Origin of the sequence: Sphingobium sp. HDIP04 (assembly GCF_000445085.1) — a bacterium.
Taxonomy (GTDB): domain Bacteria; phylum Pseudomonadota; class Alphaproteobacteria; order Sphingomonadales; family Sphingomonadaceae; genus Sphingobium; species Sphingobium indicum.
The window spans coordinates 1-102,127 of the sequence record NZ_ATDO01000141.1 but is presented as its reverse complement, the minus strand read 5'-3'; the positions used below and the strand labels follow the sequence as shown (position 1 = coordinate 102,127).

Genomic DNA, 102,127 nt, shown 5'->3' with positions numbered 1-102,127 from the left:
AGGCGGCGGATGGGCAGGTTCTGCGCGGCGAACCAGGCGCCGAGGCGCTCGGCCTGGGCGTGGCCGCTTTCCACCAGCGCGAGGTCGGTGCGGGCGCCGATGCGGCGGGCGTCGGCGTTGCTTTCGAAGGTGTTGCCGTGGCGGATGATGAAGATGCGGCGCATGGGCTGTTTCTCGACTTCGCTCGAAACGGGCGGAGGATCAGGGCGTGGGGTCGCCGTGGGCGGCGATGAGGGCTTCGACGCGGGCTATGTCGGCCTCAGTGTCGATGCCGGAACTGTCGAAGACGGGCGGCGGGACTGGGACGGTGGTGACGGGGATGCCGAGTTCGAGCAGGCGGAGCTGTTCCAGGCCTTCGAGGGTTTCGAGGGCCGTGGGGGGCGTCGCTTCGAAGCGGGTCAGGGCGTCGAGCGTGTAGCCGTAGAGGCCGACATGGCGCCAGACCGGGGAGAGCGGCTGGCTCTGGCGCAGGGCGTCCTCGTCGCGGATGGCGGGGATGATGGTCTTCGAGAACCAGAGGGCGCGGCCGTCGGGGGCGCGGGCGCAGGTGGTGCCGCTGAAGGGCGAGCGCGTCTTGTGGTCGCGCAGGGCGTCGAGCGCGGGCCAGTCGAGCGCGATGACGGGGGTGGCGACCTGCGCCCCCGCCTCCAGCGCGGCGATGACGGCGCGCAGGGCGCCCTGGGGCTGGAAGGGGCTGTCGCCCTGGAGGTTGACGATGAAGCGGGGTTCGGTCCCGCGCTGGCGCGCGGCCGCGAGGGCGCGGCCGGAGCCGGTCGCGATGGCGCTTTCCGTCATGGCCGCGTCGCAGCCCGCGGCGCGGGCATGGGCGGCGATTTCCTCGTCATCGGTGGCGACGAGCAGTTGGATGTCGGAGAGGCCGGCCGTGGCGGCGCGGGCCATGGCGATGGTCCGGTGCAGCAGCGTGCGGCCGGCGATCAGGCGCAGCGGCTTGCGCGGCAGGCGGGAGGAGCCGGCGCGGGCGGGGATGACGATGAGGGTGGATGGGTTCATTTCAGGAGGAATGCCGTCGAGGGGCCGCGTGCAGGGGCATGTGTGGAAAGGCCGTCAGGGGGCGGGACTGGACCGGGTGATTTGAGTGGAGAGCGGACCTTCCCCATTTCGTCGCCCCGGATCCTTCGACAAGCTCAGGACAGGCTTGATCCGGGGTTCCGCTTTCTTTCTGAGTGCGCGCTTCGTCCAAGGCAGCGGGACCCCGGGTCAAGCCCGGGGCGACGAATAAGGGGAAGGTCCGCTCTCCACCCGAATCGATCAGGCCGGCTAACCCCGCATTTGCCCGCTTTGCCCAGGCTCCTGCCTTCGCAGGAGCGCGGTCGTCCCTGGGGCGAATGGCGCTCAGGCTACGCCCGCATGGAGCAGGTCGTGCATGTGGATGGCGCCGACCAGCCGGTCCTTTTCGCAGACGAAGAGGAGCGTGATATTATGGTCGTGCATCAGGCGGAGCGCTTCGGAAGCCAGTTCCTCGGGGCTGACCGACACGGGCTGGACGGTCATGTAGCGGCCGACCGGCTCGTTCATGTGGCGGGTGCCGGTGACGGTGCGGCGCAGGTCGCCGTCGGTGAAGGCGCCGATCAGTTCGCCCTTTCCGTTCACCACCGCCGTGCCGCCGAGCCGGGCGCGGGTCATTTCGATGGTGGCGTCGAGCAGGGAGGCGTCCTCCTCCACCCGCGGCACGTCGCCGCCCGAGGCCATGAGTTCGCGCACCTTGACAAGTTGCGCGCCGAGCCGGCCATTGGGGTGGAATTTATGGAAGTCGTCCGCCGAAAAGCCGCGCATTTCCATGAGCGCGATGGCGAGCGCGTCCCCGAACGCCATCTGGATCGTGGTGGAGGTGGTGGGCGCCAGCGAATTGGGGCACGCTTCCTTCACGTCGGGCATCAGGATGCAGATGTCGGACGATGCGGCGACCGTGCTGTGCGGGCGCGCCGTCATGCCCAGCAGGGGGATGGCGAAGCGCTTGCAATATTGGATAATGGGGCCGAGTTCGTTGGACTCGCCCGAATGGGACAGCATCAGCACGACATCGTCCGGCGTGATCATGCCCAGGTCGCCATGGCCCGCGTCGGCGGGATGCAGGAAGATGGCGGGCGTGCCGGTGGAGGTGAGCGTCGCCGTCATCTTGCGCGCGATGATGCCGCTCTTGCCCATGCCGGTGACGATCAGGCGGCCGCGCACATTCATGATGACGCCGACCAGCCGCAGGAAATTGGCGGAAAATTCCCGGTCGTTGAACTGGTTTTCAAGGGCGTTCAGCCCCTCGGCCGCGATGGATAATGTCCGGCGCGCGGTTTCCGCGATGCGCCCGCCTGAGCCGAATGGCACGATCTTCGTTACTGTCGACACGCGTAAGCCCTTTTTTCCACCATCGCCGCCGGCTTTTTCCGACTGACGACAGCGGCGACGATCCACCGCCCCAGGTGTTCCGCCCTTACTTCGTTCCGCGACCCGACCGATCGAAGCGACCGGCACCCGGCTGTCGGGGATAAGCGTCTTCCCCTAATATTGGCAATCGATTTCGCAAGCGCGAATGATGATTTCCGCGCCATTAACGCCACAATGGATGAAAATGCGATGAAGCGCATAATTTTATCGGCGGATGGCGGAACCTTTTGCAGGAGGAGTGGTTGTGGCGTGCTTTTGCTGCATCGCGCCATGAGCAAGGGTGGGGGGTAATGCGGGAATGGCGGGAGATGGCCAATGGCGGACATCAGTTTCCGTCACCCCGGGCGTGACCCGGGGTCCCGCTTTCTTGTCTGAGTGCCGCGCCTCGTCCAAGGCAGCGGGACCCCGGGTCAAGCCCGGGGTGACGAATAGGGAGAGGGGTGACGAATAGGGGAAGGTCCGCTCTCCACCCAAACGCTCGGTTCGGCGACGCTTGAATTCGTCCCTGCCTAATCGTGATAGGCGCGATACCAGTCGACGAAGCGGGGGACGCCCACTTCGATGCCCGTGGTCGGGGCGAAGCCGATGTCCTGCGCGATGGCGCTGATGTCGGCGAAGGTGGCCGGCACGTCGCCCGGCTGCATCGGCTGGAAGTCGATCTCCGCCTTGCGGCCGCAGGCTTCCTCCAGAACGGAGATGAGGTGCATCAATTCCTCCGGCCGGTTGTTGCCGATATTGTAGAGCCGGTGGGGCGAGCGGCTGCCGCCCGCCTTGGCCGCGCCGTCATCTTCCGGCGCATGGTCGAGGCAGCCGATCACGCCGCTGACGATGTCGTCGATATAGGTGAAGTCGCGCTGCATCCGGCCGTGGTTGAAGACGGGGATGGGCTGGCCCGACAGGATTTTCGAGGTGAAGATCCACATCGCCATGTCCGGGCGGCCCCAGGGGCCATAGACGGTGAAGAAGCGCAGGCCGGTCATCGGGATGCGGAAGAGATGGGCGTAGGTTTCGCTCATCAGTTCGTCGGCGCGTTTCGTGGCCGCGTAGAGCGAGACGGGGTGGTCGGCGCGGTCCTCGACCCGGAAGGGCAGCGTGTCGTTGCCGCCATAGACCGAGGAGGAGGAGGCGTAGACCAGGTGCCGCACCCGCCTTTCCCGCGCCACTTCCAGCATGTTGACGTGGCCGGCGAGGTTGGAGCGGACATAGGCGTGCGGGTTGATCAGCGAATAGCGCACGCCCGCCTGCGCGCCCAGATGGATGATGGCGTCGACCGGATGGTCGTGCAGCGCCGCCTGGAGCGCGTCCATGTCGGCGAAGTCCAGTTCGGCGAAGGTGAACAGGCCGCCATGGCGCTGATGCAGGGCGGCGATCCGGTCGCGTTTCAGCGAGACGGGATAATAGTCGTTCATATTGTCGATGCCGAAGACGGCCCGGCCTTCGGACAGAAGACGGTCCGCGACGGCCATGCCGATGAAGCCGGCCGCGCCGGTCACGAGGATTGTCATGGGCTGCGGTTTCCTGTCCTTGCCTTGGCGCCGGAGTCTTTCACAGACAATCCGGGGGGCGATGTAAAGGGCTTTCCCCGGAAGCTCCGTAATAGTGCCTAAAAATTGCCGGGCTTGGGGTGGATGGCGGTGGGCATTCAGCTTTGCCGTGCTCCTGCGAAGGCGGGAGTACGGTCCCGCCCTTTGTTCATCATCGCTCCCTGGGAACTGGGCCCCTGCCTTCGCAGGAGCACGCTGCGTTTACCTTCGCGGGTTAGCCTTTCCCTAATCATTGGCGGATATGGCCGGGAGCATGGACATGGCTTCCCATCCCGCAATGGCGAACGCGCGCGCCCATGCGCCGGCGCGCTGGGCCGCGCTGGCGGACGCGGCGGCCGAGGCCAATGCCTTCTACATGCCCGAAATGCTGTGCGCGGCGCTGGATCATCTGGCGGATGGCGCAACGGTCCGCGTGCTGGAGGCGCAGCGGGACGGGGAACTGATCGGGCTGATGCCCGTGGTCGTCGCGGCGCGGCACGGGCGGCTGCCGCTGCGTTGCGTCGCCAACTGGATGCACGATCATTGCTTCTTCGGCGCGCCGCTGATCCGGCGGGGCGAGGAGGTGGCGGCGTGGCGGGAATTGCTGGGGCAGTTGGACGAGGCGGACTGGGCGCCGGGCTTTCTGCATCTGCGGGGGCTGGACGCGGCGGGGGCGAATGCGGCGGCGCTGGAGGCGCTGTGCGTCGAGCAGCGGCGCGGGCGGCGGGAGGTGCATCGGTACGACCGGGCGATGCTGCGGTCGGAACTGGATGCGGACGCCTATTGGGAAACCCATGTGCGGGCCAAGAAGCGCAAGGAATTGCGGCGCCTGCAGAAGCGGCTGGCCGAACTGGGCACGGTCGAGAGCCGGCTGCTGGTCGACGGGGCGGACCTCCCGGCATGGTGCGGGGAATTTCTGGCGCTGGAGGCCGCGGGCTGGAAGGGGGCCGAAGGATCGGCGCTGGCCTGCAGGGATGAGGATGCGGCTTTCTTCCGGGCGGCCTGCGCGGCGGCTTTCGAGAACAGGCGGCTGCATTTCCTGCGCATGGACCTGGATGGGCGGGCGATCGCGATGCTGGTCAATTTCCGGCATGGCGAAGGGGCCTTTTCCTTCAAGATCGCCTTTGACGAGGCGCTGGGGCGCTTTTCGCCGGGGGTGCTGATCGAGATCGCCAATTTGCAGGCGGTGCTGGGCGATCCCGCCATTGGCTGGATGGATAGCTGCGCGGCGGCGGACCATCCGATGATCGACAGCCTGTGGGGCGAGCGGCGCACGATCACCCAATATCGCATCGCCCTGCGGGGCGCCGGGCGAAGCGTCGCCTTTGCGCTGGCCAATGGCGTCGAGGCGCTGGGGCGGAGGTTGAAGGGGCAAATATGAACGCGGTGAGCGCCATCGAGGCGGCGGTGTTTCCGGAAGAGGCGCGGGCGGCCTTCGCGGCGGCTTATCCGGACCGGGCGGCGAAGTTGAGCCATGGGCTGGCGGGGCATGCGCTGCTGACGCTGGAGGCTCTGGCCGGGCTGGCGGAGCGGATGCCGGCCGACTCCGTGGAGTATAATCTGGGGAAGCTGCCCTTGGGCGTGCGGGCGGAGGATACGCCGTCCAACGGGCTGACGCTGGGCGAGACGATCCGGACCATAGAGACCAACGGCAGTTGGGCGGTGCTGAAGAATGTCGAGCGGGATGCGGCCTATGGCGCGCTGCTCGACCGGGCGCTGGCGGAACTGGCGCCGCTGGTGGAGCGGGAGACGGGGCCGATGCTGCACCGGGAGGCGTTCATCTTCCTGTCCTCGCCCGGCAGCGTGACGCCGTTCCATATGGACCCGGAGCATAATATCCTGCTCCAGATCCGTGGCGAGAAGACGATGACGGTCTTTCCGGCGGGCGACGAGGAACTGGTGCCTGCGGTGCAGAGCGAGGCCTTCCATGCGGGCGGGCATCGCAATCTGGACTGGCGGGACGGGTTTCGCGAGCGAGGCATGGCGGTGACGCTGTTGCCGGGCGATGCGATCCATGTGCCGGTCAAGGCGCCGCATTTCGTGGAGAATGGCCCTGTCGTTTCGGTCAGCCTGTCGGTGACGTGGCGGTCGGAGCGGAGCGTGGCGGAGGGCGAGTTGCACAGCCTGAACGCGCTGCTGCGGCGGCGCGGGCTGCCGGTCGGGCGGATCGGTGCGAGGCCGGAGGCGCAGGGCGCGCGGCGGATCGCCTACCGCATCATGCGGAAGCTGGGCGTCTGAGCAGCTTGCGCAAGGCGGCTTCGGCTTCGAGGCGGGGGCTGAAGCGGTCGACCTGCCACCATTCAAGGGCTTCCTCGCGGGTGGCGAGGCTCTGCTTGTAGCGGTCCTTGCCCGCGAGCAGCGAGTAGAGCGCGAGGCCGCGTTCCGCATAATGGGCGACGGCGGCGGCATGGCAGAGCAGGCCGGGCTTGTCCTTGGCGGTGCGGGGCGCGGCGAAGGCGGACTGGTAGTTCATCGCTATGCCGTCGTGGAGGAAGTTGAGGAGCAGGCCGACGGTTCCGCCGCTGTCGGTCAGGCGCAGCAGTTCGACCTTTTCGTCGCGGCTTGCGAGGGTGGCGGCGAAGCGGCGGAAGGCGGGGTCGTCCCAGGCATTGTCGGCGTGGCGGCCGGTATTGAGGGACTGCATTTCCTCCAGCCATGGGACGATGTCGGCTGGGTCGGCTTTGGCGATGGCCGGGAGCGTGCCGTCATGGTCCTTGAGGGCGCGGCGAATTTGGCTGCGGCTGTTGGCGCTGAGCAGCGACAGATAGTCGGCGGCGCGGACGGCGGCGAGGTCGACCTGATAGACCGGGGAGCGGTCGAGGCGGGTCTTGCGGCGGGCGGGGATTGTCAGGAGCGGCGAGTCGGGGGCGATGCCGTCGAGGCGCAGGGTGCGCCAGTCGTTGCGGTCTTGCAGGGCCTGGAGGGCGGCCTGCGCGGCCTCCCCTTCCCTGCCCTTGGCGGCCAGCAGGCCGTTATATTCGATGAAGGGGCGGTCGGCGCCGGGGTCGCCGGACTGGTTGAGCGACAGGGTGGCGCTGCGGCCCAGCAGGCGGGGTTGCAGGGCATGGCCGAAGAGGGCTAGCGCGACGTCCCGGCCCTGCGCGTCGATGACGGCGAGGAGTTCGGGGCGGACGGCGTAGCTTTCCAGCCAGGCGCCGGTCCAGGTCCAGCCGAGGAAGAAGCTGGCGGCGGCGCGGGACTCCAGCGCCTGCCAGCGGGGGGCGAGGCTCGCCAGGTCGGGCAGGCGGGTGAAGTGGGCGGTGAGGGCCATTGCGGGCCCCCTTTTGGCAGAGCGGCGGTGGGGGTCAAGCGTGGTAGGAGGAGTATGGCGTTCCTGCGAAGGCGGGAGCAGGTTGCTACAGTTCGCGGCGGAGGGCGGGGTCTATGCTGCCGTCGGGGCGGACGCCGGCGCGTTTCAGGTCGCGGCCCATTCTTCCGGTCAGGAAGCGGAACCACATCACGAAATCGGCCCGCAGCGACCAGAAGGGATAGCGGAAGGTCGCGGGGCGGTTATGTTCGATCAGGCTGTGGCCGATCCAGGCGAAGCCATAGCCTGCCAGCGGCATGGCCGGGATCATCCACCATTTCCCCGCCACCGGCAGCGCGGCGATCAGCAGCACGACCAGGCTGGTGCCGGCATAGTGCATCGCCCGCGTCCCCGCATGGGCATGTTCCTGGAGATAATAGGGCCAAAAGTCGCGGAACGCCGCCGTCTTGTCGTCCATCGCATCCCCTCCTGCCCCAGTCCCTCCTGCCAGTGTCCGCGAGCCTATCGGGAAACGGGATGGAAGTTAAGGTGGATGCGTCAGGCCGTGTGCCGATCGGGGGCGAACAGGAAATAATCATAAGCGGCCCGCGCCGCTTCGGCCATGATGCGGTCGCGCAGTTCATGGCCCATATGGTCCTTCATCACGAAGACCGAGATGACGAACATGCGGCCATCGGGCAGCGTGACGATGCCCGCGTCGTTGCCGAGGCCGTTCAGCGTCCCGGTCTTGTGCGCGATGCGCGTGCCCGGCGGCAGCATGGCGCGCAGCCGGGCCTTGCCCGTCTTGCAGCGTTCCATGATCGAGAGCATCAGCGCCGTCGTCTGGGGCCGCAGCACCCTGCCCAGGCGGATCGCGGCGAGCAGGTCGTCCATCGCGCGCGGCGTGGCGGTGTCGCGCGGGTCGGCGGCGAAGCCCAGATTGGGCATGTCGCGGGCGTCGCGCTGCGCGGCGGAGAGGCCGGATTCCAGCGCCGCTTCATCGCCATAGCCCGTGCCGACCACCTTGGCGCGGGCGAGCAGGTCGCGGGTGTTGCTGTCGACGCGCAGCCCCTTGATCCCGGCGGCGCGGACCCAGTCGTTCACCGCCTGCGGCCCGCCGGCGCGGGCGACGAGGGCGTCGGTCGCCTCATTGTCGCTGAGCGTCAGGCTCATGTCGATCAGGGCGCGCACCGGCAGCGGGCGGTCGAGGCGCATGAGCGGTTCGTCGAGGCTGAGGCTGCCCGCGTCCAGCAGCGAGAGGATCTTGGCCGCCACCGCCAGCTTGTAGGTGCTGGCCATCGGGAACAGCGTGTCGCCATTATAGGCCAGCGTCTCCCCGGTGCCGAGGTCGCGCACGGCGATGCCGACGGTGCCGTCGGTCAGCGTCGCGAAGCGCGCGAATTCGGCCATCAGGCGGGATTCGGCGCTGTGCTGGACCGGATTGGGCGTCGGGCCGAAGGCGTCGGCAGTGGGCAGCGGGGCCAGGAACAGGCCCAGAAAGGCGATCAGCTTGGTGCGAAGGCGCGGCATCCCGCCTATTTTCCCGATTCGCCGGAGAAGGGCAAGGGGCCGGCCAAGCATTGTTGACAGCGGATCGCCCGGCGGTTCATCACGCCGGGCCATGAGCGACACCATCAGGCTGGACGAGAGCTGGCGCGCCCCGCTGCTCGGCGAATTCGAAAGCCCCTATATGCAGGGGCTGAAGCGCTTTCTTGAGGAGGAGAAGCGTCAGGGCAAGCGCATCTTCCCCAAGGGCAGCGAATATTTCCGGGCGCTGGACCTGACGCCGCTGGACAAGGTGAAGGTGGTGGTGCTGGGGCAGGACCCCTATCATGGCGAGGGGCAGGCGCATGGGCTGTGCTTCAGCGTGAAGCCGGGCGTGCGGACGCCGCCGTCGCTGGTCAATATCTACAAGGAATTGCAGAGCGACCTGGGCCTGCGGCCGCCGCGCCACGGTTTCCTGGAACATTGGGCGCGGCAGGGCGTGCTGCTGCTGAACAGCGTGCTGACGGTGGAGATGGGCAAGGCCGCGTCGCACCAGAAGCGCGGCTGGGAGCAGTTCACCGACGCCATCATCCGGCTGGTCAACCAGAAGAGCGAGCCGATCGTGTTCCTGCTGTGGGGCAGCTATGCGCAGCGCAAGGCGGAGTTTGTGGACCGCACGCGGCATCTGGTGCTGAAGGCGGCGCACCCCTCCCCCCTTTCGGCGCATAACGGCTTTCTGGGGTGCAGGCATTTTTCGCAGGCCAACGCCTTTCTGGAGGAGAAGGGGCGCGGGGCGATCGACTGGGGCTTGCCGGAAACGGTGGCGGCATGAATTTCGACGACCAGTTGCACCGCTATTTCGGGGTGCGGGAACTGGAGGCGCTGACGCCCGATGCGCTGGCCGCGGGAATCGAGCATATGCGGGTGGATTTCGGGCTGGAGACGGACGGGCGGCGGCGGTTCGCGCTGTGGTCGCTGATGTTCCTGCTGGGGGCGGCGCCCGACCTGGACGAGGCGTTCGAGGACCCGGCGGACCGGGACGCGGCGCGGGACTTCATGGAGATGATGGAACGGGCCGGGGGAGACGAGTAGCGTTTCGCCGCTCCGTGTTCCTGCGACGGCAGGAACCCAGCCCCACCGCTTCAACTGGGTTCCTGCCTTCGCAGGAACACGGTATCCTGTCGGGCATGCGAATCTTCACCATCGGTTATGAGGGCGCGACGCAGGACGAGGTGATCGCGGCCCTGCGGGCGGCGGGCGTCACGATGCTGGCCGACGTGCGGGCGGTGCCGCTGTCGCGGCGGCCGGGCTTTTCGAAGAATATCCTCGCCGCCGGGCTGCGGGAGGCGGGGATCAGCTATGTCGGGTTGAAGGCGCTGGGGACGCCCGCCGCCGGGCGCGAAGCGGCGCGCAAGGGGCAGCACCGGCGGCTGGCGGAAATTTACGCGGGGCAGTTGGAACTGCCCGAAGCGATGGTGCAGGCGGCGCAACTGGTGGAGATGGCCGGGGAGCAGGCGGTGGCGCTGTTGTGCTTCGAGCGGGATGCGGGGGCCTGTCACAGGTCGCTGCTGGTCGATGCGATCATGCCGGATGCGGAGCGGGTGGATTTGGTGCCTTGAGGAGCGCGCTTCCCCTCCCCTGAAGGGGAGGGGCTTCTATATATAAATTCAGTTTCTTTGCCGCCGAAGCGATTCCATATTGCATTGCAGCAGGGGGTGGCGTTTCATCGCTTTCATGCTGAAGGCCGCGCTCCACCACCTGACATCCTATCGCTACAGCCGGCCGATCCGCCTTGGGCCGCAGGTGATCCGGTTGCGGCCCGCGCCGCATAGCCGCACGAAAATCCCCAACTATGCGTTGAAGATCGAACCGTCCGGGCATTTCCTGAACTGGCAGCAGGACCCGCACGGCAATTGGCTGGCGCGGGTCGTCTTTCCCGATCCGGTCGACCGTTTCTCGGTCGAGGTCGACCTGCTGGCCGATCTCGACATCATCAATCCCTTCGACTTCTTCGTGGAGCCTTATGCGGAGGACTATCCCTTCGCCTATGACGATCAGTTGAAGACCGACCTTGCCGCCTATTTCGACCTGGAGGATCAGGGGCCGCTGTTCGAGGCCCTGGTGGAAAGCCACAGGGGGTATGAGGGGCGGACGATCGATTTCCTGGTCGAGGTGAACCGACAGCTTCAGAACCAGGTCGGCTATGTGATCCGGATGGAGGCCGGGGTGCAGGCGCCGGAGGAGACGCTGGAGATCGGCACCGGGTCGTGCCGGGATTCGGCCTGGCTGCTGGTGCAGTTGCTGCGGCGGCTGGGCTTTGCGGCGCGCTTCGTGTCCGGATACTCGATCCAGCTTGTGGCCGATGTCGAGCCGCTGGAGGGGCCGAAGGGGGTCAGCCAAGACGTGGTCGACCTGCATGCCTGGGCGGAGGCCTATGTGCCGGGCGCGGGTTGGGTGGCGCTGGACGCGACGTCGGGGATGTTCGCCGGAGAGGGGCATATTCCGCTCTGCGCGGCGCCGCATTATCGGTCCGCCGCGCCGATCAGCGGCATGGCCGAACCGGCGGAGGTGGATTTTCACTTCTCCATGGGGGTGAGCCGCATTGCCGAGGCGGTGCGGATCACCAAGCCCTTCACCGATGCGCGCTGGGATGCGGTGATGGCCCTGGGCGCGCAGGTGGATGCCGATTTGCAGGCGCAGGACGTGCGGCTGACGACCGGGGGCGAGCCGACCTTCGTGGCGGAGAATGGCGGCGATGCGGGCGAGTGGAACGGCGATGCCGTGGGGCCGACCAAGGCGGGTTATGCCGACCGGCTGATCCGGGGCTTGCGGGAGGCTTTCGCGCCGGGCGGGATGCTGCATCATGGGCAGGGCAAATGGTATCCGGGCGAGAGCCTGCCGCGTTGGGCCTATGCGGTCTATTGGCGGCAGGACGGAGTGCCGATCTGGCGGGATGCCGGGCTGATCGCGGATGAGGTCGCGCCGGAGGGCGCGCGGGCGGTGACGGCGGAGGATGCGCAGGCCTTCATCGCGCATATGGCGGGGGCGATGGGCTTTTCCGCCGATCATATCCAGCCGGTTTTCGAAGACCCGGCGGTATGGGCGGTCAAGGAGGCGGACCTGCCGGTCAACACCTCTCCCGACGATCCCAAGATTGCCGATCCGGAGGCGCGGGCGCGGATGGTGCGGGCGTTCGAGCGGGGGCTGGACCAGCCGGTGGGCTATGTGCTGCCGGTGCAGCGGTGGCAGGCTCAGGCCGCGACGCCGCGCTGGCAGAGCGAGATTTGGCAATTGCGGCGCGGGCGGCTGTTCGCGGTGCCGGGGGATTCGGCCCTGGGCTATCGCCTGCCCCTGGGGTCTTTGCCGCATGTGCCGGAGGCGGCCTTTCCCTATATCCATCCCCGCGACCCCAGCGAGCCGCGAGGGTCCTTGCCGGATTTCCGGGCGACGGTGGACGAGGTGCGGGCGCAGCCGGTGCAGCGGGTTCCCGACGCGCCGGGCGGGGCCGTGGCGCAGGAGCGGGTCGAGCAGTTCCATATCGAGGGGGCGGTGCGCACCGCCGTGACGGTGGAGCCGAGGGGGCATTTCCTGTCCGTCTTCCTGCCGCCGGTGGAGGCGCTGGAGGATTATCTGGAACTGGTCGCCGAGGTCGAGGGCGCGGCGGAGGCGATGCGGATTCCGGTGCGGATCGAGGGCTATGCGCCGCCGCCCGATCCGCGCCTGCAGGTGCTGAAGGCCACGCCCGATCCCGGCGTGATCGAGGTGAATATCCAGCCTTCGTCAAGCTGGGACGAGACGGTGGAGATCACCGAGCGGCTCTATGCGCTGGCGCGGACCTGCGACCTCACCGCCGACAAGTTCATGGTCGACGGACGGTCGGTCGGGACCGGGGGCGGCAATCATATCGTGCTGGGCGGGCCGAGCCTGAACGATTCGCCCTTCATCCGGCGACCCGACCTGCTGAAGAGTTTTGTGCTCTATTGGCAGCGGCATCCTTCGCTGTCCTATCTGTTTTCGGGGCTGTGCATCGGGCCGACCAGCCAGGCGCCGCGCATCGACGAGGCGCGGCATGACGGGCTGTATGAACTGGAGATCGCGCTGGCGCAGGTTCCCGCGCCGGGCGAAGGGGATGCGCCGCCGCCCTGGCTGGTGGACCGGCTGTTCCGCAACCTGCTGGTCGACGTGACGGGCAACACCCATCGCACCGAGATCTGCATCGACAAGATGTTCTCCCCCGACGGGCCGACCGGGCGGCTGGGTCTGCTGGAGTTTCGGGGATTCGAAATGCCGCCGGAACCCAGGATGAGCCTTGTCCAGCAATTGCTGCTGCGGGCGCTGACGGCCTGGTTCTGGCGGCAGCCGCAGCAGGGCGGTCTGGTGCGCTGGGGGACGGCGCTGCACGACCGCTTCATGCTGCCGCATTTCGTCTGGGCGGATTTCCTGGAGGTGCTGGGCGACCTGCGCGGGGCGGGTTACGCGTTCGATCCCCACTGGTTCGAGGCGCAGCGGCAGTTCCGTTTTCCGGTGCATGGCGCGGTGGATGCGGGCGGCGTGGGGCTGGAGATTGCCCATGCGCTGGAGCCGTGGAACGTGCTGGGCGAGACCGGGGCCATTGGCGGGACCGTGCGCTATGTCGACAGTTCGACCGAGCGTTTGCAGGTGCGGGCGACAGGGCTGGTCGCCGGGCGGCATGTGATCGCCTGCAACGGGCGGCGCGTGCCGATGACGCCGACCGCCGTGCCGGGCGAGGCGGTGGGCGGCGTGCGGTACAAGGCATGGGCGCCCGCCGCCTGCCTGCACCCTGCCCTGCCGGTCAACGCGCCGCTGACCTTCGACGTGCTGGATAGCTGGAGCGGGCGGTCGCTGGGCGGCTGCGTCTATCATGTCGCGCATCCGGGCGGGCGCAATTACGATACGCTGCCGATCAACGCCTATGAGGCGGAGGCGCGGCGCAAGGCGCGGTTCCAGGACCATGGCCACACGCCGGGGCCGGTCGACATGCCGCCCGCCGAGGCTCCGAGCGAATTTCCGATGACGCTGGACCTGCGTTTCCGGCATCCATGACCGTGGCGAGCGCCCCTGTCATGGAAGCCGCCGGTTGGGCCGACGCCTATCTGGCGCGGGCGCCGGAGGGCGACCTGTTCGCCGGGGCGAGCGCGGAGATGGCCGGGCACTGGCGGGCGATGCTGGACCGGCTGTCGGCGCAGGCGCAGGGCGATCCGGCGGTGCTGGCCGGCAATGTCGAGCGGCAGGCGGTCGATCTGGGCCTCGCCTTCCGGCTGACCGGGGACCAGCAGGAAAGGCCCTGGCCGCTCAGCCCCGTTCCGCTGCTGATCGGGGCGCGGGAATGGACGCATATCGAGCAGGGGCTGGCCCAGCGGGCGCAGTTGCTGGAGCGGGTCATCAGCGACATCTACAGCACGCAATCGCTGGTGCGCGACGGGAAGCTGCCCGCCAGCGTGATCACCGGCAGTCCGCATCATTGGCGCGTGATGACCGGCGCGCCGCCGCCGCACGGGCATTTCGTCCATTTCTACGCCGCCGACCTGGCGCGGGGGCCTGACGGGGAATGGCGCGTGCTGGCCGACCGGGTGCGGACGCCCGTGGGCGTCGGCTATGCGCTGGAGAACCGGCTGGCCCTGTCGCGGGCGACCGGGGACCTGCTGGGCGCGCTCAATGTGCGGCGGCTGGCCCCGTTCCTGAGCGATTTGCGGCGCGGGCTGGCGGCGGATTGCGAGCGGAGCGATCCGCGCATCGGGCTGCTGTCGCCGGGCCGCTTCAACCAGAGCTATGCCGAGCAGGCGCATCTGGCGCGCTATCTGGGCCTGTTGCTGGTCGAGGGCGACGACCTGATCGTGTCGGACGGGCAATTGTTCGTGCGGACGATCCAGGGGCTGAAGCGGGTCGATGGCCTCTGGCGCTGGATGGACAGCCGTTTCCTCGATCCGCTGGCGTTCGACGCGGAATCGCGCATCGGCGTGCCCGACCTGTTCGACGCCTGCGTCAAGGGCGGGCTGATGCTGGCCAACTGGCCGGGCGTGGGCGTGATCGAATCGCGGGCGATGGCGGCCTTCCTGCCGGGGCTGGCGCGGGAGGTGCTGGGCGCGGACCTCATCCTGCCCAATATCGCGACATGGTGGTGCGGGCAGGCGGCCGAGCGGGCGCATGTGGCCGACGCGATGGACGAGTTGGTGGTGGGGTCCGCCTTCGACCGGGACGTGGCGGGATTGACGGGGACGCGGTTCCTGCCCGGATCGGGGCTGGACGCGAAGCAGCGGGCGGCGTTGCTGGAGGCGATGGCGCGGCGGCCGATGGACTATGTCGGGCAGGAAGTGGTGCGGCTGTCGACCACGCCCGCCATTGTGAACGGCAAGCTGACCCCCCTGCCCTTCACCCTGCGGGTCTTCGTGGCGCGGGACGATCTGGGCCAGTGGCGGATCATGCCGGGCGCCTTTGCGCGGCTGGCGGCGCATGGCGACATTCGCGCCGCGCTGATGGGCGAAGGCGACCTGTCGGCGGACATGTGCGTGCTGGACGCCAGGCCGGTGCCGCGGGACGGGCTGATGGCGGCCGCCCCGGCGATCCGGCGGGTGGGCGGCATGCTGCCCGCCAAGGCGGCGGACAATCTCTACTGGCTGGGCCGCTATATCGAGCGCATGGAGATGACGGCGCGGGTGATCCGGGCGATTGTCGGCGGGTCCATCGAGGCCGATCTGGGTCCGGCGGTCGGGTCGCCCACCATGGACCGGCTGATGGGGCAGTTGGCGCTGTGGGGCGCGATTCCGGGGACTGCCGGTGCCGTCGGGCCGCTCTGCGCGCAGGCGCTGGGCGACGGCGCGCAGCCCGGCAGCGTGCGCGCCCTGCTGGCGGCGGTGGCGGGCATCGGCGAAGGGCTGCGCGACCGGCTGGCGGTGGATTATTGGCGGCTGGTGCGGTTGCCCCTGCCCGATTTCGACGGGGGGGTGACGGAGACGCTGCTGGAAGCGTCCTCCCGCATGATCGAGCGGATTTCGGCGCTTTCGGGACTGGCGGCGGAGAATATGGGGCGGACCGAGGGGTGGCGCTTCCACGACATGGGGCGGCGGATGGAACGGGCGATCAACGGTTGCCGCCTCGCCATGCTGTTCGCGGGCGACGGGGCTTCGGCCGACGACCTGACCGTGCTGCTGGACCTCAACGACAGCCAGATCAGCTATCGCAACCGCTATCTGGCCGGGCCGGCACTGGCGCCGGTGCGCGACCTGGTGGCGCTGGAGCCGCATAATCCGCGCTCCATCCTCTACCAGGCGCAAAGGCTGGCGGAGCATGTCGCCGCGCTGCCGACGCTGCATGGCGACGGCATGCCGGAGGAGCCGCAAAGGCTGGCGGCGATGCTGGCGGCGCGGCTGGCGCCGATGACCGGAGACATGCTGGGCATGGCCGATCTGGCGGATGCGGAAAGCCGCTTGCTCGGCCTGTCGGACGCCATCGGGCAGCGTTATTTCCTGCAACGGCGCAAGGAGAGGAGCGAGGGCGGCAGCCTGCTGTCATGATCTACCGCATCCGGCACCAGACCATCGTGCATTATGATGCGCCGGTGCAGTTGGCGCGCCTGAACCTGCGGCTGCGGCCCGCGCCGTGGCCGGGGCAGTGGACGTCGGACTATCATCTGGCGGTCGATCCCGCGCCCGCCTCCATCGAATCGCGGCCGGGGGCGTGGCCGGTCAATGTGGCGCGGCTGGAGATCGACAGCCCGCTTTGCCGGATCAGCATCGACAGCAGCTTTCGCGCCGGGGTGCAGGGCGGGCCGGCGGCGGAAGCGCGGGAAGACGATCCCACCGTGGGCGCGGTGGCGGCGGCGGCGCTGGCGGCGCGGGACATGGGACCGGCGGGACCGGCGCATTATCTCCATGCCTCGCCGCGCGTGCCGCTGGTGGCGGAGATCGGCGCCTGGGCGGCGGACCTGATGGCCTCCGGGCGGCCGGTGGTCGAGGCGGCGCTGGAACTGGCGCGGCGGATCAAGGGCGAATTCGCCTATGTGAGCGGGGCGACCGACGCGGCGACGCCGGTGGCGGAGGCCTTTGCGGCGCGCCATGGGGTGTGCCAGGACTTCGCCCATGTGATGGTGGCGGCCCTGCGCTGGTTCGGGCTGCCCGCCGCCTATGTCAGCGGCTATCTGCGCACCGATCCGCCGCCGGGCATGGCGCGGCTGGTGGGCGCGGACGCGATGCATGCCTGGGCGATGCTGTGGTGCGGCCCGGCGCGGGGCTGGATCGGCTTCGATCCGACCAATGGGGTGATTGCCGGCGAGGGGCATCTGTTCGTCGCCATGGGACGCGATTATGCCGATGTCGCGCCGATGGACGGGCTGTTCGTCGGCGGCGCGGGGCAGAGCGTGCAGGTGATGGTGGATGTCATGCCGGAGGATGAGGCGGGGTGACGCGGGCCTTGCGGCCGCCCCATCCTCCGCCCTGCATCGTCAGCGGCCGGAGCCGTGGACGCGCACCTGTCCGCCGCGATAGCCCTTTTCCCGCATTTCCTTCGCATAGTCGCGGCGGGCGTCCGCCAGTTCCGTGCGATATTCATCCCAGGCGTCGCGCTCATCCTCCGCATCGGTGGCGTGGCGCAGGTCGTGGGCCAGTTCCTTGCGGGCTTCGGCCACATCGGTGCGATAGTTGAACCAATATTTGTTCTGCACGCCCGCGATCGGCGCGGGCAGGGTCATGTCGTCCTCCATGGCGGCGAGCCTTTCCTCATAGCTCATCGCGCCATGGGGCATGGCCGTTGCGGAAAGCGGCGCCATTGCGATCATGGCAAGGGCGCCGGCGATGGTCGAGCGTTTCATGTCTCTTCTCCTCTTCCTCGTCCCGATGCCGGGTTCAACGTGCGAGGAGCGGGATTTTGCGCATGAACGGTTGTGCAGAATGGACGAAACGCATCCCCGCGGCGACCGGCGGAAAGGACGGATCGAACAGAAATCCATTGAAATCAGTATGTTATGGAAAAATCCCGCCCATGGCCCGTGCAGGGGCCATGGGCCGGGGAATTCACATCTTCATGGCGTTGCGGAACATGACGAAGGCGATGATCACCAGATAGACGCCAAAGATCTTCTTGAGCGGGGCGGCGGGCATGGCGTGCGCGACGGCGACGCCCAGCGGCGCGGTGAGCACGGACATGGAGGCGATGGCCAGCGTCGCGGGAATGTTGACATAGCCCAGCGAACCCCAGGGCAGGCCGCCTTCCTTGAGCCCGATCAGCGCGAAGCCGATGGCGCTGGGAATGGCGATGAGCGTGCCGATGCCCGACGCGGTGGCGATGGCGCGGTGGATCGAACGGCCGCACAGCGTCATCACCATGATGGCGATGGTGCCGCCGCCGATGCCCAGCAGCGCGGAGAAGGTGCCGAGGCCCCCGGCGATGCCGACGCGGGCGATGCCGGACGGCATGGTGTCGCTGATCACCTTGCCGCCGACCTTGGGCAGCAGGAAGTTGAGCGACATCAGGAACACGCCGACCGCGAAGATCATGGTCAATATGTGCCCGTCGACCCGGCCGGCCAGCAGCACGCCGACGCCGTCGCCCAGGATGATCCACGGCGCCCAGGTCTTGAGTATCTCGAATTCCACCGCGCCGCGCTTGGCATGGGCGAGCAGCGAGCGGATCGACGTGACGATGATCGTCGCCGCCGACGTGCCGATGGCGACATGGGCGATGGCCTCATGCGTGCCGCCCAGCAGCGGCAGAACCACGAACAGCGCGGGCACCACCACGAAGCCGCCGCCGATCCCGAAAATCCCCGCCGCGAAACCGGCGAACAGGCCCGCCCCCAGCATCGCGACCAGCGGCACCAGCCAGGTCGTCAGGTCACCATGCATCAGCGCTGCTCCCCTGTCGGTGCCGTGCGGGCGGCGTTATGGAGGAATATGCCCCGATGGATCAAGGCGGCGGAAGCTGTGCAATCGACCATTTTGGAAACCCATGCCTCTCTGCGGCGGAATATAACGGGCGGGGACGATCAACTGCCCCGCTTCTTCCCAAGACGAACGAAGTCGGGGAACCCGCAAAGGGGGGTGCAATATTGTGGGAGGCGATGGGGGCGGTTGGGGTGGTTTCCCGCCATTCCCCGATTCGTCACCCCGGGCCTGACCCGGGGTCCCGCTTTCTTTCCGAGTGCACGCCCAGCCCAAGGCAGCGGGACCCCGGATCAAGTCCGGGGTGACGGTAAATGATGTCCGCAACTGGCCATAAGACGCCGGCCCGGCCGTTATCCGATCGCCTGTTCCGCAGGGATATGGGGCAGGTTCAGCGCCTCCGCCACGGCGCGATAGGCGATCTGCCCGTTCCACACGTTCAGCCCGTCCAGCAGATGCGGGTCCGCCCGCAGCGCTTCCTTCCACCCCAGGTCGGCGATCCGCAGCGCGTGGGGCAGGGTCACGTTGTTGAGCGCATAGGTGCTGGTCCGCGCCACGGCGCCGGGCATGTTGGCGACGCAATAATGGACGATGCCCTCCACGATATAGGTCGGGTCGTCATGGGTGGTGGGGTGGCTGGTTTCGAAACAGCCGCCCTGGTCGATCGCCACGTCGACCAGCACCGCGCCCTTCTTCATGGTCTTGAGCATATCCGCCGTCACCAGCTTGGGCGCGGCGGCGCCGGGGATCAGCACCGCGCCGATCACCAGGTCCGCCTCCGCCACGCATTCGGCCAGGTTGGCGCGGTTGGAAAAGCGCGTCTTCGCCCGCGCCTCGAAATGGATGCCCAGCCGCTCCAGCACTTCCGGGCTGCGGTCCAGGATGGTGACGTCCGCGCCCAGGCCCGCCGCCATCTGCGCCGCGTTGAAGCCGACCACGCCGCCGCCGATCACCGCCACCTTCGCCGGCAGGACGCCGGGCACCCCGCCCAGCAGCACGCCGCGCCCGCCATTGGCCTTTTCCAGAGCGGTGGCGCCCGCCTGGATCGCCATGCGCCCGGCGACCTGGCTCATCGGCTTGAGCAGCGGCAGGCCGCCATGGGCGTCCGTCACCGTCTCATAGGCGATGCAGACCGCGCCCGACGCCATCAGATCCCGCGTCTGGTCCGGATCGGGGGCGAGGTGCAGATAGGTGTAGAGGATCTGGCCGGGGCGCAGCAGGGCGCGTTCCTCCGGCTGGGGTTCCTTGACCTTCACGATCATCTCCGCCGCGGCGAAGACGGCGGCGGGGTCTTCGACGATCTCCGCCCCGGCGCGGGCGTAGAGGCCGTCATGCGCGCCGATCCCCTCCCCCGCGCCGCTTTCCACCAGCACGCGATGGCCGTGGGCGGTCAGCTCATGCACGCTCTCCGGCGTCAGGCCGACGCGATATTCGTGATTCTTGATCTCCCTGACGGTGCCTACGATCATGACCATCTTCTCCATCATTGCCGGCGGGGGTGTAATGTCCGTTAGATAGGCATCGTTCCGGCATTTTGCCCGTGTCGGCGAAACGGCGCGCTCAGGGCGCCTGCCGGACCGGCACCGGCGCGTTGCAGAGGTCGACGCCGCCGGCGGGCCGTTCGTAGAAATCGTCCTTCCTGTTGGCCCGCAGGCGAAGATAATCGGCGAAGCTCCGCGATCCCACGTCCATCGCCTGGTAACGCGGCCGCTGCGCCTCCGGCAGGTCGCTGGCGAGGCGGACGGAAAGGATGGGCAGGCGCCTTTCCCCCGCCGCGTAGAAGCCCAGGTCGCCCGATCCGCGCGGCAGGCTGGCGAGCAGGCCGATGCCCTCTATCACCCGGCCGACCACCGCGATGTTGCGGTCGAGCTGGCGCGGGGCCTGGCCGATCACGGCGTAGAGTTCCGCTCCGGTCCCCGCGTCCGGGGACAGGTTCCGCGCCACGCCGACCATGGCGTAGCAATGGGGCAGCCAGGCCGACGTCTCGTCCATCGCCACCGGCCAGCCGTCGATGAAGCCGGTGCGCGGGGCATAGGCGTCCGGATAGGGCAAGGGCACGGGGGCGCCCTTGAGCGTGGCGAGCGGGCGGACATAGTCGGGCACGATGTTCGCGGCGATGCCGGGGGGCAGGGCCTTCTTCTCCGTCGCGTCGCCCCATTGGGCGACATAATTGTCCTGCACGCGGTAGACGCTTTCCCCGTCCCACCAGCCCGCCCGGGCGAGCGCGCGGATATTGGCGACATGGGCAGGCGCGAAATCGGGCGCGAGCTGGATGATGACCCGCTTGCCGCCCTCGACCGTCATGACCAGCAGCGCGTCGGGCGCGATCGGCCGCCAAGCGCCTGCGGGGGCCTGCGCGACGATGGCGGAGGGGGTGGCGGGCGCATCGGCGGCAAGCGCCGGGGAAGAGAGGAAAAGCGCGGCCGTGAAAGCGAGGGAGCGGATTGGCATGGCGCGATCAAGCATGGGATGGAAAGGAAAGTAAAGCATCCCCTTGCCTAGCGCGCCGACGCACGATAGGGAGCCGCCTCCAGTGCAATGCGGAGCGGTGGCCGAGTGGTCGAAGGCGCTCGCCTGGAAAGTGAGTATACGTCAAAAGCGTATCGAGGGTTCGAATCCCTCCCGCTCCGCCATTTACCCATTCGCCAGCGTTCACAGTCAACCGCAAAAAGGCGCGGATTTCTGCGGAAAATAAGGTTTTCTCAGGCCGCTGATGTTCGTTGAAGTTCACCTCCAATCGCGATAAAACGTGGTGGAAAGTGTGGTGGATTTCAGGGGGTGTGGTGGAACGCGCCTCGGCGAGGTGAGGCATGGGGAAATTGACGGCCAATGAGGTGAAGGCTTTTCTGAACAAGCCCGGCACCTATCAGGATGGTGACGGCCTGTTCCTGAAAGTGGACAGGCGCGGCGGTGCGTCTTGGCTCGTTCGCATCCAGCATCAAGGAAAACGGCGCGATTACACCATCGGCACCGCCAAACTGGTGACTTTGGCCAACGCCCGCATCGAGGCCGTGAAGCTGCGTGAGGCAGTCCGAATCAAAGGCCTCGATCCGGTGGCTGACAAGCGCAAGGCCAAGGCCGCGACCGTCACCTTCAAAGAGGCCGCCGATGCCTATCTGGAAGCGCATAAGTATCAATGGGCTAACGAGAAGCATGGGGACCAGTGGCTTAGCACACTGAAAACCTATGCTTTCCCTGCCCTTGGTTCCAAGCCGGTAGGCAGCATCACCGCTGGCGAGATCATTGCGGCCATCTCCGAAGTGTGGACGAAAACCCCGGAAACCGGGCGGCGAGTGAAGCAGCGGATTTGCACCGTGTTGGATTATGCCCATGCTCGTGGCTGGCGAGCCACCGAAGCCCCGCACAAGGCTCTGGCGGCTGGCAAGGGCCTGCCCAAGCAATCAGGCGGCAAACATCATCCCTCCATGCCCTATGCCGATGTCCCTGCCTTCCTCACTCGCCTTCGTGTCACTGGCGGAGTGTGGGGACGCCTTGCACTGGAGTTCGCCGTGCTGACCGCCGCACGCTCGCAGGAAGTGCGGCTGGCGACATGGGATGAATTCGATCTTGATAACGCTTTATGGACGGTGCCCGCCGATCACATGAAGATGCGGCGTGAGCATGTCGTGCCGCTGTCGCCCGAAGCCGTGTCTGTGCTGCGAAGCGCCATGGTTGTCCGGCGCGAAGGAACTGATGTTGTATTCCCCGGCATGAACGGTGGCGTCATGTCCGATATGACCCTGTTAAAGGTGTTGCGGCGGATGGAAGAACCAGTGACCGTTCACGGCTTCCGGTCATCATTCCGCACATGGGTCGCCGAACAGACCAACTTCCCCGGTGAAGTGGCGGAAGCCGCACTGGCCCACCAGAACCCCAACGAGGTTGAACGCGCCTATCAGCGGGGCGGTATGCTCGACAAGCGCCGGAAGCTGATGGAAGCATGGGGTGCGCATTGTGCCACGGATCGTAAACCAGCAGTGGTTTTACAGTTGATGAGGCAAGCTTGAAGGCAGGCATTGTGCTACATCAATGCCAATGAACCTTGGCCCGTCGCGAACTTCGTGCTGACCTTCGTAGGCGTATGGAATGTCATCCCCCGCTCCAAAACGTCGGTCGCGCTCAGCAGTTGAAGCCGCTTGTATGGGATGCCCATATATTCATATTCGCCCGCATCTTCGGCTTCTTGTCGCATGGCTTTCGTAGGTTCGTTGAGACAAAGGAAACCAGCAATCGGACACTTTTCGCGTTCCATGACACCCCGTAAGTCGCGAACGTCGGTGGGCTTTAACTTGCCACCCTTCACCGAAAGAATAATCTGTTCCAATTTCATATTTGTTTGGAAGTATAGGCGACCGTCAATGCCGCGATCCGCAACCTTCTTCTGCATCGGAAATCCACCAACACGTTCAACAAACCATTGTTGAAATTGATAAGGGTTTCTATCAAAGAGATGCCGAGCCTGTTCGACGCTAATTGGAACACCATCTACTTCGAAATGAATTCCTTGGACCAAGCGATGGCGCTCAGCGAGTTGCGTTGTGACCATTTGTATTGGTAAAATAGCAATGTCGCATCCAATCCACCTTCTTTCGTTCTTTACGGCAGAATAGATCGTCGTTCCGCAACCGCAGAATGGATCGAACACTACGTCGCCGGGGTTGCTGGATGCCTGAATGATCCGGTCAAGCAACGGCACGGGTTTTTGCGTGGGGTAGCCGAGGCGTTCATTTGCTTGCGATGAAACTGGTCCGATGTCCGTCACAATGTCTTGAACAGGCACCCCAGGATTCTCATCGGCATATCTCTTTTGTTGTGGAACACTTCCTCGCGGGGGCCAATACACAAGGCCAGCCTTATCAAGCAAATCCAGCTTTTCCTGAGTTGATAGCCCGGCGAAATCATGGTCTGGATATGCACGTTGAAGCGACTTAATTGGAACCGCCCAATGTCTGCCAGAAGCGGTGGGATCAACATTGCGCCATGGCTTTCCAGAATCTCCCGTACGAACGCCCGCCCCTGTCAAAGTGACTAGTCTATAACGACCCTTACCATCACTAAAGCGGTAGAAATCGTCAAGGTATGACTTTTCATATTCTTGAAAAACCCGGTTCCAAGTGTATTTCGATGATTTAGTGTAAAATAATATGACATCGTGGACCGGACCCCACCGCTTTGATCCCCCATGTGATCCAGTACGCTTCCAAATGATTTCATTCCGAAAATTGTCATGCCCGAAAATCGCGTCCATCATAACTTTGATATAATGGCTCGCTGTCGGGTCGCAGTGAAGATAAATCGAACCGGTCCGTTTCAAAATGCTTTTCATGAAGAGCATTCGCTGCACCATATAACCCACATTTCCCAAGTAAGGCGCTGATTTCGCTGTCCTGACCATTATATTTCCTATATAAAACATGGTGTTGAAGGCTGCGAGGGGCGCGTTTCATGGATCACCCAGAGGGTGCGGGCTTGCAACGGGCAGATCGGGTGGATTTCGACCCTCGCGTGCGGCTGGAATTTCGCGGCACGCAGCTCAGTTCCGACGGCGGCCTTCTGGTGATGCGCGAGCTTGATGACGCGCTCGGGTTGTCCGATTTGGCGTCAGCGGCGCTGCGCGATACTCGCTCTGGCAAGAACACGGTCCATCGGCTCGACGGCCTGTTCCGGCAATCAGTCTTTGGGCGGCTGGCCGGATACGAGGATGTCAACGACGCCAACCGTCTCGCCTGCGATCCGGTCATGCGCCAAGTTGTCGGCGGCAGAGCGGTCGATGCACAAGCGGCCTCGGCATCGCAGATGGGACGGTTCGAGACCGAGACGCTGGCTCTGGCCGGGAACCGTGCCGCGCTGGCCGACCTGAACGGGCAATGGATCGACCGGTTCCATGACCGTAACGGGCTGAAGTACATCGTTCTGGACATGGACAGCTCGGTCAGCCCGACCCATGGCGACCAGGAAGGGTCCGCCTGGAATGGCCATTTCGACTGTAGCTGCTATCACCCCAACTTTCTGTTCAACCAGTTCGGGATGCTGGAACGCTGCGCCCTGCGCCATGGCAACGTCCACAGCGCCGATGGCTGGCGTGATGTTCTCGACCCCGTCATTGCGCGCTACGCGGAGCGCGACCTTGGTGGCAGGTTCTTCCGGGCCGATGCTGCCTACGCGATCCCGGCGATCTATGAGCGATTGGAAGAAGCGCGGTTCTTCTACGCCATCCGGCTGCCCGCAAACGCGGTCCTCAAGGACAAGATCGCGCATCGGCTAACGCGCCCTGTCGGGCGGCCGTCACTGACCAAGGTCAAGCGGTTCTTCGAGGAATTCGAGTATCAGGCGGCGTCCTGGGACAAGGAACGCCGGGTGATCGCCAAGATCGAATGGCATCCGGGCGAACTGTTCCCGCGTGTCGGCTTCATCGTCACCAACCTGCCGATGGAGCCGGACTGGGTGGTGCGGTTCTACAACCAGCGCGGCACCGCCGAGCAGCACATCAAAGAGGGCAAATACGCCTTTCGCTGGACGCGGCTGTCGTGCCGGAAGTTCCGCGACAATGAGGTGCGGCTGCAACTGCACGCCCTGGCGTACAACCTGGCCACCTTCTTGCGCTGCATCGAGCTGCCCGAGGCCATGGCCGACTGGTCGTTGACCAGCCTGCAACTGAAGCTGATCAAGATCGGGGCACGTGTGGTCCGTCACGCCCGCACCATCACCTTCCAGCTGGCCGAGGTCGCTGTCACCGGCACGATGGTACGCGCCATCCTCGCCGCTATCCGCCGATTGCGAGCGCCACCGCTATGCGCATGATCGCGATCCACGCTCAAACTGAACGAAAGCGGCTGGACAGATCTGTCCGCTGCGCTGAAAAACGCCGCCCCTGGGCAAGGAAACAGCGGCTTCGCGGTCTGATCCGTCCAGATCCAGCAGTCTGCGCGACCGCAGGTGCCGCTTGCGGCAGAAAATCCTTGTCTAGCGCTCGGATACAGGCGATCTTCACCTCAAACGACACGCCACTTGGGGAATGCAGGTCTCAACACCTTCGAATTTCGCGGCGCCGGTGCGGTGCAGGGACTCCTGTCGGCGCTTACCATCATCGCGGAGCTATACCGGACCGGCAAACGGCGCTTGCCTGATCGCGTGCCGCTGCGCTTTGTGCCCTCCGCATGGCGGCCGTTCGTCCTGCGGGACGGCATCGTCGATCGCGCCGCCTATGAACTATGCGCCTTGTCCCAGCTACGGGAGCGGTTGCGAGCGGGAGACATATGGGATAGAGGCATCTGTCTCTCACGCCTTCAGGATCAAAGGAGACATGACATGACACTTCAAGCCAAGCTCGACGCCTTTAAGACCGATTTTGAAGCGGGCAAGCCGCCATACAATGTTCCGCGGGCCGTCATCGAAACGATGCACCGCGCAACCGCCGAACTGATCGCCAGTGGCGCCGCCACCCGCGCGCTCAAGGCCGGCGACAAGGCGCCATCGTTCACGCTGAACGATCCGGACGGCAATCCCGTCTCGTCAGAGGACCTCCTCGCCAAGGGGCCGCTTGTTGTGAGCTTCTATCGCGGGGTGTGGTGCCCTTATTGCAATATGGAGCTACAGGCGCTCCAGGCGGCGCTCCCCGAGTTCGAGAAGCTTGGCGCCAAACTCATCGCGATCTCGCCCCAGACCGCGGTGAACAGTCGCAAGTCGGTGCGTCAGAATGAACTGGGCTTTCCGATCCTGTCCGACGCCCGAAACGACGTCGCGGCCGCCTTCGGCCTGCGCTTCGAGCTGCCCGCCTATCTGGTCGACCTCTACAAAAGCCTGAAGAACGATTTGCCTGCGTTCAACGGTGATCCGAGCTGGACACTGCCGATGCCCGGCCGTTTCGTCATCGCCCAGGACGGTACGATCCTCTACGCCGAGGTGAACCCGGACTATACCCGCCGCCCCGAGCCCGAGGACATGCTTCCGGCGCTCCGTCGCGCCGCGAGCGTCGCTGCCTGAACATTGACCCCGGCCGCGATTGCGGCCGGGGCCTCTCTTGACGGGGTGCCCGATGTCTCGAACCTTCCTCATCACCGGCGCCAGCAAGGGCATCGGCCTGGCGCTCGCGCGTCGGCTGACATGCGACGGCCATCAGGTCGTCGGCCTTGCACGCAATGCTACGCCAGACTTTCCCGGCGTGCTTCTTTCCGTCGACCTCGCCGACATGCAGGCGACCGATGACGCCCTGAAGGATCTTACCGCTCGCTTTCGCTTCGACGGCGTGATCAACAATGTCGGCCTTGTCCGACCGCAACGGCTCGGCACGGTCGAGCTACCCGCGCTGGAGGAGGTCATGCGGGTCAATCTGCATATAAATTAGATAGGCGAGTAGTTCGCGATTGGTTTTTCTAAGTGCATCAACCCAAAGCGTCCAAAACTGCACAGCATCAGGGTCAATGCCCTGTTGGATCATGAGCGTAGGTATCTCGCGTGCAATTCTTTCCTTTTCGGCGTCGAATTCCCACGTATCGGCGAACGCATGAACCTGTTCTGGCACTGGTTTACCGGTCAGATTGCGATACATTAAGTTATAATTGGTGTCGGACTTGAACGGTGGATCAAGGTAAATCAGATCAACGCTTTCAAGACCAAGTTTGTTCTGCATTATGTCGAGATTGTCGCCGTAGTAGAGCCGGTTTGGCAAGTTGCTTGCGCCGCCGCCCGCGCCGTCCAACAATCCAGCCATATGTCCCCCGATTTTAGTCGTATCTTCGCATAAGGCATGGGCCATACCGACAAGAGACGTCGGACCCGTGGCGCATTCCTTGCGCCCGCTCATAACTTGACCGCCCCACATTCGGCAATGGGCAGGTGTAGCTAGTTTATTGAATCTGATCGAACAGGCGATTCGGACCTCCGCCGACCAAACCCTGTCCGCCAACGAGCCGCCCTCAGGCATCGTATTATGAGCGCGGCTGATTGACAAATGTCACATTCTTGTCTGCGAGCAGAATATAGCCAGATTACTGTTTGCCTCTAACATGATGAACATTATCGCCGCGATCACAGGATGGACAACGTGTCAGTGGCTCAACAAATAACCGCTGCTTTAACCTTGATCGTGCGGCCCTCAATCGGCGGCGAACTAAGGTTCCCTCGACTAAGGTCGGGTGGCCGCCGAAATGCGATATTTCGAAAACAATTCCGCAGGCTGTACGTCCAATGCACGAGCCAAGGCCAGCATTGTCTTGATGGTAATGTTACGTTCGCCGCGTTCGATCCCGCCTATATGATTGCGGTGCAGTTCGGTTAGCCCGGACAAATCTTCTTGGGTCAGGCCACGCGCCTTCCTGAACTGCCGGACAGCCTCACCTAACGGGACAAGATCGGGATCGACTTCCACGCAAATGTGGTTGGCGACCTCCCTTCATCATCACCACATCGTATAAGTGTGAATCCCGCTTTTACGATGCATTTTACCATAATCACACCTATGAGTGTTTTCCTTGCGTCTGCTCCGCAGGCGCCGCCATGAAAGGGGGAGATATGCGATCATTCAACGTGTTCTCAAACGATGACGGCGATTACACGGCCGTCAAGCAAGGCTGGTGCTGGCCAGCATTCTTCTTCGGATCGATATGGGCGTTGTTCAGCGGGCTATGGCTTGCGGCCTTTCTGCTGCTGCCCATAGACCTCGTTTTCAGCATCACCGGGAACAATACCAACGGGTATGTCGATCCCTATGACCGTTACGACGAGCCGACCCGGCTTGTGGTGCTGGCTGTGTCCTCCGTCCTACTCACAATCCGGATACTGTTTGGACTGTTCGGTAATGCGCTACGAACGCGGAAGCTGCGCAGGCTCGGCTTTTCCCATGTCGGCCACGTGAAGGCGGACGGGAAGGCGCACGCCATTTCTTTGTGCAAGGCCGCGCCTTCTGATTCGGGCAGCCAGCGGGCAGAGCCAATGGCCGCAAGAGCACCATCTGTATCGTCGCCCGCGATCACGCCACATGTCGAGCCGGAAAGGCCTGTCGGCCTTGGGGAACCAAGAAGAGAGAAGATAACCCAGCAGGGATTCCCGCCCCATTGGCTGGGCTGGTCGATTGCGGCTCTCAGCATTCTGGCCGTGGCTGATATGCCCTACGGCTATTACCAACTGCTCCGCCTGCTGGTGACAGGATATATGGGCTATCTCGCTGCCCTGTATTTCATCCGCAAGCCGAGTTCGTGGGCGTGGGCGTTCGCCTTCATCGCCCTGTTATATAATCCCGTTTTCGTCATCACCATGAGTAAAGAGTTTCATGCGTTGGTGAACCTGATCGCTGCTGCTGCCATCGCATGGGAGATCAAGAAGCTGCGCGGGGCGTTCCTCATCTCCCGCCCCATCAAAGCCCCGCATTGAACCGCCTTCGGCGTGTTCCAGCCGTCCGCACAACCCACGCGCCGCAGGCGCGGTGGGGCAGGAGTGGAAGAGGCTGGGCACGCCGTGCGCCAGAATGGGAACCAGAGGCGGAAATCTCTCAACCACCTACCCCTACATTATTATTGAAGGGATAAGGAGATGGCGGTTTATTTCTTCGGCTGGCCGTCCGCTCTCCGCTCCCGGCTTTGCCCTATCGGCCCCTCCGCTTCGCTGCGGGCCGATGAGCAGCCTTCGCTCCCGAGCGGCCCCCCAGCCGAAGGGAAAGGAGAGCGGAAATACTTCCTGCATCGAAGGCGTGGACGCAGCCGCACCGGCAGCAAACGACCATATGCAGACATTGTGAGCCGCGCAGCGAGCAGCCATAATCGGTCGTCATGAGCGCATCAATTTTCCCTTTGGCTTTTGCCGTTCTGTTTGCTGTTCTTCTCGTCCGGGGCTTGGCGACGGGTATTATGCCTTCATACGGCCTTTCTCCAACCCGGCGTAAGGAGCCATTATTGTTCTGGATGCATACCGGACGGTTAGTCGCACTGACGCTTATGGCTGGGTATGCGGCATTCGCTATATGGGGCGCAGGTATGTGACGGGCAGCAATCGACCATTTGTGGACAGCGACAAACAATCATGCACAGCCTTTATGCGGACGTTTTTCATCCTTGGCATCGCTCTGGCTCTAACCGCGTGCGACGCATGGCCCACTGTTGTTGATAATCGTGCCCAAGGGCCGATCTCGGTCCGATATCTGCATCAGGACTATAATTACTGGTCTGCACCGTTTCCCATCAAAGCTGGATTCGCGATGTCTTTTGCAAGAGCGCATTGGATACAGGAAATCCGTGGGCTTCGGATCAAGGATGGGGGACGCGATTATGGATGGTCGGTAGCGGGAATAGCTCGTCTCGCTTCGGCATGTCCCAGCAGCGAATTTTCAAGGAGGTTTTCAGGCGCTGGTAACTGCTATCTGGTTTACCTTGGAGGGGGGCGCTTGAAGGCGACGGCAGATCTCCCAATCGGATTGCAATACGAGCAGATCGGAAACGGCAGCTAACTGCCCAAGGCTGCTCAGAACCCGACAGTCCCCTTCCCACCCGCCATCGTCGTTGCCACCCCCCGAACCACGCTGCGCCGCCGATAACCTGCTGGTCCGGTTCGAGATTGGAAAGCCGCCCAGCGGCAGGCGACCAGAAATTGTCGTCTAGGAATGCTTTGCAGGTTCCTGATTGCAGACGTTCGTTCCGCAGGGCAACATGCCGCGATGATGATAACACCCGCCGTCATAGCACAACTGCCGCTGGCAGATATTGGTAGTGTCGTATTCTACAAGCGGGACGAGATTACGACTGACCTGATCTGCTGCGATGTCGAAGTGGCTGGTCGTGTTTCGTCATTCAATGAGGAAGCCAAAGGCTGGGATGATCTGATTGCGCATCTGTCGGCGCTGCCAGGCTTTCGTGCTGATTGGTATGAAGCCGTCGCTAGTCCGGCTTTTACGGCAAGCGAAACCGTCGCGTTCGATAGGCGCTGAACGACCAACCATGGTCAATTCAGTCGTATTCGGCGCAATCCGGAAGCGGTCGCTCAGCGGGGTCGGATTTGGTCAACGACCGGCGCCAACAACGATCCGTCAGCTGCGGTCCAACGTAACATAGGTTGGGGAGCGGTCATTTAGCTTTTGATATCATCAAACTCATATACTCATTCAGATCGCGAAAATCCTTAACCGTCCATGCAAAAGACGGCAAACGCACACCGTTTTCTCGCAAGGTTCGCGGAATTAAATCGCCATTAGGTTGAAGTATTACGGATGATACGATGACGCCCGGGTAATCATGCAGACGCTTCTTGAAATGGGGTGTTCTAAAATCAGTTGCGGGAGGATTGGTTTTTTTGGCCAAAATTCCCGTCCCTCTAAGATCTCTGCCGTGGCATATCGCGCAGCGGCTCAAAAAAATTCGCTCTCCATTGCCGATGCCTGCAAAAGCTACCGATGGCATACAAAACATCATCGCCACAAAAGCGATGAAACATTCCCTAGTTTTCATAGTGTTTTGCCCTCGATACGCCGATCCGCTTTTGAGAGCATCCTATCGGTTCATTCAACGGCCGCAACGTTGGCGTATCCGGGAAAGCCGCTTCGTAAAGAATTTAGCCAGAAGCTGCCATTCCGCTATCCACCCGCCATCGCCGTTCCCACCCCGCGAATCACTCCAAGCGGTCGATAACCTGCTGGTCCGATTCAGGATTCGAAAACTGCCCAGCGGCAGACGACCAAAGTCAGCCATTGGATGGCTGTGGTGTCATCACCACAAGCAGACATTGCTTCTATCCCATTCAGGATGCAGTTTGCATCACATGAGTGAGAACATCTATGGGCCGATCATCACCGGAAGCGTCACTGTGTTGTTCATTTGGCTGTTCATCACGGGCTTCAGAAACGGCAAAATGGAATGGCCGTATCTTGGGATCACATTGTCTGGCCAACGGATGGACGAACCATTCAGATTTTGGGCGGTGGCGTCACTGATTGCACTTTTGATAGTGCTGCTGCTGCTCGGAACAGTCGGCCAGATAGTATGGCCGCACGGGATTTGAATCTGCTTTCGGAATTTTTCGATCTAAAGCTGACCGTCTCCAATCCACCCCTTCCGGTCGTTCGCGGCGTAGCCGCGCATAGGGAAATTTTTCATCGCAACGTCTGGCGGCAGGGGCGTCACCATGTGGCACCCCCAATATATAGATACCCCCCGGTGTCCGGGAATATAAAATACGGGGTGCCCCCCATTATACGGGCCTCCGGCCTGTTTGGATGATATTGTCCGGCTCAATGGAGGGCTTACCTCATGGCTACCACCCGCATGACTTTCGGTGCCATTCTTGGCACCATCACCGACACCGCCGGTATGGTCAGCAAGACCGTCACCACCGTTAGCGGCGGCATCGACATGGCCAGCCGCTTCGTGGAATCTGCTGCCACCGATCAGCGCGACCGTCATGCGATCCATCGCAAGACCTTCCGCGACACGCTGCTCCGAGAAGCCCGTATCGACGTGGCTCGTTCAAACCGAGAGGTTCTGGACTTCTGCGCCGACTCCGAGGCCAATGCCACGCTCTACGCTCAGGCTATCGAATATCTTCCCGATAGTATTTTCGGGGAGTGAAGTGCCGGACCCAGCCCTTGGGGGCGGGTTCGGTATGAACGTCCGATAGGCAGACTGGCTACCAGTCAGTTCGCGGCAGCTTCCGGCTATTGCTGGAATTTGTCAGCAGCCGGAGCATCCGGTTAGCCGCCCTTACCAACTTCAATTCAGCTTCCGTTTGTGCCGAGCGATCGCCATGCTTCCATGCGTTGCGATTTCCCTTCGGCGCACCGCAGCTATTCCCACCATGCATCCTGCATCGCCGTTTTCCCCTGACGGCCGGGGACCGACATTCGGCCCCTGACCGTGTTCTGGCACCACAACGAGAGGCATTGGCCAGATTGGCCGGTTGCATGGGGTTGTCCGTGAGAATGTCCAACTTCTTGGCTCCCGCCCCGCTTCGGGGCCATTTGGGGAGTGGCCGAGTCAACTTCCCGACCACTCTCCGGGATTTGCCGCCACTGACGACACATGGGCAACTTGGCCGAATACCAATGGTTTTCAGGCCTCATCGTCCGTGGCTCAGCCGCTTTTGCCGCCACACGCCACAGGCATGTTATACTCCGACACAGTGCCATCCCCGGTTTCATTGGCGTTGGCAGGATCGGTGTCGGATGTTGCGCTTGTTGTGCGTGCTAGTGACGCAGGCAGGTAGCGCTTCCATGCATCATGAAATGCTTCGCGCTTATAGCCCTTGGGCGTCTGACCATTGGGCATACGGATCGTGGACGACCGGATGCCATATTCACGCAGCATCTCGGCCAGTTTGCGGGCGTCGATCTTCCTGCCACGCAGATCGCCCCAAGGCGCTTCGTCGTCGTCCAGCAACCTGTCCAGCAGATCGACGGTGGTGATCCGATCAGCATTGCCGAAGCAGGCATGAATATCCGCCAACAGTTGAGCGCCCAAAGAAGGACGCTCGCTGGCTTTCGCTGACAGCACGGCATCCGTAGCAGCCATCCTCACCGCTTCGGGCCATGTACCACCTGCCAGATCGGCCACCGCGAACAGCGGTCCCCACACATCGGCATTCCGGTCGGTAATACAGTCCGGCATGGCCGGTTGTGCCATTTCCGCCAGACCGGCGATGCTGGCCGCCCATTCGGCCAGTTCGATCCGCAGGGCTTCTGCTTGAAGCTCATGAATACGGGGCTGGAAAGGTTCGGCCTTTTCGCCAGCCGCCCGCTTCCGCATTCGGACAATGATCGACCGGCTCATGATAGTGTCGGGCAGGTTGCCAAGGCCACCCATTGCGACCGCCGCATATGTAGCCAGTTCAACGGGCTGCACCTTGCCGCGTTCCGTATTGCAGCGGCCCACCACGGCACCACGGCGATAGCCTGCATTGACCATCCCCCGTAGGTCTTCGTTGCCCCTAGCGGCAGGGCCAAAGATCGTGTCGATTTCATCATACAGGATCGTTGGCCGGTTCGCTTGATCGGAGACCTTCCACAGAATGTACGCCGCAGACGAGTTTACCGACAGCAGCGGGTTTGGAACCAGCATGGCTGTAATCTCTAACACCCGCGACTTTCCGCTTCCTGGCTCCGGCGACAGCACCGCAAGGCGGGGCGTCGAAAACCATGCCTCCATCAGATGTGTGTGAGCGATCCACAGGACATGTGAGGTGCTTGCATGGTCCGAGGGGTAGCAGATGAAACGGCGTGTAAATGCGTGAATGCGGTTCAGCAGTCCCGCAGCATCGACGCTCGCCGCATCTGCCTGCATCTCATCTGGCGTCATCGGCTGGTCCGGGTTAGACAGTGATGCCGGGTTCGCAGCTTTGGCATCTTCCGGGCCGGTTGCTGTTGACGCAGCACCGGCCCATTCATTGTGGCTGGCATCGCTCATGCGGCACCGCCAGTCAGGCGCTCGATCAGCGCCCGAATGCTGGCCACCTTGACCAGCCGCCTCGTGCCGATTTGCATGGACAGGATTTCGCCCTTGGCGATCATGTCATACAGTTTGGTTCGTCCGACCCCCAACATCCTTGCGGCATCGGAGACGGAACACAGATAGGGTTCATTCATAGACTTGGTTCCCAGCCCATCAGCTAACACTTTCATGCGTCCGCTTTCCGTGGGCAGGGGCGGTTGACTACGAATCCGGGAGCGTGTCGGCTGGTAAGGGCCGGAAACTGGTTTTCAGCGCTTTCATTATCGCGCTGGCCCGTTTGCGGATTTCACTGTCGGCAGGCGCATCGCCACCGGCCTGAATGAACCAGTCATGGATGATTTCCTCAATCCGCGCCTGCGCCCCTCGCTCTGAAGGCAGCCCGTCTGGTGTATTGGCTATGGCCGTGACATGGATCAGCGCACCTTCCCAATCCCATGTTGGCGGGCGACCGCCCTTATTCTTTGACTCGACAAAGCTGGGGCGATGATTGTCGAGATGCCTGATCAGCCTCTGGCGAACATCATCAAACCGTTCGCCAGCCACTTTGAGCATGGCAGGATGCAGTGGAACGCCACGCCCCTGCTCCACCACGCCTTGCAGGTCGGAAAGGTAAGCGTTCATTGCCATATCAATCATCGTGAAACTGGCCGGTGCCGTCGATATGCCTGAGACTCGAGACACAGCATCGGCAAGCAACTGGCTGGCGCTGCTCTCGGCAGCCCGCACCATGTCATTGACCATAAACTCTGGGACGAACTCACGATAATCCCCACCCGCATGTATGTGGAGCATCTGCCGTTTGAAGGCGCTCAACGCCTTTGCCGCGAGTGCGTCTAGGTGGAGCTTGATCTTGTCAGCCGCAGTTGTGTCCATGCGGCGCAGTTGGCTATCGTATCGGAATATGTCGAATCCTTTTGATGTGGCAGTGTCTCACACATTCCGGTCGTGTCCAGTATCGAGGGCATCAGACACCGCCCGCAAGACTGCCCGCCCGCTACAGCGCTATTTGGGAAGCGCGCGAGCGGGCAGCCTCGCTACCGTCACGAATCTCCGCAGCCGGTAAAATGAAGGGACACTTTGAGAATGTGTGGGGGAAAATGTGGGGGATGAATTTTGAGATCATAAAATATTCCCATATATCAACTACATATGAAATGAGTTAGACTCCCTCCCGCCCATTTACCCATCCGTCAGCTTTCATAGTCAACCGCCGAAATGCGCGGTTTTCTGCGGAAAATAAGGCTTCCTCAGGCCGCCGATGTTCGTTGAAGTTCGCCATAATGTCCGCGATGTCGGCGCTCTCAGCCGAGCGAATTTCGGGATTTGCCACATGCGCTTCACTCCTCAAGTCGGGTGGTACCATCCCTCTTCCCGCCCTGCTCAGTCCTCGTCCTGCCACCTGCGCAGATCGGTCTGGTCATGGTAGGCCATGCGGTCCGGCGTGGTGATGAACTCCATCGTCGTGCCCCACGGCATGCGGCAATAGCAGACCTTGTTTCCGGAACCTCTTTCGGTGGCATAGGGGATAGCGCGCGGCGCGGTGAGGGGCGTGCCTCCAGCCTTCTCGAAGCGCTCGACCGATGCGATGTCGTCGGTGTAGAGCGCGAAGTGCGTGATGCCGAAATCGCTCGCCCGGATCGGCTGGGCTTGCTGGGGACCGTGCATTTCGAAGAGCTCGATATGCGCTCTATGCGCCGATCGCCAAATCGCTTGGGTGATCGGTTCATGCTGCAGGACTTGGCCTGGCGCCCGCCGCCGCAGCTTGATCATTGCGAGCAGGCCGCGGCGGCCGCATCCATCGTCAAAGCAAGCCGGAGCCGATTTTGTGATTGGCCTCACACGGTTCTGATCGTGCCGCCATCGATGACGAATTCGGCGCCGTGGATCGCGCCGGCGCGATCCGAGGCCAGATAGGCGATGAGGTCCGCGACCTCGGAAGGTTCGGCCCCGCGCCCGATCGGAATGCCGCCAAGGGCATCGAGGACCGACTGCCTCGCATCCTCGATCGTGCCGCCATTCACCTGCTGGAGGCGTTCCAGGAAGTGGACCGTCGAGTCGGTCATGATCCAGCCGGGGGACACGACATTGACCCGCACACCCCTCGGCCCCAGTTCCTTGGACAGCGATTTGCTGTAGGTCCTGAGCGCGGCCTTGGCAGCGGCATAGGCTGTGGTCGACTCCGGCAATGGCAGGACAGACTGGATGGAGGTGACATGCACCACGGCGCCAGCGCCCTGTTCGATCATCTTCGGGACCAGCAGGCGATCGAGCCGAACGGTCGCCAGAAGGTTGAGGTTCAACTCCGAAAGCCAGTGTTCGTCGGTCAGGGCGACGAAGCCGCCCCCCGGAGTGGACGAACCGCCGATGACGTGGGCGAGAATGTCGATGCCGCCGAGCCGTTCGAGCGCGGCGTCCGCCAGCGCTTTACCGCCTTCCGCAGTCGTGAGGTCGGCCTGGACGAACTCGACCCCATCGATCGGCTCCGGCGTTCCGCGCGCGGCGGTGACGACCCGCGCGCCTCCGGCCAGGAACCGATCCACCGTAGCGCGGCCCGCACCCTTGGTGCCACCGCTCACAAGCACGCGCTTTCCCGCGAACTCGGTCGGATCGGCCCTGATCGTCATGCCGTGACCTCCAATGCCTTGATGGCATCGGTTTCGAGCGTGAAACGATAGGTGAAGCGAATGGGACTGCCGGGGAAGTCGCCATGGGCGGGCCCTTCGACGACGACCTGACCGTCCTCGCGGCGGATCGCCTCCGGCATGAAGACGGCCTTCACGGCGATGACTTCCTCCTCGAACAGTTTGCGGATCTCGTCGTGGCCTTCGAAGCGCTTTCCGTTGTCCAGGAAAACCGCGTCGGCGGCGAATGGCTTGAGCATGGCATCGGCATCGAGCCGTGCATTGGCCGCGACATAGTCGGCGATGGGCTTGGGCAGTTCGATCGACATTGCTCGGCTCCTTGCGGTGACAAGGGAAATTTAGCGTCGAGCAATGCTTGTGATAATCGGACCAAACCGGCATGTGACGTTGCGAAAGGCGGGACAATGTCAAAGCACGGCCTGGTTGAATTTGATGCGGTCCTCGCCATAGCGCGGCGGGGGTCGTTTCGCGTTGCGGCTCTGGAACTGGGGCTTTCAACCACCGCGCTGAGCAATGCCATCGCCAAGCTGGAAGGGCGGCTTGGCGTCCGATTGTTCAATCGCACGACCCGCAGCGTGTCCCTCACCGATGCCGGCCGAAATTTCGTCGAACAGGTGGGGCCTGCCGTGAGCACTCTTCACGAAGCGATGGGAGCCGCCCGGTCGCAGCAGGAAACGCCCTCCGGCACTCTGCGGATCAATGCTTTCGCCACGGGCGCACGGGAGATCCTCAGTCCGCTATTGTTGAAGTTCCTGCGACACTATCCCAAGGTTCACATCGACCTTGTCACCGAAGGCCGGATCGTGGACATCGTCGCCGAGGGGTTTGATCTTGGCTTGCGAACCGCGAACCTTGTGCCGACCGACATGATCGCCATTCCCGTCGGGCCTCCGCGCAGCTTTGCCGTGGTTGCATCGCCTTCCTACTTCAAGGTCAACGACAAGCCCCGCACGCCTCCGGACCTGCTTCGTCACTCATGCATTCGCGTCCGCTTGCCGAATGGGGCGCTGCATCGCTGGCATTTTGAGAAGAACGGTCAGCCCGTTCAGATCGATGTTGCCGGTCCCATCACGCTGGACGAGGCAAGCCTGGCGCGCATCGCCGTCCTCGATGATGTCGGCATCGGCTATTTCATGGAGGCCGACGTCCGGGAAGACATCCAGGCCGGGCGCATGGTTCGAGTCCTGGAAGACTGGACGCCGCCAATCGCGCCATTATGTCTCTATTATCCGACCAGACGAAATCCCTCGGCCGCTTTCAAGGCTTTGATCGACATGGCGCGGCGATCATCCGAATGATCATTTTGCGGCGACCGTTTTTGCCAATAGCTGCGGTTTCCGGTCTGAGTGGGGATGGCGGTATCTGGTCGACAGCCGCCAGAATGGGACGGTCTGCATTGGGCAATCAAAATCATGCGGCTTTGATCGCCACTGCGGAAAGCGCCATGATGCTATCTCCCGATCAGGGAGTGATGGACACCATCAACTCTACCATCGGATTGTTGATATGCGGTGAAATCCCGCATACTCCGTACGAGCGGAGCATATCACAGAAAAACAGCCATTTACGGGCTGCAATGGCGCCTTCCGGCAAGGGAAGGTGGTGACCCCTACGAGTGTAGAACTTTTGTCTCGGGCGATGCCGGGACGTTCCTAACTACACTGTAAAATCAACGATTTGTCTTGTATGGTGTTCGCGGTCGGTCGTCCTGATTTGCCTGAATTTGGCGCAAAATGTGGGAACGATTGTGGGACCAATTCCTGCCCGGAAGTGTGGGAACGCCTGCAACGCCCAAAGCGGGAACCGAACCGATGGCACTGACGGCATTGAAGGTAAAGAACGCGAAGCCCGGTCGGCATGTGGATGGCCGGGGACTGTGCCTGCTGGTGAAGGATAGCGGTGCGCGGACATGGGTGCTGCGGATGCAGAAGGATGGACGCCGACGCGACTATGGGTTGGGATCGGCGCTGGACGTGTCACTGGCCGAGGCGCGGGAGGCAGCAGCGGCGCTGCGCCGTCAGGTTCGCGAGGGAGCCGATCCGGTCGCCGAACGGCGCCGGGCACGCAAGATTGTGCCAAGCTTCGAGACGGCGGCACGGGACTGCTACGAGGCGTTGAAGGAAGGCTGGAAGAACAAGCGGCACGCCAACTGGATTTCGAGCTTCGAGAACCATGTCTTTCCGGCGATCGGCGCCAAGCCAGTGAACGAGGTGGACAGTGCGTGCGTGGTCGAAGTGTTGTCGCCGATCTGGCTGATCATCCCTGACAGCGCGCGGCGCATCCTACAACGCATCGGCGCGGTGCTGGACTTCGCCCATATCAAGGGATGGCTCCCCGATGAGATATCCTTGCGCTCGGTGCGCAAAGGACTTCCCCGTCAGGTGGACAAGGGCGGGCATCTGGAGGCCATGCCCTATGTGCACGTGCCCGCGCTCATGCGGAAGCTAGCGGCAGCGTCGCCCACGACTGGGCGCGATGCGCTGCGCTTCACCATCTACAACGCCGTGCGGTCGAACGAGACGCGCTTTGCCTTGTGGTCGGAGTTCGACCTGGACAAGGCCATCTGGACCATTCCGGGCGAGCGGATGAAGGCGGGCGAAACCCATGTCGTGCCGCTGTCCGCGCCCGCCGTGGCGCTGTTGCGCAAGCGGTGGAAGGAGCGCACCAGCGACACCGGCCTTGTGTTCAGCAATGACGGGGAAAAGCCGATCAGCGATATGACCATGACCAAGCTCCTGCGCGATGACGGGATCAAGGGCGTGACAGTCCATGGGTTCCGTTCCGCCTTCACCGATTGGTCATCGGAGCGGACCCGCTTCCCCAAGGAGGTTGCCGACAAGGCACTGGCGCACAAGCTGCCCAACAAGGTGGAAGCGGCTTACCGGCGCACCGACTTCTTCGACAAGCGCCGCAGCCTGATGGCCCGCTGGGCGGAGTTTCTCGACAAGGAGCCTGCGAAGGGCAGTTCAGACGCCGACCCCACGGCGTCCGAGCCCGTCAGGCTTCGCGCTGCCGCTTGATGAGGTCGTGCAGGCTGGCGGTGGTGATACGGGTGGCCTTGCCGAGCTTCACGGCCTCGACCTCGCCCGCCGCGATCAGCGCGTAGAGCTTGGTGCGGCCGACCCCGATCATATGCGCGGCGTCATTGACGCGAACGCAGATCGGATCGGGCGGTGGAGGCACGGTCATTGCATCTGGCTCCCGGCGTGGTCGTCGCGATAGCCGACAGGATCGGCCACCCAGCGATTGACGGCAGATTCGTGCCAACCCGCGCCGTGGACGCTGATCTTCACCTGGCGGGGGAAGGTGCCTTCGCCCATCTTGCGGTAGAGCGTCGTGCGGGAAAGCCCGGTGCGGGCGAGAACGGTCTTGAGGCGGATAATGCGATCGGGGTTGTTCATGGGGGCAATCTCTTCAAATCATGGTGTTGCACGCGCCCCTGTGGATCAGCATCGGGCAGCTTGGCACGCTGGGCAAGAGCCGTGACGGGGCCAAATGAGGCCATTCCGGCTTGGACGGGTGGGCGTCGGCGGTGAATGGCGTTCAGGGGCGTCCAGGGGCGGTTCATGGCGTAGTTCTGCCGCAGGGCATGACCACCGCAGAATTTTTCCCACTGCGTCCCAAACACGCGCCAGTCAGTGCTTTATGCCGAGGGATACGGCATTGCGCATTGGTCAGGTCGAATCATTCATGGCAATTCTCCATATCATCGGAGGTCTGCCCGCCAGTGTTGAGGCTGCGCCGGATTGTCCTGCGCCGCAAGAGGTGGGGCACTGTAGTGCCGATCGGGGCATTTCAGTGCCGGTTGCGCCAATATCGGCCCTGCAAGTGCATTGAACTATAACGCTATGTGTTATATATGGCATCGGATGCAGGAGAGCCATCATCCCACGTATATTCAAGAATGGCTGGTTCGAGCGCTTCGCGCGCAAGGAGCGCATTGCCGATTCGGCGCTTCGGGACGCGGTGGAACGCGCCGAAAGCGGGTTGGTGGATGCCGACCTTGGCGGCGGCGTCATCAAGCAGCGCGTGGCGCGGGCCGGTCAGGGCAAGTCTGGCGGCTATCGCACGCTTATCCTGTTCCGGCAGGGCAGCCGGGCGATATTTGCTTTCGGCTTCGCCAAGAGCGCACAGGCGAACATATCGAAGGCGGATCTCGCCTTGCTGCGCAATGCGGCAACCGAGGCGCTGGAATGGAACGACGAGGAACTGGACCGGCTGGTGGCATCTGGAACGCTGGTGGAGATAGACGATGGGAACGACGGTGAAGGATAAGGGCTATCGCAGCGAGATCGCGGGCGCGGTCCACGAGATGATGAGCGACGCGCACGACGCAGGCGTGGTGTCGCGCGCGACACTTCGCACTTTTGATGAAGCGTGTCTTGGCCCGGCCCCATCGCTGGCAGGCGACGAAATCCGCGCCATCCGTGAGCGCGAGCATGTTTCGCAGCCGGTGTTCGCCGCCTATCTCAACGTCTCCCGCAATCTCGTGTCGGATTGGGAACGCGGCGTGAAGCGCCCCGGTGGCCCCGCCTTGCGGCTCTTGTCCATCATCCAACGCAAGGGGTTGCAGGCGGTGGCCTAATTACTCCTTCGTGTTTCACCTGTTTTTCGCACACTGCCGGGATGACCGCCTATGGCCGTTTGCGGTCGGGCAGGTTCCGAGCGACAAAATTGGGTTAGTTGCCCTTCACGTTTCCTCCTGGCCCCGTCGCTCAGCACGCTCCTACACCAAATGAGCACCCCCGTTAGCTACAGTCCAGAGCGGCTCACACGGCATGGTGGAGAGGATGTTCGATCAGGCAACAACCCCCATCCAGGGTTCCACTTACTGGTGAGATATGTGTCCACCCGCCGCTTGCGGGCGGCGGATGGTACCGTTCAGGCCAGACGGTTCAGCTTTTCCCACCCATGAAATTGTAGCGCAGCGTCAACATGGCCGCGCGCGGCGCGCCGGGCAGGTTGAGGTTGGCGCTCGTGCCATGTCCCGACACGATATAATGCTTGTCGAAGATGTTGGTGACATTCACTTGAGCGGTGATCGGACCGAGCCGATACCAGGCCATGGCGTCCATGGTGAAATAGCTGGGCAAGGTGACGGTGTTGGCCGGATCAGCGAAGCGGTCGCTCACATAGTTGCCGCCCGCGCCCAGACCGAAGTGGTCACCGAAATCCTTGGCGATCCAGGCATTGGCGGCATGGCGCGGTGTGATGGTCGCGCGCTTGCCGATCAGGGCCGCATTGGCGGAGTCCACGATCTTGGCATCCAGATAGGCATAGCCCAGGATTGCCCGCCAACCATTTTCCAGATTCACCGTGCTCGACAGTTCGACGCCGCGCGTGCGCTGCACCCCGATGGGGATCAGCACCGTCGGGTTGGCGGGGTTGGCAGCCTTGATCCCCGACCGGCGCAGGTTGAATGCGGAAATAGTGGCCGCGAGCCGGCCATCGAGGAAGCTGAACTTGGCGCCCACTTCCTTGTTTTCGGTTTTTTCCGGCGCGATGTCGGCATTATTGGCAGCGATCGAGAAGGCTTCGCCCGAAGGCTGGAAGGAGCGGCTCCAGGAAACATAATAGGACTGGCTCTCCGTCGGCTGCCAGACCAGGCCGGCGCGAGGGCTGCCCTTGGTGTCGGTGCGAGACAGGTCGGAGCGGCCGGGCAGATGGTCGTCCGTGGCCTGCTTGAACCGGTCATAGCGCGCGCCGACCAGTGCCTTCAGATGCTCGCCGATCGACACCAGATCCTGCACATAATAGCCGAGCGTATCGAATGTGCCGCGATTGTCCGCGGTCAAGGCGCCGTTAGTCGTGATGACAGGCAGGACGGGATTGAAGAGATTCACCGTCGCAATGCCGTTACGCGAATGCGTGGCGACATCCTTGATCTGCCGTCCGACTTCGACACCGAACAGCAGCTGATGCTCCATGCCGGCGAAGCGTACCTTGCGGGTCAGTTCAAGCTGGTCGAACCAACCATGTTCGTTGCGGTCGAGCGCCGACCGGTTGAGCGAAACCGTCTGCGCCGCTTCATTGACCGTACCCGGCAGGGTGTTCTGCCGGTCGAGGCTATAGTCATAATAGCGGAAAGCGTTGCGGATGCTGGTGTCTTCATCAATCTTGTGGGTTAGCGTAACCGTGCCCGAATAGACCTTCGACTGGCTATAGTCGTCCTTCCGCGCATTGGCCGAACCATAGTAAGTGGAGCGCGGCACATCGACCGGGCGTCCCTGATAAGCCGGAATGCCGAAGTCCGTCACGCGCCGATCGCGCAGATAATCGCCCTGGACCAGCAGTTGGGTACGCTCGCCCAGATTGAGCGATACCGACGGCGCGATCGTCTCGCGCCGCAGGAACTGCTGGCTGCGGAAGCTGTCGGCACGTTCGATCGCTCCGGTGAGGCGATAGGCAGCCATGCTATCCTCCGGCGCGATGCCAATGTCGGCTTCGGCGCGGCGATCGTCCCAACTGCCATAGCTGACGCCGATCTCGCCCAGATTGACGCCCGGCTTCTTGGTCACGCGGTTGATGAGGCCGCCCGAAGACCCCCGCCCGAACAGGACCGAGGCTGGCCCCTTGATGACTTCGACGCGCTCGATATTGGAAAGGTCGCGGAAATAGAGGGCATCGTCGCGCAGGCCGTCGACGAATTGGTCGGCAATTGCGGAGAAGCCCCGGATCGACACCTGATCGCGCTGCCCGTCGCCATGAGAAAAGCCGACGCCCGGCACATTCTTCAGCACATCCTGCATGGATAGGGCGCGCTGGTCACGGATGACCGCCTCGGTCACAACGTCAACGGTCTGAGGGATGTCCTTCAGCGGCACGTCGATCTTGAGCGCGCCGACCTGTTTCGGCGTATAATCAAGGCGGTCCGCCGTAACGACGATATCGGAGCGATCCGCTTCGTTTGCGCTTGCATGGACGGGAAAGGCGATGGCGGCCAACGCCACCGTGGCGCGCAGATGACGCGCTGCAAGCTTGGAAAACATGGGCCCCCGATATAATTTGCGACAATGGTGATATTGCGAGGCGGTCGCATATCTTGATCGCAAAAACCTGTCAACGCGATCCTTTGCTGAATGATTGCTGACTACCCTGTTCAGATACGCGCCAGAGATGTGCCGCAATAACTCTGCTGGTGGAGACGAAATCGTCTGCGGAGGAGGTAAATTGGTGATGCGCAAACCCCTGATGGCCCTATCTTTGGTCGCTTCGATGCTGGCCGGGCTTCCCTCTCTCGCTCACGCCCATGACGGCCGGGGGAGCTGGTATAAATATGAAGAATATCATGATGATGGCGACGACGATGATGACGATGATCGTCCCCGTTACCGCCGCAGCTATTATGAGGAACGGGACTATCGCCGCCCGCGCTATGTCGAACCACGGCGCTATCATTATCGCGAACGGCGCGACCGCTGTGGCGGCAGCGGCACTACTGGCCTGTTGCTGGGCGGCGCTGCGGGCGCGCTGCTGGGACGCTCGGTCGATCGCTATGGCGATCGTGCGCCGGGGACCATCATCGGCGCGGGCGCAGGCGCTTTGCTGGGCCGTGAAGTCGACCGCAATTCCGGCTGCTGACGCACGGGCATGACGATCGGAATTTCCTCCTGTGGCGGAGGAACTGGGCGCGGATGTCATTTGGTATCCGCGCCCTTTTGGATGTCGCGGCAGCGATGGCAGGGTTCAGATCGAGTTCAGCGCATCTGTGCTTGAATGACAGTCGATCCCCTTCCGCCGGGTGCGGATTGGGCGAAAGAGTAGGAGGCAGGAGATGAAAATGCTCCGCAAGGCGGTCCTGGGTGTGGCGCTGGCGGCGTCCGTCCCTATCAGCGCCACGCCTGCCGAGGCGCGCGACCATCATCGCTATTATTCGCGTCACTATGACAATGACGCGGCGGTTGCAGTGAGTGCGGGAATTATTGGCCTGGCGCTCGGCGCGGCCATCGCATCGGACAGGCCGCGCTATTATTACGACGATGACTATTATTATCGCGAACGCTATTATAGGCCGCATTACCGATCATATAATTACTATTATTACGACAGCTATCCGCGCTATTACGACAGGCGTTGGTATCGCTATAATGATCGCCATTGGCGTCACCGCCACCATCATCACGACCATGACGATGATGACGATTGATACGAACGACGCATGGTGATCGAATGTCAGTCTGCGATTTAGCCAGGCGCTCTGCTGTTCGAGTTTGATACTGTCGGCAACAGGATTTCAACGGTGAGACCCACCGCTGTTGGAATGACGCGGACGTTACCCCCATGGGCCGCGGCAATGGCGGCGACCATGTTCAGTCCCAAGCCGTAACCCGATGCTGATCGGCTATGGTCGAGCCGGGCGAACCTCTGGAAGATCCGCTCACGGTCGCCGTCCGCGATGCCCGGACCTGTATCGGCAACGGTGAGCGCCACCTGTCCATTCCGGGCTTCCGTCGAAATGATGACGTCCGTGCCCGGAGAGGTGTGGGCCAGCGCATTGTCCAGCATATTGGCGAGGCATCTTTGAATAAGCTGCCTGTCGCCGGAAATTGTTATTGGCGCAATCGCCAGCCTGAGCGTCATCCCGGCCTGTTCGAAAGCGGGGCGAAACGCTTCGGCCAGTTCCCCGATGACCTCGTGCAATTCGATCGACTGGAAACGGCTGCGAACCGTCTGGCCCTCGATCTCGGAGATTGCCAGGATCGACGAAAACAGATCGAGCAGATCGTCGGCTTCGCGGATCGCTGCCGCGAGGCGCTCCTGCTGCATAGCCTCCGTTGCGGTCCGCTCCGCCTCTTCCAACCGTGCACGCAGCCGATTGAGCGGCGTTCGCAGGTCATGCGCGAGATCGCTGGAAACCTGCTTGAGGTTGTTCATCAGCGTCTGGATGCGATCCAGCATGCCGTTAAGGATCATGGCCAACCGGTCGAACTCTTCAGCCGATCCATCGAGCGGCATCCGACGGGACAGATCACCCGCCATGATCGCTTCGGCCGAACCCTCGATGGTGGAGAGCCGGTCCCTGATCAGCCGCCCAAGCCCGATCACTGCGGCGCTGCCCACCACGAGAATGAGGGCGAAAGCGCTCAGGAATAACGCCAGCAGTTTCAGGTCCATCTGATCGACAACGGCCCGGTCGGCCGCAACGACGAGACGCCCTCCTCCGGGAAGCGGGGTGTTGATAGCTTGAGCCATGGCAGGCTCCCCATCGGGCGAATGGAAGGGAACAAACTCGCTCCATCCAGGCGGCGGCACATTCGCCGCGAGCGATCCAGCCCTGCGCCGCCCGGATGCGTCGGTCACAATATAACCCATGCTCCGGCCCTTGATGTCGGCGCCCTCCAGATAGCTGACATCCTCGGGCGTGGCGTGGCGGTCGAGCGTGTTGACCAGATCGACCAACGCGGCAAAGCCATGATGCCTGTGATGGGCGAGCAAGGCATCGGCCTCAATCCTGATCCGCTGGTTGATCTGGCACTCGATCTCCTCATGAACGAACCTGTAGGTGGCGAGGCCCAGCAAGGCGATGATGAGGCCGGACATCATCGCGACGCCCAGCGACAATCCCCTGATCGAGCGGGGCATGATCCTATGGAGCATGGGAATCGATCATATAGCCCGATCCGCGCACGGTCCGGATCGCGTCATGGGAAAAACCATCGTTGAGCTTGGCCCTGAGCCTGCTCATATGGGTTTCGACAATGTTGGTCTTCGGATCGAAACCGAAATTCCAGACGCGGTCGAGCAGCATCGTTCGCGTGACCACCCGATCGGCGTTGCGCAGCAATTGTTCAAGGAGGCTGAATTCCCGGGGCTGGAGGTCAATGACCCGATCGTCCCGACGCACTTCCCGGCGGAGCAGGTTCATACTGATGCCGCCCGCCTCCAGCAGGGTGATGGTTGTGCGGGAAGGAAGGCGACGCCCAAGCGCGTTGACCCGCGCCACCAGTTCCACAAAGGCAAAGGGCTTGACGAGATAATCGTCTGCGCCTGCCTCCAGTCCATCGACGCGATCTTCTATGGAGGACATGGCGGTCAGCAACATCGCGGGCGCCTGGCATCCCTGGGCGCGCGCCATGCGCAACAGCGAGAGTCCATCCAGACCAGGCAGCATGCGATCCAGCACCAGCACATCGAAGCCGCCGGCTGGAATGATACCCAGGGCCTGCTGTCCGTCGGGAAAGCTTTCGACCTGATGCCCCAGTTCCTGAAGGCCCCGCGCGACATATGCGCAGGCTTCCCGATCATCCTCAACCAGCAGGATTTTCATGGCTCGCTCTTTTTATCGTCGACGTAGCCGGGTCGGGATGAGGGGCTCATTACCATTTCTATACAATTTCCCAATGTTTCCACTCCGTGCTGGACCCACCCTACAGCATGCCGCTATCCGCGCAAATGAGAACCGTTAGCATTTGCAAAAAAGGGGTCGCACGTGAAGATTGGGGTGAAACATAGGAGCATATTGGCCGGGCTTGCGGGGGCGGCGTTTGTCTTGGCAACGCCAGCGATGGCCGGCGAACCGCTGTTCGGCTATGTCTACACGACGGACGTCATGCCCAAGGGCAAGACCGAGATCGAACAATGGGTCACGCTGCGCGAGGATCAGGCCAACGGGCATTTCCACGACGTCAAGCTGCGCACCGAGGTCGAGCATGGCATCACGGACAACTTCCAGATTTCCGGCTATCTGAACACGAGCTACATCTCGGCCAATCGCAACAGCGTGAACGGCACGACCGAGGGCCTCGACATCCCGCCGGCGCATGATCCGGCGCGGCCCTATAATAAGTTCCGCTTCGATACCGTATCGGCCGAAATGATCTGGCGGGTGATGAGTCCTTACAAGAAGCCCTTTGGCCTCGCTTTCTATGTCGAACCGGAGATCGGCCCGCATGAGCGCGCAATCGAACTGAAGGTGATCGCGCAGAAGAACTTCCTCGACGACCGGCTGGTGCTGGCCGCCAACGCTTTCGTCGAGTTCGAGCATGAGGAGCAGGACGGAGAAGTCGAAAAGGCGACCCAGCTGGAATTCGATGCCGGCGCATCCTACCGTTTCCGCCCGAACTGGTCCTTCGGCATCGAATATCGCAACCATAACGAGTTTGTCGGCTATACGCTCGGCCATGGTAGTCAGGAGCACACGGCCCATTTCGTGGGGCCGAACATCCACTATGCGAACCAGAAATGGTTCTTCACCCTCTCGGCCCTCTACCAGATCCATGCCAAGGGCTATAATGACGAGCAGCGTGACAATATCGTCAATGGTCGCATCTATGGTGACGAGCATACCCGCTGGGATGGCATCCGCCTGAAGATCGGGAGAGTGTTCTGATGTCGGCTTCCCGCGCATCCCTCCTGGCCCTGGCCCCGGCGGTGCTGGTCGCGCCGCCAGCCCATGCCGCCACTTATCTCACCGTCGAGCAAGCGCAGGCGCTAATGTTCCCCGGCGAAACGCTGACGCCCGCTTTCCGCCCGCTCAGCAGCGCCGACGTGGCAGCGATCCGGAAGGCCAGCGGCGTGTCGCCTCTCAACCGCCAGCTCAAAGCCTGGCGCTCGGCCCGTGGCGGCTGGCTGATCGTCGATCAGGTCGTTGGCAAGCATGAGTTCATTACTTTTGCCGTCGCCCTCGATTCCTCCGGCGCCGTGCGCTCGGTGGAGATCATGGACTATCGCGAAAGCTATGGCGATCAGGTGCGTAACCCCAAATGGCGCGCCCAGTTCGCGGGCAAGCGTAACGGCGCAGCGTTGCAGCTCGACAAGGACATTAAGAATATCTCGGGGGCGACCCTTTCCTGCCGGCATGTCACCGACGGGGTCAAGCGGTTGCTGGCGACCTATGCTGTCGTCCTTGCGGGATAGGCTCGTCACCCGTTGCCAGCCCTGGCTGGGAACCTTTGTTGAGGTCAGCGTCGCTGAGGCAGACATGGGGGCGATTGAGAGCGGGTTCCAAGCGATTGCCCACATCCATGCGCGCATGTCCTTCCATAGTGCCGACAGCGATCTCGCGAAGCTTCGCGCCGCCCGGCCCGGCGAGACCGTGGCGGTGGACGAAGAGACGGTGGCGGTGCTGCGGATGGCAATTGCGCTATATGAGGCGACCGACGGCCTGTTCGATGTCGCGGTCGGACGCGCGCTGGTTCGCAGCCGCTTCCTGCCGCGTGAGGGCATCGCCCATCTCAGCCGCTATACCGGCACGACCGCCGACATCGAGATCATCGATGATCGGCATGTCCGGTGCAGGAAGCGGCTGCTGATCGACCTTGGCGGCATCGCCAAAGGTCATGCGGTCGATCGTGCCGTTGCGGCATTACAGGCCGCCGGAGTCCGGTCGGGGCTGGTGAACGCAGGCGGTGATCTGCGGGCCTTTGGGAAGCAGGACTGGCAGGTGCAACTACGCGATGCCGATGATGTCGTGCGCCACGCGCTCACCATCCGAAATTGCGCCATGGCGAGTTCAGCCAACCTGCTTGACAGGCACGCAATCCGGGGCAAGCTGCACAGCCCGCATGTCGGACGGGATGGCGCACCCGCGCTCATCGATCATCGCGTAACCGTGCTGGCCGAACGATGCGCCATTGCGGACGCCATGACGAAAGTCGCCATGATCGACGCGGATCTCGCTGACGGAATATTGGCTTCGCACAAGGGCTATGTTTTGCGTCATTCCATGTTGGTGGAGGCGGCCTGATGCCCCATCGCCGCACCGCGCGTCTCGCCAAATGGCAGCTTGCGCTCCTGACCACCAGCGGCCTTGGGCTGTGGCTCAGTGGGAGTTGCTGGCTTCTGCTTCACTATTTCGGACAGATTCAGGGAGAGTTCGGTCCAGAGGGCAATCCCGCCGAACCCTGGATGATGAAGGTCCATGGGCTGTTCCTTATCGCCGCCCTCCTCGGCATCGGCGGCATGTTCGTGGCGCATATTCCCAAGGGATGGCCGCAACGGCACCAGCGGATCGCAGGGATCGCTCTGAGCGCCATACTCGGCTTCATGATCGTCAGCGGCTATTTGCTCTATTATGTCGGATCGGAGGAGGTCCGCGCGTGGACCGGCCTAATTCACTGGTCAGTGGGCCTTTCGCTACCGGCGATCTTTACATGGCACTATCTCAACGCACGGCGCGCGCGGAAGCGAAAGCATAAGTGAACCGCCCATAATGTCGCAATTGTCCAATTCGACTCACTTTTTTTAATTTAATCCGCCACGTGCGACCCGAAGGCTCTGGCAACAGAGACTTTCTCTAGGCCCGTCAGCGATTAAGTTGGCGGGCCTTTTTTGTCGGTCGCCGTTGTGAAATAAATAGGGCAGATAGCTGTTCTGCCGATGTCAGTGCCTGTCGGATCGGGTCAGGGGTCGATCGTTCGTCCGATCAGCAAGGAGAATAATTATATCGGCTCGGTCAAGACGCTGAACGCCATCGAAACCCGGCTCGCTGCCGCCATGGCCGACCCCGACCTGCCGCCCGTCGTCTATGGCGGCCTCAAGCGTGAGGAGTTGCACCGCACCGGCTCGGTTGTCCTGCACGAAATCTATTTCGATGGGCTGGGCGGCAATGGTCAGGCGGGAGGGCGCATCCGCGATGCCCTGGCGCAGACATGGGGTTCCTTCGACGCCTGGCAAGCGGAACTGCGCCGGACCGGCATGTCGCTGGCGGGCGGCTCAGGCTGGGCCATCCTTGCATGGAACCATCACACCCGTTCGCTTCATAATCACTGGGCATGGGATCATATGCACGGTGCCGCCGCCGGCATCCCGATCCTCGCCCTCGATATGTACGAGCACAGCTTCCACATGGATTATGGGACGCAGGCCGCAAAATATATCGATGCCTGGTTCGCCAATCTCGATTGGGAAGCGATCGACAGGCGTTACACCCAGGCGGTCGCTTTGCCCCACTCCTGAGATGATGGAGGAATGCCATGAAATGGGTCACACGCGAGCGCCCGAAGATTGATCGGATCGCCTGCCCCTGGCTGGTCACGCGGTTCATCGATGACGATCCCGAATTTCTCTACGTTCCGGCGGGCGATGTATTCGAGGTCGCGAAGCGCGAGGGCGCCATCGCTTATGACATACCCGGCGCGGAACTCAGCCATGTTGGGGAATTGTGCAGCTTCGATGCCTTCCTCTCACGCTATAATTTGCATGACCCGGCATTGGATCAACTGGCGATCATCGTGCGGGGTGCCGACACATCCCGTCTTGATCTGACACCGCAGTCTGCCGGCCTGTTCGTCATTTCGTTGGGGCTATCAGCAATCCATCCTGACGATCATACCATGCTCGCCCAAGGGTTGATCGTGTATGACGCGCTCTATGCCTGGTGCAAATCCTGTCAGGGCGAGACACACACTTGGCCACCGGATGGATTTAAGCGAATAAACCGCCATTCCTGACCGTAGCGTTGTCGAGGTATTTTTGTTACCCATAGTCTGGTTTGGCGCCAGTCCCTCCGGTATTCTTTTACTTCGATCTTGCGCGTCTGAATTGGGCTTCACTCGAGAATTCTGAACGAAAGCTACCCTTTTCCCTATACACAGCTTCAAGGACAGCGAAGACCATCGCGGCATGCAACCTCGCTTTTATAGGCGCAGACTTTCAGGTGCGAACCGCGCCTCAAAAAAGCCCCGCCGTATGGACGGCGAGGCCAGTTTGGGTCGCATTGCGGGCAAAAAGCCTGCGAGCAAAACTATGGACTACGTCCAGAGAAAGCCCATATGCGCAAAGATATATAGAAACGAATTTTTCGAAGAAAACTCAATAACCTAGGTTTATTCTACGGGGGCCGGGTCACAAAGAAGGCTCCGCCCTTAAAAAAGGGCGGAGCTTATAAGTTTGGCAGCGGTATCTGCGCGACGATAATGTTCGGGGGCGCAATTGGTTCACGCCGTCTGAGAAAAATGAAAACCTTGATCCAGGCTTCGGATTTCCTGCCCGAAACGCGCTTTTCCTCTAGCTGGATGGCAAAAGCGAATGTGAATTGCTCCATACAACCGTGTTCATCCTGGGTTTAGACAAGTCGGACCGATGCAGTAAGCGCGATAAGACGTTGAACTTCTTTGTTCTCTCCCTTGTTGGGCTCCAACCATGTGCGATGCACCTGGAAACCAATGACTTATAGGAGAGACGATCATGCGACATGGAACTATCATCGCATCGCTGGCTGCTGCTGGCTTGCTCGGAACGAGCGCCATTGCACAGACAACGGCCGGCGGCGGCGCCGCTGCTTCAACGCGCGACGGCTCGGTGGCCGGCGGGGCCACCGCCGGAACAAATGATCGCGCTGGCGACAAGCAGGATAAAAGGCGCCATAAACATGAAGACCGTCGCGAATCCAACACATCAAACTCGGCTTCGACCTATGGGTCTGGAACCATTTATACCGACCGTAACCGAGCAACCGGCGGCGTAACGGCCGGTGGTTCCGCCAGCGGCACGGGATCGCAAAGCACCTCCACTTCGATCGACGCCTATGGATCGACCGACCGCAACGGTTCGACGGGCGAGGTTTACGGCGATTCCACGGCGGATTCCGTCAACCCTTCCCGCTGATATTGATTGCCGGGGAGGAGAGGTCTCCTCCCCAAGAGAGGCCATCATGGCACCAATCATTATGATAGTCGCTGCTGCTTCAAGCGTGCAACCGGGGCGAGAAACCTGTCTTCAGACCCATATCTTCGCTGATGGTCATATCGAAACCTCAACCGTCCGCGACGTTGGGGGCGCCTCTGCCAGCAGCTTGTCATCAGGCGAGCGCGCGTCTTCGCATGTCTCCGCCTCATCCTCATCAAGCGGTCACTCCGCAGCATCATCCTCTGCCAGCACTTCGACCGAAACAGACGGCAATCGCCGCTCTGTACAGGTGACAAATGGCCCGGAAGGATGCCGCATCATGATCGACGAACGGCCGGAAAGGACCGAATAATGAAACCATTTTCAGCATTTCTGATCGGAACGTCACTTCTTGTCAGCGCGACAGCCGCATCGTCGCAGACTACGACAGCGGGCTCGCAGTCCTCGACCCCTTCCACGGGGGATGTTTCTGCAGGAACTTACGGCTCTGGCAGCACTGATCCGAATAGTGTCGGCGTATCGGGCGGCGGCAATGCAACGGCGGCAGATGGCGGAACCGCTACGACGGATTCCCGGGCCAAATTCAACGATAACATGGCGCGCCAACGCTCGGTTGCAACGGCTCGGGATGAAGACGAACGGGCCCGGTCCATGACGAACACGCATGTGCGCAAGGATGGACAAGTTCGATCTCGGTCGATGTCGATCTATAAGGAAAAAGGGGAAAAGCCGATCATTGACCGCCAGACCACAACATCCGGGAAAAAGTGACCTTGGGTTATTGTTGACCTATCGCGAGGCGAATCAAGGTGTGGAGGAGCAAAGTCGATCAGGGATGACCTCCGAAGCACCGCAGCCATCAAACGGCCACCCACTACATCAAAATGCTGGTTCCACTGCCCATTGCCTGTTCGTTGCCGCGCTGGTTTCCGACATGATGTTCGTGGCCGATCGCTCACCGCAGGAGCAATCGCCTCGCGCTGGTTTCTTGGGGAAGGTATCGCTGGCGCGTTGCTCGCGGCTCTTGCGCTCCTGCCGGCTCCGCGGACTTTGCAGGAAATGCATGCATTCTTGCAATGCGCGAATAGCAGGATCGCTCGGCATTGTGCTTTCTGCAGCGGCAGTGCTTCTTCTTCTGTTTTAGCGATTGGAAAGGCGGCGAACTCGTTTACGGCTATGGGGTCGGACAAGTCCGCCAACATTGACTCGGATATCAAGCGAGGCCTGCCTTATTAACTCGCCTATCATTCCCTGCGGTAGAGGGTAATGCGCTTAATTGAGACTGACTTGCATTAGTATCGTTCATTCGCTAGCGAGCCTCCATTAAAAGGGGCTTGTGTATGCGTTTGATTGTTCCAACTCTGCTCTCCACGAGTGCTGTTCTCCTGGCGACGACCGCTCACGCACAGTCAGCGCCGGCTGATGTGGAGGCCGAAGGAGCAATTATCGTTACCGCCGCCCGCAGCATCCTGCCCGCTAACGCGCTGCCGTTGACGATCGATGTGGTGGGCAAGGAAACGCTCGACCAGCAGATCGCCATTTCCGGTTCAGTTACCGATGCCATTGCGACTTTGACCCCATCCTTCTCGCCGACACGGCAGAAGCTCTCCGGAGCAGGCGAAACGCTGCGCGGCCGCTCGCCCCTCTACGCGATCAACGGCATCCCGCAATCGACCCCGCTGCGCGATGGCGCGCGCGACGGCTTCACCATCGACGGCTTCTTCGTCGACCGGGTGGAGCTGATCTACGGCTCGAACGCGCTGCAGGGCATTGGCGGCACAGGCGGCATCGTCAACCAGGTCACGGTCGGCGCGCCGACGCAAGAGGGACTTGGCGGCCGCGTGCTGCTGCAGGGCACAGCCGACAACAGCTTCCACTCCGACGGCGTGGGCTGGAAGGCGGGCGGCCTGTTCCAGTATAAAGCCGGCGATTTCGACGCGACGATCGGCGCCACCTATGAAAAACGCGGCGTATTCTACGACGGGCAGGACCGCCGCGTCGGCCTCAATCTGACGCAAGGCGAGACGCAGGATTCGCGCGCGACCAATTTCTTCGCCCGCCTCGGCTATGCGACGTCCGCGACCGGCCGGATCGACCTGATCGCCAGCCGCTTCGAGTTGAAGGGCGACGGGGATTTCGTGGCGGTCGCGGGTAACCGCAACACCGGCCTGCCCACCAGTGCGGTCCACGGCAATCCTCCGGGCGAGCCGGCCGCCAACCGCACCGAAAGCGTGGCGCTGTCCTACACCGACACCGACCTCCTCGGCGGCAATTTCATCAGCCAGATATTCTTCAATCGTTCGCGCGACACGTTCGGCGGCGAAATCGCGCCGATTGCGACGTTCCAGGACCCCGCCATCGCGCCCGTCAACACGCTGTTCGACCAATCGCAGAACCGCTCGCGCAAGGTCGGCGCGAAATTCAGCTATGAGCGCGCGATGCCGGGCTTCGAGGCGTTGACCGCGACGCTCGGCTTCGATGCGCTGTGGGACAAGACCGAGCAACGGCTGACCGCCACCGACCGCGTCTGGGTGCCGCCCGCTGAATTCCGCAGCCTCGCCCCCTTCGCCCAAGCCAATCTCAAGCTGTTCGACGGCTTGGTGCGCGTCGCCGGCGGGGCGCGCTGGGAAAATGTCCAAATCAAGATCGACGACTATCACACGCTGGCCTCGACCACCTTTGTCGCATGTTCAACCAGCCTGCCCGCCGGCACGCCATGCGGCACGTCGACTTATGGCGGGGTAGCCGTATCCGGCGGCAAGCCCACATTCGACGATCTGCTGCTGAACGGCGGCGTCATTATCGAGCCCTGGGAGGGCATCCGCGCCTACGCCAGCTATGCAGAGGGCTATACCGCGCCCGACGTCGGCCGCATTGCCCGCTCGGTCAACCTGTCGGGCGTCGACATCGACACCTATCTCGCGATCGAGCCGATCGTGTCGAACAACCGCGAGATCGGCCTAGAAGTGAAGCGCGGGCCCATCGACGCATCGGCCACCTATTTCTGGTCGTCGAGCGACAAGGGCCAGCTTCTCGTTCCGGGCCTCGGGCGAAATTTCGACGTGCAACGCCAGCGCATCGAGATTAAGGGCATCGAGGTTAATCTGGGCACCAAAACGCCGATCGACGGGCTGAAGCTGGGGATCGGCTATGCCCATATCGAGGGGCGCTACGACAATAATGCGGACGGGAAGGTGGATACCGACCTGGACGGCGTGAACATCTCGCCCGACCGCGTCAACCTGTCGGCCACCTACAATCGTGGCCCCGTTTCGGCGATCGTGCAGACGCAATATTTCCTGTCGCGCAGCTTCCACGCCGACACCGGCCTGACGCAGCCCGACCGGCGCAACAATTTCGGCGGCTATCATGTCACCGACGCAAGCGTCCGCTACCAGACCGGTTTCGGCGGGCTGCGCCTGAGCGTGCAGAACCTGTTCGACAAATTCTACATCGACTATAGCAGCGACACGCGGCTGCCGACCGACAATCTCGCTTATTTCGCGGGACGCGGCCGTACCTTCATATTGAGCTGGGATTATAGTTTTTGAAGACGCTAGACCTCCTGCACCGCTGGATGGGCGGACTGATCGGCCTTGTTCTGGCGGTGCTGGGATTTTCGGGCGCCTTGTTGGTCCACAAGGATGCGTGGGTTATGCTGCCGCACGCGTCCGAGGCACAAGTGCAGGAAACGACCGCCATCGCTGCGACAGTCGAAAGGGTCATGGCCGACCCTGCTGCCCGGCCGGAGATGATTAGCTTCGCAGGAGAGAATTTCGGCCTCAACCGGCTGCGCTTCGCGGATGGGTCCGGCGCCTATACCGATCAGGCCGGCGACCTGGTCACGCGCTGGACCAGCCAGTGGGAACGACCGGAACTCTGGCTGTTCGACCTGCACCATCATCTGTTTGCCGGCGACACCGGAGAAACGGTGATCGGCATCGCCGCCATTGCCGGGCTTTTCTTCACCATCTCCGGCATCATTTTGTGGACCCGCACGCGCAAGACGTTCGAGTTCCGCCTGCTACCCAAGCGGATCAGCCGGCCCGCCATCCTGCGCCATCATCGCGATCTGGGCGTAGTCATGGCACCGCTGCTGATATTGGCGCTGCTGACAGGGGCAATATTGGTATTCCGCCCCATGGCCGCCTTGATCCTCGGACCAACTGCGCCCACGCAGATAGATGCCAGCCTGAAGGCGCCTGCCTATCGGGCCGTGCCGCTCGCAGCAACGCATGACTGGCGCGCGATCATCGAAGACGCCCGGACCCTTTTCCCTGACGGCGAGATCCGCAGTCTGTCGCTTCCTCGCCAAGGCAGCGGCCTTATCACCCTGCGAATGAAGAGGCCGGACGAGTGGCTGCCAAATGGGCGCACGACCCTGTGGTTCGCCGCGGACAATGATCGTCTGGTGAAGGCTCGCGACGCTTCGCGCATGTCTGATACCGTGAAGGTTTACAACATGCTCTACCCGCTCCACGCCGCCAAGGTAGGAGGGCTAGGCTACAGGCTGGTCATGACCCTTGCCGGTCTGGCGTTGGGTCTGCTGGGAACCTTGACCGTCTGGTCCTTCTGGTTTGCAAGGAAGCGCGTTAGCCACCCGGGGCATCGATTGGCCGAGGCACAGCATTGATAGCGGTCCACAGGGACGCACGAGAAATTCGCGGGAGCGCCATCGACGTCCGCTCTCGACCAGAGAAGCTTCCCTCGACGAACGACAGCTTCTAGGATCAACAATGGGCCTGTTGAGCGACCGTCTTTGGCGCAAGTCGGCTGTTGGAAAAACACCACTTTTGCACATTGGTCATGCATTTCTGCGAAAATATCTCCCAGCATAGAGGTTGGAGGGTTTTCCGTCATGCCAGAAATGACCCGTTTCCCTATCCTGCCTTGCCCTGCTCGCCCTCCAAACGCTCTACTTCGCGTTCAAGCACAGTACGAATGAACGCGGCCCTGCGTTGCCGCCCGACCAGCTTGTCAATTCGCTCGCCGAGACCTTCCGGCAAACGGATGTTGGTCGATTTCACGTTGAGCGGTGGCCTTCCCATAATTGTGTCGTAACCGCGCACGACCCCCATTCAACCGGTAGCAGATTAAGCGGTGCCGGTTATTGCATATTTCCCCCATTCCGAGTTATAAGCGGTGCCGCTTAATGCCTCCAGATCGCCATTCGGCGTTTCAGGATGGCGAAATGAGGAAGGCAGGCCGATGACCTCATCCAATTTTCCTTCTGATGATTCGGTAGGCGGCACATCGCGCCGCGCGCTGCTACGGGCACTGACGACCGCACCAATTGCGGTTCCGTTGATCGCCTCGCCCTGGGGTGAGGCTCTGGCCGATCTTCACGACCATCATGGCGATTCACCGGCGGCCCTCGTTCGGACCAGAACGGGGCGCAGCCTGAGCCGCTTCCGCTATCACAATGCGGAGTCCTTTTATCAGGGACTGGGGCACGGCCTCTATTACAATGACGGCGGTGAGATGATTTACCGATCCGGCATTGTCGCCCAGCTCGCGCTTTCCTCCCACCTGCTCGACGTTGGTTTTGCCGACGAGTGGAACGCCCGTCATATCCGGCTGGATGTCGCCAAGTCGCTCGCCCATGCCAATGCGACCGGCTTTGGGCATGACTGTCCCGACATGGCGCGGCTCGCCGCCATTCTTTCCCCCTATTGGAAATGGGGCCATGCCCATCGGATCGATGCGCCGCTCCCCGACAATGGCGGGTTCACGGTGGACGAGGTTCGCCTGCTGCTGCGCGCCCTGCTCGACCGCGTGCATGACGTCACCGGCCATCGCCGCCCGAACGGCTGGCGTCGCGAACAGCGGGACGCCCGATCATGACGCCGTCCATCGACAGGGAACGTCTGGCATGGCCGGTGCGGCAGGAGTTGTGTTGCGTCACGGCGATGCTGTTCGAGGCGTTCGCCGAAACGACCAAGGGCAGGTTGTCCGAGCAATATCGGTCGGGCCGCATCCTTACCCTGATCCTGCACGGGTCCCATGCGCGGTCCGATTCGTGGAATGTCGCACCGGAGGATGCCTTCCACCTGCTGGCGATCGTCAATCATCCCCGGCTGGCGCGCAGGCGGCAGGATTGGCGTCTGGTGCGCGACCGATTGTGCCGCGCGTGGGAGTTTGGCGAGATCACCCGCCCGGTGCGGCTGACCGTCCATAGCCTCGAACAGGTCAACGGCGCCCTGACCGAGGGCATTCCCCATTTCGTCGCCCTCGCGGGCGAAGGCATCCCGCTCTACGAGATGGAGGGTTTTCGGCTCCCGTCGCCGCGTCTGCTGCCGCTGCCGGAACGGCACGCGCGGGGACAGGCCGAGTTCGCCCGCTGGTACAAGCGGGCCAGCGATTTCCTTATGGGCGCGGCCTTCTACCGGAGCGAGGGCAACGCGCCCATGGCGGCGCTGTTGCTGCATCAGGCGTGCGAGCATCTTTACCAGTGCATCGTCTGGACGGTCACCCTGCATGGACCGCGCACCCATGCGCTCGACGAACTGCGCGAAAGGGCCGAGGCGCTCGAGCCGAGTCTTTCCATCGCATGGCCGCGCGCAACCCCGTTCGAGCGCCGCGCCTTCGGCTGCATCCGCCGTGCCTATGTCGAGGTTCGTTATGGCCATTCTTATCGCATCGGTTCCGATGAACTGGCATGGGCGATGGAACGCGTGCTGCTGCTGCACGACCTGACCGAACGGCTCTGCCGCGCACGGCTGGACGATATGATCTCGGTTCATGGGGAGGCCTGTCATGACCGACGCGCTTGACCCCGAGGTCGAGCGGCTCGCCGCCTACAGGAAAGCCGTCGATCGCCTGCCGGTCCTGACGCGCGTCATATTCCTGCTCGTTCGTCTGGATGCCCTGTCCTATGATGAAATCGCCCGTCGATTGTCCATCGACGCGCAGACGGTGGAATCCTGCCTCATCGAGGCGCTCGGCATGATCCGCATCATGCTTGATGGGGCAGAACCCCGGCGCCGGGACGATCCGCGCATCGCCCTTGCCGAGACTGACCTGCATCGGCGCCATCGCGCCTATTGCGAGGAACGCTTGCAGGCTTTGGGCATCGCTGGTCCGATCCCGTGGACCGATCATGGCGACGACGACCAGGCCCTCATGCAGATGATCGTCGCGGCCATGCCTCCACGCGTTTACGACACCTTCTTCCTCAATCGCGTCGAACAACTGAGTTATGCGCAGATCGCCGAACGCATGAGAACGTTCCAATGGATCGTGCGGCATCGCATGCTCCGCGCCATTCGCCATATCATGCGAGGTCCGGATCGGTTCGAACCTTGGCTGCGCGATAGGGCCTCCGCACCTGCGACGATCAATTAGCCGATGGCTTCTCCGCCTCGAACGCGCGTTTGCCTTTTCGTTGCCACAGCGCCAGCGCGTTGCCCCGCTCTGGCCCGCGCAACCTGTCGGCGACCGTCAGGAACGCGCCGTAGAGCGTCGCGCGATCATCATCGGTCAGATCGACCAGTCCAGCCTTGATGACAAGCCCGCCCAGCTCGATCAGGTGCCGCGTGCGTTCGCGACGCTTGATAGCCCATTCGCGTATGTCGGTTCGCGCCTTTCGTGCCTCAAGCCGATGTCCCGCCGCCTTCAAGCGGGAGAGTACCGCTTGGGCCGCGATCAGGTCCGCTCGCAGGCTGGCGTTTCTCACCGCGAAAGAAGGCCGCGCCCGCCTTGCGCCAGCCCTCGTTTGTGGCGGCGTCCTTCACCGTGACGGCATGAAGCAGTGCTCCTGCCAGCAGATCGGCGTCGAGGGCATCGGCTCCGCAAGCCGTAACCAGTTCGCCAAGCTGGCGCACGCGGCGTTCCTTGAGCGCCTTCGCCTTGTCGGCAAGGGCCTTGAGTTCCGAATCGAAGTCGCGGGGTTTGTGCATCGCAAAGTCTCCATTGAGTGACGATGGGGTGATGATAAGATAAACCTCGCCGCCGTGCAGTAGAGTCGCCGGGACAGCCTGACACCGCCTAGTCCCTTTCGAGAAAATTTTGAGAAGGGCGCGCTTATACGTCGTTCCGACGTGCACTCTTTGGCAGTAAATGGATGATCGTCATGGCGATCTTCCATTTCTCCGTTCAGGTCATCAGCCGCGCTTCTGGTCGCAGCGCCGTCTCTGCAGCCGCCTATCGCGCGGGCGAGCGGCTGCACGATGAGCGCCTGGATCGCGACCATGATTTCCGCGCCCGTGCTGGCGTCGAACATAGCGAAATCATGCTGCCCGATGGCGCGCCCGAACGCTTCTCTGACCGCGAAACCCTCTGGAATGAAGTTGAGGCCGTCGAAAAGCGCAAGGACGCCCAGCTCACCCGCGAAGTGGAGTTCGCGATTCCGCGCGAGATGAGCAAGGCGGAGGGCATCGAGCTTGCTCACGATTTTGTGCAAGCCGAGTTCGTGGATCGCGGCATGATCGCCGACCTCAATGTGCATCGGGATGTCGGGCCGGACGGCATGGAAAAACCCCATGCCCATGTCATGCTCACCATGCGCGAGGTCGGGCCGGACGGGTTCGGGCAGAAGGTCCGCGAGTGGAACGAGCATGGCAATGTCGAGCTTTGGCGCGAGCGATGGGCCGATCATGCCAATACGCGGCTGGCCGAACTCGACATAGACGCCCGCATCGATCACCGCAGTCTTGCCGATCAGGGCATCGACCTTGAGCCGCAAAGCAAGATCGGCGGTCCGGCCCATCGCATGGATGCGCAAGGCCTCGAAGCCGATCGCGCCGAAATGCATCGCGAGATCGCGCAGGCGAATGGCGAACGCATCATCGCTGATCCTGGTATCGCGCTCGATGCCATCACCCATCAACAGGCGACATTCACCAACCGCGATATAGCCATGTTCATCCACCGGCATTCGGACGGGCAGGACCAGTTCAACGCCGCGATACGCGCAGTGCGCGGTTCGCCAGACCTGATCGCCCTGGGCAAGGATGGACGCGGCGAGGATCGGTTCACGTCGCGCGAGATGATCGAGACCGAGCAGCGGCTACAGCGCGCCGCCGAGTTGATGGCGGAACGCGAGCGGCATCGCGTCAACGAGAGCGACCGGGAGGGCGCGCTGCGCGCGGCAGCGGCGCGCGGGCTGGATCTGTCGGGCGAGCAGCGGGCGGCGTTCGACCATGTGACCGATCGCCACGGCTTGAGCGTCGTCGTCGGCTATGCCGGGACCGGCAAAAGCACGATGCTGGGCGTGGCGCGTGAGGCTTGGGAATCCGCTGGCCTCAACGTGCGCGGCGTGGCGCTCGCGGGCATCGCTGCCGAGGGACTGGAAAACGGTTCCGGCATCGCGTCGCGTACCATCGCCAGCATGGAACATGGCTGGGCGCAGGGGCGCGACCTTTTGGGTACCCGCGACGTGCTGGTGATCGACGAGGCGGGCATGGTCGGCACGCGCCAGATGGAACGCGTGCTGTCCCATGCGGTCGAGGCCGGGGCCAAAGTCGTGCTGATCGGTGATCCGCAGCAATTGCAGTCGATCGAGGCGGGCGCGGCCTTCCGGTCGATCCATGAGCGGCATGGGGGCGTCGAGATCACGCAGGTTCGCCGCCAGCATGAAGGCTGGCAGCAGGACGCCACGCGGCATCTGGCGACCGGCAGGACCGGCGAGGCCATCGCCGCCTATGCCGACAAGGGCATGGTCCATCAGGCCGAGACGCGCGAACAGGCGCGCGGCGAACTGGTCGAGCGCTGGGATCGCGAACGGCAGGCCAGTCCAGACGCCAGCCGCATCATCCTCACCCACACCAATGCCGAGGTCCGCGATCTCAATGACGCGGCGCGCGATCGGATGCGCGCAGCCGTTGAACTGGGCGACGATGTGCTGGTCAAAACCGAGCGCGGCGACCGTTTGTTCGCATCGGGCGACCGCATCATGTTCCTGCGCAACGAGCGCAGCCTGGAGGTCAAGAACGGCACGCTCGCCACCATCGAGAAAGTCAGCGACGGCCACATGGCGGTGCGCACCGATGACGGACGTTCGGTGGCGTTCGACACCAAGGACTATCGCGACCTCGATCATGGCTATGCCGCCACGATCCACAAGGCGCAGGGCATGACCGTGGACAGGGCGCATGTGCTGGCGACGCCGGGGATGGATCGCCACGGCTCCTATGTCGCCCTGTCACGGCATCGGGACGGCGTGCAGCTTCATCATGGGCGGGATGATTTTCGCGATCAGTCCCGGCTTGTCCGCACACTTGGCCGTGAACGCGGCAAGGACATGGCGACCGATTATGCGAAGGCGGACCCGGCCCGCGAGTTCGCCGAGCGGCGCGGCATCAGCTTCCGCGAGCGCATCGTCGAGATAGTGCGCGGAGGTGTCGAGAAGGCGCGCGGGATTTTCGACAATTTCCGGCCCAGGGCCGAGCGTCCGGAGCAGGAGCGCGTCGTGAAGCGCCAGCCCGAACAGGAATCGCAACCGGCACGTGCAGGCGGCGTGCGCGGAGCGGTAGAGCGCTACGCCAAGGTGCTCGACGCGATCCAGCAGACCCGCACGAAGGGGCTGGACGCCATGCCGCACCAGCGCGAAGCGCTGGAACGGGCACGCGAGATGCTGAACGCGATCCGGCCGCAAGGCGCGTCCGACCTCGACAGTGCGTTTCGCAGCAGCCCGGTGCTTGTCCGCGACGCCGCAGAGGGACGCGGCCAGGCCGCCGTGCGTGCCATGCAGTTGGAAACGGAAATCCGCATGGACCCGTTCCAACGCGCAGATCGGTTCGTGGAAGGCTGGCAGCAGTTGCGCCAGCATCATGCCGATCTTGTCCGCGACGGTAATTTCCGGGGCGCGAAGAGCGCCGCGCAACAGATGGCCGGAATGGCAAAGAGCCTTGAGCGCGACGCCCAACTTGAATCGGTGCTGGGCCTGCGTAGCCGCGAACTTGGGTTGGAGATCGGCCAGCAGATGGGCCGCAGCCTGTCCCGCGACCTCGCCGCCTCCATCCCCTTCGATCACGGACGCGACATCAGCCGTGGCATGAGCCGCTAACCCAAGGAGACAAGGATATGGACGACGAAGAACAATCGCTACTCGCCGGCCCCGACGCCGCTTCGCCCGACGCGGCGGCCGAGGCGTTCGCCCGGCTGTCGGAGCGCGTGGCCGGAATGGAGAAAGAATTAAGCGGCAGGCTGGCATCGCTTACCCGCACCATCGACCATCTGGCCCTTGAGAGGCAGAGTGTCGAGATACCCGATTACAGCCCGACCCTCGCCAGGATGGGCGGGCATCTGGCCAGCATCGCCGCACAGACGAAGGCGATGCAGGACGCGCCCGCCATGCGGTTGACCCCCGAGAGTATGGCTGCGCGGATCACCGAAGCGGCGAATGGCGCACGGGAGGCGGACAGGGCAACCATCAGCAAATCGCTCGACCTCCACCGCCGCGCCTATGCCGATCTTGGCGAGGCCATCGGCAAGGTCCGCACGAGGGCGCAGCAACGCTGGCACATGTTCTCCACTGGCGCCGGCACGACACTGGTTATCTTGCTCCTCTGGCTGGTCTATCCGGGTTGGGTAGCCAATATTGGCCCGCAGGGCTGGCTGTGGCCCGAACGGGTGGCGCGCCGGACGATGGGCGAACCGACCCTATGGGATGCGGGTATCCGCCTCATGCGCGCCGGGAACCCGGAAGGTTGGCAGGCGATCGTGGACGCCGCAGACATGCGGCGCGAGAACCGTGAGGCCATCGACGCTTGCGAACGGACGGCTGCCAAGATCAACAGGACGGTGAGATGCACCATCAGCGTCGGGCAAACTTAACCGGGTGGGAAGTATTTGAGGTGGCTCTCGCGACCGACTGCTGCCGATGATCAGCAGATGAGAGCTTACGCGAGCACGCCCGCCGTCGAACTGGCGCAATCCATCATCGTAGCTATGGAGCGCCCGCCAACGGATCCATGACCTCCGGCAAAAGACCCTGCCGCTGTGAGCAATGTTGAATAAAAAGAGCCCGCCGACGCAAGCGCCAGCGGACTTAGGAAAAGACTCCCTAAAAGGAAGCCTTCGGGTCGCAGGCGCCGCATATGACCGTTTTTATGACAGGAATTGTACAGATCCGACATTTAAGGAAAATTGTTACGAGTTGGAAATGACTTAGCCCCATTACCGCATGGTGCCGACACAACTAGCGGCGGTGAGAGCATAGCAATACGGTGCCCGCATGAAGCGATGCGTGGCTATCATCTTGGGAATAGGTTTGCTGACCGGTTGTGACACTCAGTCGCGTCGGCTCGGCCTGCAACGATCGAATGACCGCTGCTCAACTATGTCGGTCTTCCATGAGCGCCTCGGGCGCGATGTAAGCGGCGGCACCCCGAATTGGGATTTTGACGAGGATCGTTCACCTTTCGTCCAAAGTTACGTCAACAGCCCATACGGTGAGCCATGGACAAGGCAGTTGCACGCTTCCTGCCGCCTTGGATCGTTCATAAAGCGGCCGGTCGGTTAGTCTCGGTCGAATTCGGCCCGGCGCCTTCATCTGCAAGGGTAAAGGCTGCTTTCCCGCGTCGCCTGCCGCAGACCGATCATTCTGGTGTCGGACCCACCATAGGGGCGCCGACATTGCTTTTGTGGAGTGATGCCGATCCGATAAGCCCTGCGGCGTTTGGCGAACGGCTATCTGCTTTGCTTCCGAACTCCCGCCGTCGCATTTTCCCGGCGTCGACCACGACTTGGCCCAAACGCACGCCGCCGCTGTAGCGGTCGAGGTCAAACGCCATCTGACGGGAGATTCATCGGCGGTCCGGCCTGCTGATTGAGCAGCAGAACGTGGGGCCATCTGAATGGAAATTTTTTCGGAGCAGGGCTAAATCAGTCCCGTTATGTTCCGAACCATACCATCAGACCCCACGGAAAATGTGGGAACGCCTGTGGTATCGGATTTCGTGATTTATAAAATTATCACGCAAAATCAATGCGATAAATCGCTTGACTGGTGACCCCTACGGGAATCGAACCCGTGTTTCAGCCGTGAAAGGGCCGCGTCCTAGACCGCTAGACGAAGGGGCCACAAGCAGGTTCGCCTGGGCGTCGCTGCGAAGCGAGGCGGGCATTAGGCGGTGGCTCCGGAACGGTCAACCCCCTTTTCGTCCTGAAAATGACGCGGGGCATAAAATAGCCGATCCTCCCCTCAATCGGCCCAGGCGGCGTCCTCCAGATGCAGTTCGGCGGCGGGGCGCGGGCCCCAATCGTCGATCTTCGCCCGGCCCGCGATCCACAGACGCCGGTCGCGGGGCGCGCCCAATATCGCCTGGCCCAGGTCGGATTCCGCCTGGCGGAAGGCGATGGTCTTGATCGACCGGCCGTCATCGCCCGCCATGATGGCGCGCAGATGGCCGTTGCCCACGACATCGGCCTTGATGACCCGCATCGGCCCGGAGGCGATCAGCGGCGCGGGCCAGCCCGCGCCATAGGGGCCGCCGGCGTCGATCGCGGCGACGAAATCCGGATTGACCCCAGCAGGCGCCAGCACCGCGTCGATCAGCAGGGCGCGGTCGTCCCGTGCCTTCGCAACCGCGCCGGAAAGCCGTTCGTCCAGGAAATCGGCCAGCGCATCGACCTTGTCCGCCGCGACCGTCAGGCCCGCCGCCATGGCGTGGCCGCCGCCCGCGACAAGCAGGCCGCTATCCTTCGCCGCCAGCACCGCCGCGCCCAGATCGACACCGGAAATGGAGCGGCCCGACCCCTTGCCGGTGCCGTCCCCATCGATGGCGACGACGATGGCGGGGCGGCCCGCCTTCTCCTTGATGCGCCCCGCGACGATGCCGATCACGCCCGGATGCCAGCCCGCGCCGGACACCAGCGCCACCGCCCGGTTGCCCTGCGCGGCCAGCAGTTCCTCCGCCTCCGCCTGCACGGCCGCTTCGATGGCCCGGCGTTCCTCGTTCAGCAGGTCGAGTTCCTGCGCGATCTGCGCGGCCTCCGCCGGGTCTTCGGTGGTGAGCAGCCGGACGCCCAGATCCGCCTTCCCAACGCGCCCGCCCGCATTGATGCGCGGGCCCAGCGCGAAGCCCAGGTCGTGGCAGAGCGGCGCCCGCGTCAGGCGGCTGGCGTCGATCAGGGCGGAAAGGCCGATATTGCGGCGCTTCGCCATGACCTTCAGCCCCTGCGCCACGAAGGCGCGGTTCAGCCCCTTCAACTGGGCCACGTCCGCCACGGTGCCCAGCGCGACGATGTCGAGCAGGTCCATCAGCGGCGGCTCCGTCCGTTGCGCGAACCAGTTGCGTTTGCGCAGCGCCCGGATCAGCGCCGCGCCCAGCAGGAAGGCGACGCCCACCGCCGCCAGATGGCCGTGGGCGGCCGCTTCCTCCGCCTCATCCAGGCGATTGGGATTCACCAGCGCCAGCGCTTCGGGCAGAGCGGCGGCGCATTTATGATGGTCGACCACCACCACATCGACGCCCGCCGCCTTGGCCTGCGCCAGCGCGTCGAACGCCTGCGCGCCGCAATCGACCGTGACGATCAGGGTCGCGCCCTCGCCCGCCAGCCGCACCAGCGCTTCGCCCGACGGGCCGTAACCCTCCATCAGCCGGTCGGGGATATAGGGCCGGGCCGCCAGCCCCAGGTCGCGCAGCAGGCGGATCAGCAGCGCCGCGCTGGTCGCGCCGTCCACGTCATAATCGCCGAAGATGCGCACATCCTCCCCCCGCGCCACCGCGTCGGCCAGCCGTTCGGCGGCGGCGTCCATGTCGCGGAACAGGCTGGGATCGGGCATAAAATGGCGGATGGTGGGATTGCGGTGCGCCTCCACCGCGTCGCGGGGACAGCCCCGCGCCAGCAGCAGTTGCGTCACCAGATCGTCCGGCCGATAGCCCGGATCGCGCCCGTCCGCGTTGCCCCCGCGCCACCGCCAGGGCTGGCCGAGGATCGAACGGGTGACGTTGAGCGCGATGGTCATGCCGCCGGTCTAGACTGGATGGGATTTGGAGGGAAGCGCCCCCTTCATGACGCGGGCGGAACCTTGGCAACCCGCTGCGCGTATTGGCTGTTCCCGCCCTCCATGGGCGAAGGGCAAGAGGGGCAAAGCGGTTTCCATGGGTTCAAGGCAGAAGCGGGTCCGGCGAGCCTTGGGTCTGACGATGATGGCGACCTTTCCCCTCCCCCTGACGGCGCAGACGCCTCCGCCGCCGCAACAGCAGGAAGAACCGATCCTGCCCGATAGCGAGTTCGAGGCGCGCCTGCCCAAGGCGGGAGAAGCCCCAGCGGACCCCGGCGCGCCGCTGCCCTCGATCGACGAGTGGATCGACCGGCAGTTGCCGCCCGCCGAAGCCGCCGGGCAACTGCCCCCTGCGGTCGAGCCGCAGGAGGAGCGCGAACTGGCCCAGCCGCTGCCCCCGCTCGACAGCGTGCGGGTGCCGGCGCAGGTCGCCACCGACAGCAACCCCGATGCGAAGACCCAGGCGGTCCGCTATTCGGTGGCGGTGGAGGGGTTCGGCAGGACCGGGCTGGAGCCGGCGTTCCGCGACTCCTCCGCCCTGATCGACGGCGGCGGCAAGGCCGACACGGCGGCGATGGTGCAGGCCCGCGCCCATGAGGATGAGGCGCTGGCCGTGCGGCTGCTCTATTCGGAGGGCTATTATGACGCGACCGCGCTCGCCTCGCTGGATCAGGCGGGCGACGGGGCGTTGAAGGCCGTCCTCTCGGTCACGCCGGGCAAGCGCTACAGGATCGGGGACATCGTCATCAACGCCGGGCCGACCGTGCCGCCCGGCCTGGTCCGCGACAGCCTGCCGCTCAAGACGGGCGACCATATCGTCGCGGCGGCGGTCGAGGGGGCGGAGGCCAATGTCGGCGTCAGGTTGCCGGAAAACGGCTATCCCTTCGCCAAGGTCGGGCAACGGGACATATTGCTCGATCCCGCGACGGCGACGGGGGACTATAGGCTGCCGGTGGAGACCGGGCCGCGCGGGTCGTTCCGGGGGATCACCACCACGGGCGAGAAGCAGGCCTTCGGCGCGGACCATATGAAGGTCATCAGCCGCTTCAAGCCGGGCGAGCTTTACGACAGCCGCAAGGTGGACGACCTGCGCCGGGCGCTGGTGGCGACGGGGCTGTTTTCCAGCATTTCGGTCGATCCGGTGCGCACCAATGAGCCCGGCCCGGAAGACACCGAATATGTCGACCTGAACGTCGCGCAGGAGGCGGGCAAGCCGCGCACGCTGGCGGGCGAACTGGGCTATGGCACGGGGCAGGGTTTCCGCGCCGAGGGGACATGGACGCACCGCAATCTCTTCCCGCCGGAAGGCGCGGTGATCGCCAGCGTCATCGCGGGCACGCAGGAACAGGGCGCGTCGGGCACGTTCCGCCGGTCCAATGCGGGCAAGCGGGACAAGACCTTCCAGACGGGCATTGCGGTCAACCACCAGAATTACGACGCCTATGAGGCCTATACGCTGGGGCTGAACATCGGCTGGTCGCGCCAGTCGACGCCGATCTTCCAGAAGCGCTGGACCTACAGCTATGGGGCGGAGGTGCTGCTGACCAACGAGCAGGTGGTGGTCGATCCGGCGAGGGCGGACAAGACGCGGCGGACCTATTTCATCGGCGGCCTGCCGGTGCAGGTCGGCTATGATCGGTCCAACGACCTGCTGAACCCGACAAAAGGCTTCCGCGCCAATCTGCGCGCCGAGCCGGAGGGGTCTTTGCAGGGCAGCTTCTCGCCCTATTTGCGGGCGACCTTCGACCTCACCGGCTATTATCCGCTGTCGGACAGCCTGGTGGTCGCCGGGCGCGCGCGTGTCGGCACGATCAGCGGAGTCAAGCGTGACGATGTCGCCCCATCCCGCCGCATCTATGCGGGCGGCGGCGGGTCGGTGCGCGGCTATGGCTATCAGGAACTGGGGCCGAAGGACGCGAACAACGATCCCATCGGCGGCCGGTCCGTCAATGAATTCGCGGTCGAGGGCCGCTATCGCTTCGGCGATTATGGCGTTGTCGCCTTCGTCGATGCGGGGCAGGTCTATGAAAGCTCCATGCCGCAATTTTCGAACATCCGCTACGGTGTGGGCGTCGGTGGGCGTTTCTACACCAATTTCGGTCCCTTCCGCGCCGACATCGCCATGCCGATCAACCGGCAGCCGGGCGAATCCAAATTCGCGCTCTATATCGGCATAGGGCAGGCCTTCTGATGGCTGAGGAAACCGTCATCCTTCGCGAAAAGCGCCCGCTCTGGCAGAAGGTCGCGCTGGGCGTCGTCGGCCTTGTCGTCGCGCTGCTGGCGCTGACGGCGGGCCTGCTGCTGTTCCTCGACACCCAGCCGGGCAAGAAATTCCTCATCCGCCAGATCGCCGCGCTGAAGCTGGAATCCGGCATGGCCATCGAGGTCGGGCGGATCGACGGATCGATCTACAGCGACATGACGATCCGCAATCTGGTGCTGCGCGATCCCAAGGGCATTTTCGCGGTCAGCCCGGAAGTGCATGTGGTGTGGAGTCCCTTCCGCTACATCGACAACCATATTTCGGTGCGGCTGCTGGAAAGCCCGCTGGTTGTTCTGGCGCGCAGCCCGCGGTTCAACATTACCAAGACCGATCCCAACGCCCCGATCCTGCCGGACCTGGACATCGACGTCGACCGGCTGAAGATCGCCCGGTTCCTCGTCGCCAAGCCGGTCATAGGTCAAAAACGCGAGATCGCCATCGACGGCGTGACCCATATCGCCGACGGCCGCGCCATATTGTCCGCCGATGCGGTGGTCGACAGCGGCGACCGCTTGCAGGCCAATCTCGACGCCGTGCCCGCGCAGAACCGCCTGGCCATGAAGGGCAGGCTGACCGCGCCCAAAGGCGGGGTGATCGCGGCGATGAGCGGTCTGACCGACGGCTTCACCGCGACGCTGGACGGGCGGGGGACATGGCAGGCGTGGAACGGGCGGCTGATCGCCATGTCGGGCAAGGGCGAGCTGGCGAACATCGCGCTCGCCGCCCGCGACGGCAATTTCACGGCAAAAGGACCGCTGCGGCCGGGTCTGGTCTTCGCCGGGACGGTCGACCGGCTGACGACGCCCGCGCTCGACGTCGACCTGTTCGCGGGGATGAACGAGCGGCGGGTGAACCTCAAAGGCTCGCTGAAGTCCCCCGCCGTCGCCGCCACCGCGCAGGGGCTGGTCGACCTTGGCCAAAGCCGGTTCGGCGCGCTCCGGATCGATGCCGCCCTGCTTGCCCCCGGCGCGATCATGGAGAAGGTGAAGGGCCGCGACGTGCGCGCCTCCGTCATTCTCGACGGGCCGATGGCGACGCCCTTCATCGACTATGACATCACCGCCAGGCAGATCGCCTTCGACGCCACCGGCATCGAGAATCTGAAGGCCAGCGGGCGCGCCGTGATCGACGCCGACCGCATCCGCATTCCGGTCAGCGCCACCGCCAGCCGCGTCACCGGCCTCAACGCGGCGGCGGGCGGGCTGCTCAACAATCTGCGGGTGAAGGGCGACTTCGCCTATGCCGCGGGGAAGCTGATCAGCGACAATCTGAAGATCGACAGCGACCGGGTGGACGCCACCGCCATCGTGCTGGCGGACATGGACAACGCCGTCTATCGCGGCGCGCTGAAGGGCCGGGTCAATGATTACAGGATCGACGGCGTCGGCATCGTCAACCTGCAGACCGATGTGAAGCTGGTGCCGGGGCCGAGGGGCGGATTCGGCCTGTCCGGCCGCTTCGGCGTGCGCACGGCGCGGTGGGAGAACGCCTCCGTCCGCGACTTTCTGGGCGGCAATGCCGTCGCGTCCGGCAGCATCGGCATGACGCCGGAGGGCAAGTTCACCCTCAGCGGCCTGAAGGGCGCGGCCCCCGAATTCCGCATCCACAGCGGTTCCGGCAGCTATGATACGGACGGCCGGATCGCCTTCGACGCCAGGGCAACGTCCAACCGATACGGCCCGCTGGCGCTGACCGTGCGCGGCACGATGGAGCGGCCCAATGCGGTGCTGCGCGCCGCCCGGCCCAATGTCGGGGTGCAGCTTCACGACGTCGTGGCGAAACTGAACGGCGAGGCGGCGGGCTATCGGCTGGAAGCCGCGGGCGGGTCCGCCTATGGCCCCTTCTTCGCCAATGTGCTGATCCGCACCTCTAAGGGGCCGCTGACCATCGACATAGCGAAGGCGCGTTTCGCCGGAATCGACATGAACGGCCGCGTGCAGCAGAGCGCCGCCGGTCCCTTCACCGGGCAGCTTGCCATGAACGGTTCCGGCGTCACGGGCGCGGTCCGGCTGACGGCGGTGGGCAAGGTGCAGGGCGCGCAGTTGAACGCCACCGCCAGCAATGCCAAGCTGCCGGGCGAGGCGGACGTGGTGATCGGCAGGGCGCTGATCACCGCGAACATGGTGCTGGCCAAACAGCCGCAGATCAGCGCCGACGTGCAGATGGCGAACGCCGCCTATGGGGACTATGTGGTGCGCAAGGCGCGCGGGCGGATCGACTATCGCGGCGGGCGCGGGCGGGCGCAACTGGTCGCTGACGGTTCGACCGGCGTGCCCTTCTCCATCGCCATGAACGCTGCGCTGCGTCCGACGCTCTATGCCGTCGCGCTGGAGGGACGGGCGAGCAACATTCCCTTCCGCTTCGCCCGGCCTGCTATCATCCGGATCGAACAGGCGGGCTATCGGCTGGAACCCGCGACGCTGGTGCTGCCGCAGGGGCGGGTGGACCTGGCCGGGCGCTTCGGCCGGCAGACGGCGATGCAGGCGCGGTTCAAGGATTTCGACCTCGCCATCGTCAACATGGCCTCGCCGGGGCTGGGCATTGGCGGGAAGGCGACCGGCACGCTGGATTTCGCGCAGAATGGTTCGGCTTTCCCGACCGCGACCACGCGGCTGGCGATTGCGGATTTCCGCCGATCCAGCCTGACCGCCGTGTCCGATCCCGTGTCCATGGCGGTCGAGGGCAAGCTGTCGCGGGCGGGCGGCGACATGCGCGGCCTCATCCGGCGCGGCAATGCGACGCTGGGCCGCTTCGTCGCGACGCTGGCGCCGCCGGGACCGGGGGCAAGTTGGGCGCAGCAATTGCAATCCGCGCCCTTGGGGGGCGGCATCCGCTATGCCGGGCCGGCCGATGTGCTGTTCTCCTTCGCCGGGCTGGCGGATCAACAATTAACCGGGCCGATCGCCGTCGCGGCGGATTTCGGCGGGCGGCTGGGCGCGCCGCGGCTCAACGGCCTCGTCCGCGCCAATGCGCTGACCTATGAGAATGAGACCTTCGGCACGCGGGTCACGCAGATGCGGCTGGACGGGCGCTTCACCAACGACCGGCTCGACCTGCGCGATTTTTCCGGGCGGGCGGGCGAAGGCACGGTGCAGGCGAGCGGCACGGTGGGGCTGGCGGCGGAAAGCGGCTATCCGATGAACATCGCCGTGAGGCTGAACCGCGCCCGCCTCGCCCGCAGCGAAGCGATCACCAGCGTGGTCAGCGGCACGCTGGCCATCACCAACAGCCCGGCCGATGGCGGCCTGATCAGGGGCGACCTGTCGCTTCCCGAAACCCGCTACCGCGTCGCCTGGCAGGGGGGCAGCGACATCCGCCAGTTGACCGGCGTGCGCCGCAAGGGCGAAGGGACCGACCTGCTGGACCAGCGCGTGGCGGCGCGGCAGGCAGCGGCGCGGCAGGCAGCCGCCCGGCCCGCTCCCTGGAAGCTGGACGTGCGCATCCGCGCCGATAATGAGATCTACGTGACCGGCATGGGCCTCGATTCCGAATGGAAGACGAACATGCGCGTGACCGGCACGGCGAGCGATCCCCGCATTGTCGGCAAGATCGAGGTTATCCGGGGCCGCTACAGCTTCTCCGGCCATCAGTTCAATCTGGAGCAGGGCGTCATCAGCTTCAACGGGCCGATGATGAACCCGACGCTGGCGATCCGCGCCGAAACCAAGATCAGCGACGTGACGGCGGGCATAGCGGTCGGCGGCACGGCGCAGCGGCCGGACATCGCCTTCGTCTCCACGCCGACGCTGCCGCAGGACGAGATATTGGCGCGCATCCTGTTCGGCGACAATGTGGCGAACCTGTCCGCGACCCAGGCGATCCAGTTGGCGGCGGCGCTCAACGGGCTGCGCGGGGGCGGCGGCGGGCTGAACCCCATGGGCAAGCTGCAAAATGCGTCGGGCGTCGACCGGATCGGCATCGTCGGCGGCGACGAGGCGACCGGGCGGGGCACGTCGCTGGCGGTCGGGCAGCATATCTCCAATAATATCTATGTGGAGGTGATCACCGACCCCAAGGGCTTCACCGCGACGCAGCTCGAAATTTCCCTGTCGAGGACGCTCAGCCTGCTGTCGAAGACGGGGACCAATGCGGGATCGTCCGCCAATCTGCGCTATTCGAAGGATTATTGACGCCTTTGAACATGGCTCCAGGGCGGCCGGGAAATCTTACCCGTCCTGGTCCTGATAGGCCATCTGCAAAATTCCCCAATGTCGGCCGCGCACGTGGATGGAGGCGATGACCTGCTTCAGCAGGATGACCTCGCCCACCGCGTTCAGCCGCCGATAGGCCTTGATGCAGAAGGGCTGGGTGATGCGGCACTGTTCCCGCGTGTCGGGATAATCGAAGATCAGCCCCTGGCGCGAATATTCGAAATTCCAGTCGTCGTCGCCCGGCCGCTGCGGATACGACCGTTCCGGCATGGCGACCGCGCCGAAGCTGTTGCGGTCGGTGAAGGTCATGCCGAACAGCCCCGGAAAGGCGCGCGCCCGTTCCTGCTGCGCCCGCGCCGCCGGGATCAGCACCGGCTGCACCGGGTGGCTATATTGCGCCGGCTGCGTGCCGGGGATCGGCATATAGGTTTCGCTGAACAATTCGCCTTCCGTCAGCCGGCCTTCCGCCAGGGCCAGTTCCAGCGCGTCGCTCACCGTGCGGGCCGCGTCCAGGCAGAAGTCGATATAGGGCGTGTCGGCGATCTCGACGCCGCTTTCCGCCACCAGTTGCAGCAGCCGGTTGGTGTCGTCGCTGGCGGTGGAGATGCGGCCGGACAGCCTTTGCAGGCCGCCGGCATTGTCGGTCGATGTGCTCGCCAGCGCCGCCAGCCCGCCGCGAATCTCGCCCGCCGATCCGACGATGGAGGCGATGCGTTCGGCGACGGTTTCGCTGTTGCTGGAGAGGTCCGCCATCAGCGCGCCCAGCCGTTCGACCAGCAGTTCGATGTTCTTGGTGTCGTTGAGCGCGGTGCGCGCCGTTTCCGCGCCGTGGACGATGCCCTCCAGCATCTTGCCCGCCTCGCCGGTCAGGGCGCCGATCGACTGGTCGATGGTCTGGGTGGCGGTCGCGGTTTCCTGCGCCAGTTTCTTGACCTCCGCCGCCACGACGGCGAAGCCGCGCCCGGCGTCGCCCGCCCGCGCCGCCTCTATGGTGGCGTTCAGCGCCAGCAAATTGGTCTGGCTGGCGATGCCGCTGATGACGCTGGTCACATGGGCGACGGTCTTCAGCGCCTCGCGAAAGCCGTCGAGCTGGGCGTGGACGCTGCTCACCCGTTCGATCAGGTCGACGAAATTGCCGTTGGCGTCCGACAATTGGCGCCCGGAATCCTGGATGATGCAGCGGGCCGCCACGGCCTTTTCGCGCGCGTCCTGCCCCGCCAGCGCCACGCTTTCGCCGTCGCGGGAAAGCTGCGCCGCCGCGCCGCTGATCGCCTCTATGGTGCGGGCCTGGTTGGTGACGCGATCCGCCAGTTCGCTGATGTCCGCCTGCAGGTCGAGCGTGCGGATGCCCAGGTCGCCCGACAACTCGGCCACCTTCTTCACCGCCTGTTCGACGTTCCGGTTTCTTGCCTGGCTTTCCACGCAATCCGGGCTATCGGACGTTGGTAAAATATCCGTTAGCGATGCGGCGGGCCGTTGGCCGAACTCACTCCGTTCGTCCTGAGCAGCATCGAGCGAAGTGGAAATGGCGCATCGAAGGGCTGGTTAAAGCGCCCCCATCAAGGCCAGCACCACCCCGCCCACCACCAGCATCAGCCCCAAGACCTCGCTGCGCGCCATCCGCTCGCCTAGGTAGAAATGGCCGAAGCCCAAAGTGAAGACGACCTCCACCTGTCCGACGATCCGCACCAGCGCGACCGGCGCGGTGGCGAAGCCGGTGAACCAGCAGGCCGAACCCAGCGCGGACAGCAGCCCCACCTGCCCCGAAACCCGCCAGCCGCGCAGCACCCGGCGCATCTGCTCCGGCTCCCGCAGCAGCAGATAGCCGCCCTGCATCGCCGCCTGCATCGCGACCGTCGCCGCCAGCACGATCAGCGCCGCCAGCACCGGATCGCCGCCGCCCGCCATCTGCGTCGCCCGCCGGACGGCGATGGCGGTCAGCGCGAAGAAGAAACCCGAAGCGATCCCGCACAGCGCCGCCGGCTGCCCCAGCGAACGGAGGAAGCCCGCCCGCTTTCCCCCGGCGGACAGCAGCATGACGCCCATCACCCCGCAACCGATCCCCGCCCATGTCAGCGGATGCAGCCGCTCCCCCATCAGCAGGAAGGACAATATGGCCCCCTGGACCGCCTCCGTCTTGGAATAGGCGGTGCCGACGACGAAATTGCGATGGGCGAAGGCCATGATCAGCAAATTGGTCGCAATGATCTGCGCCAACCCGCCCCCCAGGCAGAACAGCAGGAAAGAAGCATCGGGAACGGGCCACGGCCCGCCAAAAACCAGCCGATACCCACCCAGCAACATCAGCGCGAAAGGCAGTCCATAAAGATAGCGCACCACCCCGGCCGCATTGACCGACAGATCATGACTGACCCGCCGCTGCACCGCCGTCCGCCAGGCCTGCGCCACCCCCGCCAACAAAGCCGCCGGAAGCCAAATCACTTATTCCTCCCCATCGAAAGATGGGGAGGGGGACCAGCCGCAGGCTGGTGGAGGGGAAATGCGCGACATTCGTGCAGAATGTGCACCGTCACGGCTTCAAACTCCCGAAACACGTCGGCAGCCCTGATCCGCAAGACCCGAACCCCCTGCGCGCCCAGCCACTCATCCCGCCGCGTATCCTGCGCAATCCGCTCGGCATGATCATGAAAGCCCCCGTCGACCTCCACCCCCAGCCGCGCCGACGCACAATAAAAATCCAGCACATACGGCCCGACCGGATGCTGCCGCCGGAACTTCAACCCCTCGGGCCGCTCCCGCAGCCATTGCCAGAGCCTGATCTCCGGCGGCGTCAGGGCGCGGCGCAATCCCCGCGCCTGCGCCACCGTCTTCCTCTTGGGAGGCATCGCGCCAATTCCCCTCCACCAGCCTTCGGCTGGTCCCCCTCCCCATCTACCGATGGGGAGGATCAAGAAAGCCTCACGCCTTTTCGAGAAGACCTTCCTTCCGGATCTTCTCCTGCCACACCAGCGGGGCGAGCCGGTGGACATTCTGCCCTTCGCTGTCGACGGCGACGGTCACGGGCATGTCCTGCACCTCGAACTCGTAGATCGCCTCCATGCCCAGATCCTCGAAGCCGACCACCTTGGCCGCCTTGATCGCCCGCGCCACCAGATAGGCCGCGCCGCCGACCGCCATCAGATAGGCGCTCTTATGCCTAGCGATGGAATCGGTCGCCGCAGGCCCGCGCTCCGCCTTGCCGACGCACGCCGCCAGGCCCTGCTCCAGCATCATGTCCATGAACTTGTCCATGCGCGTGGCGGTGGTCGGCCCGGCCGGACCCACCACTTCGTCGCGCACCGGATCGACCGGGCCGACATAATAGATGACGCGGCCCTTGAAATCGACCGGCAGCTCCTCGCCCCGCGCCAGCATGTCCTGAATCCGCTTGTGCGCCGCGTCGCGCCCGGTCAGCATCTTGCCGTTCAGCAGCAGCCGGTCGCCATGCTTCCAGCTTTGCACCACTTCCGGCGTCAGCTTGTCCAAGTCGACCCGGATCGCCTCCTTGCTCGGCTTCCAGTCCACCTGCGGCCATTCCGAAATCTTCGGCGCCTCCAGATAGGCCGGGCCCGACCCGTCCAGCGTGAAATGCGCATGGCGCGTCGCGGCGCAGTTGGGGATCATCGCCACCGGCTTGCCCGCCGCATGGCAGGGATAGTCGTAGATCTTGACGTCCAGGATGGTCGAAAGCCCGCCCAGCCCCTGCGCGCCGATGCCCAGCGCGTTGACCTTGTCGAAAATCTCGATGCGCAGCTTCTCGATGTCGTTCTGCGGCCCGCGCGCCTTCAATTCGCCCATGTCGATGGGCTCCATCAGCGATTCCTTGGCCAGCGCCACCGCCTTTTCCGCCGTGCCGCCGATGCCGATGCCCAGCATGCCGGGCGGGCACCAGCCCGCGCCCATCTGCGGGATCATCTCCAGCACCCAGTCGACGATGGAATCGCTGGGGTTCATCATCTTGAACTTGGTCTTGTTCTCCGACCCGCCGCCCTTGGCCGCGACGTCGACGATCACCTTGTTGCCCGGCACCATCTCGACATTCAGCACGCAGGGCGTGTTGTCCTTCGTATTGACGCGGCTGAACGCCGGGTCTTTCAGGATCGAGGCGCGCAGCCGGTTTTCGGGGTTGAGGTAAGCGCGGCGCACGCCCTCGTCGATCACCTCCTGCATGGAACGGCTGTTGTCGTCCAGGCGGCAGTCCATGCCCCATTTGACGAAGACGTTGACGATGCCGGTATCCTGGCAGATCGGGCGGTGCCCCTCGGCGCACATGCGGCTGTTGGTCAGGATCTGGGCGATGGCGTCCTTCGCCGCCGGATTGGCCTCCGCCTCATAGGCTTTGCCCAATGCGCGGATATAATCCATCGGATGATAGTAGCTGATGAACTGGAGCGCGTCGGCCACGCTCTCGATCAGATCGGCGGTTTTGATGACGGTCATCTACCCTGGTCCCTAATCTAAAGGCCCGCCCGGCGCGGCAGGTCCATGCAGGGGAGCGGCTAGTAGGGAATCGCGCGCGAGTCCAGTGGCGGGAGGGAGCCGGGCGCCCGCCCCAGGCGTTTCCCGGCCATGCCCCGCGCGCTCAAGACCTATCGCACCGCCATCGGCTTCCACGACGCCTATGTCGCCGCGCCCAGCCAGAAGGCGGCGCTGGAGGCCTGGGGCGCCGACGCCAATCTGTTCGCCCGCGGCGTGGCGGAGGTCGTGACCGATCCCGCGCTGACCGCCGAGCCGCTCGCCCATCCCGGCAAGGTCATCAAGCGGCCCCGCGGTTCCATGGCGGAGCATCTCGCGGCTTTGCCGGCGGAAAAGCCCGCAGGCTCCGGGAAAGCGACGGCGCGCAAGGCGGCGAAGCCCGAACCCCGCCCCGATCGCGCGCCGCTGGACGAGGCGGAGGAAGCGCTGGCGGCGCTCGACCGGCGGCAGGAAGCGGAAAGCCGGCGGCTGGCCCGCCGCGAAGCCGCCCTCCGGCGCGAGCGGCAGGAACTGGAACAACGACATGGGGCCGAAAGGCGCCGACTGGAAAAAGCCCGCGATACGGCCGCCGGGCGCTATGAACGCGCGCTCAAGGCGTGGAAGGGCTGAGGCCCGACCCGCGGACCCCCATGGGCTGAATCCCCACACGTCCTAGGGTGTGTGGGGATTCAGTTCAGGGCGCGGCGAAAATAGTGGAATTCGAGAACCGGCGCGGAGCGTACTTCAGTACGTGAGCACCGGAAGCGCAGAAAGCCGCTATTTGCAGCCCGCCATGGGCTGAATCCCCACACGCCCTAATCCGCGAAGGGAAACATGGGCCACCACGGCTCCTTTTCCCGCAGCACCCGCGCGAAGCTCTCCCGCGCCTCCAGCCGTTCCAGATAGGCGCGCAGTGCCGGAAAGCCGCCCCGCATCGGCTCGATCTTGTCGGCATAGAACAGGGCCGGCGCCGCCGCGCAATCGGCCAGGGTGAAATCGTCCCCCGCCGCCCAGCGCCGTCCCGCCATCCGCGCCTCCAGCAGCGCATAGGCCTTGCCCAGCATCCGCCGCGCTTCCCCCACGCCGTGGGAATCGCGGGCGACGCCCTGGGGCCGGATCTTCTCGGCGACGATCGCCTGCATCGGCGTCATCACATAGATGTCGAACAGCCGGTCCATCAGCCGAACCTCCAGCGCCGCGTCGGCATCTTCGGGAATCGGCCGGAAGGGCCCCGGACGATGCCGTCCCAGATATTCTATGATGATGCTGGTTTCCGCGACCGTCCTGTCCCGCGTCTCGTCCCGCAGCACCGGGAACTTCCCCAGCGGCCACAGCGCCAGCCACGCCTCCGCCACGGCCGGGTCGTCCAGCATGCGCGGCTCGAACGGGGTGCCGTTCTCGTAAAGGGCGATCAGCACCTTCCAACTGCAGGAGGAGAGGGGGTGGTAATAGAGAATCATGTCGGCTCCTCTCGTCTCTCGTCGCCCATGGCTCGTGCCGCTCCGTTCCCCCCTATCTGTCATGCATTCGTCGCGAAACGCCATGGGTGGAATCGCCCGGCCCAGCAATTGCGTGGCAAGCCAAATTTATTTTCCGGGCCAAATTGTCCCCCTTGCCTTTTGCAAAGCCAAGGAAAGTCCGTGCGTCGCTGCGCTGCGCCGTGCCGCAACGTCGACGAAACGAGTCTCAGCGTCGATGAGTTGAGTCTCCGAACCGTCATTTACCCCCTTGAAAGGAAATGAAGCTGTGGCACTATCCCTTGTATCGGGTTAACGGGGGTTACCCAACAGATTGTGATCGAACCAACCGGGCCGCTTCCCGGAGGGAGGCTGTTTTTGCCCTTGCGATCGCGCCTGCTGGCCCCATCTCCGTGCCTGACCGGGTCGATAATGCTATATTCGTTCGGCCCGGCCGGCAGCGGCTTGACCGAATCGAACGAAACAGGAACATTCGGGAGCTGGTCATGGATTTTCGAGACAGCGAACAGGTGAGTGCAAGCGACGTGGCAACCGTGATTGACGAAGTGGTCGAAACCGTGGCGGACAAGAAGAAGGCTCCCGTTCCCGCCGAGGGGGCGCTGGTCGATGGGGCGCCTGCGCCCAAGGCCGACCCGACGCCGGATTCCTCCACCGTGCTGGAGCGCCGCTTCCATGTCGTGACCGACGCCAGCCGCGACGCGCTGCTGACCGATTTCGGCAAGGACACGTTGCAGGACCGCTATCTGCTGCCCGGCGAATCCTATCAGGATCTGTTCGCCCGCGTCGCCGCCGCCTATGCCGACGACGCCGACCATGCCCAGCGCGTCTACGATTATATCTCGCGCCTCTGGTTCATGCCCGCCACGCCCGTCCTGTCGAACGGCGGCACCGGGCGCGGCCTGCCGATCAGTTGCTATCTCAACAGCGTGGACGACAGCCTGGAAGGCATCGTCAACACCTGGAACGAGAATGTCTGGCTCGCCAGCCGGGGCGGCGGCATCGGCACCTATTGGGGCAATGTGCGCGGCATCGGGGAGCCGGTGGGCCTGAACGGCAAGACCAGCGGCATCATCCCCTTCGTCCGCGTGATGGACAGCCTTACCCTCGCGATCAGCCAGGGTAGCCTGCGCCGGGGTTCGGCCGCCTGCTATCTCGACATCTCCCATCCGGAGATCGAGGAGTTCCTGGAAATCCGCAAGACCAGCGGCGACTTCAACCGCAAGGCGCTGAACCTGCACCATGGCGTGCTGCTGACCGACGAATTCATGGAGGCGGTGCGCGACGGCAAGGAATTCGCGCTGCGCAGCCCGAAGGACCAGTCGGTGCGCGGCAGCGTCAACGCCCGCGCCCTGTTCCAGAAGCTGGTGGAGGTCCGCCTCGCCACCGGCGAACCCTATATCGTCTTCAACGACACTGTGAACCGCACGATGCCCAAGCATCACCGCGATCTGGGGCTCAAGGTGTCGACCTCCAACCTCTGTTCCGAAATCACTTTGCCGACGGGTCGCGACCATATCGGCAATGACCGCACGGCCGTCTGCTGTCTTTCCTCCCTCAACCTGGAAACCTGGGACGAGTGGAAGGATGACAGGCAGTTTGTCGAGGATGTCATGCGCTTCCTCGACAATGTGCTGCAGGACTATATCGACCGCGCGCCGCCGGAAATGGCGCGGGCGAAATATAGTGCGAGCCGTGAACGGTCGGTGGGCCTGGGGGTCATGGGGTTCCACTCCTTCCTCCAGGCCCGCGGACTTCCCTTCGAAGGCGCGATGGCCAAATCGTGGAACCTGCGCATCTTCAAGCATATCAACGAGAAGGTGAACGAAGCCTCGATGCAGCTCGCGGTCGAGCGCGGTCCGTGCCCGGACGCCGCCGACATGGGCGTGATGGAGCGTTTCTCCTGCAAGATGGCGATCGCGCCGACCGCGTCGATCAGCATCATCTGCGGCGGCGCGTCGGCCTGCATCGAACCGATCCCGGCGAACATCTACACCCACAAGACGCTGTCCGGCAGCTTCGCGGTGAAGAATCCGTACCTCGAAAAGCTGCTGGTGGCGAAGGCCAAGGACAGCACGGCGGTGTGGAACTCGATCCTGGAAAAGGGCGGCAGCGTCCAGCATCTCGACTTCCTGAGCCAGGAGGAAAAGGACGTCTTCAAGACCAGTTTCGAGATCGACCAGCGCTGGCTGCTCGAACTGGCCGCCGACCGCACGCCCTATATCGACCAGGCGCAGTCGCTCAACCTCTTCATCCCCGCCGACGTGGAGAAATGGGATCTCCTCATGCTCCATTATCGGGCGTGGGAACTGGGCATCAAGTCGCTCTATTATCTCCGCTCCAAATCGGTCCAGCGCGCCGGCTTCGCGGGCGGCGTGGAAGCAGACAACACCATCGACGCCCCCAAATTCGAAATCGGCGAGACCACCGACTATGACGAGTGCCTCGCCTGCCAGTGATCCAAGAATCTCCTCTCCCCTTGTGGGAGAGGAAGGGGCCCGCGCGGCAAAGCCGCGTGGGAAGGTGAGGGGTAAGGCCCCAAACCCGACGATCGCCCGCGCGAGAGAACTGCGCCGCAATGCAACCGACGCCGAGAAACGCCTCTGGACTCTCCTCCGCGAAAAGTTGCCGAGCGCCAGGTTCCGCCGCCAGGTTCCCATCGGCCCCTATTTCGCGGACTTCGCCTCTCACGCCGCCCGCCTGATCATCGAACTGGACGGCGGCCAGCATGACGAGGCGGCAGACGCGCCCCGCACGGCCTTTCTCCAACAGGAAGGCTATCGCGTGATCCGCTTCTGGAACCATGATGTGATGCAAAATCCCGAAGGCGCGCTGGCAAGGATAGCGATCTTCACCCCTCACCCTCCCATCGCTGACGCGATGGGCCCCTCCCTCTCCCACAAGGGGAGAGGGTCTGGTATAAAATCCTCGGAGTAACCACCATGCCCCTTCTTCAAGCCAGCAAGGTCTACAAGCCCTTCGAATATCCCTGGGCCTATGAGTTCTGGAAGCGCCAGCAGCAGCTTCACTGGCTGCCGGAGGAAGTGCCGCTGGGCGAGGATTGTCGCGACTGGGCGCAGAAGCTCAGCGACCATGAACGCAACCTGCTGACGCAGATCTTCCGCTTCTTCACCCAGGCGGACGTGGAGGTGCAGGACTGCTACCACGAAAAATATGGCCGCGTGTTCAAGCCGACCGAAATCAAGATGATGCTGACCGCCTTCAGCAACATGGAAACGGTCCACATCGCCGCCTATTCGCACCTGCTCGACACCATCGGCATGCCGGAAAGCGAATATAGCGCCTTCATGCAATATAAGGAGATGAAGGACAAACACGACTATCTCCAGCAGTTCGGCGTCGACACGGACGAGGACATCGCCAAGACGCTGGCCATGTTCGGCGGCTTCACCGAGGGGCTGCAGCTTTTCGCCAGCTTCGCGATGCTGATGAACTTCCCGCGCTTCAACAAGATGAAGGGCATGGGCCAGATCGTTAGCTGGTCGGTCCGCGACGAGACGCTGCACTGCGAAGGCATCGTCCGCCTGTTCCACGCCTTCGTGAAGGAACGCGACTGCCTGACTGTGTCGGTCAAGGACGACATCATGGACATGTGCCAGAAGACCGTCCGCATCGAGGACGCCTTCGTCGACCTGGTCTTCGAAATGGGCCCGGTGCCCGGCATGACGCCCAAGGACATCAAGAAATATGTCCGCTACATCGCCGACTGGCGCCTGGGGCAACTGGGCCTGAAACCCATCTACATGATCGACGAACACCCCCTCCCCTGGCTGACCCCGCTGCTGAACGGCGTGGAGCACGCCAATTTCTTCGAAACCCGCGCCACCGAATATTCGAAGGCGGCGACGCGCGGCCAGTGGAACGATGTGTGGGACGCGTTCGACCGCCGCGCCAAGCTGAAAGGCGGCGAAGCAGCCAACGCGGATGAAGCGGGCGATCCGGATATGTTCAAGGCGGCGGGCATCGCGGCGGAGTGAGTGCAATGACGACGCAACCCGAAAGTGAAATCACTCCACAAATACCAATCGAAACACAACCGCATTTCGATTGGTATCTCGGAGAATATGTTAAATTCGCCAATAAGGGACTACGATTTCCGATAACTCTCTATTGCAGCGGATTGCTGGTTTCGGGAATTATAATTGGTGGAGAAGAATATTTCGAAATGGCAGCCGAACAGGTGAAGCAAAGCTTTACCAATCCAGAAGAACAGGAGGTCATTTCGAACTGGGTAAGTGGCTGGAAATCGATCTATACTTCAGAAGATGACAATGAATCTGATGAAGGAGATGAAGCCGACGTCCATCCTCCCGGTTTTATTCATTTGATGGACGCAAAAATTTTTCATCCGGGGCAAATACCGATTCCCAGTGGGAAGGATGGAGTCCTCTGGCGGGGGCGTCTATCATCGATCAATGGTTTCCATTGGGGAGCCTTGGCGGTTACAAAATGAGGCGCGCCTACCCACAAGATTAAGGGCAAGAGAATTTAGCGCTGTGTTTATTCAGCCGGATACATCCGCCGCGTATGAATAATCGTCAGCACATCCACCTCAATATCTGATTCAATCCGATAGACGATCAGATAGGGCAAGCCGACCACCGAAAACTCCCGCGTGCCTTCCACGACACCTGCACGCCCAAGCAACGGAAACTGCCCGAACATCATCGCCGTCTGCACGACCCGCGCGACCACCTTCTCGGCCGCCCGCTCATCATCCTGCGCGATCCAGTCCCGGATCGCCGCCAGATCGTCCCGCGCTTGCGGCGTAAAATTAACGTTCAAGCCCGAAGTCGCGCAATATCCGTTCCATCGGGATCATTCCGGCACGATCTTCCGCCTGCGCCAGCCCCCGCTCAATCTTCCCGCGCTTCCACGCAGCATAGCCGCGCTCAGGCGTGCTGCCTTGCTCAGCCAGCTTGTCTTGCAGATCGGTACGGCTCTTCATGCGGCGAAGATGCCCCTCCCGCCTCCCGATTGCAAGACGATCACACCATTTCGGTCCAATCTCCCACCATATTGGTGGCGCAATATCCCAATCACCTTCCTAGCCTGACCTCCAAATTAACGCCTCGTTTTTGTTCCGTTCATGCAACGTTTATGTGCATTCGGATGTTCTCCCTCATCATAACCAAGGGAGCCTGAGATGAAGTTCACCCTGAAAACCGCCCTTGCCGCCCTGTCCCTCGGCGCCGTGGCGTTGAGCGCGGCTCCGGCCGCCGCTGATCCGCCGCCCTGGGCCGGTCACGGCAAGAAGCATAATCCCGGCCACGGCCGCAACGACTGGAAGCATGGCGGCAAGCATGACCGTTACCAGCGCCCCGGCCGCGTGATTTACAGCTATGACTGGAACCGTCCGGACCCGCGCTATGGCCGCTATTACCGGCCCGACCGCTATTATCGCGGCGGCTATGAGCCGATCCGCGTGACCCGCTCGACGCGCATCTATCGCGGCTATGACGACCGCTATTATTGCCGCCGCTCGGACGGCACGACCGGCCTGATCGTCGGCGCGGCGCTGGGCGGCCTGCTCGGCGGCCAGCTCGACCGGGGTTATTCCAACACGGCGGGCATCCTCATCGGCGCGGGCGCGGGCGCTCTGCTCGGCCGCGAAATCGACCGCGGCAATCTGAGCTGCCGCTAAAAAACGGAAAGGCTGAGGGAGCCGCCCTCCCTCAGCCCTCCTTCAACGCCAGGCCGATCAGCACGGGCCGATCAATGCCGGGCAATCAACACCACGGATGCCGCGCCCCGTCCCATTCCCGCGCCAACCCTTCGGCCACCAGCATCTCGCCGATCGACTGCCCGCCCCGCGTCACCACCCGCAGCGCCCGCCCATAGCGGTCCGTCTCCCGATCGCCGCTTTCCAGCGAGAAGGGACCGGCGTTCATCAACTGCTGCAATCGCTGCGTCGCCCGCGCCCCCAGCGCCGCTTCCTGGGCGCAGCGCGGACCATGCGTTTCGGGCGCGTCGATGTCCATCACCCTTATCTTTTCGCCGCGGAACCAGAAGGTGTCCCCGTCGACCACGCAATCGGCGCCGCCGCCGACATGGCAGAAGCCGAACCGCGCCGACAGCTTGTCCCCCGCGACGGGCGACGCCACCTCCCGCCAACTGCTCTGGAAGCGCTGCGCCAGATCCGGCCCGAACCAGCCCAGGCCCGCGCCCATCAGAACCCCGCCGATCACCAGCATGGCGACCGAAGGCCCCTTGGGCTTCCTGGGTGGCAGGCGTCCGCGCCCGGCCCGGCGCGCCTGCGCCAGCCAGATCACCTCATTGCGCGTCTTCCTGGTTCCTCGGCTCATGACGCGGCCATAACGAAAGGCGTCCCTGCCGTCTCGCGTCAAAAACGCGCGATTTGATCCATATCAATGACTCGCGGGCACAGGCCGCCACGCTGGCCCGACCAGCAGGAGGCCCCATGACCACCCCCTATGCCCGCATCGGCGGCGAGGCGACCGTCGCCGCCATCGCCAACCGCTTCTACGACCTGATCGACCGGGACCGCGCCTATGCCGATCTGCGCGCCATCCATGCGGCGGACCTGCGCGCCGTGCGCCATGGCCTCACCCGTTTCCTGGCGGGATGGTCGGGCGGTCCGCGCGACTGGTTCGAACGCGGCCAGTGCATCATGTCGCTGCACCGCGCCTTCCCGATCACCGCGGGGCTGGCGGATCAATGGTCCGCCGCCATGACCCGCGCCATAAAGGCGCAACCGGGCATCGACCCGCAACTCGCCGCTGCCATGGCCGATGCGCTCGGCCATATGGCGCGGGGGATGATCAACCTGTCGCTGGACCAGAACGCGGCTTAGCCGGATAGCAGGCCGGCGGCCGGACCTTATTCCTCGTCCTCGGTCGGCCCCAATATATCCTCCTCATCGTCCATCTGCGGTTCGCCGGCGAAGGCGTCATTGTCGATCCGGCCGGATCGGTTCATTTCCTCCATCCGTTCGACCAGATCGGGCGTGTCGTCGGGAATGATCTGCGCGGGATTGGGCCGTCCGCCGCGCTCGCTGTCCTCGGCCAGGTCCGTCGACCGCGCCCGCGCCTCGTCGGCCACGTCCTGCGCCTGCGACCCCGCTTCGGCCTGTTCGTCATTTTCCTCCCCCGCGTCGGGGAAGGGGCTGTCGTCGGGTCGGTTCATGCTCTGTCTCCTTCCTCGCTCCAACGGCCGGCGGCCCGCGCCGTTCCCGCCGGGCAAAAGGCGCTGGACAGCATCCTGCGAACGGGGCAAGAGCCGCAGCGATCCTTTTCGCTCCGTTCTGCACAGGGAACTTCCATGCCCCGCCAGCTCATTTCCTCCGGCTCGCCTTTCGAGGCGCAGGTCGGCTATTCGCGCGCCGTCGTCCAGGGCGACTGGTGCTTCGTCGCCGGCACCACCGGCACCGATCCCGAAACAAAGGCCATGCCCGAATCCGTCGTCGACCAGGGCAAGAATGCGCTGAAGGTCATCGGCCGGGCGCTGCAGGAGGCGGGCTTCTCCTTCGCGGACGTGGTGCGCGTCACCTATTACATCACGGACCCCGCCTATTGGGACGTGCTGGGGGAGGCGACCGCGCCGGTCTTCGGCGACATCCGCCCCGCCGCAAGCTGCATCGTCACCGGCCTCATCAAGCCGGAGATGAAGATCGAGATCGAAGTCACCGCGTTCAAGGGATAACGGCCATGCTGACCATGTACGGCATCAAGAATTGCGACACGATCAAGAAGGCGCGCAATTTCCTGGACAATAGCGGCAAGCCATACAGCTTCCACGACTACAAGGTGTCGGGCGTCGACAAGGCGAAGCTGGAGGAATGGGTGATGGAGCATGGGTGGGAAACCATCCTCAACCGTTCCGGCACCACCTTCAAGGCGCTGGACGCGGGCGACAAGGCGCATATCGATTCGGAAAAGGCGATTCTGCTGATGATGAGCAATCCCTCGATGATCAAGCGTCCGATCCTGGACCTGGGCGACCGCACCATCGTCGGTTTCAAGGCGACGACCTATGAGGAAGCCCTGGAGGGCGTGAAGGCATGATTTTGAGGGGGATGCTCCGAACATTCCTCCTCCTCACCCTTTTGACGGCGGCGCCAGCGATGACGGAGACCGGGGCGGAACCCTTCATCATCGCCCATCGCGGAGCCAGCGGCGAACGGCCCGAACATACGCTCGCCGCCTATGAACGCGCCATCGACCAGGGCGCCGACTATATCGAGCCGGACCTGGTGCTGACCAGCGACGGCGTCCTCGTCGCCCGGCATGAAAATGAGATAAGCGGCACCACCGACGTCGCCGATCACCCCGAATTCGCCGCGCGCAGGACCAGCAAGACCATCGACGGCCAGCCCGTCACCGGCTGGTTCACGGAGGATTTCACGCTCGCGGAACTGCGCACGCTGCGCGCCCGCGAACGGCTGCCGCAGCTTCGGCCCGCGAACAGCCGCTTCGACGGCCTCTACCCGATTCCCACCTTCGAGGAGATCGTGAAGCTGGTCCGCGCCAAGGAGGCGGAAACCGGCCGCCGCATCGGCCTCTATCCCGAAACCAAGCATCCCGCCTATTTCGCGGGCATCGGCCTGCCGCATCAGGCGCCCTTGCTCAATCTGCTCAGCCGCTACGGCTATCAGACGGAGGCCGATCCGGTCTTCATCCAGTCCTTCGAGGTCGGCAATCTCAAGGCCCTGCGCGCCGCGTCGCGCCTGCGCCTGATCCAGCTCGTTGCGGGCGAGGGCGGTCCCGCCGACGAGCCGGGGACGAGCTATGCCGACATGATGACGGCGCAGGGGCTGCGGCAGGTCGCGGACTATGCCGACGGCATCGGCCCGGCGGCGGCCATGGTGCTGGCGCCCGAAGGCCCGACGGGACTGGTCGAACGCGCCCATCAGGCCGGATTGCAAGTCCATGTCTGGACGCTGCGCATGGAAAACGGCTTCCTGCCCGCCGCCTTCCAGCGCCCCGACGATCCGCAGGGCCGGGGCGATTTCGCCGGCTATGTCCGGGCGGTCGCCGGAACGGGCGTCGACGCGATGTTCAGCGATTTTCCGAAACAGGCGCGCCAGGCGCTGAATCCCGCGCCCTGATGACTTGTCAAATCTGCGGCGGCAGCGAATAACAGCCCCATGCTTTCGCAGAAGACCCGTTACGCCATCCGCGCCCTCCAGCATCTCGCAGACCGCTACCGGCAGGGTCCGGTGCCGCTGAACGAGATCGCCACGCGCCAGAACATCCCGTCCAAATTCCTGACGGTGATCCTGTCGGAACTGGCGCGGGAGGGACTGGTCGCGACCCAGCGAGGGCGCGACGGCGGCTATTGGCTGGCGCTGGCCCCGGTGGACATCAGCTATGGCGACATCGTCCGGCTGACCCGCGGCTCGCTCGCGCTCACGCCCTGCGCCAGCCGCTTTGCGCATGAGACCTGCACCAACTGCCTGCCCGAATCGGAATGCCGCCTGCACCGCGTGATGCTCCGCGTGCGCGACGAAACCGCCAAGGTGCTCGACAGCATCAGCCTGGCGGAACCCTTCGCGACGGGGGAAATAGGGTAAGAGGGCCTTTGGCCGATCCAAGATATTCCCCTCCCGCAGGCGGGAGGGGCCAGGGGTGGGCGCGAGCGGAGCGAGCTTCTGACTTAGCCCCGTTGCAAAACAATGCAGATGTCGCGCCAACCCACCCCCTAACCCCCTCCCGCCTGCGGGAGGGGGGATGAAGGTAATCCACACCAGCCGCCTCGGACCGGAGCTGCAAAACCCCTCCCCCTCCCCAAAGCCTTGCGCCCGGCGCGCAGCTTCGCCACATCAACGCCATGACGACTCCGCCCCTCAAAGCCGCCCTGATCCCCGTCACGCCGCTCCAGCAGAATTGCACGCTCTTCTGGTGCACGGCGACCAATCGCGGCGCCTTCGTCGATCCGGGCGGCGATCTGCCGCTGCTCAGGAAGGCGGCCGAGCAGCATGGCGTCACCATAGAGAAGATCCTCGTCACCCACGGCCATATCGACCATTGCGGCCAGGCGGGCATCCTCGCCCGCGACCTGGGCGTGCCGATCGAAGGCCCCCATGAAGCCGACCGCTTCTGGATCGACCGGCTGGGCGAGGACGGCGCGAGATATGGCATCAACGGCGAAAGCTTCGAACCCGACCGCTGGCTGAAGGACGGCGACCAGGTGACGGTCGGCAACCTCACGCTCGACGTCTATCATTGCCCCGGCCACACGCCGGGCCATGTCGTCTTCCACCACGCCCCCAGCAAGCTCGCCATCGTCGGCGACGTGCTGTTCCAGGGTTCCATCGGCCGCACCGACTTCCCGATGGGCAATCATCAGGATCTGATCGACGCGATCACCGGCAAGCTATGGCCCCTGGGCGGCGACACGGCCTTCGTCCCCGGCCACGGCCCGATGAGCAATTTCGCCCATGAACGCCGCACCAATCCCTTCGTGGGGGATGCCGTCCTGGCTTGAGCGTCAGCGAATCATCGCCATGGCGGGCGGCGCGGGCACTTCCCGCGTCGCGCCATAGGCGATGGCGAGCGCCGTCACCGCCATGCCGACCATCACCACCCAGGTCAGCAGCGCCCCGCCCGCGCGCCAGACGGTCGGCTTGTCCGCATCCATCCCGAATCCATGGCCGATTCGCGCCAGCACCAGCACCAGCGCCGCGCCCCACAGCCAGATCGACGCGCCGACCGCCAGTTCCACCAGTCCGAACAAAATCAGCGTCACCGGCACATATTCGATGAAATTGGCATGGGCGCGCATCCGCCTGGCCAGCATCGCGCTGCCGCCGTCGCCATGCATCACCTGGCTCGCGATCCGGATTCGCGTGCAGCGGAACCCCAGCCACATGTTGATCAGCGCGCAGGCCGCGGCCAGGGTCAGCGTGATCGGCAGCAACATCGGATTTCCCCCCTTTTATCGTGACGCCCCCAGAATAGGGCGGCGCCATGCCGGGGCAAGGAAGGACTTGCGCATGGGCCAAAAAACGCTATAGGCGCAGGGCTTCGCGATCATCCGGGCCGCATGGGTCTGCGGCGCCGTTGGCGTCGGCATCCATCGGATACGGCCAGTCGCACTAACAGATCAATTTATGGAATAAGGTGCCGACATGGCTGTCCCCAAGAGGAAAACGTCCCCGTCCCGCCGCGGCATGCGCCGCAGCCATGACTCGCTGCGCGTCGAGGCCTATCAGGAATGCTCCAACTGCGGCGAACTGAAGCGTCCGCACAATCTCTGCGACGCCTGCGGTCATTATAACGGTCGCGAAATCGTCGCCGTCGGGGCCTGACGTTCCGGAATTTCTCCTGAAAAGGGTGCGTTAACTTGTCCAGCCAACCGCGAATCGCAATCGACGCGATGGGCGGGGATGAAGGCGTGCGCGTGATGATGGCGGGCGTGGCGCTCGCCCGTCGCCGTCACGAAGGACTGCGCTTCACCCTTTTCGGAGACGAGGCGCGGATCAAGGCCGCGCTCGACAACCACCCCAATCTGCGCGCCGCGTCGGAAATCGTCCACGCGCCCGATGTCGTGGATGCGGGCGACAAGCCCAGCGTCGCCATCCGCAAGAAGACCAGCTCCATGAGCATGGCCATCGCGGCGGTGAAGGCGGGCGAGTGCGGCGCTGCCGTCTCCTCCGGCAATACCGGCGCGCTGATGGCGATGGCGAAGCTGGCGCTGCGCACCATGAAGGGCGTCGACCGTCCCGCGCTGGCCGCCATGCTGCCGACGCTGGGCGACAATGACGTGGTCATGCTGGACCTGGGCGCCAACACCGAATGCGATGCCCGCAACCTCGTCCAGTTCGCGGTGATGGGCGCGGCCTATGCCCGCATCGCTCTTGACCTGGAACGCCCCCGCGTCCGGCTGATGAACATCGGCACGGAAGAGATGAAGGGGACGGAGGAAATCCGCGACGCCGCCGCCATCCTGCGCGCCGCGACCAGCCTGCCGCTGTCCTTCGACGGTTTCACCGAAGGCGACAAGATCGGCCGGGGCGATGTCGACGTCATCGTGTCGGACGGCTTTTCCGGCAATGTCGCGCTCAAGACGGCGGAGGGCACGGCCCGCTTCGTCACCGACCTGCTGCGCACCGCCTTCACCAGCTCGATCCGCTCGAAGCTCGGTTTCCTGATCTCCAAGCCCGCCATGCACCTGCTGCGCCATCATCTCGACCCAAACAACCATAATGGCGCCGTTTTCCTGGGCCTGAATGGCGTGGTGGTGAAAAGCCACGGCAGCGCCAACGACAAGGGCGTCGCCAATGCCGTCCATGTCGCCGCCCGGCTGCTGGAGGAAGACATCACCCGGCGCATCGCCGCCGACATGCATGGGATCGAGGGGCTGACCGCCCCCGCATCCAGGATGGAGCTGCCCGCAAAGTGATCCGCCGATCCATTCTCCTGGGCACGGGCTCCGCCCTGCCGGCCCGCGCCGTCAGCAATGCCGAACTGGCGGAAACCGTGGACACGAGCGACGAATGGATCGTCGAGCGCACCGGCATCCGCACCCGCTACATAGCGGGGGAGGGCGAAACCACCGCCACCCTCGCCACCGACGCGGCCAGGGCGGCGCTGGAAGCCGCCGGGATCGGCGCGAGCGACATCGACCTGATCATCCTGGCGACGGCCACGCCCGACCAGACCTTCCCCGCCAGCGCGACCATCGTCCAGGCTGCGCTGGGCATCGACGATTGCGTCGCCTTCGACGTGGCGGCGGTCTGCTCCGGCTTCCTCTATGCCGTCACCGTGGCCGACAGCATGATCCGCTCCGGCGCGGCGCGCAACGCCATCGTGATCGGTTCCGAAACCTTCAGCCGCATCCTCGACTGGGAAGACCGCACCACCTGCGTCCTCTTCGGCGACGGCGCGGGCGCGGTCGTGCTGGGCGCGGAGGAAAGCGCCGACGGCAGGCGCGGCATCCTCGCCTCGAAACTCCATGCCGACGGCCGCCACAACCAGCTTCTCTATGTCGACGGCGGCCCTTCGACCACGCAGACGGTCGGCAAGCTGCGCATGAAGGGTCAGGAAGTCTTCCGCCACGCCGTCACCAACCTCGCCTCCGTGCTGACCGAGGTGATGGCCGCCGCCGACATGACCCCGGCGGACATCGACTGGCTGGTCCCGCACCAGGCCAATGCCCGCATCCTCGACGCGACCGCGCGCAAGCTGAAACTCTCCCCGGAAAAGGTGGTGATGACGGTGGATCGCCACGCCAACACCTCCGCAGCGTCGGTCCCCCTGGCGCTCGACCTCGCCATGCGCGACGGACGCATAAAGTCCGGCGACCTGCTGGTGCTGGAGGCGATGGGCGGCGGCTTCACCTGGGGCGCCTGCGTCCTGCGCGTGTAGGGCGGGCTTTGGCCATCCCAAGACATTCCCCTCCCGTAAACGGGAGGGGTTAGGGGTGGGCGCGACCCCGGACTTGATCCGGGGGAGCTTCTGACTTGGCCGTTGCAAAACAACGCGAATGTTGCGCCAGCCCACCCCCTAACCCCCTCCCGCTTGCGGGAGGGGGAACGTCCGCTCTCCACCCTTTGCCGGCATCAGGCGGTACCTGCTCCGGTCCGCGATGCCCTCGATCCCACTCGATCCCGCCCAAAACGGACGACATCCCTGCCCATGGCCCTCGCAAATCCCATTCCGGGACCGCTATACCGTCCAATTTTCACGGTTTTTTAAGGATTTCGGCAACCGCTGATCTTGCCGAATCATGCAAAATCGCGCACATTGTCGAATGATCACCCGCATTTAGGCTTGACGGGTGTCAAGGTGGGGAAATGCTATGAGCGGTAACGGAACTCTGACGCGCGCGGATCTCGCGGAGAGCGTGAACCGTCATATTGGCCTTTCGCGGGCAGAGGCGGCAACCTTGATCGAATCCATTTTGGAGCATATGTCCGCCGCGCTCGAACGCGGGGAAAATGTGAAGATCTCCAGCTTCGGCACTTTCGTGCTGCGGGACAAGACGCAGCGCATGGGCCGCAACCCCAAGACGGGCGTCGAAGTGCCGATCGAGCCGCGCCGGGTGCTGACCTTCCGCGCCAGCCAGACGATGCGGGACCGTGTCGCTTCGGCCTGAGAGGGCGGCCGTCAAAACAGCCATTTTCCCGAAGGTTGACCTTTGCGCCGCTACAGGTGCAACATCAGGACCATGGAAAAGGCAGAGGGCGCATTTCTGACGATCAGCGAGCTGGCGAGCGAACTCGGTCTGCCGCAGCATATCCTGCGCTATTGGGAAACGCGCTTCACCCAACTCCGCCCGCTCCAGCGATCGGGCAACCGCCGCTATTACCGGCCGGCCGACGTGGCGCTGGTGCGGCGGATCAACCATCTGCTGAATGTCGAGGGCTTCACGGTGCGCGGCGCGCAAAAGGCGCTGGCCGATGGCGGCGGCGATCCGCCGTTAGCCACCCCCGCGCCAAAGAATGACGAAACGGACGCCGGCGCCGATCTGCTCCCGCGCCTGGAAGCCATCCGCGCCGTTCTGGCCAAGGCGATCGGGGAATAGGGACCATCCGTTCCGCTATGGACGTTCCTGCACGCCAGCATGCGGCATTCCGGCCACGTCCGGGGCAGCCATCATCCCACCGCCGCTGCATGAGCCAGATCCATCGCGGGCCTCCGCCCGCCGCCGGAGGATCGGCGTTACCGCCCGCTCAGCGCGAGCCCGGTCCCAGCGCCGGGTCCAGGTCGCGTGGGCGCGTGAAGCTGGCCAGGGTGGCGATGTTGGCCTTCGCCTCGCTCCAATGGTCGATGGGCAGATCCAGGACGGCGATGGAGGCGGTCGGGAACTTCACCTCCACATCCTCGCGCAGCGGACTCGCGCCGTCGTCGGGAACCAGGTCCAGGACCAGTTCCTCCAGCCCCGGATTATGCCCCGACATCAGCACGCTGTCGGCGCTGTCGGGCAGGTCGCGGATCACGTCGAACAGGGTCGGCGTGGAGGCCAGATAGATGCGCCGGTCCCAATGCGGATCGACCACCTCGCCATAGCCGGTGAAGAAGACGTTGAGCGTTTCCACCACCCGCACCGCCGGGGAAGCGACCACCATGTCGAAGCGGATGCCCTTTGCCCTGGCGAACTCGCCCATGACCAGCGCGGCCTTTTCCCCGCGGCCGTTCAGCGGCCGGTCGAAGTCCCGCGCAACCGGATCGTCCCAATCGGACTTGGCGTGACGGAACAGGATCAACCGCTTCATTTTTGCTCCAGGTCGCAGAGTGATTTCGAAGCGGGTGGAACAGCCGCTGACTCGGAAATCACGAAAACAAAGTCTCTAGGTGCCGGATTCGAATTGCTGATGCCCTAACGCGGCATGGCTCCCATGGCCAGCGCGGGATTGCCCGCTGACCGATATGATCGCCTCGTCCAGCGTCAGGCGGCGGATCGGCGTGCCGGGCGGAAAGGCGCTCAGCAACCGGCTGGGCATGGCGGCGGACAGGATGACGAAGCTGCCCCGGTCCTCCGCCCGCCGGATCAGCCGGCCGAAGGCCTGCGCCATACGCGCCCGGATCAGCCGGTCGTCATAAGCGCTCCCGCCGCCCGCCAGCTTGCGCGCCGCGTGCAGCACCGTGGGCTTGGACCAGGGCACTCCCTCCATCACCACCAGCCGCAGCGAATGGCCAGGCACGTCCACCCCGTCGCGCAGCGCATCGGTGCCCAGCAGCGAAGCGCGGGGATCGTCGCGGAAAATGTCGATCAGCGTGCCGGTGTCCATCGGGTCCACATGCTGCGCGTAGAGCGGCAACCCCGCCCGCGCCAGCCGGTCCGCGATCCGCGCATGCACCGCCCGCAGCCGCCGGATCGCGGTGAACAGCCCCAGAGTCCCGCCGCCCGCCGCCTCGATCAGCCGCGCATAGGCCCCGGACAATGCCGCGATGTCCCCGCGCTTGATGTCGGTCACGATCAGCACTTCCGACCGTTCCGGATAGTCGAACGGGCTGCTCGCCTCGAACTGCTCCGCCCCGCGCGGCAGGTGGTTCGCGCCGCTGCGGCTCGCCGCATTGTCCCAGTCGCCGCCGCCCTTCAATGTGGCGGAGGTGATCAGCACCCCCTGCGCCGGTTTCAGCACCGCCTGCGCCAAAGGCCGCGTCGGGTCCAGCCAATGGCGGTGGATGCCGATGTCGAATTCCCGCCCCTCGATCCGCTCGACCGCCAGCCAGTCCACGAAATCCGGGTCCGCCGGTCCGCCGATCCGCGCCAGCAGCGCCAACCAGGCCGTCACCAGATCCCGCCGCCAGCCCAGCGAGGCGATCGCCCCCTCGACCCGCGCCCGCGCCGCGCCGTCCAACCAGTCGGGCGCTTCCTCGATCACCGCCTCCATCCGCTTGCCCAGATGGGTCAGCGGCCGCAGCAGATTATCGAGCGCCCGCGCCGCCTCCTGCGCGGCCTCGACCAGCGCGCCGTCCGGCTCGGCCAGTTCGGTTTCCAGCCCATAGCCCGCATCGGCCTCGCCCGCATCGGCGGCCCGCGCATAGACCGTCCCGCGCACCGCGGCGAGCAATTGCTCGACCGGCCCGAACGGCTCGCCCGCGACGATCCGCTTCAGCCATTCGTCGGCGGGCAGCGCCCGCGCCGCCTCCGCCGCCGCCCTGATCGCCTCGCCGCCCTGCTCGTCATAGCTGGCAAGGTCCGACAGCCGCGCCGCCAGCCCGCGCCGCCGCCCCCGCGCATTGCCCTCCGGCCCCATCACCCAGCGGCGCAATTCGATCGCCTCCTGCCCCGACAGCGCGACGGAGAAGGTCGAATCCGCCGCATCGAACAGATGATGGCCCTCGTCGAACACGATGCGCTGCGGCGCCTGCCCCGTCTCCCGCCCCCGCGCCGCATTGATCATCACCAGCGCATGATTGGCGATCACGATGTCCGCGTCCGCCGAAGCCCGCGCCGACCGTTCGATGAAGCATTTTCGATAATGGGGACAGCCCGCATAGATGCACTCGCCGCGCCGGTCGGTCAGCGCCGTCGACCCGTTGCGCCGGAACAGGGTCGGCAGCCATCCGGGCAGGTCGCCGCCGATCATGTCGCCATCCTTGGTGAAGGCCGCCCAGCGCGCCACCAGTTGCGCCAATATCGCCGCCCGCCCCGCAAAGCCGCCTTGCAGCGCATCCTCCAGGTTCAGCAGGCAGAGATAATTTTCCCGCCCCTTGCGCACCACCACCCGCTTCGCCGCCACGGCGGGATCGGGGAAGAGGCGCAGACTTTCCCGGTCCAATTGCCGCTGCAACGCCTTGGTATAGGTGGAAATCCACACCGTCCCCTGCGCCTCCCCGGCCCAGAGCGACGCGGGCGCCAGATAACCCAGGGTCTTGCCGATCCCCGTCCCCGCCTCCGCCAGCAGCATATTAGGCTGGTCGCGATGCGCCCTGGGCCGGAAAATCTCCGCCGCCGCCGCCGCATAGGCGCGCTGCCCCGGCCGCGCCTCCGCCTCCGCGCCCGTCAACTGCTCCAGCCGCGCCACCACCGCATCGGGTTGCAGCGTCACGGTGCGCGGGGCAGGGCGCGGCGGGTTCTCCTCCCATTCGGGCAGCTTGGAAAAGAGCCAGCGCTCCGCCTCCTTCGGCGTGACGATGCGGCCCGCCAGCAGCGGCGCCCAGGGCCATCGCAGCCGGTGCAGCGCCTGCGCCGCCGTCCAGCCGCCCTCGCGCTCCGTCCAGGCAGGGGATTCCAGCGTCGCCAACAGGGCGGCGGTCGCCGCCTGCAACAGTTCGGGAATATCGGATTCGCTCGCCGGACGCGGCAGGTCCAGCGCTTCGGCCAGCCCCTTGGGCGTCGGCACCAGGAAGCGCGCCGGATGGATGAAGGCCCATAATTCCAGCAGGTCGAGGCCATTGAGGTCGGGATAGCCCAGCCGCTGTCCGGTCAGCGGCGCGTTCAGCAGCAATGTCGGCGTTTCGGCCGTCCGCGCTATGGCCGTGCCCTTGGCGACGGCGGCGGTGCGATCCGCTTCCCGAAGCCAGATGCCGCCATGGCTGGCGTGAAGGGCGGGCAGGGCGGCGGGGTCGATCACCCGTCCCGCTTAGGCGAACGGGAACAAAAGGGAAACCTGAAAAGCGCCGGATTCAGCCGAAACGACGTCCGAAACCGCCGGCGGGACGAGCGCCCAAAGTCCGGGGTTGAAGGGCCGTGGGAGTCAGCCGCGCCGCCCGCGCAATCTCCAGCCGGTCGAACAGCGGCCCGTCGGCCAGTTCATAGGGGAAGCGGATGCCCATGCGGTCCTCTTCGGACCATTGCACCGTGCCGAACACGACATGGCCCTCATAGTCGATCTGGCACTGGCTGCGCACCGGCAGGCCGCAGCCCGCGACCTGCGCGCCGCCTTCGCTCAAATCGACGATCGTTCCTTCCATGCTGTCGAGCACCGTCGTCACCACGACTGGTATATCGACCGTTATTCTATGACGGCTGCGCGGCTGCATAGTCCCTCCTGAGCCCCCTAAGCTCCCGATAAATATGCCTCATCAAGGTTAATCAAAGTTAAATGGGGATGGGGGAAGGCCGCCATTCGTCTCCATTTCGGCACCTGGAATCGCCGCTTAGGGTCCAAAATGAAGGCTGATCTATATTAACGGAGCCTTAGCCTTTCGGCCCGCCGCCATGATGTTTTCCGAGTCGTCAGATGTTTCCAACCGCCGCGAAAATGCTTAGGGGGCATGCATCATGACCGTGTCCGAAATCATCCGCACCGCCGCGCAGGCGTCCAAGGCCTGGCCCTATGAGGAAGCGCGCAAGCTCCTGAAGCGCTATCAGAACGGCGCGCCCGAAAAGGGCCATGTGCTGTTCGAAACCGGCTACGGCCCGTCGGGCCTGCCGCATATCGGCACGTTCAACGAAGTGCTGCGCACCACCATGGTCCGCAACGCCTATCATGCGCTGTCGGACATCCCCACCCGCCTGATCGCGTTCAGCGACGACATGGACGGGCTGCGCAAGGTGCCGGACAATGTCCCCAACCAGGCGATGCTGGCGCAGCATCTGGGCAAGCCGCTGACGCAGGTGCCCGACCCGTTCGAGAAGTTCGAGAGCTTCGCGCATCACAACAACGCCATGCTGCGGGAATTTCTCGACCGCTTCGGCTTCGATTACGAGTTCGTCTCCGCCACGGAACGCTACAGGTCCGGCGCGTTCGACGACGCGCTGAAAAACGTCCTGCGCCATTATCGGGACATCATGGACATCATGCTGCCGACCCTGCGCAAGGAACGGCAGGCGACCTATTCCCCGGTCCTGCCGATCAGCCCGAAGACGGGCATCGTGCTGCAAGTGCCGGTGGAGGTGATCGACGCCGACCAGGGCATCGTCCGCTTCGAGGATGAGGGCGACGTCATCGAACAGTCGATCCTGTCGGGCGGCGCGAAGCTGCAATGGAAGGTCGACTGGGCGATGCGCTGGGTCGCGCTGGGCGTCGATTATGAGATGGCGGGCAAGGATCTGATCGATTCCGTCACCCAGTCGTCGAAAATCTGCCGCGCGCTCGGCGCCCGCCCGCCCGAAGGCTTCAATTACGAGATGTTCCTCGACGAAAAGGGCGAGAAGATCTCCAAGTCCAAGGGCAACGGCCTCAGCCTGGAGCAATGGCTGACCTATGGCCCGCAGGAGAGCCTCGCCTTCTACGCCTATCGCGAGCCGAAGAAGGCCAAGCAGCTCCACATGGGCGTCATCCCCCGCGCCGTGGACGAATATTGGCAGTTCCGCGGCAATTATCCGAACCAGCCGGTCGAACAGCAGCTGGGCAATCCGGTCCACCACATCCATGACGGCAAGCTGCCGGAGGGCCGCCTGCCGGTGACGTTCGGCCTGCTGCTGAACCTGGTCGGCGTGATGGGAGACGCCAGCCGCGAACAGGTCTGGGGCTATCTGCAGAACTATGTCGCGGACGCCAATGCGCAAAGCTATCCGGAACTGGACGCGCTGATCGGCCACGCGCTCGCCTATCACCGCGATTTCGTCGCCCCGACGCTCAGGCGCCGCGCCCCCACCGACAGCGAGGCCGCCGCCCTGCGCAGGCTGGACGCGGAACTCGCCGCCCTGCCGGAAGGCGCCACGGCGGAGGACATCCAGAACATCGTCTACGCCATCGGCAAGGACGAGGCCTATGGCTTTGCCGAACTGCGCGACTGGTTCAAGGCGCTCTACCAGACGCTGCTGGGCGCGGACCAGGGGCCGCGCATGGGCAGCTTCATCGCGCTCTACGGCGTGGAGAACAGCCGCCGCCTGATCGCGGAGGCGCTGGCCGCCTGAGCGGCGCGCAGCGGAACATAAAGGGGCGCCGGGCGTTTCGCCATATGGTCCACCCCCTTTCGGACTGATGGTGCGTTTCACGCGCCATCGGCCGCGCCCGCCCGGAAACGAGCGGCGCGGCCAAGGGGGATGAACAGGACCGAAAGCGCCATAGCGCAAAAGGAAACGGCCCCTCGACCTTCGTCGGGGGCCGTTTCGTCATTCGGGCGGCCGTTACCAGAAGAAGCCGCGATGCACTTCCATAACCCGGCCGGTCCGCACATTGACCAGCAGCACGTCGTTATAATGCCTCACCCACCGCAGGTTCGCGCCGGCGCGGGGCAGGCGATAGCGATAGGGGTCGGCGATATAGTAGCGCGAGCTGTAATAAGCGGGCCGGAGCCGCGCGCCGACTTCCCAGCGATTGTAGCGGAAGGGCGCGCGCCAGTTGCCGCCGCGATAGACGTCGCGGTGCGACCGGCGGTAATCGCGCCAATCCTCCCGCAATTCCTGCCGCGCCTCGCGCACGTCGCGGCGTTCCTCGCGCACGTCGCGCCGGTTGCCGTAGCGCTGGGCGTCGCGCAGGTCGCGCTGTTCCTGGCGCAGGTCGCGGGCGCTGTCGCGCACCTCGGCGCGGGACTGGGCCATGGCGGCCCCTGGGATGACGGTGGCGGCCATCAGGCCCAAGATGATCAATTTACGCATAGGTCTTCTCCCATTGCCTGGCGGCTGAAGTCCGGTGGGGAGGGGGGAAACTTTCCCCCGGCCCGCCGGTTCCGCCGACCACGAAGACGGTTATGCGTCCGGCCACCTGAACATGCCGGGAATGAAACGGTCAGGAATCAGTCATTTATGTCGCACTTTGTATCAGCGGCCGAAGCGGCGACGGCCGGGGGATCAGGGCGTCCAGGGCCGCTCCCGAAACCATTTGGTGACGACATATTTGGCGCCCCGCTCCACCGGGCGCGCGGCGTGCAGGCTGAACGGATTGGGCGATCCGTCCCGCTCCATATTGTTCCACATCAGCAGCATGCCCTCCACCGGCGGGACCATGAACCCGCAATGGGGGAAATGCGTCTCCCCGCCCGCCTCCACCGGGGACAGGTAGATCATCGCCGTCCAGCTCCGCTGCCCGCCGGTCTTCAGCATGGCCGGCCAATAGCTGGCCGTCACCGGGAAATAGTCGCAATGCGCCTTATATTCCTGCCCGGCCTGATAGCGCTGCCCCTGCAGGGTTTCGCCATGCTCCCCGGCCAGGCCCATCAGCGCGCAGATCCGGTCGCTTACCGCCATCACCAGCGGACTCCAGGGGCTCAGATGGCAGCTCGCGCTGGTGCGGTAATCGGCATTGGCGCTGCCGGAAAACAGCGTGGAGGGCTGCGCCCCCGCATCGATCAGTTCCCGCAGGCCCGCGCATTCCTCCGCGCTCAGAAATTCCTGCCGGCCATAGATCTCAAGGTGCGGCGTATCGATCCGACTGACCATCGGATTGCGCTCCAGCCGCGCCCGCACCGTCTCCCCGATCCGCGCCCGCGCCGCGGAGGCGACGCCGCCATCGTCAACAATCTCGCTCATGCCGCTTTCCTGCCACCGCGCGGGCGCCCGGCGCAAATGAAAAGGGCCCGGAACCTCACGGCTCCGGGCCCAGTATGTCCTGAAGGCCAGTTCAGGAGCGCCTGTCTTCCGGCATCACCAGAAGAAATCGTGGATCACGTCGACCACATAGCCGTCGCGTATGTCGACCAGCAGCGCGTCGTCATAATAGCGAATCCAGCGCAGCGTGCCGTAGGCGGGCGGCAGGCGGTAGGAATAGGGATCGTCGATCCAGTAGCTGTTCGAATAGAGCAGGCTGTTCAGGAAGATCCCGATGGAAAAGCGCGAATAGCCATAGCTCCAGCCGCGCGGCGCATAATAGCGGCCGATCCGGTAACGGTCGCCATAGCGTGCGCGATAGCTGTACCAGTCATAGCGCCGGTCGTTGCGCCAGCCATTGTCCCAGCGCCTCTGCCCCTGCCACCGTGTGCGGTCGTCGAAGCGCCGCCCAGCGTTCCAGGCGGACCCGCCGTTCCAGCCCGAACCGCCGCCGTTCCAGCGGCGGTCGTCGCGCCTGTCCCGATCGTTCCGGTTCCAGTCGCCCCGATCCCGGTCGTTCCGGTTCCGATCGTCGCGATTCCAGTCCCGGCGGTCATTGTCGCGCCGGTTGTCCTGCCAGTTCGGCCGATCCCCGTCCCGCCCGTTCCAGCCGCGCCGGTTCCTGTCGTCGCCGCGCGGCGTGGTCTCGAAACGCTGCTGGTCGCGGTTCCAGCGGGTGACCGTCGCGGGGCCGCGCTGCTCCGGCCGCGCTTCATTGCCGCGCCATTGCGGCTGGGCGGCCTGCGCCGAGCGTTCCGGCCGCTGCTGCCGCATCTCGCCGCCCCGCCACTGGCGTTGCGCCTGT

At 64.1% G+C, this 102,127-nt stretch carries 105 protein-coding genes, 2 tRNA genes and 1 pseudogene; 59 read left to right on the top strand and 49 right to left on the bottom strand.

What is annotated here, in order from left to right; translation table 11 throughout:
• The 4 genes from L286_RS0125085 to L286_RS46130 form a co-directional block, all read right to left on the bottom strand.
• Window positions 1–164, bottom strand: a 164-nt coding sequence (locus L286_RS0125085; RefSeq protein ID WP_031293614.1) for a histidine phosphatase family protein, incomplete at its 3' end; no start/stop codon positions are given.
• Window positions 165–201: 37 nt separating this feature from the next.
• A complete protein-coding gene (locus tag L286_RS46140) occupies window positions 202–1,011 on the bottom strand; it encodes a 3-deoxy-manno-octulosonate cytidylyltransferase (RefSeq protein ID WP_020818733.1) in 810 nt (269 codons plus the stop codon).
• A gap of 342 nt (window positions 1,012–1,353) precedes the next feature.
• A complete protein-coding gene (locus L286_RS46135) occupies window positions 1,354–2,361 on the bottom strand; it encodes a KpsF/GutQ family sugar-phosphate isomerase (RefSeq protein WP_007682538.1) in 1,008 nt (335 codons plus the stop codon).
• A 548-nt stretch (window positions 2,362–2,909) separates the two neighbouring features.
• Window positions 2,910–3,905: an NAD-dependent epimerase/dehydratase family protein gene (locus tag L286_RS46130; protein ID WP_007682537.1), complete on the bottom strand. Its 996-nt coding sequence runs from the start codon at window positions 3,903–3,905 to the stop codon at window positions 2,910–2,912.
• 292 nt (window positions 3,906–4,197) lie between these two features.
• Between L286_RS46130 and L286_RS46125 the strand changes: the two genes are divergently transcribed.
• Together L286_RS46125 and L286_RS46120 are read left to right on the top strand one after the other, a co-directional pair.
• Window positions 4,198–5,304: a GNAT family N-acetyltransferase gene (locus L286_RS46125; protein WP_025160443.1), complete on the top strand. Its 1,107-nt coding sequence runs from the start codon at window positions 4,198–4,200 to the stop codon at window positions 5,302–5,304.
• The gene (locus L286_RS46120; protein WP_020818736.1) at window positions 5,301–6,161 is read left to right on the top strand and encodes a cupin-like domain-containing protein; all 861 of its coding nucleotides are present in this window, start codon (window positions 5,301–5,303) and stop codon (window positions 6,159–6,161) included. The genes L286_RS46125 and L286_RS46120 overlap by 4 nt, the downstream gene beginning before the upstream one ends.
• Here the strand turns inward: L286_RS46120 and L286_RS46115 are convergent.
• From L286_RS46115 to L286_RS46105, 3 genes are all read right to left on the bottom strand, one after another.
• The gene (locus L286_RS46115; RefSeq protein WP_020818737.1) at window positions 6,139–7,194 is read right to left on the bottom strand and encodes a GNAT family N-acetyltransferase; all 1,056 of its coding nucleotides are present in this window, start codon (window positions 7,192–7,194) and stop codon (window positions 6,139–6,141) included. The genes L286_RS46120 and L286_RS46115 overlap by 23 nt on opposite strands.
• A gap of 85 nt (window positions 7,195–7,279) precedes the next feature.
• Window positions 7,280–7,648 (bottom strand): DUF962 domain-containing protein, encoded by a 369-nt coding sequence (locus L286_RS46110; protein WP_007682283.1) that lies wholly within the window; start codon window positions 7,646–7,648, stop codon window positions 7,280–7,282.
• A gap of 80 nt (window positions 7,649–7,728) precedes the next feature.
• The gene (locus L286_RS46105) at window positions 7,729–8,700 is read right to left on the bottom strand and encodes a serine hydrolase (protein ID WP_020818738.1); all 972 of its coding nucleotides are present in this window, start codon (window positions 8,698–8,700) and stop codon (window positions 7,729–7,731) included.
• A gap of 91 nt (window positions 8,701–8,791) precedes the next feature.
• Here L286_RS46105 and ung point away from each other — a divergent pair, with 91 nt between their 5' ends.
• The 6 genes from ung (at window position 8,792) to L286_RS46075 (ending at window position 17,074) form a co-directional block, all read left to right on the top strand.
• A complete protein-coding gene (gene ung / locus L286_RS46100) occupies window positions 8,792–9,487 on the top strand; it encodes a uracil-DNA glycosylase (protein ID WP_020818739.1) in 696 nt (231 codons plus the stop codon).
• The gene (locus L286_RS46095) at window positions 9,484–9,747 is read left to right on the top strand and encodes a hypothetical protein (protein ID WP_020818740.1); all 264 of its coding nucleotides are present in this window, start codon (window positions 9,484–9,486) and stop codon (window positions 9,745–9,747) included. The genes ung and L286_RS46095 overlap by 4 nt, the downstream gene beginning before the upstream one ends.
• Before the next feature lie 95 nt (window positions 9,748–9,842).
• Entirely contained in the window at window positions 9,843–10,274 is a 432-nt protein-coding gene (locus L286_RS46090; RefSeq protein WP_020818741.1) for a DUF488 domain-containing protein, read from the top strand.
• Between the two features lie 115 nt (window positions 10,275–10,389).
• Entirely contained in the window at window positions 10,390–13,719 is a 3,330-nt protein-coding gene (locus L286_RS46085; RefSeq protein ID WP_020818742.1) for a transglutaminase family protein, read from the top strand.
• Window positions 13,716–16,187: a circularly permuted type 2 ATP-grasp protein gene (locus tag L286_RS46080; protein WP_020818743.1), complete on the top strand. Its 2,472-nt coding sequence runs from the start codon at window positions 13,716–13,718 to the stop codon at window positions 16,185–16,187. Before L286_RS46085 ends, L286_RS46080 begins: the two co-directional genes overlap by 4 nt.
• A complete protein-coding gene (locus L286_RS46075) occupies window positions 16,184–17,074 on the top strand; it encodes a transglutaminase family protein (protein ID WP_020818744.1) in 891 nt (296 codons plus the stop codon). Before L286_RS46080 ends, L286_RS46075 begins: the two co-directional genes overlap by 4 nt.
• A 39-nt stretch (window positions 17,075–17,113) precedes the next feature.
• On the opposite strand, the gene L286_RS46070 is transcribed toward L286_RS46075, so the two are convergent.
• The 4 genes from L286_RS46070 to L286_RS46055 all read right to left on the bottom strand — a co-directional run bounded on the left by L286_RS46070 (window position 17,114) and on the right by L286_RS46055 (window position 21,038).
• Complete coding sequence (locus tag L286_RS46070; protein WP_013041243.1) at window positions 17,114–17,479, bottom strand: hypothetical protein; 366 nt, start codon at window positions 17,477–17,479, stop codon at window positions 17,114–17,116.
• 202 nt (window positions 17,480–17,681) lie between these two features.
• Window positions 17,682–18,512, bottom strand: a complete 831-nt coding sequence (locus tag L286_RS46065) for a sulfite exporter TauE/SafE family protein (RefSeq protein ID WP_007687895.1) — start codon at window positions 18,510–18,512, stop codon at window positions 17,682–17,684.
• Between the two features lie 389 nt (window positions 18,513–18,901).
• A complete protein-coding gene (gene ald, locus L286_RS46060) occupies window positions 18,902–20,017 on the bottom strand; it encodes an alanine dehydrogenase (protein ID WP_025160818.1) in 1,116 nt (371 codons plus the stop codon).
• Window positions 20,018–20,108: 91 nt separating this feature from the next.
• Window positions 20,109–21,038 carry a peptidylprolyl isomerase gene (locus L286_RS46055; RefSeq protein ID WP_020818746.1) on the bottom strand — a complete coding sequence of 310 codons (930 nt, stop codon included), beginning with the start codon at window positions 21,036–21,038 and terminating at the stop codon, window positions 20,109–20,111.
• A 52-nt stretch (window positions 21,039–21,090) separates the two neighbouring features.
• Here L286_RS46055 and L286_RS46050 point away from each other — a divergent pair.
• Window positions 21,091–21,181, top strand: a tRNA-Ser gene (locus tag L286_RS46050).
• Window positions 21,182–21,358: 177 nt separating this feature from the next.
• Window positions 21,359–22,555, top strand: coding sequence for a tyrosine-type recombinase/integrase (locus L286_RS46045; RefSeq protein ID WP_020818747.1), 1,197 nt, complete (start codon window positions 21,359–21,361; stop codon window positions 22,553–22,555).
• A gap of 14 nt (window positions 22,556–22,569) precedes the next feature.
• Here L286_RS46045 and L286_RS48170 read toward each other — a convergent pair whose 3' ends face one another.
• Entirely contained in the window at window positions 22,570–23,943 is a 1,374-nt protein-coding gene (locus tag L286_RS48170; protein WP_125445829.1) for a site-specific DNA-methyltransferase, read from the bottom strand.
• Window positions 23,944–23,993: 50 nt separating this feature from the next.
• Between L286_RS48170 and L286_RS46030 the strand changes: the two genes are divergently transcribed.
• From L286_RS46030 to L286_RS46025, 4 genes and pseudogenes are all read left to right on the top strand, one after another.
• On the top strand, window positions 23,994–25,349 hold the full coding sequence (locus tag L286_RS46030) for an IS1380-like element IS1247 family transposase (protein ID WP_006473457.1): 1,356 nt from the start codon (window positions 23,994–23,996) through the stop codon (window positions 25,347–25,349).
• 222 nt (window positions 25,350–25,571) lie between these two features.
• Window positions 25,572–25,808 (top strand): annotated as a pseudogene (locus tag L286_RS49715) (hypothetical protein); the annotation flags it as partial.
• A 48-nt stretch (window positions 25,809–25,856) separates the two neighbouring features.
• Entirely contained in the window at window positions 25,857–26,531 is a 675-nt protein-coding gene (locus L286_RS0125080; RefSeq protein ID WP_020818750.1) for a peroxiredoxin-like family protein, read from the top strand.
• Between the two features lie 52 nt (window positions 26,532–26,583).
• A complete protein-coding gene (locus L286_RS46025) occupies window positions 26,584–26,892 on the top strand; it encodes an SDR family NAD(P)-dependent oxidoreductase (RefSeq protein ID WP_020818751.1) in 309 nt (102 codons plus the stop codon).
• Here L286_RS46025 and L286_RS0125075 read toward each other — a convergent pair.
• Window positions 26,845–27,351 (bottom strand): hypothetical protein, encoded by a 507-nt coding sequence (locus tag L286_RS0125075; protein ID WP_152520580.1) that lies wholly within the window; start codon window positions 27,349–27,351, stop codon window positions 26,845–26,847. The genes L286_RS46025 and L286_RS0125075 overlap by 48 nt on opposite strands.
• 321 nt (window positions 27,352–27,672) lie before the next feature.
• Entirely contained in the window at window positions 27,673–27,915 is a 243-nt protein-coding gene (locus L286_RS48165; protein ID WP_084498570.1) for a helix-turn-helix domain-containing protein, read from the bottom strand.
• 143 nt (window positions 27,916–28,058) lie between these two features.
• On the opposite strand from L286_RS48165, the gene L286_RS46020 reads away from it, so the two are divergent.
• Both L286_RS46020 and L286_RS46015 read left to right on the top strand, forming a co-directional pair.
• The gene (locus tag L286_RS46020; protein WP_020818781.1) at window positions 28,059–28,916 is read left to right on the top strand and encodes a DUF2628 domain-containing protein; all 858 of its coding nucleotides are present in this window, start codon (window positions 28,059–28,061) and stop codon (window positions 28,914–28,916) included.
• Window positions 28,917–30,192: 1,276 nt separating this feature from the next.
• Window positions 30,193–30,462: a hypothetical protein gene (locus L286_RS46015; protein ID WP_021224033.1), complete on the top strand. Its 270-nt coding sequence runs from the start codon at window positions 30,193–30,195 to the stop codon at window positions 30,460–30,462.
• 136 nt (window positions 30,463–30,598) lie between these two features.
• Here L286_RS46015 and L286_RS48160 read toward each other — a convergent pair whose 3' ends face one another.
• Window positions 30,599–30,979 (bottom strand): cytochrome c, encoded by a 381-nt coding sequence (locus tag L286_RS48160; protein WP_084498569.1) that lies wholly within the window; start codon window positions 30,977–30,979, stop codon window positions 30,599–30,601.
• A gap of 310 nt (window positions 30,980–31,289) precedes the next feature.
• Here L286_RS48160 and L286_RS46010 point away from each other — a divergent pair, with 310 nt between their 5' ends.
• Window positions 31,290–31,529, top strand: coding sequence for a hypothetical protein (locus L286_RS46010; RefSeq protein ID WP_020818001.1), 240 nt, complete (start codon window positions 31,290–31,292; stop codon window positions 31,527–31,529).
• A 248-nt stretch (window positions 31,530–31,777) separates the two neighbouring features.
• Window positions 31,778–32,095: a hypothetical protein gene (locus L286_RS46005; protein WP_020818002.1), complete on the top strand. Its 318-nt coding sequence runs from the start codon at window positions 31,778–31,780 to the stop codon at window positions 32,093–32,095.
• Between the two features lie 58 nt (window positions 32,096–32,153).
• Here L286_RS46005 and L286_RS49870 read toward each other — a convergent pair whose 3' ends face one another.
• From L286_RS49870 to L286_RS45975, 7 genes are all read right to left on the bottom strand, one after another.
• A complete protein-coding gene (locus L286_RS49870; RefSeq protein WP_084498568.1) occupies window positions 32,154–32,429 on the bottom strand; it encodes an HGGxSTG domain-containing protein in 276 nt (91 codons plus the stop codon).
• 167 nt (window positions 32,430–32,596) lie between these two features.
• Entirely contained in the window at window positions 32,597–33,925 is a 1,329-nt protein-coding gene (locus L286_RS46000) for a DUF3631 domain-containing protein (RefSeq protein ID WP_235181735.1), read from the bottom strand.
• Window positions 33,922–34,104, bottom strand: a complete 183-nt coding sequence (locus L286_RS45995) for a helix-turn-helix domain-containing protein (RefSeq protein WP_007687920.1) — start codon at window positions 34,102–34,104, stop codon at window positions 33,922–33,924. Before L286_RS45995 ends, L286_RS46000 begins: the two co-directional genes overlap by 4 nt.
• A 67-nt stretch (window positions 34,105–34,171) precedes the next feature.
• Window positions 34,172–34,843, bottom strand: a complete 672-nt coding sequence (locus L286_RS45990; RefSeq protein WP_020818004.1) for a hypothetical protein — start codon at window positions 34,841–34,843, stop codon at window positions 34,172–34,174.
• A 507-nt stretch (window positions 34,844–35,350) separates the two neighbouring features.
• A complete protein-coding gene (locus tag L286_RS45985; RefSeq protein WP_235181734.1) occupies window positions 35,351–35,635 on the bottom strand; it encodes a glyoxalase/bleomycin resistance/dioxygenase family protein in 285 nt (94 codons plus the stop codon).
• A 170-nt stretch (window positions 35,636–35,805) separates the two neighbouring features.
• Window positions 35,806–36,594: an SDR family oxidoreductase gene (locus L286_RS45980; RefSeq protein ID WP_020818006.1), complete on the bottom strand. Its 789-nt coding sequence runs from the start codon at window positions 36,592–36,594 to the stop codon at window positions 35,806–35,808.
• Window positions 36,591–36,920 (bottom strand): nuclear transport factor 2 family protein, encoded by a 330-nt coding sequence (locus L286_RS45975; protein ID WP_007687936.1) that lies wholly within the window; start codon window positions 36,918–36,920, stop codon window positions 36,591–36,593. The genes L286_RS45980 and L286_RS45975 overlap by 4 nt, the downstream gene beginning before the upstream one ends.
• Window positions 36,921–37,016: 96 nt before the next feature.
• On the opposite strand from L286_RS45975, the gene L286_RS45970 reads away from it, so the two are divergent.
• Both L286_RS45970 and L286_RS45965 read left to right on the top strand, forming a co-directional pair.
• Window positions 37,017–37,910: a LysR family transcriptional regulator gene (locus L286_RS45970; protein WP_020818007.1), complete on the top strand. Its 894-nt coding sequence runs from the start codon at window positions 37,017–37,019 to the stop codon at window positions 37,908–37,910.
• A 513-nt stretch (window positions 37,911–38,423) separates the two neighbouring features.
• A complete protein-coding gene (locus L286_RS45965; protein WP_020818008.1) occupies window positions 38,424–39,632 on the top strand; it encodes a tyrosine-type recombinase/integrase in 1,209 nt (402 codons plus the stop codon).
• On the opposite strand, the gene L286_RS45960 is transcribed toward L286_RS45965, so the two are convergent.
• Window positions 39,610–39,801, bottom strand: a complete 192-nt coding sequence (locus L286_RS45960; RefSeq protein ID WP_020818009.1) for a helix-turn-helix domain-containing protein — start codon at window positions 39,799–39,801, stop codon at window positions 39,610–39,612. The genes L286_RS45965 and L286_RS45960 overlap by 23 nt on opposite strands.
• Complete coding sequence (locus tag L286_RS45955; protein WP_020818010.1) at window positions 39,798–40,013, bottom strand: helix-turn-helix transcriptional regulator; 216 nt, start codon at window positions 40,011–40,013, stop codon at window positions 39,798–39,800. Before L286_RS45955 ends, L286_RS45960 begins: the two co-directional genes overlap by 4 nt.
• A 439-nt stretch (window positions 40,014–40,452) precedes the next feature.
• Between L286_RS45955 and L286_RS45950 the strand changes: the two genes are divergently transcribed.
• On the top strand, window positions 40,453–40,887 hold the full coding sequence (locus L286_RS45950) for a type II toxin-antitoxin system RelE/ParE family toxin (RefSeq protein ID WP_327195668.1): 435 nt from the start codon (window positions 40,453–40,455) through the stop codon (window positions 40,885–40,887).
• Window positions 40,865–41,197: a helix-turn-helix domain-containing protein gene (locus tag L286_RS45945; RefSeq protein ID WP_021224030.1), complete on the top strand. Its 333-nt coding sequence runs from the start codon at window positions 40,865–40,867 to the stop codon at window positions 41,195–41,197. The genes L286_RS45950 and L286_RS45945 overlap by 23 nt, the downstream gene beginning before the upstream one ends.
• Before the next feature lie 310 nt (window positions 41,198–41,507).
• Here the strand turns inward: L286_RS45945 and L286_RS45940 are convergent, their stop codons facing one another.
• The gene (locus L286_RS45940; protein ID WP_020818013.1) at window positions 41,508–43,601 is read right to left on the bottom strand and encodes a TonB-dependent receptor; all 2,094 of its coding nucleotides are present in this window, start codon (window positions 43,599–43,601) and stop codon (window positions 41,508–41,510) included.
• A gap of 187 nt (window positions 43,602–43,788) precedes the next feature.
• On the opposite strand from L286_RS45940, the gene L286_RS45935 reads away from it, so the two are divergent.
• Both L286_RS45935 and L286_RS45930 read left to right on the top strand, forming a co-directional pair.
• Window positions 43,789–44,193: a glycine zipper 2TM domain-containing protein gene (locus tag L286_RS45935; protein ID WP_020818014.1), complete on the top strand. Its 405-nt coding sequence runs from the start codon at window positions 43,789–43,791 to the stop codon at window positions 44,191–44,193.
• A 193-nt stretch (window positions 44,194–44,386) separates the two neighbouring features.
• Window positions 44,387–44,758: a hypothetical protein gene (locus L286_RS45930; protein WP_020818015.1), complete on the top strand. Its 372-nt coding sequence runs from the start codon at window positions 44,387–44,389 to the stop codon at window positions 44,756–44,758.
• A gap of 38 nt (window positions 44,759–44,796) precedes the next feature.
• On the opposite strand, the gene L286_RS45925 is transcribed toward L286_RS45930, so the two are convergent.
• Window positions 44,797–46,011 carry a sensor histidine kinase gene (locus L286_RS45925; protein WP_238559349.1) on the bottom strand — a complete coding sequence of 405 codons (1,215 nt, stop codon included), beginning with the start codon at window positions 46,009–46,011 and terminating at the stop codon, window positions 44,797–44,799.
• 187 nt (window positions 46,012–46,198) lie between these two features.
• Window positions 46,199–46,879, bottom strand: a complete 681-nt coding sequence (locus L286_RS45920; protein ID WP_020818017.1) for a response regulator transcription factor — start codon at window positions 46,877–46,879, stop codon at window positions 46,199–46,201.
• A 222-nt stretch (window positions 46,880–47,101) separates the two neighbouring features.
• On the opposite strand from L286_RS45920, the gene L286_RS45915 reads away from it, so the two are divergent.
• The 10 genes from L286_RS45915 (at window position 47,102) to L286_RS45880 (ending at window position 56,812) form a co-directional block, all read left to right on the top strand.
• Window positions 47,102–47,941, top strand: coding sequence for a DUF6662 family protein (locus tag L286_RS45915; protein WP_152522358.1), 840 nt, complete (start codon window positions 47,102–47,104; stop codon window positions 47,939–47,941).
• Window positions 47,941–48,468, top strand: coding sequence for an FMN-binding protein (locus L286_RS45910; protein ID WP_020818019.1), 528 nt, complete (start codon window positions 47,941–47,943; stop codon window positions 48,466–48,468). Before L286_RS45915 ends, L286_RS45910 begins: the two co-directional genes overlap by 1 nt.
• The gene (locus L286_RS45905) at window positions 48,410–49,297 is read left to right on the top strand and encodes an FAD:protein FMN transferase (protein ID WP_084498566.1); all 888 of its coding nucleotides are present in this window, start codon (window positions 48,410–48,412) and stop codon (window positions 49,295–49,297) included. Before L286_RS45910 ends, L286_RS45905 begins: the two co-directional genes overlap by 59 nt.
• Window positions 49,297–49,752, top strand: a complete 456-nt coding sequence (locus tag L286_RS45900; RefSeq protein WP_020818021.1) for a hypothetical protein — start codon at window positions 49,297–49,299, stop codon at window positions 49,750–49,752. The genes L286_RS45905 and L286_RS45900 overlap by 1 nt, the downstream gene beginning before the upstream one ends.
• Window positions 49,753–49,929: 177 nt before the next feature.
• On the top strand, window positions 49,930–50,508 hold the full coding sequence (locus L286_RS45895; protein ID WP_020818022.1) for a superoxide dismutase: 579 nt from the start codon (window positions 49,930–49,932) through the stop codon (window positions 50,506–50,508).
• A gap of 17 nt (window positions 50,509–50,525) precedes the next feature.
• The gene (locus L286_RS45890; RefSeq protein ID WP_020818023.1) at window positions 50,526–51,002 is read left to right on the top strand and encodes a chromate resistance protein ChrB domain-containing protein; all 477 of its coding nucleotides are present in this window, start codon (window positions 50,526–50,528) and stop codon (window positions 51,000–51,002) included.
• 736 nt (window positions 51,003–51,738) lie between these two features.
• Complete coding sequence (locus L286_RS48730) at window positions 51,739–52,158, top strand: hypothetical protein (RefSeq protein WP_025160570.1); 420 nt, start codon at window positions 51,739–51,741, stop codon at window positions 52,156–52,158.
• Window positions 52,159–52,530: 372 nt separating this feature from the next.
• Window positions 52,531–52,950, top strand: a complete 420-nt coding sequence (locus L286_RS48725) for a hypothetical protein (protein WP_125445795.1) — start codon at window positions 52,531–52,533, stop codon at window positions 52,948–52,950.
• Between the two features lie 569 nt (window positions 52,951–53,519).
• Window positions 53,520–55,730 (top strand): TonB-dependent receptor, encoded by a 2,211-nt coding sequence (locus tag L286_RS45885; protein ID WP_029986481.1) that lies wholly within the window; start codon window positions 53,520–53,522, stop codon window positions 55,728–55,730.
• The gene (locus L286_RS45880; RefSeq protein WP_025160568.1) at window positions 55,727–56,812 is read left to right on the top strand and encodes a PepSY-associated TM helix domain-containing protein; all 1,086 of its coding nucleotides are present in this window, start codon (window positions 55,727–55,729) and stop codon (window positions 56,810–56,812) included. The genes L286_RS45885 and L286_RS45880 overlap by 4 nt, the downstream gene beginning before the upstream one ends.
• A gap of 247 nt (window positions 56,813–57,059) precedes the next feature.
• Here the strand turns inward: L286_RS45880 and L286_RS45875 are convergent, their stop codons facing one another.
• On the bottom strand, window positions 57,060–57,206 hold the full coding sequence (locus tag L286_RS45875; RefSeq protein ID WP_167333273.1) for a hypothetical protein: 147 nt from the start codon (window positions 57,204–57,206) through the stop codon (window positions 57,060–57,062).
• A gap of 66 nt (window positions 57,207–57,272) precedes the next feature.
• Window positions 57,273–57,401: a hypothetical protein gene (locus L286_RS49640; RefSeq protein ID WP_274518538.1), complete on the bottom strand. Its 129-nt coding sequence runs from the start codon at window positions 57,399–57,401 to the stop codon at window positions 57,273–57,275.
• 82 nt (window positions 57,402–57,483) lie between these two features.
• Here L286_RS49640 and L286_RS45870 point away from each other — a divergent pair, with 82 nt between their 5' ends.
• The 3 genes from L286_RS45870 to L286_RS45860 are packed head-to-tail and all read left to right on the top strand — an operon-like array spanning window position 57,484 to window position 59,523.
• On the top strand, window positions 57,484–58,023 hold the full coding sequence (locus L286_RS45870) for a hypothetical protein (RefSeq protein WP_021224025.1): 540 nt from the start codon (window positions 57,484–57,486) through the stop codon (window positions 58,021–58,023).
• Window positions 58,020–58,952, top strand: coding sequence for a HEPN domain-containing protein (locus tag L286_RS45865; protein WP_020818029.1), 933 nt, complete (start codon window positions 58,020–58,022; stop codon window positions 58,950–58,952). Before L286_RS45870 ends, L286_RS45865 begins: the two co-directional genes overlap by 4 nt.
• Entirely contained in the window at window positions 58,936–59,523 is a 588-nt protein-coding gene (locus L286_RS45860; protein ID WP_020818030.1) for a sigma factor-like helix-turn-helix DNA-binding protein, read from the top strand. The genes L286_RS45865 and L286_RS45860 overlap by 17 nt, the downstream gene beginning before the upstream one ends.
• Here the strand turns inward: L286_RS45860 and L286_RS45855 are convergent.
• Together L286_RS45855 and traD are read right to left on the bottom strand one after the other, a co-directional pair.
• On the bottom strand, window positions 59,516–59,749 hold the full coding sequence (locus L286_RS45855; RefSeq protein WP_025160567.1) for a conjugal transfer protein TraD: 234 nt from the start codon (window positions 59,747–59,749) through the stop codon (window positions 59,516–59,518). The genes L286_RS45860 and L286_RS45855 overlap by 8 nt on opposite strands.
• A 22-nt stretch (window positions 59,750–59,771) precedes the next feature.
• A complete protein-coding gene (gene traD / locus L286_RS45850; RefSeq protein ID WP_020818032.1) occupies window positions 59,772–60,077 on the bottom strand; it encodes a conjugal transfer protein TraD in 306 nt (101 codons plus the stop codon).
• A 173-nt stretch (window positions 60,078–60,250) separates the two neighbouring features.
• Here traD and traA point away from each other — a divergent pair, with 173 nt between their 5' ends.
• A complete protein-coding gene (gene traA / locus L286_RS45845; protein ID WP_020818033.1) occupies window positions 60,251–63,184 on the top strand; it encodes a Ti-type conjugative transfer relaxase TraA in 2,934 nt (977 codons plus the stop codon).
• Window positions 63,185–63,201: 17 nt separating this feature from the next.
• Window positions 63,202–63,954 (top strand): DUF6118 family protein, encoded by a 753-nt coding sequence (locus tag L286_RS45840; protein WP_020818034.1) that lies wholly within the window; start codon window positions 63,202–63,204, stop codon window positions 63,952–63,954.
• Window positions 63,955–65,126: 1,172 nt separating this feature from the next.
• On the opposite strand, the gene L286_RS45835 is transcribed toward L286_RS45840, so the two are convergent.
• Window positions 65,127–65,202 (bottom strand) — tRNA-Glu (locus L286_RS45835).
• Between the two features lie 121 nt (window positions 65,203–65,323).
• Complete coding sequence (gene recJ / locus L286_RS45830) at window positions 65,324–67,090, bottom strand: single-stranded-DNA-specific exonuclease RecJ (RefSeq protein WP_020817950.1); 1,767 nt, start codon at window positions 67,088–67,090, stop codon at window positions 65,324–65,326.
• A 136-nt stretch (window positions 67,091–67,226) separates the two neighbouring features.
• Here recJ and L286_RS45825 point away from each other — a divergent pair, with 136 nt between their 5' ends.
• Entirely contained in the window at window positions 67,227–69,320 is a 2,094-nt protein-coding gene (locus tag L286_RS45825; protein WP_025160566.1) for an autotransporter assembly complex protein TamA, read from the top strand.
• Window positions 69,320–73,522, top strand: coding sequence for a translocation/assembly module TamB domain-containing protein (locus tag L286_RS45820; protein ID WP_020817952.1), 4,203 nt, complete (start codon window positions 69,320–69,322; stop codon window positions 73,520–73,522). The genes L286_RS45825 and L286_RS45820 overlap by 1 nt, the downstream gene beginning before the upstream one ends.
• 36 nt (window positions 73,523–73,558) lie before the next feature.
• Here the strand turns inward: L286_RS45820 and L286_RS45815 are convergent, their stop codons facing one another.
• From L286_RS45815 to L286_RS45800, 4 genes are all read right to left on the bottom strand, one after another.
• Complete coding sequence (locus tag L286_RS45815) at window positions 73,559–74,965, bottom strand: methyl-accepting chemotaxis protein (RefSeq protein ID WP_021224021.1); 1,407 nt, start codon at window positions 74,963–74,965, stop codon at window positions 73,559–73,561.
• Window positions 74,966–75,088: 123 nt separating this feature from the next.
• Window positions 75,089–75,985 (bottom strand): DMT family transporter, encoded by an 897-nt coding sequence (locus L286_RS45810; protein WP_020817954.1) that lies wholly within the window; start codon window positions 75,983–75,985, stop codon window positions 75,089–75,091.
• A complete protein-coding gene (locus L286_RS45805; RefSeq protein ID WP_020817955.1) occupies window positions 75,982–76,389 on the bottom strand; it encodes an endonuclease domain-containing protein in 408 nt (135 codons plus the stop codon). The genes L286_RS45810 and L286_RS45805 overlap by 4 nt, the downstream gene beginning before the upstream one ends.
• 73 nt (window positions 76,390–76,462) lie before the next feature.
• A complete protein-coding gene (locus L286_RS45800) occupies window positions 76,463–77,983 on the bottom strand; it encodes a fumarate hydratase (RefSeq protein ID WP_020817956.1) in 1,521 nt (506 codons plus the stop codon).
• 129 nt (window positions 77,984–78,112) lie between these two features.
• Here L286_RS45800 and L286_RS45795 point away from each other — a divergent pair, with 129 nt between their 5' ends.
• Window positions 78,113–78,628: a hypothetical protein gene (locus L286_RS45795; protein WP_020817957.1), complete on the top strand. Its 516-nt coding sequence runs from the start codon at window positions 78,113–78,115 to the stop codon at window positions 78,626–78,628.
• Between the two features lie 185 nt (window positions 78,629–78,813).
• On the opposite strand, the gene L286_RS45790 is transcribed toward L286_RS45795, so the two are convergent.
• The gene (locus L286_RS45790) at window positions 78,814–79,458 is read right to left on the bottom strand and encodes a glutathione S-transferase family protein (protein ID WP_020817958.1); all 645 of its coding nucleotides are present in this window, start codon (window positions 79,456–79,458) and stop codon (window positions 78,814–78,816) included.
• 503 nt (window positions 79,459–79,961) lie between these two features.
• Between L286_RS45790 and L286_RS45785 the strand changes: the two genes are divergently transcribed.
• The 4 genes from L286_RS45785 to L286_RS48720 are packed head-to-tail and all read left to right on the top strand — an operon-like array spanning window position 79,962 to window position 83,947.
• Window positions 79,962–81,932 carry a ribonucleoside-diphosphate reductase subunit alpha gene (locus L286_RS45785; protein WP_007687958.1) on the top strand — a complete coding sequence of 657 codons (1,971 nt, stop codon included), beginning with the start codon at window positions 79,962–79,964 and terminating at the stop codon, window positions 81,930–81,932.
• A 22-nt stretch (window positions 81,933–81,954) separates the two neighbouring features.
• On the top strand, window positions 81,955–82,410 hold the full coding sequence (locus L286_RS45780; RefSeq protein ID WP_020817959.1) for an endonuclease domain-containing protein: 456 nt from the start codon (window positions 81,955–81,957) through the stop codon (window positions 82,408–82,410).
• Window positions 82,411–82,415: 5 nt separating this feature from the next.
• Complete coding sequence (locus tag L286_RS45775) at window positions 82,416–83,471, top strand: ribonucleotide-diphosphate reductase subunit beta (RefSeq protein WP_020817960.1); 1,056 nt, start codon at window positions 82,416–82,418, stop codon at window positions 83,469–83,471.
• A 5-nt stretch (window positions 83,472–83,476) separates the two neighbouring features.
• Entirely contained in the window at window positions 83,477–83,947 is a 471-nt protein-coding gene (locus tag L286_RS48720) for a hypothetical protein (protein WP_152520550.1), read from the top strand.
• A gap of 47 nt (window positions 83,948–83,994) precedes the next feature.
• Here the strand turns inward: L286_RS48720 and L286_RS45770 are convergent, their stop codons facing one another.
• Together L286_RS45770 and L286_RS49095 are read right to left on the bottom strand one after the other, a co-directional pair.
• Window positions 83,995–84,279, bottom strand: a complete 285-nt coding sequence (locus L286_RS45770) for a type II toxin-antitoxin system RelE/ParE family toxin (protein ID WP_020817962.1) — start codon at window positions 84,277–84,279, stop codon at window positions 83,995–83,997.
• Complete coding sequence (locus tag L286_RS49095; protein WP_020817963.1) at window positions 84,269–84,442, bottom strand: hypothetical protein; 174 nt, start codon at window positions 84,440–84,442, stop codon at window positions 84,269–84,271. Before L286_RS49095 ends, L286_RS45770 begins: the two co-directional genes overlap by 11 nt.
• A 198-nt stretch (window positions 84,443–84,640) precedes the next feature.
• On the opposite strand from L286_RS49095, the gene L286_RS45765 reads away from it, so the two are divergent.
• Entirely contained in the window at window positions 84,641–85,138 is a 498-nt protein-coding gene (locus L286_RS45765) for a glycine zipper 2TM domain-containing protein (RefSeq protein WP_020817964.1), read from the top strand.
• Window positions 85,139–85,223: 85 nt separating this feature from the next.
• On the opposite strand, the gene L286_RS45760 is transcribed toward L286_RS45765, so the two are convergent.
• Window positions 85,224–85,799, bottom strand: coding sequence for a thermonuclease family protein (locus tag L286_RS45760; RefSeq protein ID WP_020817965.1), 576 nt, complete (start codon window positions 85,797–85,799; stop codon window positions 85,224–85,226).
• Between the two features lie 116 nt (window positions 85,800–85,915).
• On the opposite strand from L286_RS45760, the gene L286_RS45755 reads away from it, so the two are divergent.
• Window positions 85,916–86,308, top strand: coding sequence for a globin domain-containing protein (locus L286_RS45755; RefSeq protein ID WP_013041321.1), 393 nt, complete (start codon window positions 85,916–85,918; stop codon window positions 86,306–86,308).
• A 26-nt stretch (window positions 86,309–86,334) separates the two neighbouring features.
• Here the strand turns inward: L286_RS45755 and L286_RS45750 are convergent, their stop codons facing one another.
• Window positions 86,335–86,640: a hypothetical protein gene (locus tag L286_RS45750; RefSeq protein ID WP_007687970.1), complete on the bottom strand. Its 306-nt coding sequence runs from the start codon at window positions 86,638–86,640 to the stop codon at window positions 86,335–86,337.
• Between the two features lie 135 nt (window positions 86,641–86,775).
• Here L286_RS45750 and L286_RS45745 point away from each other — a divergent pair, with 135 nt between their 5' ends.
• The 5 genes from L286_RS45745 (at window position 86,776) to L286_RS45725 (ending at window position 89,940) form a co-directional block, all read left to right on the top strand.
• Window positions 86,776–87,156, top strand: a complete 381-nt coding sequence (locus tag L286_RS45745; RefSeq protein WP_020817966.1) for a RidA family protein — start codon at window positions 86,776–86,778, stop codon at window positions 87,154–87,156.
• Between the two features lie 5 nt (window positions 87,157–87,161).
• Window positions 87,162–87,518 carry an ArsC family reductase gene (locus tag L286_RS45740; protein WP_021224020.1) on the top strand — a complete coding sequence of 119 codons (357 nt, stop codon included), beginning with the start codon at window positions 87,162–87,164 and terminating at the stop codon, window positions 87,516–87,518.
• Window positions 87,515–88,561 carry a glycerophosphodiester phosphodiesterase gene (locus tag L286_RS45735; protein ID WP_025161066.1) on the top strand — a complete coding sequence of 349 codons (1,047 nt, stop codon included), beginning with the start codon at window positions 87,515–87,517 and terminating at the stop codon, window positions 88,559–88,561. Before L286_RS45740 ends, L286_RS45735 begins: the two co-directional genes overlap by 4 nt.
• Window positions 88,562–88,600: 39 nt before the next feature.
• Complete coding sequence (locus tag L286_RS45730; RefSeq protein WP_020819894.1) at window positions 88,601–89,026, top strand: RrF2 family transcriptional regulator; 426 nt, start codon at window positions 88,601–88,603, stop codon at window positions 89,024–89,026.
• 257 nt (window positions 89,027–89,283) lie between these two features.
• On the top strand, window positions 89,284–89,940 hold the full coding sequence (locus tag L286_RS45725) for an MBL fold metallo-hydrolase (protein WP_007687980.1): 657 nt from the start codon (window positions 89,284–89,286) through the stop codon (window positions 89,938–89,940).
• Window positions 89,941–89,943: 3 nt separating this feature from the next.
• On the opposite strand, the gene L286_RS45720 is transcribed toward L286_RS45725, so the two are convergent.
• The gene (locus tag L286_RS45720) at window positions 89,944–90,375 is read right to left on the bottom strand and encodes an MAPEG family protein (RefSeq protein ID WP_007687982.1); all 432 of its coding nucleotides are present in this window, start codon (window positions 90,373–90,375) and stop codon (window positions 89,944–89,946) included.
• A 208-nt stretch (window positions 90,376–90,583) separates the two neighbouring features.
• Here L286_RS45720 and rpmF point away from each other — a divergent pair, with 208 nt between their 5' ends.
• From rpmF to L286_RS45695, 5 genes are all read left to right on the top strand, one after another.
• Window positions 90,584–90,763, top strand: coding sequence for a 50S ribosomal protein L32 (gene rpmF / locus L286_RS45715; protein WP_007687984.1), 180 nt, complete (start codon window positions 90,584–90,586; stop codon window positions 90,761–90,763).
• 68 nt (window positions 90,764–90,831) lie between these two features.
• On the top strand, window positions 90,832–91,857 hold the full coding sequence (gene plsX / locus L286_RS45710; protein ID WP_020819893.1) for a phosphate acyltransferase PlsX: 1,026 nt from the start codon (window positions 90,832–90,834) through the stop codon (window positions 91,855–91,857).
• Window positions 91,854–92,822 carry a beta-ketoacyl-ACP synthase III gene (locus L286_RS45705; RefSeq protein WP_020819892.1) on the top strand — a complete coding sequence of 323 codons (969 nt, stop codon included), beginning with the start codon at window positions 91,854–91,856 and terminating at the stop codon, window positions 92,820–92,822. The genes plsX and L286_RS45705 overlap by 4 nt, the downstream gene beginning before the upstream one ends.
• A gap of 433 nt (window positions 92,823–93,255) precedes the next feature.
• Window positions 93,256–93,552, top strand: a complete 297-nt coding sequence (gene ihfA / locus L286_RS45700) for an integration host factor subunit alpha (RefSeq protein ID WP_007687990.1) — start codon at window positions 93,256–93,258, stop codon at window positions 93,550–93,552.
• 72 nt (window positions 93,553–93,624) lie between these two features.
• Entirely contained in the window at window positions 93,625–93,981 is a 357-nt protein-coding gene (locus tag L286_RS45695; protein WP_020819891.1) for a MerR family transcriptional regulator, read from the top strand.
• A 148-nt stretch (window positions 93,982–94,129) separates the two neighbouring features.
• On the opposite strand, the gene L286_RS45690 is transcribed toward L286_RS45695, so the two are convergent.
• The 3 genes from L286_RS45690 to L286_RS45680 all read right to left on the bottom strand — a co-directional run bounded on the left by L286_RS45690 (window position 94,130) and on the right by L286_RS45680 (window position 97,889).
• Window positions 94,130–94,672 (bottom strand): SixA phosphatase family protein, encoded by a 543-nt coding sequence (locus tag L286_RS45690; RefSeq protein WP_007683108.1) that lies wholly within the window; start codon window positions 94,670–94,672, stop codon window positions 94,130–94,132.
• A gap of 75 nt (window positions 94,673–94,747) precedes the next feature.
• Window positions 94,748–97,480, bottom strand: a complete 2,733-nt coding sequence (locus L286_RS45685) for an ATP-dependent DNA helicase (RefSeq protein ID WP_020819889.1) — start codon at window positions 97,478–97,480, stop codon at window positions 94,748–94,750.
• Between the two features lie 52 nt (window positions 97,481–97,532).
• Window positions 97,533–97,889, bottom strand: a complete 357-nt coding sequence (locus L286_RS45680) for a PilZ domain-containing protein (protein ID WP_013041332.1) — start codon at window positions 97,887–97,889, stop codon at window positions 97,533–97,535.
• Window positions 97,890–98,130: 241 nt separating this feature from the next.
• Here L286_RS45680 and L286_RS45675 point away from each other — a divergent pair, with 241 nt between their 5' ends.
• Window positions 98,131–99,711, top strand: coding sequence for a lysine--tRNA ligase (locus L286_RS45675; RefSeq protein ID WP_020819887.1), 1,581 nt, complete (start codon window positions 98,131–98,133; stop codon window positions 99,709–99,711).
• Window positions 99,712–99,924: 213 nt separating this feature from the next.
• On the opposite strand, the gene L286_RS45670 is transcribed toward L286_RS45675, so the two are convergent.
• The 3 genes from L286_RS45670 to L286_RS45660 form a co-directional block, all read right to left on the bottom strand.
• Window positions 99,925–100,395 (bottom strand): RcnB family protein, encoded by a 471-nt coding sequence (locus L286_RS45670; protein ID WP_007683103.1) that lies wholly within the window; start codon window positions 100,393–100,395, stop codon window positions 99,925–99,927.
• 192 nt (window positions 100,396–100,587) lie between these two features.
• On the bottom strand, window positions 100,588–101,265 hold the full coding sequence (locus L286_RS45665; protein ID WP_020819886.1) for a prolyl hydroxylase family protein: 678 nt from the start codon (window positions 101,263–101,265) through the stop codon (window positions 100,588–100,590).
• A 114-nt stretch (window positions 101,266–101,379) separates the two neighbouring features.
• Window positions 101,380–102,127: RcnB family protein (locus tag L286_RS45660; RefSeq protein WP_021224017.1), on the bottom strand; the 748-nt coding region annotated here is incomplete at its 5' end.

Coding starts and splice junctions, on each gene's coding strand:
- L286_RS46140 (WP_020818733.1), bottom strand. CDS start 1,011: ATGAACCCATCCACCCTCATCGTCATCCCCGCCCGCGCCGGCTCCTCC.
- L286_RS46130 (WP_007682537.1), bottom strand. CDS start 3,905: ATGACAATCCTCGTGACCGGCGCGGCCGGCTTCATCGGCATGGCCGTC.
- L286_RS46125 (WP_025160443.1), top strand. CDS start 4,198: ATGGACATGGCTTCCCATCCCGCAATGGCGAACGCGCGCGCCCATGCG.
- L286_RS46120 (WP_020818736.1), top strand. CDS start 5,301: ATGAACGCGGTGAGCGCCATCGAGGCGGCGGTGTTTCCGGAAGAGGCG.
- L286_RS46115 (WP_020818737.1), bottom strand. CDS start 7,194: ATGGCCCTCACCGCCCACTTCACCCGCCTGCCCGACCTGGCGAGCCTC.
- L286_RS46110 (WP_007682283.1), bottom strand. CDS start 7,648: ATGGACGACAAGACGGCGGCGTTCCGCGACTTTTGGCCCTATTATCTC.
- L286_RS46105 (WP_020818738.1), bottom strand. CDS start 8,700: ATGCCGCGCCTTCGCACCAAGCTGATCGCCTTTCTGGGCCTGTTCCTG.
- ung (WP_020818739.1), top strand. CDS start 8,792: ATGAGCGACACCATCAGGCTGGACGAGAGCTGGCGCGCCCCGCTGCTC.
- L286_RS46095 (WP_020818740.1), top strand. CDS start 9,484: ATGAATTTCGACGACCAGTTGCACCGCTATTTCGGGGTGCGGGAACTG.
- L286_RS46090 (WP_020818741.1), top strand. CDS start 9,843: ATGCGAATCTTCACCATCGGTTATGAGGGCGCGACGCAGGACGAGGTG.
- L286_RS46085 (WP_020818742.1), top strand. CDS start 10,390: ATGCTGAAGGCCGCGCTCCACCACCTGACATCCTATCGCTACAGCCGG.
- L286_RS46080 (WP_020818743.1), top strand. CDS start 13,716: ATGACCGTGGCGAGCGCCCCTGTCATGGAAGCCGCCGGTTGGGCCGAC.
- L286_RS46075 (WP_020818744.1), top strand. CDS start 16,184: ATGATCTACCGCATCCGGCACCAGACCATCGTGCATTATGATGCGCCG.
- L286_RS46070 (WP_013041243.1), bottom strand. CDS start 17,479: ATGAAACGCTCGACCATCGCCGGCGCCCTTGCCATGATCGCAATGGCG.
- L286_RS46065 (WP_007687895.1), bottom strand. CDS start 18,512: ATGCATGGTGACCTGACGACCTGGCTGGTGCCGCTGGTCGCGATGCTG.
- ald (WP_025160818.1), bottom strand. CDS start 20,017: ATGATCGTAGGCACCGTCAGGGAGATCAAGAATCACGAATATCGCGTC.
- L286_RS46055 (WP_020818746.1), bottom strand. CDS start 21,038: ATGCTTTACTTTCCTTTCCATCCCATGCTTGATCGCGCCATGCCAATC.
- L286_RS46045 (WP_020818747.1), top strand. CDS start 21,359: ATGGGGAAATTGACGGCCAATGAGGTGAAGGCTTTTCTGAACAAGCCC.
- L286_RS48170 (WP_125445829.1), bottom strand. CDS start 23,943: ATGGTCAGGACAGCGAAATCAGCGCCTTACTTGGGAAATGTGGGTTAT.
- L286_RS46030 (WP_006473457.1), top strand. CDS start 23,994: ATGGATCACCCAGAGGGTGCGGGCTTGCAACGGGCAGATCGGGTGGAT.
- L286_RS0125080 (WP_020818750.1), top strand. CDS start 25,857: ATGACACTTCAAGCCAAGCTCGACGCCTTTAAGACCGATTTTGAAGCG.
- L286_RS46025 (WP_020818751.1), top strand. CDS start 26,584: ATGTCTCGAACCTTCCTCATCACCGGCGCCAGCAAGGGCATCGGCCTG.
- L286_RS0125075 (WP_152520580.1), bottom strand. CDS start 27,351: ATGAGCGGGCGCAAGGAATGCGCCACGGGTCCGACGTCTCTTGTCGGT.
- L286_RS46020 (WP_020818781.1), top strand. CDS start 28,059: ATGCGATCATTCAACGTGTTCTCAAACGATGACGGCGATTACACGGCC.
- L286_RS46015 (WP_021224033.1), top strand. CDS start 30,193: ATGATGATAACACCCGCCGTCATAGCACAACTGCCGCTGGCAGATATT.
- L286_RS48160 (WP_084498569.1), bottom strand. CDS start 30,979: ATGAAAACTAGGGAATGTTTCATCGCTTTTGTGGCGATGATGTTTTGT.
- L286_RS46010 (WP_020818001.1), top strand. CDS start 31,290: ATGAGTGAGAACATCTATGGGCCGATCATCACCGGAAGCGTCACTGTG.
- L286_RS46005 (WP_020818002.1), top strand. CDS start 31,778: ATGGCTACCACCCGCATGACTTTCGGTGCCATTCTTGGCACCATCACC.
- L286_RS49870 (WP_084498568.1), bottom strand. CDS start 32,429: ATGCAACCGGCCAATCTGGCCAATGCCTCTCGTTGTGGTGCCAGAACA.
- L286_RS46000 (WP_235181735.1), bottom strand. CDS start 33,925: ATGAGCGATGCCAGCCACAATGAATGGGCCGGTGCTGCGTCAACAGCA.
- L286_RS45995 (WP_007687920.1), bottom strand. CDS start 34,104: ATGAATGAACCCTATCTGTGTTCCGTCTCCGATGCCGCAAGGATGTTG.
- L286_RS45990 (WP_020818004.1), bottom strand. CDS start 34,843: ATGGACACAACTGCGGCTGACAAGATCAAGCTCCACCTAGACGCACTC.
- L286_RS45985 (WP_235181734.1), bottom strand. CDS start 35,635: ATGCACGGTCCCCAGCAAGCCCAGCCGATCCGGGCGAGCGATTTCGGC.
- L286_RS45980 (WP_020818006.1), bottom strand. CDS start 36,594: ATGACGATCAGGGCCGATCCGACCGAGTTCGCGGGAAAGCGCGTGCTT.
- L286_RS45975 (WP_007687936.1), bottom strand. CDS start 36,920: ATGTCGATCGAACTGCCCAAGCCCATCGCCGACTATGTCGCGGCCAAT.
- L286_RS45970 (WP_020818007.1), top strand. CDS start 37,017: ATGTCAAAGCACGGCCTGGTTGAATTTGATGCGGTCCTCGCCATAGCG.
- L286_RS45965 (WP_020818008.1), top strand. CDS start 38,424: ATGGCACTGACGGCATTGAAGGTAAAGAACGCGAAGCCCGGTCGGCAT.
- L286_RS45960 (WP_020818009.1), bottom strand. CDS start 39,801: ATGACCGTGCCTCCACCGCCCGATCCGATCTGCGTTCGCGTCAATGAC.
- L286_RS45955 (WP_020818010.1), bottom strand. CDS start 40,013: ATGAACAACCCCGATCGCATTATCCGCCTCAAGACCGTTCTCGCCCGC.
- L286_RS45945 (WP_021224030.1), top strand. CDS start 40,865: ATGGGAACGACGGTGAAGGATAAGGGCTATCGCAGCGAGATCGCGGGC.
- L286_RS45940 (WP_020818013.1), bottom strand. CDS start 43,601: ATGTTTTCCAAGCTTGCAGCGCGTCATCTGCGCGCCACGGTGGCGTTG.
- L286_RS45935 (WP_020818014.1), top strand. CDS start 43,789: ATGCGCAAACCCCTGATGGCCCTATCTTTGGTCGCTTCGATGCTGGCC.
- L286_RS45930 (WP_020818015.1), top strand. CDS start 44,387: ATGAAAATGCTCCGCAAGGCGGTCCTGGGTGTGGCGCTGGCGGCGTCC.
- L286_RS45920 (WP_020818017.1), bottom strand. CDS start 46,879: ATGAAAATCCTGCTGGTTGAGGATGATCGGGAAGCCTGCGCATATGTC.
- L286_RS45910 (WP_020818019.1), top strand. CDS start 47,941: ATGTCGGCTTCCCGCGCATCCCTCCTGGCCCTGGCCCCGGCGGTGCTG.
- L286_RS45905 (WP_084498566.1), top strand. CDS start 48,410: ATGTCACCGACGGGGTCAAGCGGTTGCTGGCGACCTATGCTGTCGTCC.
- L286_RS45900 (WP_020818021.1), top strand. CDS start 49,297: ATGCCCCATCGCCGCACCGCGCGTCTCGCCAAATGGCAGCTTGCGCTC.
- L286_RS45895 (WP_020818022.1), top strand. CDS start 49,930: ATGTCAGTGCCTGTCGGATCGGGTCAGGGGTCGATCGTTCGTCCGATC.
- L286_RS45890 (WP_020818023.1), top strand. CDS start 50,526: ATGAAATGGGTCACACGCGAGCGCCCGAAGATTGATCGGATCGCCTGC.
- L286_RS48730 (WP_025160570.1), top strand. CDS start 51,739: ATGCGACATGGAACTATCATCGCATCGCTGGCTGCTGCTGGCTTGCTC.
- L286_RS48725 (WP_125445795.1), top strand. CDS start 52,531: ATGAAACCATTTTCAGCATTTCTGATCGGAACGTCACTTCTTGTCAGC.
- L286_RS45885 (WP_029986481.1), top strand. CDS start 53,520: ATGCGTTTGATTGTTCCAACTCTGCTCTCCACGAGTGCTGTTCTCCTG.
- L286_RS45865 (WP_020818029.1), top strand. CDS start 58,020: ATGACGCCGTCCATCGACAGGGAACGTCTGGCATGGCCGGTGCGGCAG.
- L286_RS45860 (WP_020818030.1), top strand. CDS start 58,936: ATGACCGACGCGCTTGACCCCGAGGTCGAGCGGCTCGCCGCCTACAGG.
- traD (WP_020818032.1), bottom strand. CDS start 60,077: ATGCACAAACCCCGCGACTTCGATTCGGAACTCAAGGCCCTTGCCGAC.
- traA (WP_020818033.1), top strand. CDS start 60,251: ATGGCGATCTTCCATTTCTCCGTTCAGGTCATCAGCCGCGCTTCTGGT.
- L286_RS45840 (WP_020818034.1), top strand. CDS start 63,202: ATGGACGACGAAGAACAATCGCTACTCGCCGGCCCCGACGCCGCTTCG.
- recJ (WP_020817950.1), bottom strand. CDS start 67,090: ATGACCATCGCGCTCAACGTCACCCGTTCGATCCTCGGCCAGCCCTGG.
- L286_RS45825 (WP_025160566.1), top strand. CDS start 67,227: ATGGGTTCAAGGCAGAAGCGGGTCCGGCGAGCCTTGGGTCTGACGATG.
- L286_RS45820 (WP_020817952.1), top strand. CDS start 69,320: ATGGCTGAGGAAACCGTCATCCTTCGCGAAAAGCGCCCGCTCTGGCAG.
- L286_RS45805 (WP_020817955.1), bottom strand. CDS start 76,389: ATGCCTCCCAAGAGGAAGACGGTGGCGCAGGCGCGGGGATTGCGCCGC.
- L286_RS45800 (WP_020817956.1), bottom strand. CDS start 77,983: ATGACCGTCATCAAAACCGCCGATCTGATCGAGAGCGTGGCCGACGCG.
- L286_RS45795 (WP_020817957.1), top strand. CDS start 78,113: ATGCCCCGCGCGCTCAAGACCTATCGCACCGCCATCGGCTTCCACGAC.
- L286_RS45790 (WP_020817958.1), bottom strand. CDS start 79,458: ATGATTCTCTATTACCACCCCCTCTCCTCCTGCAGTTGGAAGGTGCTG.
- L286_RS45785 (WP_007687958.1), top strand. CDS start 79,962: ATGGATTTTCGAGACAGCGAACAGGTGAGTGCAAGCGACGTGGCAACC.
- L286_RS45775 (WP_020817960.1), top strand. CDS start 82,416: ATGCCCCTTCTTCAAGCCAGCAAGGTCTACAAGCCCTTCGAATATCCC.
- L286_RS48720 (WP_152520550.1), top strand. CDS start 83,477: ATGACGACGCAACCCGAAAGTGAAATCACTCCACAAATACCAATCGAA.
- L286_RS49095 (WP_020817963.1), bottom strand. CDS start 84,442: ATGAAGAGCCGTACCGATCTGCAAGACAAGCTGGCTGAGCAAGGCAGC.
- L286_RS45765 (WP_020817964.1), top strand. CDS start 84,641: ATGAAGTTCACCCTGAAAACCGCCCTTGCCGCCCTGTCCCTCGGCGCC.
- L286_RS45760 (WP_020817965.1), bottom strand. CDS start 85,799: ATGAGCCGAGGAACCAGGAAGACGCGCAATGAGGTGATCTGGCTGGCG.
- L286_RS45755 (WP_013041321.1), top strand. CDS start 85,916: ATGACCACCCCCTATGCCCGCATCGGCGGCGAGGCGACCGTCGCCGCC.
- L286_RS45750 (WP_007687970.1), bottom strand. CDS start 86,640: ATGAACCGACCCGACGACAGCCCCTTCCCCGACGCGGGGGAGGAAAAT.
- L286_RS45745 (WP_020817966.1), top strand. CDS start 86,776: ATGCCCCGCCAGCTCATTTCCTCCGGCTCGCCTTTCGAGGCGCAGGTC.
- L286_RS45740 (WP_021224020.1), top strand. CDS start 87,162: ATGCTGACCATGTACGGCATCAAGAATTGCGACACGATCAAGAAGGCG.
- L286_RS45735 (WP_025161066.1), top strand. CDS start 87,515: ATGATTTTGAGGGGGATGCTCCGAACATTCCTCCTCCTCACCCTTTTG.
- L286_RS45730 (WP_020819894.1), top strand. CDS start 88,601: ATGCTTTCGCAGAAGACCCGTTACGCCATCCGCGCCCTCCAGCATCTC.
- L286_RS45725 (WP_007687980.1), top strand. CDS start 89,284: ATGACGACTCCGCCCCTCAAAGCCGCCCTGATCCCCGTCACGCCGCTC.
- L286_RS45720 (WP_007687982.1), bottom strand. CDS start 90,375: ATGTTGCTGCCGATCACGCTGACCCTGGCCGCGGCCTGCGCGCTGATC.
- rpmF (WP_007687984.1), top strand. CDS start 90,584: ATGGCTGTCCCCAAGAGGAAAACGTCCCCGTCCCGCCGCGGCATGCGC.
- plsX (WP_020819893.1), top strand. CDS start 90,832: ATGGGCGGGGATGAAGGCGTGCGCGTGATGATGGCGGGCGTGGCGCTC.
- ihfA (WP_007687990.1), top strand. CDS start 93,256: ATGAGCGGTAACGGAACTCTGACGCGCGCGGATCTCGCGGAGAGCGTG.
- L286_RS45695 (WP_020819891.1), top strand. CDS start 93,625: ATGGAAAAGGCAGAGGGCGCATTTCTGACGATCAGCGAGCTGGCGAGC.
- L286_RS45690 (WP_007683108.1), bottom strand. CDS start 94,672: ATGAAGCGGTTGATCCTGTTCCGTCACGCCAAGTCCGATTGGGACGAT.
- L286_RS45680 (WP_013041332.1), bottom strand. CDS start 97,889: ATGCAGCCGCGCAGCCGTCATAGAATAACGGTCGATATACCAGTCGTG.
- L286_RS45675 (WP_020819887.1), top strand. CDS start 98,131: ATGACCGTGTCCGAAATCATCCGCACCGCCGCGCAGGCGTCCAAGGCC.
- L286_RS45670 (WP_007683103.1), bottom strand. CDS start 100,395: ATGCGTAAATTGATCATCTTGGGCCTGATGGCCGCCACCGTCATCCCA.
- L286_RS45665 (WP_020819886.1), bottom strand. CDS start 101,265: ATGAGCGAGATTGTTGACGATGGCGGCGTCGCCTCCGCGGCGCGGGCG.